Genomic DNA, 113,971 nt, shown 5'->3' with positions numbered 1-113,971 from the left:
GGCCGAACGAGACGCTGCTCGTCGACGACCTGGGCGGCTGGGTGACGGTGCTGCTCGACCCGGCCCACCAGCCGGCCGACGACACCGCGACGATCGCGGAGCTGGCCGCGGCGGTGCGCTCCAGCGCGGCCCGGGTGGTGCTGGTCAGTCCCGAGGTGGGCCTGTCGCTGGTGCCCACCACGCCGCTGGGCCGGGCGTTCACCGACGCGCTCGGCGCCACCAACCGCGCGGTCGCCGACGCCTGCGACGCGGTCGCGCTCGTGGTCGCCGGCCAGACCGCGTGGCTCAAGCCGGCCACCCCGGCCCCCGCGCACGCCGTGCCGCCGGCGGCCACCTCACCCGAGGCCGTGCCGAGCCGCGCCGCAGCGCCCCATACCGCAGCGCCCCGAGCCGCGGCATCCTGGGCCACGGCACCCCAGCCCACATCGGAGCAGGCCGCACGGAACCAGACCGCGACGACCGGAGCCGCGCCGGCCCGGGCCGTGCCGGCCGACCTCGGCGCCGGGGACGTGACGCTGCCCGAGGTGCTCACCCCGGCCGCCGCACCGGTGCCCGCCCCGGTCACGTCCGACGAGCCCGGTACGGGCGACTGGGCCGCACCGACGATGGCGCTGCCGATGATCGCCACCGGTCTGGTGATCCAGCCGGGCATGGAACTGCCGATGCCCGACGACTACACCGGGCCGCAGGCCGTCGACCGGCTCGCCACCCTCGACATCCCCGGCGCCGGTCTCGGCGTGCTGGAACAGGTGGTCGGCTTCGCCGCCGCCACGCAGGGCACCTCGACGCCGCGTCCGTGGGACTCGGTGCGCGTACTGCTGATCCAGGGCGACCACGAGGGCGGCGCGTCGGCCGGGGCGACGCCCGGCGAGTCGGCCCGCCGCGCCCGGCAGGCCCGCGCCGGCCGGGGCCCGCTGGCCCGGCTGGCCGCCGAGAACCGGGCCGGCCTCCAGATCGTCGAGGCGCCCGCCTCGGCGGCGATGGAGGACGGCCCGGCCCTGTCCGCCGACGAGGTCGAGGCGGCGCTGCGCTACGGCTGGCGGCTCGCCGAGCAGGCCGCCGACGCGGGGGTGCAGCTGTTGGTGCTCGCCGCGTGCGGCGCGGGCGCCGAGGCCGCCGCCGCGGCGGTGCTCGCGGCCACCGCGGGCGCGGAGGCGCCGACGGTGCTCGGCCGGGTGGTCACCGAGCAGGGCGAGATCGACGACACCGCCTGGATGGTCCGCTGCGCGGCGGTGCGGGACGCGCTGCACCGCACCCGGCGCTCCGCCCGGGAGGCCAAGGACGTGCTGGCCGAACTGGGCGGCGGCGACATCGCGCTGGCCACCGGCGTCCTGCTGGGCGCCACCGCCCGCAAGGTGCCGGTGCTGCTGGACGGGCCGGTCGGCACCGCCGCCGCCATGGTCAGCCGCGACCTGGCCGGCCAGGCCCGGCACTGGTGCCTGCTGCCCGACCACGGCGGCCGCCCGGGCGTACGGCTCGCCGCCGACGTGCTCGGCCTGACCCCGCTGGTGGACCTGCGGCTCGACCTCGGGGAAGGGGCGACGGCGCTGGCCGCGCTGCCGCTGCTGCGCTCCGCGCTGACGCTCGCCGCCACGCTGCCGGTGCACCCGTCACTCGGCGGCCCCGACGACGAGGGCGACACCGACGAGCGCACCGGTGACGACGGCCGGACCGAGGACGAACCGGACTTCGCCGAGCCGGAGCCGGCCGGTCCGGGACCGACCACGATCGGGGCCGACGAGCCGGTCTCCCCCGGCCGACGTGCCGACTGAGGCGCGGCTCGCCGACGGCATCCGGCTGGCGCTCACCACGTTCACCACCGCCCCGGTACGCGCCGGCCGGGTCGACCGGGCCGCCGCCGGCACCGCGATGGCCCTCGCCCCGCTGGTCGGCGCGCTGCTCGGCGCCGTGCTTGGCGGGGTGCTGCTGCTCACCGGCGCGCTCGCGCCGCCGTTCGTCGCCGCGGTGGTCACCGTGGGGCTGGGGGCGCTGCTCACCCGGGGCCTGCACCTGGACGGGCTGGCCGACACCGTGGACGCGCTCGGCTCCTACCGGCGCGGTCCGGCCGCGCTGGAGATCATGAAGCAGCCGGACGTCGGCCCGTTCGGGGTGGTCGCGCTGGTGCTCGTACTCCTGCTCCAGAGCGCGGTGCTCGCCGACCTGGCCGGCCGGGACGCCCTCGCGGCGTTCGCCGCCGTGGTCGCGGCCACCGCGGCCGGGCGGCTCGCCGTCGGCCTGGCGTGCCGGCGTGGCGTTCCGGCGGCCCGGCCGGAGGGCCTGGGCGCGCTCGTCGCCGGCACGGTCGGGCGGGGCTCGCTGGCGCTCGGCGCGGTCGCCGTCGCGCTGGCGGCGCTGCCCGCGGTGCCGGACCGTCCGTGGCAGGGGCCGCTCGCCGTGCTCGGCGCGCTCGCCGTCGCGGCCGGGCTGCTCCGGCACCTGGTACGCCGCTTCGGCGGCATCACCGGCGACGTGCTCGGAGCGCTCGTGGAGGTCGTCACCACGCTGTCCTACCTGGGACTGGTGCTGACCGGCTGAGCGCCACCGGTCCGGGCGGGTAGCGTTCGGGGCGAGTGCACCGGCGCGGTCGAAGGGGACGGCATGCTCATCACGGACGACTTCCTGCCGGTACCGGTGCCCGAGTCGCTCGACGCGACCTACCTGGTGCCGATCACCGGGCTGCCGAAGGTGAGCCCGAAGACCGCAGTGGAGGGGCTGGCCGGCCGGCTCGCCGAACCGGTCCACGGGCTGGCCCGGCAGATGCTCGACAGCCCGCTGATGACTGTCGACACCCGTACCGTCGACGAGTTCCCCGAGCTGCCACCGGACCTGCTCACCGCGTTCGGCGCCACCGAGGAGCAGCTGGCCCGGCTGGCCGCCGCCACCCACCTGGTGGTGGTGCAGGCCGAGTACCGGCCGGGCTGGCCGCCCGCGCACGAGTGGGCCGCCCGCGCGGTTGCCGCGGCGGTGGCCGAGACGGTCGGCGGGGACGTGGTGGACGTCTTCGGGCTCCAGTTCCTCGACCCGGCGGCGGCGCTGCGCTCGCTGCCGGACGAGCAGGGCCGGATCCGGCTCGTCGACTGGGTGCTGGTGCCCTACTCCTCGGACTCCGACGGGCTCTGGTTCACCACGAAGGGGCTGCGCCGGTTCGGGCTGCTGGAGTTGCAGGCCCAGGGCGTGCCGGACCACCTGACCCGGGCGTGGGGCGCGGTGATGACCGGCGCTGCCCGGCGGCTGCTGCGGGACTGGACCGACGGGCTGGCCGGCGAGGAGGTGCCGGCGTTCGTGCAGCTTCCGGTGCTGGCCACGGTGACCGGGCACGACATCGCCGTCGCGTACGGCAATCCGGAGCAGCACGGCGCGACCGCGCCGGTGCTGCTGCGGCTGGAGCTGGACCCGGCCACCGACCCGGACGCCGACTCGTTCCTGAGCCTGAACCCGCCGCCCGGGCACCCCGGTCCGCCCGGCCGCTACTACGCCGCCGCCTGCGCGACGCTGTTCAACGGCATCCAGCCGGACGTGCGCTACACCCGCACCGGTGACGCGATGAGCCGCGCGGTGGAGACCGCCCGCGCCGCGCTGGGCGACATCCGGGCCCGGTTCCTGGCCGGGCGGCTGCCCGAGGAGAGCCAGCTCGTGGTCAAGTACGGCCTGCCCGGCGACGACGGCCCCGAGTACGTCTGGGCCGGGGTGACCTCGTGGGACACCCCGGAACGGATCGTCGGCGCCAGCGCCAGCGACGCCAACACCGACCCGAGCGTGCGGATCGGCTCGCCGGTGGTGGTGGAGGCGTCGGACGTGGTCGACTGGGCCGTGCTGGACGGCACCGGCGTGCTGGAGGGCGGCTGGACGCAGGCAGTGCTCGACGCCGGGGAGCGCGGCGAGCACTGACCCGCGCGGCTCAGCGCACCGAGGGCTTGACGAACGGCGGCCTGGTCAGGCGCATCCGGGCGCGGCGGCCACGGATGTCCACCTCCAGCTCGTCCCCGTCGGGCAGCTTCGGGTCGGTGTCGACCAGCGCCAGCGCGACGCCCTGCTTGAGCGTCGGGCTGAACGTGCCGCTGGTGATCGTGCCGACCCGCCGGTCGCCCGCGTACACGGCCATGCCGGGGCGCGGGATGGCCCGGTCGACGGCGGTGAGGCCGCGCAGCGTACGGGCCGGGCCGGCGGCCTTCTCGGCACGCAGCGCATCGCGGCCCCAGAACGCCGCCTTGTCCCAGCCCACCGCCCAGCCGGAGCGGCCCTGCACCGGGGTGGTCTCCGGGGACAGGTCCTGCCCGTGCAGCGGGTAGCCCATCTCGGTGCGCAGCGTGTCCCGGGCGGCCAGGCCGCAGGCGCGCACGTCGTCGGCCGCGGCGAAGATCGCGTCCCAGACGGCGACCGCGTGCTCGGACGCCACTACCAGCTCGTAGCCCAGCTCGCCGGTGTAGCCGGTGCGGCACACGGTCAGCTCCACCCCGTCGAGCGTGGCGGTGGAGAAGCTCATGTAGTCGTGGCCGGTGGGCAGGCCGAGCGCGTTCAGCAGGTCCGCCGAGCGCGGACCCTGGACGGCGAGCACCGCGTACGCCTCGTGCTCGTCGGTGACGGTGACCCCAGCGGGCGCGGCGGCGCGCAGCCGGCGGGCGACCTCGGCGGTGTTGGCCGCGTTGGGCACCAGGAAGACGTGGTCGTCGGCGTGCAGGTAGGCGATGATGTCGTCCACCACGCCGCCGGTGGCGTCGTCGCAGCAGAGCGTGTACTGCGCCTGGCCGGGGGTGATCCGGCCGAGGTCGTTGGTGAGGCAGGCGTTGACGAAGTCCGCCGCGCCCGGCCCGGTGACCCGGATCTTGCCCAGGTGCGAGACGTCGAACACGCCGACGCCCTCGCGTACGGCCGTGTGCTCCTTGAGCACGCCGCCACCGGCGTATTCGAGGGGCATCTGCCAGCCCCCGAAGGGGGCGAACTTCGCGCCGAGCGCGGTGTGCCGCTCGTGCAGCGGGGATCGACGCAGCCGGGTCTCGGCAGCGTCGGAGGTCACCTCGGTCATGGGTGGCAACTTACCGGCCCGGACCGCTGTGGTTAGCATCGGCGGCATCCCGTCGGCACGCATCGGCGGGACAGCCACGCCTCCCGGCGGGTAGGTTGCCGCCGGAGACACCTTCATCGCCGGTACGCGACGACGCGGCCGGCCCGGCCCGCCCGGAGTAGCTTTCGTGACATCGCCCCGCACCACCCTCAGCCTGGTCGACACCGACCCCGCCGAACTCGCCGTCGACGCGATCGTGATCGGCGTGCACAGCCAGACCACCGAGCCGGGCAGCGGCGCACCCGCCAACGCCCTGCTGCTGGCGACCGGCGGGGAGAGCATCGCCGCCGCGTTCGACGGAAAGCTGACCGAGACGCTGGCCCTGCTCGGCGCGACAGGTGGCCCGGGCGAGGTGATCAAGCTGGCCACGCTGGGCACCGTGACCGCGCCGCTGGTCGTGGCCGTCGGCCTCGGCCCGGAGCCCTCGGGCGCCGCTCCGGCCCCGGAGTCGCTGCGCCGGGCCGCCGGCGCCGCGGTGCGGGCGCTGGCCGGCGCCCCGCGCGTCGCCCTGGCCCTGCCGCTGCCCGACGACGCCGACGCCCCGGCCGCGCTGCGCGCGGTCGCCGAGGGCGCGCTGCTGGGCGGCTACCGGTTCGCCGGCTACAAGACCAAGCCGCAGCCGGCCCGGCGCGAGCCGGTCGCCGAGGTGCTGGTGGCGGTGCCGGACGCGGCCGACGCGACCGCCCAGGCCGAGATCGCGCGGGCGCAGGCGGTGGCCGGCGCGGTGCGGACCAGCCGGGACTGGGTGAACACCGCGCCGAACGAGCTGCGTCCCCCGGCGTTCGCCGACGTCGTCTCCGCCGCCGCCCGTGAGGCCGGGCTGGAGGTCGAGGTGCTGGACGAGGCGGCGCTGAAGGCCGGTGGCTACGGCGGCATCCTCGCCGTCGGCCAGGGCTCCGAGGCCCCGCCGCGGCTGGTGAAGCTGACCTACACGCCCGAGGGCGGCGGCAACGGCAAGCGGGTCGCGCTGGTCGGCAAGGGCATCACGTTCGACACCGGCGGCATCTCGATCAAGCCGGCGCAGGGCATGTGGGAGATGAAGTCGGACATGGCGGGCGCGGCGGCGGTCGGCGCGGCCATGCTGGCGGTCGCGGCGCTCAAGCCGTCGATCACCGTCACCGGCTACCTGCCGATGGCGGAGAACATGCCGTCGGGCACCAGCTACCGGCCGGGCGACGTGATCAGCATGTTCAACGGCAAGAAGGTGGAGGTGCTCAACACCGACGCCGAGGGCCGGATGGTGCTGGCCGACGCGATGGCGCGGGCCTGCGCGGACGGCGCGGACTACCTGTTCGAGACCTCGACGCTGACCGGCGGCCAGGTGATCGCGCTGGGCAAGCGGATCGCCGGTGTGATGGGCACCCCGGAGCTGTGCGAGCGGGTGCGGGTGGCCGGTGACGCGACCGGTGAGCCGGCGTGGCCGATGCCGCTGCCGGACGACGTGCGCAAGGGCATGGAGTCGGACGTCGCGGACATCTCGCAGGTCAACGCCGGGATGGACCGGGCCGGGCACATGCTGCAGGGCGGCGTGTTCCTGCGCGAGTTCGTCACCGACGACGTGGCGTGGGCGCACATCGACATCGCCGGTCCGGGCTACCACTCGGGCGAGGCGACCGGCTACTGGACCAAGGGCGGCACCGGCGTGCCGGTGCGTACGCTCGTGCACCTCGTCGAGGACGTCGCCACAAACGGCTGACGTGTAAGGAAGGGCCCCTTCTTAACGCCTGGCGTTGTAGAAGGGGCCCTTTTTAACACTCGCGCTCGGACAGGTCAGTACAGCTCGGGACGACGCTTGCGGCGCTCGTTGTAGTCGCGCATCCGCTGCGGATAGCCCATCAGCCGCACGTCGTAGATCGGGATCGCGATCCGGTGCGCCCAGCGGCGGGCCTCGTCCGGCCCGCCGACACGCCGCCGGGTCCACTCGCCGTCGTCGGCGATCAGCATGATCGTGGTCTCGGTGACAGTCGTGCGGGGCTCGATGTACGCCTCGACGCCCTTCCGGGTCCGGACGAAGTTCTCCAGATGGTCCAGGTCGGCACGGTCGGCGGCGCGGTCGCGGCTCGCCGGGGCCGCCCGCTTGCGTCGTCGGAACAGCCCCACCGAATCCACTCCTCCCCCACAGCCGTCATCGAGAACGGTGCCAAGGGTACGTGTCACCGACGTGTCGTTGGGCACCTCGGTACGCGCTCGGTCCGTGGTGGTGACAAGATGACCGAGGTGGGGTGTGCCTGTTACTCCGCCGTAACCCCCGATGCAGTGACGCGACCTGGGAGTTGGATGTGAGCGAGCCGAACGACACGACCTTCGACATCGTCATCCTCGGAGGTGGTAGCGGCGGCTACGCGGCGGCGCTGCGTGCCGCCCAGCTGGACCTCTCCGTCGCGCTCATCGAGAAGGGCAAGCTGGGCGGGACCTGCCTGCACAACGGGTGCATCCCGACCAAGGCGCTGCTGCACGCCGCCGAGATCGCCGACCAGACCCGCGAGTCCGAGCAGTTCGGCGTGAAGGCCGAGCTGGTCGGCATCGACATGACGGCGGTCAACTCGTACAAGGACGGCGTGATCTCCCGCCTGTACAAGGGCCTGCAGGGCCTGGTGGGCAGCAGCAAGAAGATCACCTTCGTGGCGGGCGCCGGCAAGCTGGTCGGCAAGAACGTCGTCGAGGTGGACGGCAAGCGCTACACCGGCCGCAACGTCGTGCTGGCCTCCGGCTCGTACGCGAAGAGCCTGCCCGGCCTGGACGTCGACGGCGAGCGGATCATCACCAGCGACCACGCGCTGACGCTGGACCGGATCCCGTCGTCGGCGATCGTGCTCGGCGGCGGCGTGATCGGCGTCGAGTTCGCCAGCGTCTGGAAGTCCTTCGGCGTGGACGTGACCATCGTCGAGGCGCTGCCCCGCCTGGTCGCCGCCGAGGACGAGGAGTCGTCGAAGGCGCTGGAGCGGGCGTTCCGCAAGCGGAAGATCAACTTCAAGGTCGGCAAGCCGTTCGAGAAGGTCGAGAAGACCGACAAGGGCGTGAAGCTGACCATTCAGGGCGGCGACACGGTCGAGGCCGAGCTGCTGCTGGTCGCCGTGGGCCGCGGCCCGAACACCGCCGGCCTCGGCTACGAGGAGCAGGGCGTCAAGATGGACCGCGGCTACGTGCTGACCGACGAGCGGCTGCGCACCAGCGTGCCGAACGTCTACGCGGTCGGCGACATCGTGCCCGGCCTCCAGCTCGCGCACCGCGGCTTCCAGCAGGGCATCTTCGTCGCCGAGGAGATCGCCGGGAAGACCCCGGCCGTGATCGACGAGGCCGGCATCCCGCGCGTCACCTACTGCGACCCGGAGCTGGCGTCGGTCGGCCTGACCGAGGCGAAGGCCAAGGAGCAGTACGGCGCCGACAAGGTCAAGACCTACAACTACAACCTGGGCGGCAACGGCAAGAGCCAGATCCTCAAGACCGCCGGCCACGTGAAGCTGGTCCGGGTGGACGACGGCCCGGTGGTCGGCGTGCACATGGTCGGCGCCCGGGTCGGTGAGCTGATCGGCGAGGCGCAGCTCATCTACAACTGGGAGGCGTACCCGGCCGAGGTGGCGCAGCTCGTGCACGCCCACCCGACGCAGAACGAGGCTCTGGGCGAGGCGCACCTGGCCCTGGCCGGCAAGCCGCTGCACGCGCACGCCTGACACGACAACCGCGGCGTCCGGCGACGGGCGATGATCCCACCAGGGGAATGAAGGAGTCTGGAGAACATGCCGGTATCGGTCACCATGCCCCGGCTCGGCGAGAGCGTCACCGAGGGCACCGTCACGCGCTGGCTCAAGCAGGAGGGTGACACCGTCGAGGTCGACGAGCCCCTGCTCGAGGTGTCGACCGACAAGGTCGACACCGAGATCCCGTCCCCCGCGGCGGGCGTGCTGAGCCGGATCGTGGTCGGCGAGGACGAGACCGCCGAGGTCGGCAGCGAGCTGGCGGTCATCGCCGGCGAGGGCGAGGACGCCGGCGCGGCTCCCACCGAGGAGGCCGAGCCGGCCACCGAGCCGACGGCCGCCGCCGAGGGCACCGGACCCGAGCCGGAGCAGCAGGCCGAGCAGGCCGCCGCCGAGCCGGGCGTCGAGGCCGAGCAGTCGGCCGTCGAGGAGCCGGCCCAGCCCGCCGCCTCGTCGGGCGAGGGCACGCCAGTGACCATGCCGGCCCTGGGCGAGAGCGTCACCGAGGGTACGGTCACCCGCTGGCTCAAGCAGGTGGGCGAGACCGTCGAGGTGGACGAGCCGCTGCTGGAGGTCTCCACCGACAAGGTCGACACCGAGATCCCGTCGCCGGTCGCCGGCACGCTGCAGGAGATCAAGGTCGCCGAGGACGAGACCGCCGACGTCGGCGCCGTGCTGGCGATCGTCGGGGTGGCCGGCGCCGCGCCCGCGAAGGCGGAGCCGAAGCCCGAGCCCGAGCCGGAGCCCAAGGCCGAGGCGAAGCCCGAGCCCAAGCCCGAGCCGAAGCCGGAGCCGAAGGTCGAGGAGCCCACGCCGGGGATGTCCTACAACGAGCCGGCCGCCGAGGCGGAGCAGGCCGCGCAGCCGGCCAAGGCCGAGGCGGCGGCCCAGCCGGCCGCGCCGACCGCCCCGCCGCAGCGCCCGAGCGTCCCGGCCGAGTACGGCGAGGACGCCGCCGGGTACGTGACGCCGCTGGTGCGCAAGCTCGCCGCCGAGCACGGCGTGGACCTGGGCTCGATCAAGGGCACCGGCGTCGGTGGCCGCATCCGCAAGCAGGACGTGCTGGAGGCGGCCGAGAAGGCGAAGGCCGCCAAGGCAGCGCCCGCCGCCGCTGCTCCGGCTGCCAAGGCCGAGGCTCCGGCCAAGCCGGCCGCCAAGCCGGAACCGAGCGCCAAGCGGGGCACCACGGAGAAGCTGCCGCGAATCCGTTCGATCATCGCCAAGCGTCTCCAGCAGTCGCTGCACGAGACGGCGCAGCTGACCACCGTCGTCGAGGTCGACGTCACCAAGGTCGCCAAGCTGCGGGCGCGGGCCAAGGACTCGTTCCAGGCCAAGCACGGCGTGAAGCTGTCCTTCCTGCCGTTCTTCGCGGTGGCCGCGATCGAGGCGCTCCAGACGTACCCGATCATCCAGGCCAGCATGGACCTGGACGGCGGGACGATCACCTACCCGGGTGCCGAGCACCTGGGCATTGCGGTGGACACCGAGCGCGGCCTGCTCACGCCGGTCATCCACAACGCCGGTGACCTGAACATGGGCGGCATCGCCAAGCGGATCGCCGACCTGGCCGAGCGCACCCGGGCCAACAAGATCACCCCGGACGAGATGGCCGGGGCGACGTTCACGCTCACCAACACCGGCAGCCGGGGTGCGCTGTTCGACACCCCGATCGTGCCGTCGCCGCAGTCGGCGATGCTCGGCACGGGTGCCGTGGTGAAGCGCCCGGTCGTCGTGAACGACCCGGAGCTGGGCGAGGTCGTGGCGATCCGCTCGATGGTCTACCTGGCTCTGTCGTACGACCACCGGCTGATCGACGGCGCCGACGCGGCCCGCTTCCTCACCGCGGTGAAGGAGCGGCTGGAGGGCGGCAACTTCGAGGCCGAGCTGGGTCTGTAGATCCGAGACGGCGAGGGGGCGCGCGGCGACATGCCGCGCGCCCCCTTCGTCGTTTCCGCGGGTCAGCCGCGCAGGTGCTCCTCGGAGACGGTCCAGAGCTGCTCGGCGGCCTCCGGGTCCCGGGCGTACGCGGCCCAGCCGGTGCGGGTGCCCGGCTGGTTCGGGCCGGCCTCCTGGCAGTCCTCGAAGTACCTGCCGCCGACGCCGTCGAGCAGCGGCGACGTGGCGACCAGCACCGAGGTCGCCGCGCCCTGCTCCGGGGTCTTGAACGCGGCCGCGTTGCCGCTGCGCATCCGCGCCAGTTCCTCCTCGCTGATGTAGCGCTGGAGGTTGGTCCGGATCGCGCCCGGCATCAGCGCGTTGGTGTAGATGCCGTCGTCGGCCCAGCGGTGGGTCGCCTCCACCGCGAACAGCACGTTCGCGGTCTTGGACTGCCCGTACGCCAGCCACGGGTCGTACGGCCGCTGCCGGAAGTGGATGTCGGAGAACACCACCGGTGAGCGCAGGTGGGCCGCCGAGCTGACCGAGACGATCCGCGCGCCGTCGGCCGCGGCGAGCGCCGGGCGCAGCCCGGTGGCGAGCGCGAAGTGCCCGAGGTGGTTGGTCGCGAACTGCATCTCCCAGCCCTGCTCGGTGCGCATCTCGGGCGAGGCCATGATCCCGGCGTTGTTGACGAGCATGTGCAGCGGCCCGTCCCAGGTGCGGACGAACGCGGCCACGGAGGCGAGGTCGGCGAGGTCGAGCGGGGCGACCAGGATCCGGTCGTTGCCGGTGGTGCCGGTGATGTCGTCGGCGGCGCGCTGCCCGGCCTCGGTGTTGCGTACGGCGAGTGTGACGTCGGCTCCGGCGGCGGCGAGCGCGCGGGCGGTCTCCACACCGATCCCGGAGGCGCCGCCGGTGACGACGGCCCGCCGGCCGGTCAGGTCCAGGTCGCGGACGACCTCCAGGGCTGTGGTCTCGGCGGAGAACGGGGTGGTGACTGGTGTCGGGGTTGTCATGGTCCATCCTTGTCGACGGCGACGCGGACCGATGTCCGCCCGCTACGATGAGAAGCGGAGGATCCTCCGTTACTCCGTCAGCATAAACGGAGGGGGCTCCGGTTACCACCGTGCCGGGCCGGCGACCCGGCCGAGGGAGGAGGGTCCGTGCCCGACCGACCGCTGCGCGCGGACGCGCTGCGCAACCGGCAGCGGCTGCTGGACGCCGCGGTCCAGGCGTTTTCCCAGGACGGACCGGAGGTAACGCTGGACCGGGTCGCCAAGGAGGCCGGCGTCGGCATCGGCACGCTCTACCGCCACTTCCCGAGCCGGGAGGCGCTGATCGAGGCGGCGTACCGCAACGAGCTGGAGAAGCTCTGCGACGCCGCCCCGGCGCTGCTTGCGGCACAGCCCGCCGACGCGGCGCTGCGGGCCTGGATGGACCGGTTCGTCGACTACCTCGCCACCAAGCGGGGCATGGCCGACGCGCTGCGGCTGGTCATCGCCTCCGGCGCCAACCCGTACGCGCAGAGCCGCGACCGGCTGCTCGCCGCGCTCGGCGAGCTGCTCGCGGCCGGTGCCGCCGCGGGCGCCGTACGCTCCGACGTGGCCGCCGCCGACGTGCTCGCCAGCCTCAGCGGGGTCTCCCTGGTGGCGGGCGAGCCGGACCAGCGCACCCAGGCCGGACGCCTGCTCGACCTGCTGATGGACGGGTTGCGTCACCGGCCGGGCTGACCGGAATCGCCCACCCGGCCCGACCTGCGCTGACAGACTCGGCCGGTGGGCTCGTACGGGTGGCGGGGACGCCTGGGGCCGGCCGTGCCGGTGGCCCCGGGCGCCCGGGTCGACCGGTTCGAGATCTTCTTCGACCTGGTCTTCGTCTTCTCGTTCTTCATCATCACCCGGGCCACCGCCCTCCAGGTGACCGGCGGGGCGCTGCTGCACGCGCTGCTGGTCCTCGCCGTGCTCTGGTGGTCGTGGGTGGTGCACAGCGTGGTCGCCACCCGGGTGCGCCTCGGCGAGGGCTTCGTCCCGGTGCTCATGACAGTCGGCATGGCCGCGCTGTTCACGTTCGCGCTGTCCCTGCCGCACGCGTTCCGCGACCCGCGCGGCAACGCGGCCGGGCCGATGGTCGCGGCGCTCAGCTACACCGTCCTGCGGCTGGTGCACCTGCTGCTCTACCGGCACGCCATCCGGGACAGCCCGAACGAGCGCCGGCAACTGATCCGATTCGCCCCCGAGGTGATCGGCAGCACCGCGCTGCTGCTGGTCGCGGCGCTGCTGCCGCCGAGGATCGACGACCTGGTCTCGGCGGCGGTGCTGCGGGACGTGCTGTGGGCCGGCGTCATCCTGCTCCAGTACGGCACCGGCATCCTCGCCGGCACCTGGGGCTGGGGCGTCTCGTCCGCCGAACACTGGACCGAGCGGTACGACCTCATCCTGATCATCGCGCTGGGCGAGTCGGTCATCTCCGTCGGCGTGGGCAGCAACCTGCTCGGCCAGCCGCCCACCTGGCCGGCCGTGGCGGCGGCGGTGCTCGGCATCTTCTTCACCGCCGCGCTCTGGTGGGCGCACTACGACATGGTCGGGCCGGCCGCCCGCATCGCGTTGCACGCCGCGCAGGACGGCCCCCGGGTGGCGATGGCCCGGGACGCGTACGCGTACCTGTTCCTGCCGATGATCGCGGGCATCATCCTGTTCGCGCTCGGCGCCGAGACGATCGTGCACGGGATCGCCGACCCGGAGGTGCCGCCGAGCGAGCCGGCGCACGGTCCGGGCGTGCCGCTGCTGTTCGGCGGCGTGATCTGCTACCTCTGCGGCAACATGCTGTTCCAGCTCCGCACCCTGCACACGGTGAGCTGGACCCGGGTCGGCACGGTGCTGCTGCTCGGCGTGACCATCCCGGTCGCGGAGCGGGTGCCGGGGCTGGCCGCGCTCGGCATACTCACCGCCATCACGGTGGGTATGGTGGCCGTCGAGGTGATCGTCTTCGCCGATGGCCGGCAGGCGCTGCGCAAGCTGGTCTTCGAGGAGCGCACCAGCCACGAGGCGCACGAGGCGGCCTGGCGGGCCCGTTGGCACGAGCAGCCCGAGGGCCGCGACGAGCACGGGTGAACCACCTGCCCGCCGCCCCCGTGGTACCTGTCGGCCCCGCAGTGGGGCCGCAGACGAGGGATACGGGGATCGCATGACCATCGACACCGTCCACGCCGGCGCGGCCGGCACCTGGCAGCTCGGGGACCTGACCGTCAACCGGATGGGCCTGGGCGCGATGCGGCTGACCGCGAACGCCGACGGCAGCCCGAGCGACAGGGACCGGGCCGTCGCCGTACTGCGCCGCGCCGTCGAGCTGGGCGTCAACCACATCGACACAGCCGCGTTCTACTTCTCGCCACTGCGCTCGGCCAACGAGCTGATCAACCGGGCGCTGTGGCCGTACCCGGAGGATCTGGTCATCGTGACCAAGGTCGGGCCGGGCAAGGACCCGTCCGGGCAGTGGCTGCCGGCGGCCCGGCCGGACCAGTTGCGCGGGCAGGTGGAGGAGAACCTGCGCCAGCTCGGCCGCGACCATCTGGACGTGGTGAACCTGCGGGTGCACGGCCCGGAGCCGCTGTCCGAGCACTTCGGCGCGCTGGCCGAGCTGCGCGACGCCGGGCTGATCCGGCACCTCGGCGTCTCCGCGGTACGCCCGCACCAGGTCGCCGAGGCGCGCGCCATCGCCCCGGTGGTGTGCGTGCAGAACTCGTACGGCCTGGGCTACCGCCGCACCCACGACGAACTGATCCGGGACTGCGCGGCGCACGGCATCGCGTTCGTGCCCTTCTTCTCCATCGTCACCAGCGGCCGGGAGGCCGGCGCCACCGGCGAGGAGCACCCGGAGGTGCAGGCGGTGGCCCGGGAGCACGGCGTGACGCCGGCCCAGGTCCGGCTCGCCTGGACGCTGGCCCGGGGCCCGAACGTGCTGGCCATCCCCGGCACCGGCGACCCGGCGCACCTGGAGCAGAACGTCGCCGCCGCCGCGCTGCGCCTCTCCCCCGCCGACCTGGCCCGCCTCGACGCCGTGTGACGCCTGTTAAGAAGGGGCCCTTTCACCTCCTCAGGCGTTAAGAAGGGGCCCTTCCTTACGGTTCGGCCGTCGGCAGAATCGGCGCGTACGGGGTGGCCCACCGCTGCGTGCGCGCCGATGCTGAGGCGATGGCGACCTTCTCCGTACAGGCGCAACCCACCGGCGCGGCGAGCTGGACCGAGCTGGCCCGTACCGTCGAGGCGGCCGGCTTCGACGCGCTGTTCGCGGCCGACCACCCCGGCGACTGCGCGTCGCCGTTCGTCGCGCTGGCCGCCGCGGCGGCCGTGACCAGCACGCTGGGCCTCGGCTCGTACGTCTCGAACGGCGGCGTCCGGGAACCGGTCCTGCTCGCCGCCGACGTGGCCACGCTGGACGTGGTCTCCGGCGGGCGGGCCCGGTTCGGCGTCGGCGCGGGCCACACGCCGGCCGAGTGGCGAGCCGTCGGGCGCGAGCGCCCGGACGTCGCCGGCCGGGTCCGCCGCTGCGTCGCGGTGGCCGAGGCGGTCCGGGCGCTGCTGGCCGGTGAGGAGGTCACTGTGGACACCGAGGAGCTGACCGTGCGCGCCGCCCGACTCAAGGAGCCCCGGCCGGTCCAGGACCGGGTCCCGCTGACCGTGGGCACGTCCAACTCGACGCTGCTGCGCTGGGCCGGGGCGCACGCCGACGTGGTCGGCCTGGCCGGCCTGGGCCGTACCCTGCCCGACGGCCACCAGCACACCGTGCGGTGGCGGGCCGACCAGATCGAGGCGCAGCTCGCCTGCGTCGCGGCCGGCGCGGCCGGCCGGGACACCCCGCCGGCCCTGGAGGCGCTGGTCCAGCACGTCGCCGTCACCGACGACGCGGAGGCGGCCGCCGCCGGGACGGCAGCCGACACCGGACTCACCCCGGCGGAAGTGCTGGCCACCCCGTTCGTGCTGGCCGGGACGCCCGACGAGATCGTCGCGGCGGTGGCCGGGCACGAGCGCCGCTGGGGCGTCACCCGCTTCGTGGTACGCGCCGGAGCCGTCGACGCGCTCGCCCCGCTCCTGCCCCGGCTGGCGGGAAAAGAGCTGGACTTCGAGCACACTCGAAAGTGAACACTGTGCGCATGACGACGACACGACGGCTGGGCCGCAGCGGCATCGAGGTCAGCGCGATCGGCATGGGCTGCTGGGCGATCGGCGGCCCGCTCTGGGACGGCACTCAACCGCTCGGCTGGGGCGAGGTGGACGACGACGAGTCGGTGCGCACCGTCCACCGGGCCCTCGACCTGGGCGCGACGCTGTTCGACACGTCCAGCAACTACGGCGCCGGGCACAGCGAGCGGGTGCTCGGGCGCGCACTCGCCGGCTGCCGGGACCGCGCGGTCATTGCCACCAAGTTCGGCTACCCCACTGACGAGGCGACCCGGCAGGCCCTGGGTGAGGACGCCACAGCGGACTACGCCCGGCGCAGCCTGGAGGGTTCGCTGCGCCGGCTCGGCACCGACCACGTCGACCTCTACCAGCTCCACCTGGGCGGCCTGCCGGTGCCGCGGGCGCTGGACCTCGTCGGCACCCTGGAGGACCTGGTCGCGGAGGGGAAGATCCGGGCGTACGGCTGGAGCACCGACGACCCGGCCTCGGCGCGCGCCTTCGCGGAGGCGGGACCGCACTGCGCGGCGATCCAGCACGACCAGTCGGTGCTGCGGGACAACGCCGCCATGCTCGCGGTCTGCGCGGAGTTCGACCTGGCCGCCCTGAACCGGGGGCCGCTGGCGATGGGCCTGCTCACCGCGAAGTACCAGGACGCGCCCACCGCCCGGGGCGACGACGACGTACGCGGTGTGGCCCCGGAGTGGCTGGACTGGTTCGCCGGCGGCGTACCGCGCGCCGAGTGGGCGCAGCGGGTGGCCCGGGTCCGCGAGGCGCTGACCGCCGACGGCCGGACCCTCGCCCAGGGCGCGCTGGGCTGGCTGCTCGCCCGCAGCCCGCACACGCTGCCGATCCCCGGCTGCCGGACCGTCACCCAGGCCGAGGAGAACCTTGGCACACTGGCGTACGGGCCGCTGCCACAGGACGCGTTCGCCGAAGTGGAACGCCTGCTCGCCGACCTGCGCACCGTTCCGTCAGCCCGGTGAACGCCGTCTCGACATGACGCCACATGTCGCTGTGCAGGTGTGGAGGTCGTGGCCTCAGCCGCGACCGCCACACCTGTGTTCGGGTTCAGATGCATCGCTCGTTCCCGCGACTAAGCTCTGACCATGCTGACTCGGCTGGAGGTGCAGGGGTTCAAGAACCTCTTGGACGTCACCATCGACTTCGGCCCCTTCACGTGCATCGCCGGCGCGAACGGCATGGGAAAATCGAACATTTTCGACGCCATCGAGTTTCTCTCCTACCTGGCGACCGATTCCTTGACCAGGGCCGCGCAGAAGGTGCGGGGAACGTCCGACGCCGTCGGCAGCGATCCCCGCGACCTCTTCTGGGACGGCTATCGGCAAAACGAGCACCGCATCCGGATCGCCGCGGAAATGATCGTGCCGAACGAGGTGGAAGATGAACTCGGCGAACGGGCCCGTCCAGAGGCGACGTTCCTGCGCTACGAGGTCACACTCGGTTACGGACCGACGCGTGGCGAGCATGGTGGTGGACGACTCCATCTGCTCCGTGAGGACCTGCGACAGGTCGAGGACCCGAAGACCCGACTCCGTTTCGCAGCCGGCGACACGTTCCTCGACTCGATCATTCTGAGCAGCGGGCGGGACCCGGTCTATCTGTCCACCGATCGACGCGGTGCGCAGGCTGCCTTCATCAACAGCCACGAGGGCGGGCATACCGTGGAGAAGTCGCGGTCTCCCGGCCGCGCCGCCAGGACGGTGCTCAGCACCACGATCACCGCCGAGAATCCGACCATCCTCGCCGCCCGCCACGAGATGCAGCGATGGCGCCGGCTGGCACTGGAACCGTCCGCGTTGCGATCACCTGACGACGAGACCGGTCCGGAAAGGATGAGTCCGCGCGGGCGTCACCTCCCAAGCACGTTGTATCGGGTGGCGCACGCTCCCGACTGGTCGGGCGACCCGGACCGGGTATATGCCCGAGTTGCGGGGCGCCTGTCGGACCTCACAGGTCTCGCTGTCGAGGCGCTCGATGTCGAATTCGACGACGTGCGCCAGACGTTCACCCTGTTCCTGCAGGAGCGAGGCGGTCTGCGTCTTCCGGCTCGAGCCCTCTCCGAGGGCACCCTTCGCTTCCTGGCGCTCTGCGTACTGCTGGAGGATTCCGAGTTCAACGGACTCGTCTGTATGGAGGAGCCGGAAAACGGAATCCATCCGGCGAACTTGCCCGCCATGGTGCAACTCGTCCGCGACCTCGTCGTGGATCCGACTGAGCCGCCGGGCACGGCCAACCCCTTCCGGCAGGTGATCATCAATACGCACTCGCCGGGCGTCGTCCAACTCTGCGATCCGAGCGACCTCCTGCTGGCACAACTCCGGCCACGGTCGTCGGCCGGGCGGGGCATCGTGCGCTCGCTGGCAGTTCTGCCGTACCGAAGCTCTTGGCGTGCCCAGCCCGGGCAGCCGACCTTCTCGGAGGCCGACGTGGTGGCCTACCTGACCAACCCTCCGGCGACTCAGCTGCACATCCCGCCGGGTCTGTCGGCATGAGTAGCCGAACGTACTCGGGGCTGTTCATCGCCGAAGGCAGCTCCGACCAACCGTTGGCAGAGCACATCCAGTTGCTGTTCTACGAGCGTGGGGTAGAGCTGATGCTCAGCTCCCCAGAGTTCGAACGACTGTCCTCCAAGGTCACCAAGGATGTCGAATCCCGGATCGCCGCCGGCCTGAGGTTGAACCACGATCCGGTCGACCTGATCGTGGTCCACCGGGACGCCGACAACGCCGGCTACCAGACGCGTTTGCACGAGATCACCACGGCATACGCCACCACCTCAAGCCAGGCGGCACTGATCCCGGTGATCCCCGTGCGGATGACGGAGGCGTGGCTGTTGCTCGACGAGACCGCGATCCGACAGGTCGCCGGAAATCCTCGAGGGCGAATGAATCTAGGCCTGCCGAAGGTGCACGAGGTGGAGTCGATCAGCGACCCCAAGGCGCGACTCGCGGAGTGCATACTCCGCGCGGCGGACGAGACCGGACGACGCCGCGATGTCGTCAAGGCCCGGTTCAACGAGCACCGCCGGCAGCTTCTGGCTCGCCTGGAGCCGTCCGGCCCGCTCGGCCGATTGGAGAGCTGGAGACGGCTCACGCACGCCGTCGACCAGGTAGTGAAGGGCTGGAAGTAGTTGCGTGACGAGTGAGTCATTTCGCTCAACGCATCCGAATCGCGCTCCGTACTCGAAGATGTGAGCATGCGGATCCTCATGGCCGGCGCGTCCGGTTTCCTCGGCACCCGACTGGTCGACCGGCTCACCGCGGACGGCCACCAGGTCACCCGCCTGGTCCGCCGCCCGCCGCGCACCCCGGCCGAACGGCAGTGGAACCCGTCCGCCGCGCAACTGGACCCGCGGTGCGTCGCCGACGCCGACGCGGTAGTGAACCTGGCCGGCGCCGGGGTGGGCGACAAGCGTTGGAACGACGAGTACCGGAAGGTGATCCGGACCAGCCGGGTGGACAGCACCACCACGCTCGCCATCACGATCGCCGGCCTGCCCGCCGCCGACCGGCCCGCGGTGCTGCTGAACTCGTCCGCCGTCGGCTGGTACGGCAACACCGGCGACCGGGCGGTCACCGAGGAGGCGCCGGCGGGTGAGGGGTTCCTCGCCGACGTCTGCCGGGTCTGGGAGGCCGCGACCCGCCCGGCCGAGGACGCCGGCGTACGGGTGGTGCGCCTGCGTACCGGGCTGCCGCTGCACCGCGACGGCGGCCTGCTCAAGCCGCAGCTCCTGCCGTTCCGGCTCGGTGTCGCCGGCAAGCTGGGCAGCGGGCGGCAGTGGCTTCCGTGGATCTCGCTGCGGGACTGGCTCGACGCCGCGAAGTCCCTGCTGGCCCGCGACGACGTCGCCGGCCCGGTGAACGTGGTCGGCCCGGCGCCGGTCACCAACGCCGAGTTCACCCGGGAGCTGGCCCGGCAGCTGCACCGCCCGGCGATCATGCCGATCCCGGCGCTGGCGCTGAAGGTCGCGCTCGGCGGTTTCGCGCAGGAGGCGCTCACCAGCACGCGGGTGCTGCCCGGTGTGCTCGACAAGGCCGGCTTCACCTGGGCGCACCCGGACCTGCCGGGCGCGCTGCGCGCCGCCCTCACCGGGTGAGCGAGGGCGGCGCGACGCGGCGGGTCAGCAGCCGATCACCCAGTACGCGGGCCCGGTCTGCTTGAGCGTGCTCGTGTAGAACGTGTTGTAGAGGCCCATCCGCTGCCCGCTGCCGAGCGCGTAGGCGTACCCGCCGGACTGGTAGGCCCGCCCGGCCACCACGTGCGCGTAGTTGCTGGCGGTGACGCAGACCGGCGCGCTGGTCGGCGAGGGCGTGGCGGTCGGGGTGGGCGAGGCCGTCGGCGTGGGTGACGCGGTCGCCGTCGGGGTCGGGCTCGGCGAGGCGCCGCCACCGCCGAGCCCGAAGAAGACCGCGTCCCGGTACGTCGAACAGATGGTGTCCAGGAAGTACGCCCCGGCGGTGCCGCACTGGTCCGCGCCCGTACCCGGGTCGACGGGGGTGCCGTGGCCCATCCCGGAGACCCGGTAGAGGCGGATCTGGTCGCTGCCGTAGACCTCCAGGCTCGTGCCGGCCGGCAGCGTGGACGTGCTGGTCGGGGTGGTGGACACGCCGAGCACGTTCGTCCACTGGTCCCGCGACTCGGCGGCGTTCGCGGTCGCCACGGTGGTGTCGCTGGTGCCGTGCCAGATCGCCACCCGTGGGCGCTTGCCGGTGTAGCCGGCGTACGCGCCGCGGACCAGGTCGCCCCACTGCGCCGGGGTCTTGTCCACGCCCGGGTTCATGCAGCTGAACGCGATGACGGTGCTGGTGGCGCAGCGGTACGGGATGCCGGCGATGATCGAGCCGGCGGCGAAGACGTCCGGGTAGGCGGCGAGCATGGCCGCGCTCATCGCCCCACCGGCGGAGAGGCCGCTGACGTAGACGCGGGCGCCGTCGGTGCCGTAGGTGTTCTTGGCGTAGTCGACCATCTGCTTGATCGACAGCGCCTCGCCCTGGCCGCGTGCGGTGTCGCCGGTCTCGAACCAGTTGAAGCAGGAGTTGGCGTTGTTGCCGCTGGGCTGCTGCGGCGCGATGAGCGTGAACTTCCACTGGTCGGCGTACTTCTGCCAGCCGGAGTTGGCGACGTACGTCGAGGCGTTCTGCACGCAGCCGTGCAGCAGCACCACGGCGGGCGCCCCGGCGGGCAGGCCGTCCGGGCGGTACGCGTACATGGCCAGGTTGCCGGGGTTGGAGCCGAACCCGGTGACCTGGGTCAGCGAGGCGGCCTGGGCGGGGTGGGCGGCGACCAGCGCGGTGGCCGCGGCCAGCACGACCCCGGCCGCCGCCCCGGCGACGCGGGCGATGAGGGATGAGGAGCGGGGCACGGGACCTCCCGATCGTGGAATGTGAACTGGGTCACCTCCGAGTTGCCGCGACGTTACGGCCGCGTTTCGTCACACCGGAATGGCCGCCACTCACACATTCACGACCACCGAAGTGTGCGGCGAGTTCCGTGTCCGGGCGGTCTGCCCAGGTCCGGTTGGTAACGTCCGCTGCGTGCCCTCCTCCCCGTCCCCGGCCGCCGGCCGGTCGCCGACAGCTGTCCGCGACCGGCGCGCCGACCTGCTGGTCACGCTCGCCGCGCTGGCCCTGGCCCTCTGGGTGACGAGTGGCCTGTGGCGGGATCCCAACAGCCGCGCGATCACGGTCAACTCCAGCGACCAGGCGCTGTTCGAGTGGCTGCTGGCGTTCGGCGGGCACGCACTGACACACGGGCAGAACCCGCTGTTCACCACGTTGATCAACGTCCCGGACGGGGTGAACCTGGCGGTGAACACCTCGATCACCGTGTACGCGGCGGTCTTCGCGCCGCTGACGTACCTGATCGGGCCGCCCGCGACGTTCCTGGTGATCCTCACGCTCAACCTGGCCGCGACGGCGGTGGCCTGGTACTGGCTGCTCAGCCGGCACCTGGTGCGCAGCCGGCTGGCCGCCGGTGTGGGCGCGCTGTTCATCGCCTTCTGCCCGGCGATGGTGTCGCACGCGAACGCGCACCTGAACTGGACCGCGGGCTGGCTGGTGCCGCTGCTGATCTGGGGCGTGTTCCGGTTGCGCCGCCCCGGCCGGGCCGTCACCGGCGGGATCGTGCTCGGGCTGCTGGTGGCTGTCGCGTTCTCGATCGCCGCCGAAGGGCTGTTCTTCACCGCGCTGGCGCTGGGCGTGTTCCTCGCGGTGTGGGCGCTGCACCCGGCCCGCCGGTCCGAGGTGCGTGCCGCGCTGCCCCGGATGGCGGCCGGGCTGGGCGTGACCGCGCTCGTCGCCGGGGCGCTGCTGGCGTACCCGCTCTGGCTGCACTTCCTCGGACCGCAACGGTTCCACGGCACCGGGTTCGACCCGCTGATCCACTCCGAGGACATCGCCGCGTACGGGTCGTACCCGCGCCGGTCGCTGGCCGGCTGGGCCGGACGGGGCACCTCGCTGGCCCCCAACCCGACGGAGGAGAACTCGTTCTTCGGCGTACCGCTGCTCCTGCTCGCGGTCGCCTGCTTCGCGCTGCTGTGGCGGCGCGCGGACCGCGCGTTCCGGGCCACGCTCGCGGCGCTCGGCGTGACGGCTGTGGTCTTCGCGGTGCTGTCGTGGGGGCCGACCGTGAAGTGGAACGGCCGCCGCTTCGACCAGACGCTGCCGTTCGGGGTGCTGGACAACCTGCCGGTGATCAACGCGGCGCTGCCGTCCCGGCTGGCGCTCGTCGTCGCGCCGGTCATCGGCCTGCTGCTGGCGTACGCGATCGACACGCTGCGCGCCCGGCCGCCACGACGCCGGGTGAGCGGGCTCGTCTGGGCGCTCGGCTTCGTTGCCGCGTTGCTGCCGCTGGTGCCGACCCCGCTGCTGACCAGCGTCCGGGAACCGATCCCGGCGTTCATCACCAGTGGCGCCTGGCAACGCTACGTCCCGTCCGACGGGGTGCTGACCCCGCTGCCGCTGACCGTTGACGTCTACCCGGACGGGCAGCGCTGGCAGGCGTACGCGCTGGCGAACCGGCAGGGCGAGTTCCGGATCCCCTCCGGGTTCTTCCTCGGACCGGGCGGCCCGGAGGGCCGGGGCCGGATCGGCCCGGTGCCGCGCACCTTCGACTCGCTGATGGACCAGGCCGGCCGGACCGGCCTGGTGCCGATCATCACCGACGGCAGCATCCGCGAGTCCCGGGCGGACCTGCGCTACTGGGGGGTGCGGGCGGTGGTGCTGCCGGACCGGGTGCACGGCGCCAAGTTCGACGTCGACGAGGAGGCGCTGCGGCGCACCGCCACCGCGCTGCTCGGCCCGCCCGAGCGGGTGGAGGACGTCTGGTTGTGGCGGGTGCCGGCCTGACGCGACGAGGCTCACGGGTCCGGTCCCCCGAGGGCGGGACTAGGCTGGACGGGTGAGCGTGACGACTTCCGGGCTGACCGCCGTCCGCGCCGGCCTGCTCGACTACCAGGCCGCCTGGGACGAGCAGCGCCGGCTGCACGAGGCGGTGGTGGCCGGCGAGCAGGGCGACACCGTGCTGCTGCTGGAGCACCCCAGCGTCTACACCGCCGGCAAGCGCACCGAGCCGTGGGACCGCCCGATGGACGGCACCCCTGTGGTGGACGTGGACCGCGGCGGCAAGATCACCTGGCACGGCCCGGGGCAGCTCGTCGGCTACCCGATCGTCCGGCTGCCCGACCCGGTCGACGTGGTCGCGTACGTCCGGCGCACCGAGCAGCTGCTGATCGACGTCTGCGCCGAGTTCGGGCTGGCCGCCGGCCGGGTCGATGGACGCAGCGGCGTGTGGGTGCCCGAGGACGACCGGGGCCCGGCCCGCAAGGTGGCCGCCATCGGCATCCGGGTGGCCCGCGGCGTCACGCTGCACGGCTTCTCCGTCAACTGCGACTGCGACCTGGGCTTCTTCGACCGGATCGTGCCCTGCGGCATCCGCGACGCCGGGGTCACCTCGCTGACCGCCGAGCTGGGCCGGCCGATCACCGTCGCCGACGTGCTGCCGGTGGTCGAGCGGCACCTGCCGACGCTGACCACGGTCTGAGCCGGGTGCGGCTCGACCTGGTCACGCTCGTCGTGGCCGAGTACGACCCGGCGATCGCCTTCTTCACCGAGGTGCTCGGGTTCGAGCTGGCGGAGGACAAGCCCTCGCTCACGAACGACGGCCGGCCCAAGCGCTGGGTGGTGGTACGCCCACCGGGCGGCGGCACCGGCCTGCTGCTGGCCCGCGCCGACGGCGAGCACCAATCCGGTGCGGTGGGCGACCAGACCCACGGCCGGGTGGGCTTCTTCCTCCAGGTCGACGACTTCGAGGCGGTGTACCGCCGGATGGTCGACGCGGGCGTCGAGTTCGTCCGGCCGCCACGCACCGAGCCGTACGGCCGGGTCGCGGTCTTCCGCGACATCGCCGGCAACCCCTGGGACCTGCTCGGCCCGGCCTGACCGCTCCCCCTTTCCCGCCCCCGGCCATCGCGCATCCGCTCGGTGCGCGCTGACCGACCGGTCCGGCCCACCACCACCAGGGACCACCTCACCATCGGTCACGGTAAGTAACACCGCCGCCATCGGAGCACGTGCCCTCCCGCCGACTTTGCTCTGCAGCCGGATCCGCAACGGTCACTCCCGGTCGAACGTTGCGCCAGTGGCTGCAGAGCAAAGTGCGCGCACGCCCTTCCCTCCCTTCCGCGGGCGGCTCGCCATAACCCCTGCTCAGCGAGATTCGCCGCCGTCGAGGGCATCTCGGCGACCCCGGAGCGGCCATCACTGAGTGTGACCGCAAGGCTGCACGACCTTTCGTCACTCTCGGTGGTCGACCGCAAGTCGGTTCCGGAGGGCGGCGGCTGGCCGACGGCTCGGGCGAGCCCGCGCCCCGCCATCGGAAGCCGCCGAGAACACGCCCGCCACCGGGACCCGCTGAGAACACGCCCGCCACCGGACCGGCGCGGCGCAAGCCGCGCCGGTCCCGGCCGTCAGGGCGTGAGGCGGTGCAGGTCGCGCGGGAAGGCGGTCACCTCCCGGACGTTCGCCGCGCCGGTGAGCCGCGCGACGAACCGCTCCAGCCCGATCGCGAAACCGCCGTGCGGCGGCATGCCGTGCCGGAACGCGTCCACGTACCCGGCGCACGGCTCGACCGGCTCGCCCCGCGCCGCCAGCGCGGCCAGGTAGTCGGCGTGCCGGTGCAGCCGCTGCCCGCCGGTCACCAGCTCCACGCCCCGGAACAGCAGGTCGAAACCGTTCGAGTACGCGGGCCGGGCCGGGTCCGGGTGCGTGTAGAAGGGGCGCTTCGCCATCGGGTAGCCGGTGACGAAGAGGAAGTCACTGCCGTGCTCGCGGAGCGCCCACTCCCCCAGCGCCCGCTCGTGCGCAGGCGCCAGGTCGGGTTCGTCGGCCGGCGCTCCGGCGATCTTCAGCGCGTCGGTGAAGTGCACCGCCGGGATCTCGGCCGGCACCTCCGGCGCCGTCACGCCCAGCGTGGCCAGCGCGCCGCCGGCCAGCCCGGCGACTGTCGCCACCATCCCGGCCAGGGTGCCCCGCAGCACCGCCATCACGTCCCGGTGGTCGGCCACGAACCCCAGCTCGACGTCGAGCGACGTGTACTGGGCCAGATGGCGCACCGTGTCGTGCGGCTCGGCGCGGAACACCGGCCCCACCTCGTAGACCCGCTCGAAGACACCGACCATGAGCTGCTTGTAGAACTGCGGCGACTGGGCCAGGTAGGCGGGCCGCCCGAACCAGTCCAGCGCGAACACGTTCGCTCCGCTCTCCGTGGAGGAGGCGACCACCTTCGGCGTGTGCACCTCGACGAAGCCCTGCCCGTCGAGCGTGGCCCGGAAGCCGGACACGGCCGCCGCCGAGATCCGCAGCGCGGCTGACCTCGTCGGGTGCCGCAGCGCGGTCGGCGCGTTGTCGAGCTGGGTGGGCAGGCCGGCGGTGAGCACCGGCCGGTACAGGTCGAACGGGGGCGGGACGGCGGGCGGCCCGAGCGGACGTACCGTCGGCTCGACGACCTCGACCCCGGCGGGCGCGGTGGCGTTCGCGACCACAGTGCCGACGACCTCGACGACCGTCTCCTCGGTGAGCGCCTCGATCTGCTCGCGCACGGCGGGCGCGGCGACCACGACCTGGGCGAGCCCGGCGGCGTCCCGCAGGATCAGGAAGGCCACCGACTTGAGCAGCCGGCGGCGGTGGACCCACCCGGCGAGCCGCACTGTGGCGCCCACATGGGCGGGGAGTTCTGTGGACAGGATGCGTTGCACGACGACTACCTCCTTGACCAATCGCAACGCGATCCCCAGGGAGGTGTGGGCGAGCGGGAACCTCGCGGTGCCACCACACCTTCGCCCCCACCGGAGCGGGAGCCTCGTTCGACGCCTTTTCACCGGGGCCGGCCGGGCGGGCTCTACTGGGCGCGACACGCCGTTCTTCCCGCAGCTCGGGAGGGTCTTCACGGGCCGGCGCCAGACCGCCTCGCAGCAACCGGCGGCTCTCTCGACTGGCGGATCGGCCCGTTACTCGGCTCCGTCACAGCTCTGCCCGGCACGCTAGCACCACGTGCGCCGCGCTGTGACCGGGTTTTTTCGCCCCTGGTGTCCGGTGTCACAGCCATTCCGGCGTGACGGCCGTCGCCCTCGTTCATCGACCGGCGCCGACCGGCGTACGCTCGGTTTTGTGACGATCGAGCAATCCGCGCCGACGACTGAGCAGCCAGCGCGCACCGCGACCGTCGCCCCGGAGGGGCGGCGGATGCTGCGGATCGAGGCGCGCAACGCCGAGACGCCGATCGAGCGCAAGCCGCCGTGGATCAAAGTCAAGGCCAAGATGGGCCCGGAGTACACCCAGTTGCGCGGGCTCGTCTCGCGCGAAGGGCTGCACACGGTGTGCCAGGAGGCCGGCTGCCCCAACATCTACGAGTGCTGGGAGGACCGGGAGGCCACCTTCCTCATCGGTGGTGACCAGTGCACCCGGCGCTGCGACTTCTGTCAGATCGACACCGGCAAGCCGGCCGAGTTCGACGCCGACGAGCCGCGGCGTGTCGCCGAGTCCGTCGCCGCGATGGGCCTGCGTTACGCGACCATCACCGGTGTCGCCCGCGACGACCTGCCCGACGGCGGGGCCTGGCTCTACGCCGAGACGGTCCGGCAGATCCACGCGCTTCAGTCCGGCTGCGGTGTCGAGCTGCTGATCCCCGACTTCAACGCGGTACCCGAGCAGCTCGCCGAGGTCTTCGGCTCGCGGCCCGAGGTGCTGGCCCACAACGTGGAGACCGTGCCGCGCATCTTCAAGCGGATCCGCCCGGCGTTCCGCTACGAGCGTTCGCTGGACGTGATCCGCCAGGCGCGGGCCGACGGCCTGGTCACCAAGAGCAACCTGATCCTCGGCATGGGCGAGGAGCGCGCCGAGGTGTCCCAGGCGCTGCGCGACCTGCACGAGGCGGGCTGCGAGCTGATCACCATCACGCAGTACCTTCGCCCCTCCCCCCGGCACCACCCGGTGACCCGCTGGGTCAAGCCGGAGGAGTTCGTCGAGCTGCGCGAGGAGGCCGAGGAGATCGGCTTCGCGGGCGTGATGAGCGGCCCGCTGGTCCGCTCGTCGTACCGCGCGGGCCGCCTCTACCAGCAGGCGCTCGACGCCCGCCGGGAGGTCACCGTCGCCGGCTGAGGCCGGCCGACCACCGCGTCACCCGCCGCCGGCCGCCCGCCGGATGCCATGATCACAGGCATGACCGCCGGGGTACGCGAGGAGCCACGCGAAGCCGTGCGCCCTCGTACGCCCCGGCGGCTGCCGTTGCCGACGCTGCTGGCCCTGCTCGTCGGGTTCGCCGGCGTGGGCTACCGCCTGGCGCTGCTGTTCGCCGACGTGCCGCCCACCAACAGCGACGAGGCGACGATGGGGCTGGCCGCCCTGCACATCGCGCGTGGCGACGGCTTCCCGGTCTGGTTCTACGGCCAGGCGTACATGGGCACGCTGGAGGCGTACCTGGCCGCGCCGCTGGTCGCGCTGGCCGGACCGTCGGTGCTCGTGCTGCGGGTGCCGACGCTGGCGCTGTACGCGTTGTTCCTGCTGCTGTCCTGGCGGCTGACCCGGCGACTCGGCGGCGACCGCTGGTACGCCCTGCTCGTCGTCGCAGTGCTGGCGCTCGGCGCGGACCGGGTGGTGAAGAACCAGCTCATCGCCGGTGGCGGCTATCCGGAGCTGAACCCGGCCGGTGCGGCGCTGGCGCTGCTCACTGTGGGTCTCTGCGGGACCGGGCCGGGCGCGCGGCTGCCCCGCTGGGCGGCCTGGGGACTGATCTCCGGGGTGCTGCTCTGGGTGGACCCGCTGATCCTGCCGTACGTGCTGACGCTCGGCGCGCTGCTCGTGGCGTGGCGCCGGCGGGAGCTGGCCGGCCGGGCCGGGGCGGTGCTGGCCGGCGCGCTGCTGCTGGGCGCGGCCCCGATGCTCGTGGACAGCATCCGGCACGGCCGCAACCCGGTGGCCGCGGTGCTGGCGGCGGGTGGCACGGGCGCGTCGGCGGACTGGGCCGACCGGCTGTACGGCGCCCTCGTCCTCGGGCCGCCGCTGGCGATGGGCTTCTGCTCACCCGGCCGGTGCGCCACCTGGCAGCTCTGGTGGGCCGTCGCGTTCCCGGTGCTGCTGGTGCTCGCCGCGTTCACCGCGTGGCACACCCTGCGCCGCGCCTCCGGCGGTCCGCCCTCGGCGGAGCGGGTGTCGGCCGGGGTGCGGCTGGCGCTGCTCGGCGGCGCGGCGGGGGTGGTGGCCGCGTACGCGCTGAGCAACGCCGCCGGGCAGACGCCGATCGAGAGCAGCCGTTACCTGTCGTGCCTGGCGGTCGCCGTACCGGCCCTGCTCCGGCCACTGTGGCGGACCGCCCGCCGGCTCACCGGCCGCCCCGTGGCCCGCGCGACGGGTTTCGCGGCGGCGGCGGTGCTCGCGGGCGTGCTCGGCACCGGCGCGGCGGCCACCGTGGACGTGATCCGGACGGCACCCGACGTGCACGCCGAGGCCGACCGGCACCGGTCGCTCGTGGACACGCTCGGCGCGCTCGACGTCCGGAACGTACGCGGCGGCTACTGGACGTGTAACCGGCTCACCTACGCGACGGGCGAGAACGTGGTCTGTGCCGTGGTCGACGACGACCTGACCCCGGGTTTCGACAGGCTGCCGGCGTACCGGCGGGAGGTGGCGGCCGACCCGGGCGCGGCGTGGGTGGCGCCGGCCGGCTCGCCGCTGGCCGCGCGGCTGGACGAGCGCCTCGGCACCGAATCCGGCGCGCTCGACGTCGTCACGGTGGCCGGCTGGCGGATCTACCTGCCCCGTCCCTGACGCAGACGCGGTGCGCTACCGGGCGCGACGCTGTGCCGGGGCGGGCGGCGGAGGGTCGAGCAGGCCGAGACGGTGGGCCAGCGCGGCGGCCTCCACCCGGTTGGTCACGTCGAGCTTGGCGATGATCCGGGACACGTGCACACTCGCCGTCTTCGGCGAGATGAACAGCCGCTCGGCGATCCGGCTGTTGCTGTGCCCCTCGGCGACCAGCCGTAACACCTCCTGCTCCCGGCTGGTCAGCAGGTCCGGCCCGGGTCGCCCGGTGCCCCGCAGTCCGACCCGGCGGGCCAGCGTCGCCGCCTGCTCGCCCAGCGGGGTGGCGCCCAGCCGGGCGGCCAGCTCGGCCGTCTCCCGTACCGCGGCGGCGACGTCGTCCCGCTCGCCCGCCGCCGCGGCCGCCTCGGCCAGCCCGAGCAGCGCCCGGCCCAGCGGGTACGGCTGCCCGGCCGCCCGCCACGCCGCCACGGCCGCCCGCCACGCGGCGAGCGCCTCGCCGGGAGCGGCGGACCCGAGCCCGGCCAGGACGGCCGCGACGTGCGCCGCGTGGGCGTGCTCGGCCGGGTGCCGGGCGGGCAGCGCGGCGGCCACCGCCGACACCTCGGTGGCGAGCGTCGCGTCCCCGGTCAGCGCGGCGGTACGCGCCACCGCGCTGAGCGCCGGCCACCCCTCGCGCGGCAGGTCGGCCAGGTGCGGGTCGGCCAGGGCGGCACGCGCCGCGCGTACCGCCTCCAGCTTGTCGTCGGCGGCGAGCGCGGCCTCCACGCGGAGCTCGTGCAGCGGCAGCCGGTGGTTCGGCCAGAGGTAGGGCCGGCTGAGGAACGCCAGCGCCCGTCCGACGAGTTCGTCGGCGCCGGGATGGGCGCGGGCCAGGTGGAGCCCGGCGCGCAGTTGCAGCCAGTGCAGCCCGGACACGCCGGGCGGGTCGATGCGGGCCGCCTCGGCGCAGGTGGCGTCCGCCTCGTCCCAGCGGCCCAGCGCGATGAGCGCCTCGGCCCGGTTCGACAGCAGGTACACCCCGATCGAGCGGCTGATGCCCACCCGGCGTGCCTCGCTCACCCCGGCTGCGGCTGCCTGTTCGGACTCGTCGTAGCGGCCCAGCTCGTAGAGCACGTCGGAGAGGAACACCAGCGCGCTGACCAGGGCCCGCGAGTCACCGACGGCACGGGCGCGCGCCTCCACCCGGCGCAACTCGGCCAGCCCGAGATCCGGGGTGTCGTTGGTGCGGTGCAGCACCTTGATCCGGGTGGGCAGCAGCGCCAGGTCCGCGTCGATCTCGGTCGTGCCGGCCGCCGCCTCGGCGGCGACCGACGCGGCCTCGCGGGGGGCGACCTTCATCATGTGCGCCGCGATGTCGGCGAGCACGCCGAACCGTTCCGGTCCGCGCGGCGCGCCCGCCGCCAGCCGGTACGCCTCGCGCAGCTCGCTCACGCCGTCGCTCTTGCCGAGCAGCGCGAACAGCCGGCCCCGGTGGTCGAGCAGGCGGGCCGCGCGCAGCGGCTCGGCGTCGGAGTCGACCTCGGCCAGCGCGGCCCGGGTGAGCGTGAGCGCGCGGCTGAGGTCACCGGCGGTGACCGCGGCGGTGAGCGTGTCCTCCAGCACCCGCAGGTGGTCCATGCCGAGCCGGTCGGCGGCGTCGGGCACCTGCTCCCACAGTTCGAGGACGCGCTCCAGCAGCCGGCTCTGCTCGGCGTACGCGTACCGTTCGGCCGCCGCCTCGGCGGCGACCCGGGCCGCGGTGAGCGCGCGCGGGTGGTCGTGTGCCGCGTACCAGTGGTGGGCGATCTCGGCCGGCGCACGACCGGCGGCGACCAGGTGCGGCTGGGCCTCGATCGCGGCGGCGTACCGGGCGTGCAGCCGCGCGTGCTCGCCGGGCAGCAGGTCGTCGTGCACGGCCTCGCGGACCAGCGCGTGCCGGAACTCGTACTCGCCGTCCGGGTCGGCCACCACGAGCTGCCCGGCGACGGCGGCGCGTAGCGCGTCCTCCAGTTCGGCCTCGGGCAGGCCGGCCACCTCGGCGAGGAGCTGGTGGGCGAAGCGGGTGCCCCCGGCGGCAGCGATCCGCAGCACCCGCTGAGCCGGCTCGGGCAGCCGGTCGACGCGGGCCAGCAGCAGGTCGCGCAGGGTTTCCGGAATGGCCGCGCAGCCGACCGGGCCTCCGGCGGCGGCCAGCTCCTCGATGAAGAACGGGTTGCCCTGGGTGCGTTCGTGCACGTCGTCGACGGTCCGGGCGAACTGCTCGGTGCCGAGCAGGTCGGCCAGCACGGCGGCGGTGCCGTCGCGGTCGAGCCGGCCCAGCTCGATCCGGTCCACGCCGCGGACCCGGTCCAGCTCGGCGAGGAACGGCCGCAGGGGGTGCCCGCGGTGCAGTTCGTCGGTGCGGTACGTGCACACGACCAGCAGGCGGGTCGCGCGGGCGGCTCGCACCAGGAAACCGATCAGATCCCGGGTGGAGCGGTCGGCCCAGTGCAGGTCCTCGATCACCAGCACCAGCGGGCGTTCCTCGGCGAGCCGCCGGAACAGCTCGGCGACCAGGTCGAACAGGTAGCCGCGCGGAGTGTCGGCGAGGGCCGAGCCGGCGGGCGCGGCGGCGCCTGCGGGCATCCGCGCCAGCTCCGGCAGCAGCCGGGCGAACTCCGCCTCGTAGCCGGCGAAGGCGGCCGGCCCGTCGTGGCGCAGCACGTCGCGCAGCGCGGCGGCGAACGGGGCGAACGGCAGGCCGGCCTCGCCCAGCTCCAGGCACTGGCCGACGAGCAGGCGCGCGCCGGCGGCGTCCACCTGGGTGCCGAACTCCTCCAGCAGCCGGGTCTTGCCGACGCCCGCCTCGCCGCCGACGAGCACCGTCGCCGGGTCGCCGGACCGCGACCGGGCCAGCGCGTCGCCGAGCGCGGCCAGCTCGGGCCGGCGGCCGACGAGGACGGTGCTGGCAGCGCGTACGGTCACGCCGTCGAGCATGCCACGCGCCCCCGACGGCCCGACCGGGCCATAAAGAGCCGCCGGTCCGGCCGCCCCCGTGACGGCCGGACCGGCGAACTTCCCCACGGCACCGGCCGCACCGGTGAACCCGGCGACGGCCGCCGGTGCGGTCACCGGCGGGCGTCGATGGTGCGGGCCTGGTGCTGCCGGCGGCTGAGCCAGCCGCGCGGGTGCCGGCGTGGCAGCGACCGGGCGAGCCGGTCCTGGGCCGCGTCGGCCTGCAGCTCGGCGGCGTGGCTGCGGTGGATGCTGAGGATGAAGTCCGCGTCGTTGCCGAACATCTCGGTCTCCCTTGTCGTGCGGTGTCGTTCCCTGTCGAGATCGACTCTGCGCGCGAAGGTGCCCCCGGGGCATGGGTACGCCGCCTGATCTTCGGCCCGTCCGCCTCCTTACCGGCGGGCCGGTTCGGGCCGGCGCGGCGGTAAGGTACTCAGCCCTCGGCGGAACAGGCGGCCACGGATCAACGTGATGTGCACCGACCACTAGACTCTGCGGTATGGCAAAGCCCCAGGAGAAGGTCTCGTTCGGCCAGCGGCTGAAGCAGATCGGGATGGTGTTCCGGTTCACCGCCAAGCAGGACAAGTGGTTCGCGCCGCTGACCGCGGCGGCGGTGCTGATCCCGCTCGCGCTCACCGTGGTCGCGGTGATCGCCTGGGGCTGGATCTGGCTGCCGATCGGCATCCTGCTCGCCCTGCTGGCCGTGCTGATCGTGCTCAACCTGCGCTCCAACAAGGCGATGATGAACGCCGCCGAGGGGCAGCCGGGCGCGGCGGCGCAGATCATGGAGAGCATGCGCGGCGACTGGCGGGTCACCCCGGCGGTCAGCTCCACCACCCAGATGGACATGGTGCACCTGGTGGTGGGCCGGCAGGGCGTGATCCTGCTGGCCGAGGGCAACCCGCAGCGCGTACGCGGCCTGCTCGGCCAGGAGAAGCGCCGCCTCGCGAAGGTGATCGGCACCGCCCCGCTGCACGACTACGTGATCGGGCAGGGCGAGGGTGAGCTGCCGGTCCGCAAGCTGCGGATGACGCTGATGCGGCTGCCCCGCGCCCTGTCCCCGAAGGACGTCAACGCCCTCGACAAGCGGCTCAAGGCGCTCACCGCGCGCCCGCAGATGCCCAAGGGCGCGATCCCGAAGAACATGCGGCCGGCGCGCGGCGCGTTCCGGCAGACCCGGGGTCGCTGACTTCCGGCGTACGCGAGAAAGGAGCCGGTCCCGTGCGGGGCCGGCTCCTTTCTCGTGCGGGTCAGCGGCGCGGGGCGTCGGTGACGACCGACCCGGAGAGCCGGTCGTGCAGGCCGCGCCGGTGCTCGTCCATGAGCAGGGCCGGCACCACGAGGGCCAGCAGGAAGCCGCGCAGCAGCCCGCGGAGCAGCCCGATCCGGCCGCCGTCGGCCCAGGACACGCAGCGCAGCCGGGTCAGGTACATGCCGGGGGTCTGGGCGAACAGGCCGATGAAGAAGCCGTACTCCAGGATCAGCACCAGGACCGGCGGCCAGCCGTCGCGGACCGGGTCGGAGAAGGCCCGGGCGACCATCAGGCACAGCACCCAGTCGATGATCAGGGCGCCGAAGCGGCGGCCGAGGCTGGGCGGGGTGAACGCGGGATCGGTGGCGGGCGGCACCGGTGTGGCGGCGGTATCGGTCACAGCGGCCAGGGTAGCGCCGCCGCGACTCCTGACGAAAAATACGACATTCGGCATCAGAGGGTGCCGGGATGACGCTCCGCAAGCGACGTAACACGGCGGAAACAGACGAGACACGGCCGGGCAACCCCCCGGCCATAGCGTCGCCAGTAGCCAGCTAACGGAGTGGACCTGCCAGGAGGACGTGTGTTCGCCAATTCCGAGGAACTCCTGCGATACCTCGCCAACGAGGACGTGAAGTTCGTCGACGTACGTTTCTGTGACCTGCCCGGCGTGATGCAGCACTTCAACCTGCCGGTCGAGTCGTTCGACGACAGCGTCTTCACCGACGGCCTCGCCTTCGACGGATCCTCGATCCGCGGCTTCCAGGCCATCCACGAGTCCGACATGCTCCTGCTGCCGGACGTCGCCACCGCCTTCATCGACCCGTTCCGGGCCCAGAAGACGCTCGCGCTGAACTTCTTCATCCACGACCCGTTCACCCGTGAGGCGTACTCCCGCGACCCCCGCAACGTCGCGAAGAAGGCCGAGGCGTACCTCGCCGCCAGTGGCATCGCCGACACCGCCTACTTCGGTGCAGGCGGAGTTCCATCTTCGACTCGATCCGCCACGAGGACCTCGGCGCACCAGTCGTTCCACCATCGGGCTCGATCGGGGCGCCTGGAACAGCGGCCCGGATCGGAGGGGGCAAACTCGGGTTACAAGACCGCCCTGAGGCGGCTACTTCCCGGTCCCGCCGGTTGGCCCACCGCCAGACCTGCGCGGCGGATCGTGCGGCGCCTCGTCGACGGCGGCTTCACCGTCAGCGCTCGCACCACGAGGTCAACCCCGGCAGTCGGAGATCAACTACAGTTCTCTACGCTGCTGCCGCCGACCAGCTCCAGCTGTTCAAGTACATCGTCAGAACGAGACCTGGGCCGCCAGCTTAGAGCCGCGACGTTCATGCCCAAGCCGCTGTTCGGCGACAACGGCTCCGGCATGCACACCCAAAGCCTCTGGCGCGGCGGCGAGCCACTGTTCTCGACGAGACCGGCTACGCCGGGCTGTCCCGACACCGCCCGCTGGTACATCGGCGGCCTCCTGCCCCGCCCCGTCGCTGCTGGCCTTCACCAACCGACGGTGAACTCGTACCGTCCGTCTGGTGCCCGGGCTTCAGGCGCCGGTCCGGCCTGGTCACTCGCAGCGCAACCGCTCCGCCTGCACCCGTATGCCCCCGGTGACCGGCAGCAGCCCGAAGGCCAAGCGCGTCAGTTCCGGGTGCCCGGACCGTCCAAACCCCGTACCTGGCGTTCTCCGCCATGATGATGGCCGGTCTGGACGGCATCAAGAACAAGATCGGCCGCCACGGCACCGATCGACAAAGGACCTCTACGACCTCCCGCCGGAGGAGTGGGGGGCGACATCAAGCAGGTTCCGGAGTTCGCTTGCCCGAGGTGCCTCAACGCGCTCGAGGCCGACCACGACTACCTGCTCGACGGCGGCGTATTCACGCCGGACCTGATCTCCACCTGGGTCTGACTGGAAGACGCGGGCCAACGAGGTCGACCCTGTGCGTCTGCGCTTGACCCGCACGAGGTTCGCCATGTACTTCGACTGCTGAGCACGTTCGTCAGCACCGGCCGGGCCGGCTCCGCGATGGCGGGCCGGCCGGCGCCGTCCTGGTGCCGCGGCGGGTGGCGCGGCGGCGCAGCACGGCCCGCAGACCGGCCACCGCGACGACCACCACCAGCACCGTCATCAGCACCGTCATCAGCACCGCGCCCGGCGCCTTGCCGGGTGCCGGGCCGGGTTGATCCGTCCGGCAGGGTGAGCGCCGAGGCCACCGCGCAGGGCGCCACGAACCAACCTGCCGGGCCAGCGGCGCCGCGACCGCGAGCAGTGTCAGCGGCCAGAATCGCACCAGGGGGTGGAAGACCGGGGCGAGCAGCACCGTGGCGGCGAGCGCGGGCCCGCGCCGGTAGCGCCGCACCCGCCGGCGACCAGTGTCGGCGGGCCACCCGCTGCCGGGTGTCGTTGAGCCGGCGCGCGTCCACGCCCCACCACCAGGCGCGACGGGGTCCCAGACCAGCAGCACCAGCGCGACCGCCCGGACCACCGGAACCGCCTGCGGCCGTAGGCCGCCAACTCACCGGCGTGAGTCGGATGACGAACCCGACGGCTGTGGGCGGGAGGTCCACTGCTGCGAGTCGCCGCTGTGGCCGAGCCCTCCCACCCAGCCAGCCCGAGGCCGGTGGCGAGCGACTACCACGAGCAGGGTGCGCCGAGCACCGACGCGGCCAGTTGCCCGCCGTCGCGCAGCAGCGCCGCCAGGTGTAGCGGCCGACACGGCGGCGGCGCCGCGAACGGCGGCGCCACCACGGCGACCGCCTTCACCGCCACGGCCGCCCAGCAGCACCGCCACCAACAGCGCGCGAGGCTTGCCGCGGCAGGCGGACCAGCACCAGCAGGCCGAGCAGGAACAGCCCGAGCGCGAGCGCGTCGTTGTGCGCGCCGGCCACCAGGTGGATCCCGACCAGCGGGCACCGGCACCAGCCAGGCGGCCCGGCGGGTGGAGCACCCCGGCGGCGCGGGCCGAGGCCGGGCAGGCGGCGCGGTCAGCAGCACACCGGCCCACCGCTACCGGCCGCAGCGCCACGATCGTTCCGATCAGGCCGCCACCGGCGAGGACTGCGAGCCCGGCCAGCAGCACGAAGAACGGCCCGTACGGCGCCGGGGTGTCCCGCCAGATCGGCGACACCGGTCGGTCCACGGACGGCCGGCCGCCGCGACCCCCACCCGGTGGGCTGGGCCCCTGCGTCCACGTCCAGCCCTGGCAGGCGTACGAGTAGACGTCGCGGCTGCCGATCGGCGGCGCCCGGCGAGCAGCGGCAGCGACCAAAGCCCACCTGCGGTCACGGCCGCCCACCGGCCCGGACGGCGGCGCACCCACCACCCGCGTGACCACGGCACAGCAGCGGCGTTCCGACCAGCCAGCAGCCGAGCGTCACCGGCCCGTCCGGTGCGTGCCGAGATCGCGGCGAGCGTGGGGCGCAGGGGCGTGCCTGGTAGCGCGCCGCCGAACCACCCGGCCACGGTGAGCAGCACGGCCCGGCCCCGGCGAGACCGGCGTAGCGGGCGAGACCGGCGGCGATCGGCGGACGGGTCCGTCGGGCTGCGCTGCAGCACTCCTCAGTCCACGGGAACCGGCTGCCGGCCCGCGGGCGGCCGTATAACCACGACCACGCCGATCACGAACAGCGTCATCAGCGGCGCAGGCATCTTGGGTACCGGGCCCAGCCCGGTGCCGTCGTCAGCACCAGGAACGACGGCACCACAGTGACGATCGAACCACAGCGTGCGGTGCGCGGTGGCGGCGAGCACAGCCAGCGGCCCGGCCAGTACCAGGGTGGAACAGCGGAGAGAGCGCGACGGTGGCGGTGAGCGCCAGCCCGGCGTGCCAGAACGGCCCCACCACGACGGAACGACCGGAACAGAGCCAGATCAGCACCGCGATCAGCACGACCATGCCGATCGCCCGAGTGACCCGGCAGCGCGTCGACGTGCACCCCGAACGGCGCCAGCAGGCCGGCCGGTCTCCCACCGCCGTCGGCGGCGAGGTCCACGCCACCACCAGACCGCCCTGTTCCAGCCGCGGCGAACCCCAGCCCCCCAGGCCGGAGGCACGACCGTCACACGGCGAGCGCCGCGAGCGAGGCCGCCGACCACCCACCGCCGTCGCGCTTTTTGACGTCCTGATCCGTACGCCCCGACGATCGCGGCCAGCGCGGCGAACGGCTTTGACCAGCGCGGTGACCTTGACGGCGGCGGCCAGTCCGAGCAGCACCCCGGCGAGCGCGGCCAGGCCGCCCCGGGCGGGCCGCGACCACAGCCAGCCCGGCCAGCAGGCCGATCATCACGCGTCGTTGTGCGCGCCGGAGACCAGGTGCACTGGGCACCGGCCCGGGCTGGCCAGCGCCAGCCAGGCGCCGCCCGCCGCGGCGGCACCCGCAGCGGCGGGCCAGCACCGGCAGCGCCCACGCGGTGAGCGCCACCCCGGCGACGGCGAGCACGGAACAGCGCACGACGGCGGCGAGCGAAAAAGCGAGCCGGTGGCCTCCACCACCGCGCCGGCGAGCAGCGAACAGCACGGCCGTACGGCGCCGGGGTGTCCCCGCCAGATGTAGGGAGGATGGTGTCCAGCCAGGGGCGGGGCAGCGCTAGCACGCCCTGCTCGTAGGGGTTGATCCCGGCTCGAGAGCTGGCGCCCTGGCAGGCGTACGCGTGACACACGTCCCGGCTGCCCAGCGGCGGCGCCGGCATCGGCGGCAGCCAGAGCGCGACTGTGACCAGCACCCAGCGGGACGACGGCACCCGGTCCCGCGGCGACACCAGGCCCACGCCAACAGCGCTTTGGTGCCGACCAGCCCGCACCCGATGATCGGCGGCCCGTTCGGGCTGCAGATGCTGACCGGGGTGGGACGCAACTCGCCGTCGGAGCAGGGCGCCACCGAGGAACGCGGCCACGGCGAGCAGCACCGAACCCGCCAGGCCGATCCAGCGCGAGAGGTGAGTGAGGCGTCCGACATGCTGCCAGTACGGTGGTTCGCGATCAGGAGGTGGGCATGCGGGGCGGTCGGGTGGTGGCGGTCTCCGCCGTGTCGGCGCTCGTCCCTCGCCGTGCTCCACCTCACGCTGCCGGCCCGGCGACCTGTTTCCGCGCAGGTCGCGCCCGCGCGGCTTCTTCGCCGAGCACGGGGCCGCCCTGGGTGGACCTGCGCTGGTACGGCGGCGTGCACCCGTGGGGCTACAGCCTCGTCTCGCCGCCGCCTGATGGCGCTGCTCGGCGTACGCGTCACCCGGGGCGCTCGCCCTGCTCGCCTCCGCGCGTTCGCCGCCCTGCTGGTGCGGACCCGGGTGCCCCGGCCGCTGCTCGGCAGCCTGGGTCGGCGTGGTCACGATCGCCGGCAACCTGGTCTCCGGCCGGGTCACGTACGCGCCCTCGGCGTCGCGTTCGGCCTGGTCGCGCTGCTCGCGCTCTGATCCCCGCCCGCCGCACCGCCTCGCCCGCCGCCGCCCTGACGCCGCTGGCGAGCGGCCGTCCCGACGGTGCCGCGGCCCCGGTCCCGACGGTGCCGGCCGGCCGCGGTCCCGACGGTGCCGAGCGGGCCGGTCCCGACGGTGCCGAGCCCGGCCGGTCCCCGGCGGTGGCGAGCGGCCGGTCCGGCACCCGACGGCGGAACGTCTGGGCGGCCGTCGCCGCCGCGCACCGCCCGCGCTGCTCGCCTCGGCGGCCAGCCCGGTGCGGGCTGTTCGTCGGGCTCGCCGGTGTCACGCTGCTGCTGACCCGCCGGTACGCCCGGCCTGCTGCTCGCCGTACCGGCCCGCGCTGCCGCCGCCGTGACCGGGCTGCTGTTCGGTGAGGGCGGCTGGATGAACATCAGCACTGCCGACACCGTGCACGCCGTGGTGACGAGCCTGGTGGTGGCGGCGCTCGTGGCGTGCGGCCGGTGCGGGTGGGCGCGCTGCTGTCCGCGGCCGGGGGTGCTCGCCTCGGCGCTGCTGCACACGCCGGTCGGGCTGAACGCGACCCGACTGGTGGTGATGTTCGCGCTTGCACCGGTGCTGGCCGCCGCCGCGTGTCCCCGCCCCGATCTCCGATCGGCTCCGCGCCACCCGGCCGGCCTCCCGGGTCCTCGGCGCGGTCGGGCTCGCCGCGCTGCTGGCTGTGGTCTGCTGGTGGCAACCGCCGGTGTGGTCACCGCCGACCTGCGCAGCGCCGGCGACCCGACAGCCGACCGGCGTACTTCAGCGCCGCTGCGCGCGGGCTGGCCCGGCGCGGGCTCACCGGGCGGGTGGAGGTTGCCGCCGACCCGCAACTACTGGGAGGCGGCCCCACATGGGTGACGTGCCGCTGGCCCGGGCTGGCTGCGGCGAGGCCGACATCGACCGCAACCCGCTGTTCTTCACCACTGTGCCCGGCGCGGACGGCACGGCATCCCTGACCCGGTCACCTATCGGGACTGGCGGCCGACAACGCGGTGCAGTACGTGGCGGTGCCCGACGCCGAGTTCTCCTGGGTGGGGGGCGTCGGAGGCCGGCTCGTGAGTCAGGCCAGCCGTACCTGACCGAGGTCTGGTCGGATCGGCTGCACTGGAAGCTATGCGGTCTGCCGAGCCACGCCGCTCGTCGGTGCACCGGGCGAGCTGGTGCGCCAGGACGGCGCCTCGATCACGATCCGCGCCCCGCCGCCCGGCCCCGATCCCGATCCGGGTACGCCACGACCGCTGGCTGTCAGCCTCGGCGCCACAGTCAGCCGAGGACGGCGTGGACCACCGTGACAGTCCCCCGAGGGGCACCTACACCCTCCAAGCTGACCCCGCTCCCCCGGGCTCTCCCCCTGCCCCCGTCGATCTTGCAGTTGCAGCCCCTCGGAGCCAGGATATGCCCTTTCGTCGGGGCCATAAGTGCAAGATCGACGCCGAGGGGCGGGGCCGGGCGAGGGAGAGGGCGGGAGGGCGAGGCGAGGGAGGGTGGGCTACAGGGGGACTCCAGGATTCGCTGGACGACTGTGCGGGAGTGGCGGCCGGTGCGCAGGTACTCGTCGAGGAACTCGCCCTGGTCCTCGCGTCCCAGCAGCCGCACCACCCCGGCCAGCTCCACCCCGTGCCGGGGCAACTGGTCGCCGGCCCGGCCGCGTACCAGCATCAGCGCGTCCCGCACCTCGGCGGCGAGCGTCCAGCCGGCGGCCAGCTCGGCGGCGTCGGAGGGGTCGAGCAGTCCGGCGTCGCGGGCGGCGGCGAGGGCGTCGAGCGTACGGGTGCCGCGCAGCGCGGGCACCTGACCGGCGTACCGGAGCTGGAGCAACTGCACCGCCCACTCGACGTCGGCCAGACCGCCCCGGCCCAGCTTGGTGTGGGTGGCCGGGTCGGCGCCGCGGGGCAGCCGCTCGGTCTCCACCCGCGCCTTGATCCGGCGGATCTCGACCACCTGCTCGCGGCTCAGCCCCTCGGCCGGGTAGCGCACCGGCTCGATCATGGCCTCGAACTCGGCGCCCAGGTCGGCGTCGCCGCAGACGAACCGGGCCCGCAGCAGCGCCTGCGCCTCCCACACCCGGGACCAGCGCGCGTAGTACTGGGCGTACGCGGCGAGGCTGCGGACCAGCGGGCCCTGCCGGCCCTCGGGACGCAGGTCGGCGTCGACACCCAGCGGCGGGTCGGGGGCGGGCGCGGACAGCAGCCGGCGCAGCTCCTCGGCGACGGCGTGTGCCGCGGCGCTCGCCGCGCTCTCCTCCACCCCGGGCGGCGGGTCGTAGACGAACAGCACGTCGGCGTCGGAGAGGTAGTTGGACTCGTACCCGCCGAGGCGGCCCATGCCGATCACCGCGAAGCGGAGGCCGGGCGGTCCGGGGTGGACTGTACGGGCGGCGCGCAGCGCGGCGGCCAGCGTGGCGTCGGCGACGTGCGACAACGCGGTGCCGACCGCAGTCACGTCCACCACTGTGGGCCGGCGTTCCCCGCCGCCGACGGGGCGGGGCGTGAGCGGGGCGAGCGAACCGGCGCGGCTGAGCACGTCGGCGGCGGCGATCCGGACCAGTTCCCGGCGGCGCAGCGCGCGCACCGCCCGGATCGCCTCGACCGGGTCGTCGTGGCGGGCGGCGGCAGCGGCGAAGCCTTCGACGAGCGTCTCCCGTGGACGCGGCGTCAGTTCGCTGTCCTCGGCGAGCAGCCGCAACGCCTCCGGCTCGCGGGCCAGCAGGTCGGCCGCGTACTTGGACGACGACAGCACCCGGGCCAGCCGGCGCGCGACCGGACCGGAGTCACGCAGCAGGCGCAGATACCACGGTGTGCTGCCGAGCTTGTCCGACACCTGCCGGTAGTTGAGCAGACCGCGGTCCGGCTCGGGGGCGTCGGCGAACTCGTCGAGCAGCACCGGCAGCAGCGTGCGCTGGATGGCGGCGGTGCGGCTGACCCCGCCGGTGAGCGCCTGGAGGTGCCGCAGCGCGCCGGCCGGGTCGGCGAAGCCGAGCACTTCGAGGCGGTGCCGCGCCGCCTCGGGCGTCAGGCGCAGCCCTTCGGCCGGCACCCGGGCCACGGATTCCAGCAGCGGCCGGTAGAGCAGTTTGGCGTGCAGCCGGCGTACCTCGGTGGCGTGGGTGACCCACTCGGCGCGGAACTCCTCGACGGCGCTGCGCCCCGGCGTGGCCGCATAGCCGAGCGCGGCGGCGAGCCAGCGCAGCGCGGCCGGTTCGGTCGGCACGGTGTGGGTACGGCGCAGGGCCTGGAGCTGGAGCCGGTGCTCGACGGCGCGCAGGAACCGGTAGCCGCGCAGCAGCGCCTCCCCGTCGGCGCGGCCCACGTAGCCGCCGGCGACGAGCGCGCGCAGCGCCGGCACGGTGCCGGGCACCCGCAGCGACTCGTCGCCCCGGCCGTGCACGAGCTGGAGCAGTTGGACGGCGAACTCGATGTCGCGCAGCCCGCCCGGACCGCGCTTGATCTCGCGTTCCAGCTCCTTCGGCGGCACGTTGTCGAGGATCTTGCGGCGCATGGACCGGACGTCCTCGACCGCCTCCGGGCGTTCGGCGGCGGTCCACACGAGCGGGGCCAGCGCGTCGATCCACTCCTTGGCCAGTTCCAGGTCGCCGGCCGCCGGGCGGGCCTTGAGCAGCGCCTGGAACTCCCAGGTGCGGGCCCAGCGCTTGTAGTAGGCGAGGTGGCTGGCGAGCGTGCGGACCAGCGGCCCCCGGTTGCCCTCGGGTCGCAGCGCCGCGTCGACCGGCCAGGCCACCAGCCCGCAGATCTGGATCAGCCGGGTGGCGATCTGGGTCGCGGCGGGCAGGTCGTCGTCGGTCGCGGAGACGAAGATGACGTCGACGTCGGAGACGTAGTTCAGCTCGTCGCCACCGCACTTGCCCATCGCCACCACGGCGAGGCGGGGGCGCGGCGTGCCCTCGGGCAGCTCGTCGGCGGCGATGTCGTAGGCGGCGGCCAGCGTGGCGTCGGCCAGCCCGGACAGCGCCGCCATGGTCTGCTCCAGGCCGCGCCCGCCGGTCAGGTCGGCCGCCGCGATCCGCAGCAGCGCGAGCCGGTACGCCTGCCGCAGCAGCGGGACCGCGCCGGTCACGGTGGTCAGCCGCGCGGCGACGCTCAGGTCGAGCCGCCCGTCCGCGGTGGGGGCGAGGCCGTCCGGCTCGGTCGCCAGCACGGCCCACTGCCCGGGGTTGGCGACCAGGTGGTCGCCGAGCGCGGAGGAGGCGCCGAGCACCGCGATCAGCCGGCGGCGCAGGCCGGGGTCGGCGGCCAGGGCGTCGCGTACGGCCACCTCGTCGCCGGAGCGTCGCTCCTCCTCCACCAGCCGGTGCAGCTGACGCAGGGCCAGGTCCGGGTCGGCGGCGCGGGACAGCGCGGCGAGCAGCTCGGCGGCGCTTTCGTCAGCGGGTTCCTGGGTGTCGGGCCGCCACAGGGCGAGCCCGTCCGGGCCGAGCAGGTCGGCGGCGCGGGTGGCGCCGTCGCCCTCGGCGAATCCGTAGCGGGCCAGGCGCCCGCGGACCGGCCGGGTCACCGTCAGGCCCCGAGCAGCGGCAGGCTGCGACGTGGGTTGTCGTCGCCGAGTTCGCCGAGCGCGAGCGCGGCGAACCGGATCGCGAACGGCTGCCACGCCTCCTCGACGTCGGCCATCACCCGGTCGCAGGCGGCCACCACCAGCTCCGGGTCGTAGCCCAGCTCGGCCAGCACGGCCGAGTCGCGGGACCACTCGGCGATCATCGCGGTGTCGCACTCGATGTGGAACTGCAGCCCCCAGGCCCGGTCGCCGAGGCGGAACGCCTGGTGCGGGTAGCGGGTGGACGCGGCGAGCAGCGTCGCGCCGTGCGGCAGCTCGGTGATCTCGTCGGCGTGCCACTGGAGCACGTCGGGCATCAACGGCACGTACCGGAACAGCGGGTCGTCCTCGGCGGCGTCACGCCGGCCGACGAGCGCCGGGCCGACCTCCGGGCCGGACGTGCTGCGCTCGACCCGGCCGGCGTGCGCGGTGGCCAGCAGTTGCGCGCCGAGGCAGACGGCGAGCGTGGGCACCCGCCCGCGGACCGCCTTGCGCAGCAGCCCCTCAAGCGCCGGGAACCAGGGTGCGCCGGGCGCGCCGTCGGGCCCCGGGTAGGCCTGCTGGTCGCCGCCGAGCACCACGAGCGCGGCGTACCCCTCCAGGTCGGCGGGGAGCGGGTCACCGGCGTGCGGACGCAGCACGCGCAGCTCCAGGCCCCCTTCGGTGAGCCACTCCCCCAGGCGGCGGAGGTCGTCGGTCGGGTCGTTCTCGATCACCAGCGCGGTCGCCACGACGTCGAGGCTAACCGGTGCGGCCGACAGGGCACGGTCCGGCAGGCCCTAGGCTCCGATCGTGCCTGACGACTGCCTGCGCCCACCGGCCCTGCGTCCCGGCGACGCGGTGATGCTGGTGTCCCCGTCCGGGCCGACCCGTCCCGAACGGGTGGCCCGCGGCATCGAGCTGCTCACCGGCTGGGGGCTGCGGCCGGTGCCCGCGCCGAACGCGTACGCCAGGCGGGGTTACCTGGCCGGCGACGACGCGCTGCGGGCGGCGGACCTGAACGCCGCGTTCGCCGACCCGGAGATCCGCGGGGTGATCTGCACCCGGGGCGGTTACGGCGCGCAGCGGGTGGTCGACCTGATCGACATGGCAGCGGTTCGCCGGGACCCGAAGGTGGTGGCCGGGTTCTCCGACATCACCGCGTTGCAGTTCGCGCTCTGGCGGGGCGCCCGGCTGGCCGGGGTGCACGGGCCGGGCGCCGCGTGGCGGGACGAGCGCACGCCGATCCGCTCGGCGGAGTCGCTGCACGCCGCGCTGACCAGCGCCGAGCCGGTCACGGTGGAGGCGGTGGAGGCGGAGGAGACGTACCCGGTGCGGGTGCCCGGCCGGGCCGAGGGCCGGCTGATCGGCGGCAACCTGTGTCTGATCACCGCGTCCGTCGGCACGCCGGACATGCCCGACCTGACCGGGGCGATCCTGCTGGTCGAGGAGGTGCAGGAGCCTCCGTACAAGATCGACCGGATGCTCACCCACCTGCGCCGCTGCGGCGCGCTGGACGGGATCGCCGGGGTGGCGGTCGGCCAGTTCACCGAGTGCGCGGACGGCTGGGACACCACTGTCGTGGACGTGCTCACCGACCGCCTGGGCGACCTCGGCGTGCCGGTCCTCGGCGGCCTGCCCATCGGCCACGGCCCGGGTCAGCTCACCGTCCCGGTGAACACCCCCGCCACCCTGGACGCCACCACCGGCACCCTGACAGTGACCGCCGCCGTCCGCTGACCCCGAGCCCCGGCCCCGGCCCCGGCCCCGGCCCCGGCCCCGGCCCCGGCGATCATGAAGTTGGCGGCGGTTTGAAGATCCACAGCTGCCGCTAACTTCATGATCAACGCAGTGAGGGCGGGGTGGGCAGGGTGGGTGGGGTGAGGTGGGCTACGGCGCCGATCTCCAGGGCCGCCCAGACCGCACCGTCCGGGGTGACCGTGAGGCCGTGGGGTTCGGACGCCGGCGTGGGCAGGGCGTGGGCGGTGATGTGGCCGTCGGGGTCCACGTGGCCGATGCGGTTGGCGCCCCACTCGGTGAACCAGCACCCGCCGGCCGGGGCCGCGACGATCGCGTGCGGGCGGGCCGTCCGGTCCGGCAACGGAATCTCGTCGATCCGCCCGTCCGGCGTGATCCGGCCGAGCTGCCCGGCGGCGATCTCGACGAACCAGAGCGCGCCGTCGCCGCCGCGGGTGATGCCGACCGGCCCGGCCGCCTCGGTGGGCAGCGGATGCACTGTCACCTTCCCGTCCAGGTCGACCCGGGCGATCGCGTTCGCCTGGTTGAGCGTGAGCCAGAGCGCGTCGTCCGGCCCGGCCACCAGCATCGACGCGAAGCTCTTGGGCACCGGCAGCGGGAAGGTCGTGACCTCGCCGTCGACGCTCACCCGGCCGACCGTGTCGTCGCTCATGCCGGCGTACCAGAGGGCGCCGTCCGCACCTGCCGCCAGCCCGCAGGGGCCGCAGCCGGGCGGCAGCGCCACCGCGCCGGTCTCGCCGTCGACGGTGATCCGGCCGAGCCGGTCGTCGCCCGAGCGGGTGTACCAGAGCGCGCCGTCGGGGCCGCCGACGATGATCAGCGGACGGCTGCCGGGTGGGTCGTCGCGGTAGGTCCGTACCTCACCGTCGAGGCCGAGCCGGGCGACGCCGCCGGAGCCGGCCAGCGTCAGCCAGAGCGCGCCGTCGGGCCCGACAGTGATCGAGTACGGCCCGGAGCCCGGCCCGGTGAGCGGGATCTCGCGGATGGCGGGCTGTGTCATCGAGTGGCCTTTCGTCGGGTTTCGCCCAGCCTCGCGGGCGCCGGAGCGCTCCGGCAACACGAATAATTCGGGCCTTCCGGACGGGATTGCCAGCTCGCTGACAGGTTCGCCACGGGTTGCCCCCAGTTCCGGCGGCCACTGTCGGTGATGTCATCGCACCACCACCGAACAGGAGAAACGCATGATCCGCACGATGTCGAAGAAGCGCCTGCTGGTCGGCCTGGCCGCCGCCGGTGTGCTCGGCGTCGGGATCGCCGCCCCGACGGTGGCGCTCGCCGACGACAAGAGCCCGAACCCGTCTTCGAGCGCCAACAGCACGGACCAGGGTGACGACCGCCGCCAGAAGCACGCCGACCGGCAGGCCGAGTTCGCCGAGGCGCTCGCGAAGGAGCTGGGCGTCCCGACCGACAAGGTGACCGCGGCGCTGGAGAAGCTGCACGAGCAGCGGCAGGGCGACCGCCCGGAGCGGCCGGAGCGGCCGTCGGCCGAGGACCGGCAGGCCGCGCTGAAGGAGCGGCTGGACCAGGCCGTCACCGACGGCAAGCTCACCCAGGAGCAGGCCGACGCGGTGCTCAAGGCCGCCGAGGCGGGCGTGTTCCCGGGCCCGGGCAAGGGCGGCCCGGACGGCAAGCCCGGCCACCACAAGGGCGGCGACCGGCCCGAGCAGGGTGCCGACGCCGAGCAGCAGGGCCAGGGCGGCAAGTGACCCGGTGACCCGCCGCCCCTCACCGGCCGTTCCCTCCTCCTGGCCGGACCCGAGCGGGGTCACCCACGGTGGCGGTGCCCGGACGGGCACCGCCACCGCGCCGCCCCGGATGCCGCCGTCCCGGTCGGGGACAACCGCACCGGACCGCTCAGCCCTCGGCGGGCGGGGTGAAGACGCCGAGCAGGTTGCCCGACGGGTCGCGCAACAGGGCACGTACGAGTCCGATCGGCGTGGTCACCGGCGCCGTCAGTACGGTCCCGCCGGTCGCCTCCGCCCGGCGGCAGGTCTCCGCGACGTCCGCGACCTCGGCGTAGAAGATCGCGTAGTTGCCGGCGTCGGTGTCCCGGACCGCGCCGCCGATCCCCCGCTGCCCACCGGCCGCCGTCTGCCGGTACGGGCCGCTCTGCTCCTCGAAACTCCAGCCGAACAGCTCGGAGTAGAACCGCTGCACCTCGTCCGGGCGGTCGGAGCCGATCTCGAACCAGGTCACGGGCGTGCTGGACATGCTTCCTCCTGAGATTCGCGCCGGCGGTCGGCCGGCGTCGTCAGGATTCAGCGTGCTACCGGTGCACGACACCGTCCTGTCGGTGTTTCCACCCGGATCAGACCAAGGTGAGCGGGCGCACCCGGTCGACCGGCACGTCGAGGTCCCCGGGACGCAGCTCCCGGGTGACCGGCTCGGCCAGCGGGTGCACCGAGGCGATGCGGTCGGTGCGGAAGCAGCGCACCCCGTCGCGCAGCCGGCACCAGGCGACGAGGTACCAGTGCACCGAGTTGCCCAGGTAGGCCAGCGGCTCCACGTCGCGCAGCGAATCGGCGCCGCCGCGGTCGGCGTACCGCAGGCGCAGCACCCGCCCGGCGTCGACCGCGTCGGCGACGGCGGCCGGGACGGGCGTGCCCGGCCCGTCGCCGACCAGGTGCACCCGGCCGGCGAGCCGGTGCGCCTCGGCCACCGCGGCCGGTGGCATCACCGCGACCAGCTTGCGCAGCGCGGCGCCCGCCGCCGAGGCGAACGGGGAAGCGCCGAGCCGGTGCAGCGCGACGGCCATCGCCACCGCCTCGGCCGGTGTCAGGTTGACCGGCGGCAACGTGCGTGCGCGGTCGACCACGTAGCCGCCGGTGCGGCCCGGCTCGGCCCAGATCGGCACGCCGGCGCCCTGCAACGCGGAGATGTCGCGCTCGACGGTGCGGGTGCTGACCTCGAAGCGGCGGGCGAGCCAGCTCGCGCTGCGCGGGCGCGGCGAGACCGCCCGCAGTTCCTCGACCAGGGCGTAGAGACGGTCGGTGCGGTTCACACCCGGAAGCTAACCCGGGGGTACGACACCGCTCAGGCGATGCAGGCGCAGACGATGAGCGCGGCGCCGAAGTGGGTGGCGGCGCTGACCCGGGCCGCCGGGTGCGGCTCGTCGGCGGCGATGACGTCGCCCAGCTTGCCCGGGGTGAGCAGATCCAGCACCAGGAACGCGAGCGCCATCACCAGCAGGCCGACCAGGCCGAAGACCACTGTGGACGCTAGCCCCTTGGCGAACGAGCTGTAGCTGGTCAGTACGGCGGTGAAGACGATGCCGGCGATGCCGAGCTGATTGGCGGCGAGCAGCAGCGCGGCGTTGCCGTTGCGGCGTACCCAGATCAGCTCCCGCAGCTTGCCCGGGGTGAGCAGGTCCACCAGCAGGAATCCGGCGGCCATCAGCGCCACCCCGACGATCCCGAACACGATGCTCTGCCACGCCCCGTCGAGCAGATCTCCCAGCACCAACGCCTCCCCGGCTCACGCCGCCCGGCGGAGGTGCCGGGGCGGTGCCGCAGACGATAGCGGCACCGCGCCAGCGTGATCTAGAGCGAGAGGTAGCGCTGCCGCTCGTACGGGGTGACCTCGCGGCGGTACTGCTCCCACTCGGAGCGCTTGTTGCGCAGGAAGAAGTCGAAGACGTGCTCGCCGAGCACCTCGGCCACCAGCTCGGAACCGGCCATCACGTCGATCGCCTCGGCCAGGTTCTCCGGCAGCGCCTCGTAGCCCATGGCGCGGCGCTCGGCGCTGCTCAGCGACCAGACGTCGTCCTCGGCGCCCGGGGGCAGCTCGTAGCCCTCCTCGATGCCCTTGAGGCCGGCGCCGAGCATCACCGCGAACGCCAGGTAGGGGTTGGTCGCGGAGTCCAGCGAGCGGACCTCGACGCGGGCCGAGTTCGGCTTGCCGTACGCGGGCACCCGCACCAGCGCGGACCGGTTCAGGTGACCCCAGCAGACGTACGCGGGGCTCTCGGTGATCCGGTCCGGCAGTGCCTGCGGGAACAGCCGCTTGTACGAGTTGACCCACTGGTTGGTGACGGCGGTGTACTCCCGGGCGTGGGTGAGCAGCCCGGCGATGAACGACTTCGCGACCTTGGAGAGCTTCATCGGGTCGCCGGCGTCGTGGAACGCGTTGCGCTCCCCCTCGAACAGCGACAGGTGGGTGTGCATGCCGCTGCCCGGCTGGTCGGTGAACGGCTTCGGCATGAAGCTGGCCTGCACGCCGGTGGAGAGCGCGACCTCCTTCACCACGTGCCGGAACGTCATGATGTTGTCGGCGGTGGTGAGCGCGTCGGCGTAGCGCAGGTCGATCTCCTGCTGGCCGGGGGCGACCTCGTGGTGGCTGTACTCCACCGAGATGCCGATGCGCTCCAGCGCCAGCACGGCCTGGCGGCGGAAGTCCCGCGCCACGGCGTGCGTGGTGTGCTCGAAGTAGCCGCCGGTGTCCACCGGGGTGGGCAACGAGCCGTCCTGCGGGCCGTTCTCCAGCAGGAAGAACTCGATCTCCGGGTGGGTGTAGAAGGTGAAGCCCTTGTCGGCGGCCCGGGAGAGCATCCGGCGCAGCACGTGCCGCGGGTCGGCCCAGGACGGGCTGCCGTCGGGCAGCGAGATGTCGCAGAACATCCGGGCGCTCTCGCCGCTGACCCCGCCCTCGAACGGGAAGACCTGGAACGTGGTCGGGTCCGGCATCGCCACCATGTCCGACTCGAAGACCCGGGCGAAGCCCTCGATCGCGGAGCCGTCGAACCCGATGCCCTCGTCGAAGGCCGCCTCCAGCTCCGCCGGGGCCACCGAGACGCTCTTGAGCGTGCCGAGCACATCGGTGAACCACAGCCGGACGAAACGGATGTCCCGCTCTTCCAGCGTGCGGAGGACGAACTCCTGCTGACGGTCCACTTCCACCCCTCGTGACACGTACGTCCGCACCGGTCGGGCCGGCCCGGCCTGACCGCCCAGTCTCCACCGGGCTCGTTACGCCGACGTTACGCCCTCCCCGGCCGGCCGTCCCGCCGTGTCCACGGGGCTGGGACGCGCGGGCCGCGGTACCCGTCTGCCGCAACCGGTCGGATTCGGCCCGGAAGGCTGGGGGAAGATGGAGACATGCCCAACCTGCGTCTCGCCCTGTGCCAGGTCAACCCGACGGTAGGCGACCTCGCCGGCAACGCCGGCCTGGTCCGTACGTGGACCCGCCGGGCCGCCGACGCCGGCGCCCAGCTCGTCCTGTTCCCCGAGCTGATGCTCACCGGTTACCCGGTCGAGGACCTGGTGTTCCGCCGCTCGTTCGTGGCCGCGTCCCGCGCCGCGCTGCACCGGCTCGCCGCCGACCTGGCCGCCGACGGCCTCGGTGACCTGCCGGTCCTGGTCGGCTACCTGGACGCGGACGGCCCCCCGCAGGTCAGCTCCGACGCCCAGCCGGGCAAGGGCGCCCGCAACGCGGCGGCGGTGCTGCACCGGGGCGAGGTGGTGGCCACCTACTTCAAGCACCACCTGCCCAACTACGGCGTCTTCGACGAGGACCGCTACTTCGTCCCCGGCGACACGCTCACAGTGGTGCGCGTGGGCGGGGTCGACGTGGCGCTGACCATCTGCGAGGACCTGTGGCAGGCCGGCGGCCCGTTCGCGGTGGCCCGGGAGGCCGGCGTCGGGCTGGTGCTGAGCATCAACGGCTCGCCGTACGAGCTGAACAAGGACGACGTGCGGCTGCCGCTGGTACGCCGGCGCGCCGCCGAGGCCGGGGCCGCCATCGCGTACGTGAACATGGTCGGCGGCCAGGACGAGCTGGTCTACGACGGCGACTCGATGATCGTCGCCGCGGACGGCACGCTGCTGACCCGGGCGCCGCAGTTCGTCGAGCACCTGCTGGTGCACGACCTGGAGCTGCCGGCGGCGGCCGAGGCGCCGGGCGGGGCCGGCGCGCTGAGCGACGGGATGCGGGTGGTCCGCCACGAGATCCCGGCGATCCCGGCCGCGCCGACCGGCCCGGCGGCCGACGGCGGGATCATCGAGCCGGTCGCCGACGAGGCCGAGGTGTGGCACGCGCTGGTGCTGGGCCTGCGCGACTACGTCGACAAGAACCGCTTCCCCTCGGTGGTGCTCGGCCTGTCCGGCGGCATCGACTCGGCGGTGGCGGCGGCCATCGCTGTGGACGCGGTCGGCCCGGAGCGGGTCGTCGGCGTCTCGATGCCCAGCCAGCACTCCTCCGAGCACTCCCGCACCGACGCCGAGGACCTGGCGAAGCGCACCGGCCTGGACTACCGGGTCGAGCCGATCCAGCCGATGGTGGACACGTTCCTGGCGAACATGTCGCTGTCCGGGGTGGCGGTGGAGAACCTCCAGGCCCGGGTACGCGGCGTGATCCTCATGGCGCTGTCGAACCAGGAGGGCCACCTGGTGCTCACCACCGGCAACAAGAGCGAGCTGGCGGTGGGTTACTCGACGCTGTACGGCGACTCGGTGGGCGGCTACAACCCGGTCAAGGACGTCTGGAAGACGCTCGTGTGGCGGCTGGCGAAGTGGCGCAACTCCGACGCGGTACGGCGCGGGCAGACGCCGCCGATCCCGGAGAACTCGATCGGCAAGCCGCCGTCGGCGGAGCTGAGCCCGGGCCAGCTCGACAGCGACACGCTGCCCGACTACGACGTGCTCGATCCGATCCTGATCGGCTACGTCGACGGCGACCTGGGCCGCGACGGCCTGGTCGAGTCCGGCCACGACCCGGCAGTGGTGGACAAGGTGCTGCGGATGGTGGATACCGCCGAGTACAAGCGACGGCAGTCGGCGCCCGGCACCAAGATCTCCATGAAGGCGTTCGGGCGGGACCGGCGGCTGCCGATCACCAACCGGTGGCGCGAGGACGGCTGACCGCTCCCCGGCCGGGGAGTGACATCCTCCACTCCGACCTGCCCGCGGCCCGCCGCCCGGTGCGACGATCGCGGGGAACCCGGGGACCGCGTGCGCGGCCTCGAGGAAGGAGATTGTCATGGTGGAGTCCACCCCGGCCGAGGTGACCGCCCTCTACGGCGGGCCGGCCACCCGGCGGGTACGCACCCGCGACCTGATCGCCGCCAAGGAGCGCGGCGAGCGGTGGGCGATGCTCACCTCGTACGACCAGTACACGGCCTCGATCTTCGACCAGGCGGGGATCCCGGTGCTGCTGGTCGGCGACTCGGCGGCGAACAACGTCTTCGGCTACGAGACCACGCTGCCGGTGACCGCCGAGGAGCTGCTGCCGCTGGTGCGTGCCGTGGTACGGGCCACGAAGCACTCGCTGATCGTCGGTGACCTGCCGTTCGGCTCGTACGAGGAAGGGCCGGCGCAGGCGCTGCGCACCGCGGTGCGGTTCATGAAGGAGGGCGGCTGCCACGCGGTGAAGCTGGAGGGCGGACGGCGCTGCGCCGCCCAGATCGAGGCGATCACCGGCGCCGGCATCCCGGTGATGGCGCACATCGGTTTCACCCCGCAGAGCGAGCACACGCTCGGCGGCTACCGGGTGCAGGGCCGGGGCGAGGCGGCCGAGGAGGTGCTCGCCGACGCGCGGGCGGTGGCCGAGGCGGGCGCGTTCGCGGTGGTGCTGGAGATGGTGCCGGGCGAGGTGGCCAAGCGGGTCACCGCCGAGCTGTCCATCCCCACCGTCGGCATCGGGGCCGGCCCGGACACCGACGGGCAGGTGCTGGTCTGGCAGGACATGGCCGGGCTGCGTACCGGCCGGGCGCCGCGCTTCGTGAAGCGCTACGCCGACCTGGCGGGCGCGCTCACCGACGCCACCCGCCGGTTCGCCGACGAGGTACGCGGCGGCGAGTTCCCGGCGGCCGAACACACGTTCTGAGCTGTAAGGAAGGGCCCCTTCTTAACGCCTCGCGTAGAGGAGGGGCCCCTTCTTAACCACGCGCCACCACCGCGGCAGCGCGCCCCGCGCAAGCGGCGGCGCGGCGTTCAGAGGTCGGTGACCCGGATGCCGGCGTGCGCCTTGTAGCGCTTGTTGATCGCGATCAGGTTGGCGGTGAACGCCTCGATCTGGTGGGCGTTGCGCAGCCGCCCGGCGTAGATGCCCCGCATGCCGGGGATCCGCGCGGCCAGCGCGCCGACCACGCCCACGAGTTCCCGGTCCTCGGTGCAGATCAGCACGTCCAGGTCGATCCGGTCGATCTCCGGGTCGGCCAGCAGCGGCGCGCTGACGTGGTTGAACGCGGCGCACACCCGGGACTCGGGCAGCAGCGCGGCGGCCTGCTGCACGGCGCTGCCCTCGGCGACGGTGAGCGCGTACGGGCCCTGCTTGTCGAAGCCGAGCGGGTTGACGCAGTCCACCACGATCTTGCCGGCCAGCGGTTCGGCGAGAGCGGCGACGGTGGCCGCGTGACCGTCCCACGGCACCGCCACGATCACCACGTCGCTGCGCCGCGCGACGTCCTCGTTGTCGCCGCCGGAGACGACGGCGCCCTCCGGCAGGTGGGGCAGGGCGGCGATCTCGGCGGCGGCCTGGCCGGCCCGCTCCGCGGTGCGGGAACCGATCAGCACGGTCTGCCCGGCCCGGGCGAACCGGTAGGCGAGACCCCGTCCCTGGTCGCCGGTGCCACCGATGATGCCGACGGTCAGCCCGGAGACGTCGGGCAGCGTGGTCGCGTCGTAAGCCATGGGCTCATCCTCGCAAAGCGCGGCGGCGTGCGGTGCATCCCGATGCTGTGACAATCGCCGCGCTGGTCAGGCCCGTTCGAAGGCGACCCGGCGCTGGACCGGGTCGGCGACGGTGAGCCGGACCCGGACGCGTTCGCCGAGCGGCAGCTCGCCGGTGCAGCGGGCGCGCACCGGCGGCTCGTCGAGCGCGATGGTGCCGCCGGGTGGGCGGCCGGGACGGCCGTTGCCCGCCGGGCGCGGTTCGTCCACGTCGAGCACCGCCGCCTCGAACGTCTCCCCCACCCGGTGCGCGAGCAGCACCGCCTCCGCCAGTTCCACGGCGCCCCGGGTGGCGGCGCCCGCGGTGCGGTCGGTCGCGGCCATCACCTCGGGCAGCTTCGGCAGCGCGGCCCGGACCTGCTCGGGCACCTCCCGGCCCTCGTGCAGGGCCAGGCAGACCTCGGTGGCGTAGCGGTCGGCCAGCCGGCGCAGCGGCGCCGTGACATGCGCGTACGCGGCGCCCACCCCGCCGTGTTCGAGCTGCTCGGGCAGCTCGCCGTCGAAGGCGGTGTACGCGGCGCCGCGCATCAGCTCGGCGGCCTGGTCGACGAAGGCGGCCACCCGGGGATGGGAGGTGTCCAGCCCGTCGAGCACCTGGCCCACGGGTGTGCCGTCCGGCCAGGGCACGCCGAGCGGGCCGGCGGCGAGCCGCAGCCGCTCGACCGCCTCCGGGCGAGGGCGGGGCATCGTGCGCAGCAGCCCGATCCGGCCGGCCAGCATGATGTCGGCAGCGGCCATGCCGGTCAGCAGCGAGATCTGCGCGTTGTGCTCCTCCATCGGGCCGGGGCCGCGCAGCACCAGCCGCCAGCCGTCGCCGTCGGGCTCGACGTCCTGCTCGGGCAGCGGCAGGTTGATCGCGCCCCGGCTCAGACCACGCGCGGTGAGCAGCGCCCCGATCTCCGGCAGCAGGGCGATCGGCTCGGGCAGCCGGCCGGCGTCGGCGTCGCGCTGCACGCCGCCGTAGTCGAGCTTGGCCCGGCTGCGCACCAGCGCCCGCTCCAGCGTGACAGCGACGGTGCCGCCGTCGGCGTCCAGGTCGACGGTCCAGAGCACGGCGGCCCGGTCGGCGTCGGGCAGCAGGCTGGCCGCTCCCTCGCTGAGCGTGTGCGGGTGCAGCGGCACGTTGCCGTCGGGCAGGTAGACCGTCTGCCCCCGGCGCCACGTCTCGGCCTCCAGGTCACCGCCGAGGCGTACGTGGGTCAGGACGTCCGCGATCGCGTACCGGACGCGGTAGCCGCCGCCGGGACGGCGGGTGAGGTGCATGGCCTGGTCGAGGTCGCGGGAGGTCGCCGGGTCGACGGTGACGAACGGGATGTCGGTCCGGTCGGCGACCGCCGGTGGCGGCGCGGCGGCGGCCGCGTCGGCCTCGCGCTGCGCCGCGGCCGGGAAGCTTTCGGGCAGTCCCAGCTCGCGGCGCAGCGCGCCGAAGTCGATACGGGGCGCCAGTACGCGTCGGATCACCACGCGGTCAATCCTGACAGCGCCCCGCACGTTCCGCTCCCCGGGAGGGAGCGGTGTCCGTGGCGTCAGGCGCGGCGGGTCGACGCCTTGCGTGCGGTGGTGCTCTTCGCGGCGGTGGTCTTGCGGGCCGGCGCCTTCTTGGCGGCGGTGGTCTTCTTCGCCGTGGTGGTGGACTTGCGCGCGGTGGTGGTCTTGCGCGCGGGCGCCTTCTTCGCCGCCGCCTTGCGCGCGGTGGGACGCGTCGAGGCGGTGGTCTTCTTCGCCGGCGCCTTCTTCGCCGGCGCCTTCTTCGCCGCTGTGGTCTTCTTGGCGGCGGTGGTCTTCTTCGCCGCCGAGGTGACCTTCCGCGCGCCGGTGGTCTTCTTGGCCGCCGTCGTCTTCTTCGCCGCCGTCGTCTTGCGGGCCGGCGCCTTCTTGGCGGCCGCCGTGGTCCGGGCCGTCGTGGTCTTCCGGGCCGCTGTGGTCTTCTTCGCCGCCGCCGTCTTCTTCGCCGCCGCCGTCTTCTTGGCCGCCGTGGTCTTCTTCGCTGTGGTCTTCTTCGCCGTGGTCTTCTTGGCCGGTGCGCTCTTGGCGGTGGCCCGGCCGGCCGGCGCCGTACGGCCCGCGGTCTTCTTCGCCGCCGTCCTGCTGGTGGTGGCCTTGGTGGCGGGCGCCTTGCGGGCCGCCGACACGACCTTCCTGGCGGCTGCCTTCTTGGCCGCCGCCTTCTTCGCCGGTGTCCGCCCGGCGCCGGCGCCCGAGGCGTTCGGCGACGCCTTGGTGACCGTCGTCGTCCTGCCCGCGGCGGTCCTCTTCGCGGTCGTCCGTTTCGCGGCCGGGCGGGTGGCCTGCTGTGCTTCGGCCATCTCGGTTCCCTTTCCTGGGGACGTGCTCCCGCCCTCGCGGGAGCACGGATCACCTCGACGCGGGCCCTCCCGCGCCGTCTAGCGGCCCTCCCCGGCCCAACGGGCGTCCTCGGCGTCCCACGCGTCGTTCCGCTCCCGCACCGTCTGCAGGGCGTTGTCCGCGTCGGCGGCTGAGGCGTACGGTCCGAGAACGTGCTTGGCGGGGCACACGTCGGCATCGGTCTCGACCCGGTGGTGTCGCGTGCACCAGTAGTAGTGCCCACCACTTCCGTCGTCGCTCATGCGATCACTGTGCACCGGGAACCGCCCGGCCGCCACCGGAACGGCACAAATAGTCACGTCCTTCTCCACGTTAGACCTGGTCGGGGCGGTTGCGGCGGGGAACGGCGGAAGACCCGGGGATGCCCGCACTCGTCCGAACGGCCGGTACCGGCGCGGGTGGGAACCGGACAGGATCGGCGCTCGTGATCACCACGACGACGGGCACGGGGGCCTGTCCGCGATGCGGCGCGACGCCGGTGTCGCTGGACGGGGCGTTGCCCTGGTGTGCCGGCTGCGACTGGAACCTCGACACCTACGACGCGCGCCGCCAGCCGCCGGAGTTCGGCTGGTCCTGGGTCGACCGGCGGACCCACCGGCTCGCCGCGCGGCTCACCCGCCAGCAGTACGCCACCCTGGTCGGCCGCTCGCTGGAGTCGACCGGGCCGGGGTTCACCGGCGTGCTCGTCGCCGGCGTATCGGTGCTGCTCCTGGCCGGCGTGGCGGGACTCGCAGTGGCCGGGGTGTGGCTGCTGTTCGCGTACCCCTTCCCGAACCTCGCGGTGGTCGGCGGCGTGGCGCTCATCGCGCTCGCGGTGGCGCTGCGGCCGCGTTTCGGCCGGCTCGACCGGGACCTGGACGTGCTCACCGAACGGGAGGCGCCGCAGCTGCACGCCCTGGTCCGGGAGGTGGCCGCAGCGGTGGGCGCGCCGATGCCCCACGTGATCGGCGTCGACGGCGACATCAACGCGTACGCGACGTCGGTGGGACTGCGCCGGCGGCGCGTGCTCGGCCTCGGGCTGCCGCTGTGGGGCGCCCTGGACGGACCGGCACGGGTCGCGCTGCTGGGCCACGAGTTGGGCCACTTCGTCAACGGCGACGTACGCCGGGGGCCGGTGACCCAGCCGGCGCTGACCATGCTCGGCAACGCCGCCGACCTGTTCCGGCCCCGGGGCGGGTCCGACGGCGGCGGGCTGCTGGTGATGGTCGGCGAGTGGCTCGGGCACCTGGCGTCCTGGACGCTGTCGCGGCTGCTGTTCGCCGGGCACGTGGTGCTCGTCGCCACCGCGCTGCGGGAGAGCCAGCGCGCCGAGTACCTGGCCGACGAGATGGCCGCCCGCGCCGCCGGCACGGCGGGCGCGACCCGGCTGCTGGACACGCTGCTGCGGACCGACTCGGTGGCCACCGCGGTGCGCAACGCGGTGCGCGGCGGCCACGGGCCGGACACGTGGCGGGTGGAGACGGGGCGCGCGCTGGACGCGGCGGCCGGGCGGCTGTCGCTGGAACGCCAGCTCACCCTCCGGGAGGACACCTCGCTGTTCGCCACCCACCCGCCGACCGGCCTGCGGCACCGGATGCTCGGGGCGCGGCCCTGGCAGGACCCGGCGGTGACGCTCACCGAGGAACGGGCCGCGCGGATCGACGCCGAGCTGGCGCGGCACTACGAGCGGGCCGGCCGGGCCCTGAGCTGGAACGTCTGACCGTCACGCGGGTGCCGGGACGGGCTCCGGACCGGGTGCGGCGGCGGGCGCCGGGCGGGCCGCCGCGATCGCGTACGCCAGGGCGTAGGGCGTGCTGGCCAGGTGGAACATCGGCTCGACGAGCACCCGGTCGGTGATGAGGAACCGTTCCCACCCGGTCGGCCGGGGCAGCCCGAACGACGAGTCGGTCCAGCAGGTGAACAGCCAGAGCGGCGCGGAGATCCGGTCCACCGAGTCCGGCGGCAGACCGTCCGCCACGGGTGCGGTGGCCGGGATCGAGGTGACCACCGCGAGCACCACCGCCGCGTCGGCGGCCACCAGCGCGCCGAGCACCCCGGCCAGCCACGCGGCCCGGGCCCGGCCCGTCCGCGCCAGCACCCCGGCGGCCCACAGCGCCGTCGTGAGCAGCGCCAGCCAGAGCAGCAGCCCGGGCACGGCCTCCCACACCCGGCTCTCACCTCGCGCGGCGAGCAGCGCGAGCGTCGCGGTCACAGTCGCGGTGATCGGCAGCACCACGCCGAGCGCGGTGGGCAGCGCCCCCACGCGTACGGTCCGGCGTGCGGCGCGGGTGACGACGAGCGCGAGGGCCACGCCGAGCAGCGCGGTGAGCGCCGACCAGGTGGGCAGCTGCGCGGCGGCGGCCCACGGCACGCGCATCTCCAGCCACCCGTGGGCCAGGCCCATCACAGCGCCCGCGAGCACGAGGACCGCGGCGCAGGCCGGCGGCGCGAGCAGCAACACCCCTGCGGTACGCCCCAGCCGCCGCGACCCGGCCCGGCCGGTCAGTGGCGTGGCCGCCCGACCGGCGGCCAGGCTCGCGGCGAACCGGAGCATCCCCCACCGCCGGCCGGTCCGGGCCAGCTCGTGCAGTTCGGCGGCCCACTCCCGGGCCAGGTCGGCACGCAGCTGCGCCGGCCAGCGGCGCACCGCGACCCGCAGCAGCAGCGCCGCCACCCGCCGGGTCACCACGCCGGTGCCCCGGCCGGGTCCGTACCGGGACGTTCGGCGGGTACGACGGCGCGCAGCTCGGCCAGTGCCAGCCGGGCCGAGCGGATGCCCTCGCCGGTCAGCCGGTAGTAGCGGCGGGCCGGGCGGCCGGCGGTGACCGGGTCGACGTCCTCCCAGTCGGCGGCGAGCCAGCCGGCGCCCTGGAGGCGGTGCAGCACCGGGTAGAGCGTTCCGCTGGACAGGCCGGTGAGCCGCATCAGGTCGAGGCCGTAGCGCGGCGCCTCGGGCTCGGCGAGCAGCGCCGAGAGCACCTTCGCCACCGGAACGGTCAGTCGCACGGGCGTACTCTATCGGAACTCTACATAGGGTGGCGCACTGTCGTAGCAGGACAAACGGTGATCGGCAATGGGACGCCGTGGTCCCTTTGCCGGGACCGGCGGCCGGTCCGGCAGGGACCGCTCAGGTGGATCACCAGCGGTCCGGATGCAGGCCGGGACTCCATATGCGAGCCTCGACGGACCGAATCCGCTGCCGCCCGCTCCGGCGGACAGCGGCCCGAGCTGGGGAGAGAAAATCGTGGGCAACCTTGACATCGCGCTGAAGAACGCGATGAACATCGACGGCGCGATCGGGGCCGCGCTCGTCGACTACACAAGTGGCATGACCCTCGGCGTCGCCGGGGGCACCGGCGAGATCGACCTGACGGTCGCCGCCGCCGGCAACACCGACGTCGTACGCGCCAAGCTGCGCACCATCGAGATGCTCAAGCTCGACGACGAGATCGAGGACATCCTGATCACGCTCGGCAGCCAGTACCACCTGATCCGTCCGCTGAGCAACCGCACCGGCAAGGGCCTGTTCCTCTACCTGATGGTGAGCAAGAGCCGGGCCAACCTCGCGATGGCGCGGCACCAACTGCGCATGATCGAGGAGAGCCTGGAACTGTGAGCCGGGTGGACGACCTCCCCCGCCGTACGCGCGCGCAGGCCGGCACCCTGCCGCCGCCACGGGAGCTCCCGCAGTCGCTGGCCGGCAACCCGGCGCTGCCGTACCCGGCCATCAGCCAGGAACTCTCCGCGCTGCGGTTGCAGATCCCCGGCGTGCACGGCTGCGTCCTCGGCGGCGTCGACGGCCTGCTCGTCACGCACAACCTGCAGAATGGCGCCGACCCGGACGACCTGGCCGCGCTCGCCGCCACCATGTACGGGCTCGGCCGCCAGGTCGGGTCGCGGCTCGGGCAGGGCGACTTCCAGCAGTCCACCGTGCGCAACGCGGGCGGCTACCTCAGCGTGTACGCGATCAACGGGCAGGCGCTGCTCGCCGTGATCGGCACGGACAGCATCAACGTGGCGCGGCTGCACCTGCACGCCCCGACCGCAGCGGCCCGGCTCGCCGAACTGCTCGACGGCGCCGCTCCGGCCACGTCCTGACGTACGCCGGTCGTCCCGGTCCCACCCGTCCGGACCGGAGGCGGCCGGCGTACCCCGGGGTTTTCGCTGTTGTCGCGCGGCGGTGGCGCGCTCTGCGCGGTGGTCCGCCGGGCGCGGTCGCAGGCTCGGCGCGGCGTTGGGCGGCGGGTCAGACGCCGAAGCGGCCGGCCCACGCGGTCACGTCGGCCACCGTGGCGTTGCCGCCGCAGACCACCAGGCCGATCCGGGCGTCGCCGCCGACCCGCTCGACCACCCGGCGGGCGGCCGGCAGCAGGCACCCGGCGGCCGGCTCGGCCCACACCTTGGCGCGCTCGGCCAGTTCCAGCGTGCCCCGCACCGCCTCGGCGTCGGAGACCACGAGGACGTCGTTGACCAGCGCGGTCACATGATCGTAGGTGAGCTGCGAGACGCTCGGCGCGCTGAGCGTGGTGACGATCGACGACAACGGCACCTCGACCGGGCCGCCCTTCGCGAGCGCCTGCGACATCGCCTGCGCGCCCTCGGTCTCCACGCCCCAGACGCGTACCCCCGGCCGGCGCGCCCGCAGCGCCGCCGCCACACCCGAGATCAGCGCGCCCCCGCCGATGCTGACCAGCACGTCGGTCAGCTCACCGGCGTCGTCGGCGAACTCCAGCCCGACAGTGCCCTGCCCGGCGAGCACAATCGGGTCGTCGAACGGGTGCAGCAGCGTCACGCCCTCGTCCCGCAGCCGGTTCATCAGCGCGAACGCGCCGGCCATGTCCTCGGTCAGGCGGACGTCCGCCCCGGCCGCGCGCGCCACCTCGACCGCACGGGCGGGCGCGCTGCGCGGCATCACCACGGTCGCCGCCACCCCCAGGGCGCCCGCCATCACCGCGACCGCGATGCCGTGGTTGCCGCCGCTGACCGCCACCACCCCGGCCGCCCGCTCCGCGTCGTCCAGCGCGAGCAACTTGGCCGCCGCACCCCGGGCCTTGAACGAGCCGGTACGTTGCAGCAGCTCCAGCTTGGCGGTGACCGGTACGCCGAGCAGCTCGGTCAGTCCCGGGCTGGGCACGGTCGGGGTGTGCACGACGACGTCGGCGATCCGGTCGGCGGCCGCCTGGATGTCCGTAAGCTCGATCACCACCGCAGCGTGCCACACCGGTCCTCGCACCCCACCCCGCCCTCGCCGCCCGCGCTCGTCGGCCCCTGAGCGGTGGTGCCCAGAACGCCCCATCCGCGAAGTTCGAGAGGTGCCACAACTCCAAGATCGCTGAACCTGGGTCGGACCTGTCACGATCGGCCGGCGGCCACCTCGGCGTCGCTGCGGAGGATGCAGAACTCGTTGCCCTCCGGGTCGGCGAGCACCACCCAGCCGGTCCCGTCGGTCTCCCGCCGGTCGGCCACCACTGCCGCGCCAAGCCCGGTCAGCCGGGCCAACTCCTCGTCCCGCGTCCCCTCGACCGGGCGCAGGTCCAGGTGGATCCGGTTCTTGACCTGCTTGGCGTCCGGCACCTCGATGAACAGCAGACGGTGCCGCCCGTCCCGCGAGTAGATCATGCACTCCTCGTGGCCCGGCTCGTTCGGATCGTCCGGATCCTCCCGGTAGTCGAGGACGTCTGCCCACCAGCGGGACAGGGCGTAGGCGTCGGCGCAGTCCACGGTGGTGTGGGACACGTAAGAGGTCATCACCGGATCATCGCAAGGTCCGGACGGAGAGGTTCCACCCCGCCGGGGGCGGGTATTCCGGATCGTGCGTATCGACATCGACCAGCCGAGAGCCGCGGCGGTCTGCGAGGTGGTGGCGGGCCAGCGGTGCATCAACGTGCCCGGCCACCCGCTTCGCGGCGACCCCCTCCATCCGGAACGCGCCGAACTGGCCGAGACGGCACTGAGGGGCGTGGCGCCGCTTCCCCCGCCACTGCGGGAGGAGTGAGCCGGTTCCAGTCCTCGATGGGCCCGCCGGCCGCGCCGAGGGGGAGCCCCGGCGTGCACCGGCGGCTCCCCCAGGCGTACGCGATCAGTTGAGGGCGTAGATCTCCGCGGCGGTGGTCCACGGGTTGCCGTTGACCTCACTCAGGGCGCGTAGCCGCAGGTACTGCCCGGTCTTGGCGGTGAACCGGACCTCCTTCTGGCTGGCGTTGTTGGCGAACGTGCCGGTGGCCACGGCCGTCCCCCAGTTGACGCCGTCGGTGCTGACGTAGACCTCGTACTGGCCGATGCGTCCGTTGGCCGCACCGGAGCCGCTGTCCTGCCGGGGCAGGTAACGGATTCCGGAGACGGCGTAGCCGGCACCGAGATTGATCTGGATCTCGTGGGGCATCGGGGCGTTGCCGTCGGTGTACTTCGTGTGCCAGATGGTGCTGAGGTTGCCGTCGAAGGCGTTGGTGGCGGCGCCGTTCTCGGCAGTGGTCTCCTGGCTGTCCACGTACTTCAGCGACCAGCCGGTGCGGGGGATGACGCCGGCGCTGGGCACGCAGACGGTGCTCAGCTGGTGCGCGCCCCGGTCGGGACGGCAGCCCGCCGTGACGGCGCCGCCGAAGTAGTCGCGGCTGCCCGGGTTGGTCATGACCTGGCCGCTGGCCAGCGCCGGAGACCCGGCGCGGAGCCGGTAGCCACCGGCGTCACCGATCGACGTGGCGGTGCCCGGCGCGACGAACAGCGGGTCGGCGGTGCTCTTGTTCGGGTCGGTGGGCTCGCCGGCCGGGTGCTGACCGTAGAACACGTTGGAGTCGAACAGCAGCGCCCCGGCGTTGTAGCTGGCCTGGGTCGTGGTCACGTAGAAGATGTTGTTGTAGAACTCGGCGTTGGCACCCGTCGAGCCGTTGCTGTTGTTGACGATCTGGGCCGCCTGGCCGACGTAGAAGACGTTGTTGTAGATCTTCGTGTTGGTGATCTTGCCGCAGACGAGGTCGAAGATCTGGCCACGGTCGTTCTGGCTGATGTTGTAGCGCACGATGTTGTCCTTGGTGGTCGAACCCCCACCGTTGCAGAGCAGGATGAAGCCGCCCTCGTTGTCGTGGCTGTAGTTGTACTGGTAGATGGTGCGGATGTTGCCCTCGTCCAGGTCGAAGCCCTGACCGTCGCAGGTGCTCCGGCCGCCGCTTACCTCGTTGAACTGGAACAGCGCGTCGTTGATGTTCCAGCCCCAGATGCCGGCGGCGCACTGGGCGGGCTCGCGGACCCGGAAGCCGTCCACCCGGTTGTTCTCCACCAGGGCGCTCTGCGTGTGGTGCACGACGATGGCGTCGCCGCCGATGTCGGTGACGGTGTTGCCGCGTACCACGACCCGGGTCTGCGGGAGCCAGGTGCCGCAGGTGGAGCCGCAGTTCGGGTTCGCCAGTTCGGGCCGGACCATCCACCGGGTCCAGAAGTGGATGCCGTAGCGGTCGACCGTGGTGATCGTGTTGTTGCTGATCAGCACGTCGTCGAACTTCGTCTGCGTGGTGTAGCCGAGGACCTCGAAGAAGATGCCGGCGCTGGCGTCGTCGTCCTTCTTGGTCTGGTTGCCGTTGACGTCGTGGACGCTGAGCCCGGTCACCCGGTAGTAGGTTCCGGTGCCGGAGTTCTCCCGGACGATGTGCACGCCGCGGCGGGTGGCGGCGGCCGAGCCCTTGTTGGAGATGTCCAGGTTGCGGATCTCCCAGTACTGCTGGTTGTAGAGCCGCACCACGTCGACGACGGCGCCGTTGCCGGCCAGCACCGGCTTGGCGCCGCTGCCGTACGCGTCGATGACGATCGGTGCGCCGGCTGCGCCGGAACCCTTGGGGAAGAGCTGCTGGTTGGCGCAGGTCGTGCCGCGCCGGATCAGGATCTGGTCGCCGGCGGCGAACGTCTTGGCGTTGACGGGCGCGAAGCTGTTCCAGGGACTGGCCTGGGTGCCGCTGCCCGAGGCGGCAGCGGAGCAGTCGACGTAGTAGTTCGCCGCGGCGGCCGCGGCGGGGGGCGCGGCGACCAGCACCGAGGTGGCGAGCAGGGTCAGAGTCACCAACGAGGATCTGAACAGGCGCATCGAGCGTCCTAACCTGTGGCGTGGGGGTTGCCTGGACCTTCGACATGGGGGGAGATGATCGGCATCGGCGATGCCGTGGAACTGCGCTGTCCGTACCGCCGGGACGGGCGGCCGGGCGACGACGGGCCTTCGGTGGGCCACGTGTCCGCCGCGCCGGGGTGGTCACCGGAACTTGCGGTTGTAGTCGGCGAGCAGCCCGATCAGGACGGCGAGCGCCACGAGCATCACCGCGAGGCTGCCCCACCCGACAGTGGGCCGGGCCACCACCACGGTGACGACGCAGGCGAGCGCGATGAGCAGCCGTGCGGTGACGAGCGCGGCGGCACGCGTCGATTCCTTCATGACATCCCTCTCTCGGGCCTCAGCCCTTGACGCCACCGGCGGCCATGCCCTCGATCAGGCGGCGCTGGATCAGCGCGTACAGGAGCAGCACCGGCACGATGACGATGACCATGCCGGCGTAGAGCCGGCCGGGGTCGGCCGCCGCCTTCTGCGCGGCCATCAGGTTGAGCAGGCCGACCTGCAGCGTCTTGCCCTCGCCGGGCAGCAGCGTCAGCGCGATGATGAAGTCGTTCCAGTACGCCAGGAAGTTGAACAGGATCACGGTGGTGACCGCCGGGCGGGCCATCGGCAGCATCACCCGCGTCATGATCCGGAACCGGGACGCGCCGTCCAGCAGCGCCGCTTCCTCGAAGTCCCCCGGGATCGACCGGAAGTACGCGCTCAGCAGGTAGATCGTGAACGGGATCGAGGTGGCCGCGTACACCAGCGACAGGACCGCCGGGTTGTCGAGGAAGAACCCGTCGGGGAACACGTCGACGAGCGACCGGTCCCAGTCGACGAGCATCAGGAAGATCGGCACCACGATGTAGTTGACGTTGACGAACAGCCCGGCCAGCAGCGCCACCTCGACGACGCTCTTGCCACGGAACTCATACCGGGCCACGGCGTACGCCGCCGGCACCGAGACGGCCAGCACGAGCACCAGGCCGAGCAGGGTGACAAGCACGGACGTGGCGAAGTACCGGCCCATCTGCGCGGCGCCGAACGCGTCGACGTAGTTCTGCAGGTGCAGGCCCTCGGGCAGGGTCCACGGGCTGCCGAAGAACTCGCTCCTGCCCTTGAGCGAGGCCACCAGCACCCAGCCGACCGGGATCACGATGAGCAGAGTGATCGCACCGACGAGCAGGTGGGTGAGGCCGCGGCCGGTTCGCGGCCCGGACTTGTTGATCGTGGTCATGGGTTGTCCTCTAGAACTGGAGCGGCTCACGCCGGGTCGCGCGGCTCACCAGGAGCGACACGAGGAACGAGAAGGCGAAGATGACCACGCCGATGGCCATGCCGTAGCCGTACGACGAGTTCGTGTATGCCTGCTTGTACATGTAGCTGAGCAGCACCTCGGATGCGCCGTCCGGACCACCGCCGGTCATCGCGCGTACGAGCACGAAGCTGAGGTTGACCGCGCTGAGGATGAAGAAGGTGAGCGTCGTGCGCAGGTTCTGCCAGATCAGCGGCAGCGTGACGGAGAAGAACTGCCGGCCGGCGGAGGCACCGTCGAGCGCGGACGCCTCGTACAGCTCCTCCGGGATGCCGGCCATGCTGGACATGTAGATGACCATGTAGTAGCCCAGGGACTGCCACAGCATGGCGATCGCGATCGAGTAGATCACCAGCTTCTGGTCGCCCAGCCACACCTGCTGGAGTCCGTCCAGCGAGAGCAGCCGGAGCGTGCCGTTGAGGAGGCCGTTCTCCTGGTCGTAGACGGCCGAGAAGATGGCCGCGATGACCACCACCGAGAGCACGTTGGGGATGTAGAGCACGAATCGGTAGAAGGTGTGGCCGCGCAGCTTCTGGCGGGTCATGACGGCCGCGAGGAACAGCCCCATTCCCAGCGTCGCCACCGTCACGACCACGAGCAGCGTGACAGTGTTCTGGAACGCGCGCAGGAACTGCTCGTCGTCGAGGAGCTTGGCGAAGTTGTCCAGGCCGACGAAGCGCATCTGCGAGGAGAAGCCGCTCCACGTGTAGAGCGACATCCGGAACACGCTCACCGTGGGCCAGACCATGAACAGCGCGAACAACGCCAACGCCGGGAGCATGCACACGGCGACGAACCGGCCGTCGCCGCGCCGGCCCCGCCCGGCAGGACCGCGTACCGGCGCCGGGGGTCGGCCGGCCGTTTTCTTGCCGGCGCCCGTGGGTGGTGGAGTGAGGGTCGTCGTCACCGTGACCAGTCCTTGGCTCTCGCGGGAAAAGGGATCGGCGGCAGCCCGTTCCCGGGCTGCCGCCGGGACGTCACTTGCCCGCCTGCCGCAGCTTCTCGCTGGCGTCGTTCAGCGCGGCCTGCCACTGCTCCACCGTCTTGTCGCCGCTGATGATGCTGTTCGCGGTGTCGAAGAGCGTGCCCTTGATGTCCACGCCCTCGACCGGCGGGGTGCTGGCGAAGCCGCCGACCAGGGCGGAGATGTTCGGGTCCTCGTAGAGCTGGTAGAACGGGGCGATCTCGGCGGAGACCGTCTTGGCGATGCCCTTGACCGGCTGGATCGCGTTGGCCTTGGCGAAGACGGCGGCGGCCTCGTCGGAGTAGAGGTACGCGACGAAGTCCTTCGCGACCTCCTTGTTCTTGGCTCCGCTGGGAACCCAGACCGACTCGACGATCGTGGTCAGGTAACGCTTGCCACCGGCGGTGACCGCCGGCAGCGGGGCCATCGCCCACTCGAAGCCCTTTGCGCGGGGCGCGTCCTTCATCTCGCCGACGACCCAGGTGCCGTTCGGCATGAACAGCGTCTTGTTGTCCAGGAGGGACTGCTGGTTCTTGGTGAAGTCCTGCTCGTTCGCGTAACCGACGGTGGTCTTCGCCGCGTAGCTCAACAGCTTGGCGGTGATGTCCAGGACCTGGCGCGCCTGCGGGGTCTTCCAGACCCCTTCGGAGTAGGTCATGGCGTCCTTGTAGAACTGCTCACCGCCGACGTCGGCGAGCAACGCGAAGAAGAACGAGTCGAGATAGCCCGCGGTCGGGTAGGTGAACAGCGCGATGCCCTCGGCCTTGGCGGTCTCGCCGAGCGCGAACATCTCGTCCCAGGTGGTCGGGACCTTCCAGCCCTTCTGCGCGAAGAGGCCCTTGTTGTAGACCAGGCCGGTCGGCGCGTAGTACATCGGCATCAGGTAGGTCTTGTCGTCGTTGTACGGGTTGGTGCTGAGGTTGCCGACGATCCCGTCGGCGAGCTTGGCCCGTACGGTCGACTGCTCGCCCGGCACGGTCATGTCCAGGACGCCGGTGAGGTCCTCCAGCGCCTTGTCCTTGACCAGCGTCTCGGCGAGCGCGGCCTTGCGGCCCTGGGGCAGCACCACGACGTCGGGGAACTTGCCGGCCTTCATGGCGGGGCTGATCTCGTCCTCAAGGGTCTTCGAGAGCTGCAGCTGCACGTCCACGTCCGGATGCTTCGCCTTGTACGCATCGACGATCTGCAGGTACATGTCCCGGCCGTAGCCGCCCTCGAACGCCGCGACCTTGAGCGTCTTCTTGTCACCGGCGCCGTCGTCGCCTCCCGAGCAGCCGGTCAGCAGGCTGAGCGCTGTCGCCGCGGCGACGGCTAGGACGAGTGGTCTTCTCAACATGGGTGGCCCTCCAGAGGCGGCGCGCGCGGCGGCAAGGAAGTGAGCGGCGTGGACGAGTCATGGCATGGAGCCGCGTATCGGCGACCATGCGTTGTTACTGTGGCACCCGTAACATGAGCCGTCAAGAACGATCCGTCGACGGCCGCACCGATCAGCCGGTCAGCGCGACGGCGGCGCGGCGGTCGAGGCCCGGACGATCAGACTCGGCTGCGCGGCGGATTCGCCGGCATCCTCGGTGCCCAGCAGCAGCGCCACGGCGGCGGCCCCGGAGTGGTAGAAGTCCTGCCGGACCGTGGTCAGCGGCGGATGGCAGTACGCCGCCAGCTCGATGTCGTCCACGCTCACTATGGACACGTCCCCGGGGACCGCGCGGCCGCGCTCACGCAACGCCCGGACCACACCGAACGCCATCTCGTCGCTGGCCACGAAGATGGCCGTGACCTCGGGAATCATCGCGAGGATCTGCCCCTGGCGGTGCCCGGACTCGGGCGACCAGTCGCCCTCCAGCGGCGGCGGCGCGTCGATCCCGGCGGCGGCCAGGCAGCTCTGCCAGCCCTGTCGGCGCTGACGCGCCTCGATCCACTCGTCCGGCCCGGCCACGTGCCACACCTGGCGGTGCCCGAGGTCGAGCAGATGCTGCGTGGCCAGGCGCCCGGCCTCGTGCTGGTCGATGCCCAGGACGCGGGCGCCGGTGGTGCGGGAGCCGTCAACGGTCACCGTCGGGATGTCCCGGGTGATGTCCTCCATCCGCTTGGTCACGGAGATCAGCGGCACCGCGATGATGATCCCGTCGACGCCCTGGTCGGAGAGCTTCAGCAGGGATTTCTCCATCATGGCGGGGTCCAGCTCGGCGATCGTCGCGATGCTCACCGAGTAGCCCGCCTGCCCGGCTGCCGCCTCCACCCCGGCGGTGACCGCGGAGCGCGAGTAGTAGCCGCCGGACTGCAGCAGGACCAGGCCGAGGGTGAAGCTGCGCCCGGAGGACAGCAGCCGGGGAGCGCCGTTGTACCGGTACCGCAACTGCTCCACCGCGGCGAGCACGCGCCGGCGGGTCTCGGCGTTGACGTTGGGCGAGTCGCGGAGAGCACGCGAGACCGTCTGCGCCGACACGCCGGCGGCGCGTGCCACGTCCGCCATGCTCGGCTGCTTGCCCCGCATTGTCGCCTCGGTCATCCGTGCCACCCTCCTGGAAACCACTACCGCCGCATCCTATCGGCATTGTTAGGGATGGCATCGGTAACATAGGCTGCGGCCATGATCGAGACGACCGGGCGGAGCAGCGTGGTGGCGCCGTCGACGAGGCCCTCCCCCGCGCTCGGCTGGCGCGACCGTCAGCTCTACCGCAACGGCGTCCCGCACCGGGTCCTGTCCGGCGCCCTGCACTACTTCCGGGTCCACCCGGCGTTGTGGCGCGACCGGATCCGACGGCTGGCCGACCTGGGCCTGAACACCCTCGACACGTACGTGCCCTGGAACTTCCACCAGCCGCACGAAGACCGGGCGCCCCGCTTCGACGGATGGCGCGACGTCGAAGCGTTCGTCGCACTCGCCGGCGAGGAGGGCCTCGACGTCGTCCTGCGTCCGGGCCCGTACATCTGCGCCGAGTGGTCGAACGGCGGCCTGCCCGCCTGGCTCACCGCCCGCGACGTCGCCCTGCGCAGCTCCGATCCGGCGTTCACCGAGCCGGTCGAACGGTGGTTCGACGAACTCATCCCCCGCATCGCACGCCAGCAGGGGCATGCCGGCGGCCCCGTCGTGGCCGTGCAGGTCGAGAACGAGTACGGCAGCTACGGCGACGACGAGGCGTACCTGCGCTGGAACCGCTCCGCCCTCATCGACCGTGGCATCTCCGAGCTGCTGTTCACCGCGGACGGCCCGACCGAGCTGATGCTCGACGCGGGAACGCTGCCCGGCACGCTCGCCGCGGCCACGCTCGGCTCCAAGCCCGAAGCCGCCCGCGCCCTGTTGGCGCAGCGCCGGCCCGACGAACCGTTCATGGTCGCCGAGTACTGGAACGGCTGGTTCGACCACTGGGGTGAACGGCACCACGTGCGCGGCGTGGACAGCGCGGTGCACACGCTCGCCGCCGTCATCGACGACGGCGGAAGCGTCAGCATCTACATGGCCCACGGCGGCACCAACTTCGGGCTGTGGGCCGGTGCCAACGCCGACGGTGGCCGCCTGCAACCCACCGTCACCAGCTACGACTCCGACGCGCCGATCGCCGAGGACGGCACCCTGACCGCCAAGTTCCACGCCATGCGCGCGACGCTCGGCGCGACCGGGCCGATCCGGGTGCCCGAACGGATGCCGCTGCTCCCACCGGCACGGGTGCTGTTGACCCACCGCGCAGACCTGATCGCCGGCGTGCGCGCCGTGCCCGCGCGGGATTCAACCGGGCCACGGCCGGCCACGTTCGAGCAACTCGGCCTGGACGCCGGGATGGTCCTGCACACCGCCCACCCGCGAATCCCACCCGGCGAGCACACGATCGTCCTGAACGACGTACGCGACCGGGCAGTCGTCCTCGTCGACGGCGTACCCCTCGGGGTGGCCGACGCCGCGCACCCGACGCTGCGGGTCCACGGCACCGGCGCTGTCGTACGCCTGGAAATCCTGGTGGAGAACCTCGGCCGGATCAACTACGGCCCGCTGATCGGTCAGCACAAGGGCCTGCTCGGACCGGTCCTCGTGGACCGCCGCATCGTGCACGGCTGGGCCAGCGCCGCGATCGCGCTGCCCGACTGGACCTCGGCCGACCTGTTCCGCGCGACCGGCGCCGGGCCGGCCCGCACGGCCGCCGGCTTCGCGGTCGCGACCGTGCACGTCGACACGCCGGCCGACACCTTCCTGGCCCTCCCCGGCTCGGTGCACGGGATGGTCTGGGTCAACGGGTTCCTGCTCGGCCGCTACTGGGACATCGGCCCGCAGGTGACGCTCTACTGCCCCGCGCCACTGCTGCACGCCGGTGAGAACACGGTCGTCGTCTTGGAGACCGACCGGCTGGGCACCGTCCTGGAGCTGCGGGACGCCCCCGAGCTGGGCCCGACCGAGGAGTACGTCGAGGAGTTCGACTGAGCCCTCCCGAATCTGCGCCTGCCGCAGCCGGCGGTTCTTCTTCGCGCACGGCGCGCACTTGTCTTCCCGGGTCGCCCCGCAGGGCAGGTCGATGACCTCGGTCAGGCCGGTGTCGAGATGCGTCCGGCGTATGGCAGAGGGCGCACGCAGACGCCGTACTCGGCGGCGATCTCCTTGAGCACGTCCACCGAACAAGGTAGCGCCATGCGAGGCCGAGCAGGGTCGGCGCGGTCATCCGCACACCTCAAGCTGAACAGGCGGTACTGTCCGATATCACGACCGACCACGGCAGCGGGGGCGACGTGAGTAGCGACGTAACGACAGCGCTGTGGCGCCCCTTGGGACAGCAGGAACTCGGCCTCGCCGGCCTGGGCGGTGAGCCGCCGACAGCCGCTGAGACACCGCCCCACAGCCAGAGCTCAGTTCAGCGCGAGTTCGTCCGGGAAGCGCTCGTGAAGCGCGGCGACCGCATGCTTCAGGCAGTAGTCGAGGCTGTGGCCGTCAACCCTGATCGACGCACCATCGAGCCGCTGACCCGAGATCACCACGGTCCAGGGCTTGCGCTCCCGCTCCCCGTCAATCTTGACCAGCCCGACCAGGCCCATATCTCCCAGGTGCGCCAGCAGCTCAGGCACGCACTCGTCCCACTTCATCCACGAATGGGACCACCAAGACCGCTACGGAAGCCAGCGGCTCGACCAGGTCGTCCGTCAGGGCTTCCGGCTGCCGCGCCAGTCCAACCCCGGGACTGCTCGGTGGAACGTCGTGGGTGTCTCCCGAGGGTTGTGGCACCTGTGGCGTTCCAGGCGGCGTGGATGACGTCGGTGGGTGGAGCGCGATGGCTGTCTTCTGAGCGTTATGGCATCTGTGCCCGAACATAGAACCAGAGAGCCATGATCACGGCTCTGAGCTGGTGGGCGACGGACGAGTCGACCTGTACGCCGGATTCTGTGCCCGGTACGCCCGAAGGCGCACCGGCGGCGGCCATCCATCTCGGCCTGCCGTTGCCGGCAGGCTCCAGCGGCCTACCCGCAGACATCGGGCGGGCAGCCCTCAAGCGTCTGCGCGGGTCGTCATCTTGCGGTGACGGCCCTTTCTTGGCCTTGCTCCGGGTGGGGTTTACCGAGCCACCCCGGTCACCCGGGGTGCTGGTGGGCTCTTACCCCACCGTTTCACCCTTACCGTCCCGTTACGGGCCGGCGGTCTGTTTTCTGTGGCACTGTCCCGCGGGTCACCCCGGGTTGCCGTTAGCAACCACCCTGCCCTGTGGAGTCCGGACGTTCCTCGGCGACGGGCCGGAGCCCGTCGACGCGACCGCCCGGTCGACTCGTCCGTCGCGCCCTCATCCTAACGACGCACCCGCCGCGCCCATTTCCGCCCCGGCCCACCAGGGTGCGCGCGCCACTTCGGGGAGATGGTGGCATCAACCGGCCCTCGATTCAGCCACTTCCCCGAGCTGGCGCCGCGCCGGCCATCCGCCGCGCCCACCAGCCCGCCCGGCCACCACCCGGCCCGGGAACCGGACCGACTAGCCTCGGGGGACCATGGATCTCTCCGACGCCGCGCTTCTGCTCGCCGCCGGTCTCGCCGCGGGCACAGTCAACGCGGTGGCCGGTGGCGGCTCCCTGATCACGTTCCCGGCGATGATCGCCACGGGCCTGCCACCGGTGGCGGCGAACGTCTCCAACTCCGTGTCGGTCTTCCCCGGGTACGTGGCGAGCGTGGCGGGCAGCCGCATGGACCTGCCGCGCGGGCGGGAGCTCTGGTCGCTGCTGCCCACCGCGGTACTCGGCACGATCGCCGGGTGCGCGCTGCTGCTGGCCACGCCGGCTCGGGCGTTCGAGCTGGTGGTGCCGTTCCTGGTGCTTGGCGCGACGGCCGTACTGGCGTTCCAGAATCCGCTGCGCCGGCTGGTCGGCCATCCGGAGCGGCTGAGCGCGCGCCGCCGTACCGTCACGGTGCAGACCATGGTCGCGGTCGGCACTGTGTACGGCGGCTACTTCGGCGCGGCGCTCGGGGTGATGCTGGTGGCCGGGCTGGCGCTGGTGCTGGACGCGACGCTGGCCCGGGTGTCGGCGGTGAAGAACCTGCTCTCGGCCGTGGTGGGGCTGACCACGCTCGTGGTGTTCGCCCTGTTCGGCCCGGTGAACTGGGCGGCCGTCGCGGTGGTCGCGCCGGCCACCCTGTTCGGGGGGTACGCGGGCGCGCGGCTTGCCCGCCGGCTTCCGCAGGTGGTGTTGAAGACGGTCATCGTGGTGTTCGGCACCGTCATCGGTCTCTACCTGCTGTCGCGCGCGCTGAACTGACCGAGCGGTCAGTACGCCTCCCCCACCGGCTCCTCCGGGGCGTGCTCGGCCCGGCGGGCGGCCCGGTTCCAGATGACCCGTTCGCCGTAGCCGGCCGCCATCAGGTGACCGAACGCGAGGTAGGCGAGCACGCCGGCGGCGAGCACACCGAAGCCGACCCAGAACGGCAGCGCGAGGCTGTGCTCGGCCAGCTTGCCGGAGATGATCGGCGCGGGCGCGGCGGCGCCCCAGCGGACCAGGTTGAACGCGCCGGTGGCGACGCGTCGGTCGCCGGAGCCGAGCCCGAGCGCCAGGTCGGTCAGGTTGGCGTTTGCGAGGCCCATGAACAGGCCGGACACGACCAGGACGACGAGCGACATGGCGGTGCCGGTCGAGGTGGCGAACAGGACCATGCAGACCAGCAGGCCGAGCAGGGCGACGCCGACTGTCTGCACCGCGCCGATGCGGTGGGCCAGCCGGTGCCCGATGAGCAGGATGCCGGCGGCCAGGCCGAGGCCCCAGCCGGTGAAGGCGAGGCCCAGCGGGATGACGTCGAGGCGCAGGAACAGCGGCGTGTAGCCGAGCACGACGAAGAAGACGAAGTTGTACGCGGCGGTCACCACGCACAGCGTCACGAACGCGGGCCTGCGGTAGGTGGCGAAGATCTGGCCGAGGCGTACCGGCTGTTGCTTGTGAGCGGGTTCGCGCAGCTTGCGGGCGGCCACGCCGAGCGCCAGCACCATGAACACGCCGCAGACGAAGAACGGCAGCCGCCAGCTCACCTCGCCGAGCAGGCCGCCGATCAGCGGGCCGACGGCGAAGCCGAGACCGAGCGCGGTCTCGAACAGGCCGACCACCCATTCCCTGTCGTTCGCCAGGTTGACCAGCACCACCATGGCGGTGGCGAAGAACATCGCGTTGCCGAGGCCCCAGACGCCGCGCAGCACGGAGAGCTGCACGATGTCGTTGCTGAACGAGGCCAGGATCGCGGCCAGGCCGACGACGGAGACGCCGGTGACGAGCACCGGCTTGAAGCCGAACCGCCCGCTGGCGAGCGTCGCCGGGATCATCCCGACGGCCATGACCGCGATGTACGCGGTGAAGAGCAGCTCGACCTGCCAGGCGGTGACGCCGATCGCCTCGCCGATGGCGGGCAGGATCGGGTCGACCACGGCGATGCCGGCGATGGCGAGGAACGCGACGAGCGTGGTGGCGTAGATGGCACTGCGGTTGGGCTCGGATCGGCGATCCACTCCGCAACCTCCCAGATAGCTGTATCGTACAGGTATTTTCCTTGTATCATACAGCTATGAGTGAGGACGTCCACGCCACCGAGGTCACCCTCGGCCGGATCGAAACCGAGGTCGCGTTGCTGATGCGGCTGGGTGAGGCCACCCGCCGGGGCACCGGCACGATGGAGCACCGGCTGCTGGACCGCGCCGCGTACGTGATCCTGCGGCACCTGGACGCGGCCGGCCCGCAGAACGTGTCGGCGCTCGCCGCGCGGCTGAACCTGGACGGCTCGACTGTCACCCGGCAGGTCTCCGCGCTCCAGCGCGACGGGCTGATCTCGCGTACCCCCGACCCGGCCGACGGGCGCGGCACGGTGATCTCCGCGACGGCGGCCGGGCTCCAGCGGATGGCCGCCGTCCGGGCGGCCCGCACCCGGCTGTACGGCGACATCCTCGCCGCCTGGCCCGAGGCGGACCGGGAGACGCTCGCGGACATGTTGCACCGTCTCAACGAGGCACTCGACGCACGCAACCGTCGCCGCTGAGGTGTTAGGAAGGGCCCCTTATTATGCAGAATGCGTTAATAAGGGGCCCTTCCTTTCACGCCACCGGTTCCCGCGCGGAGTCGGCGCGATCGGCGGTGGCCGTCACGCGCGGGTCACCCTCGTCGGCGAAGTAGTCGTCCGGCGTGGTGTGGTCGGGTCCGTCGGCCACCTTCGCGACGCGCAGCACCAGCGTGAGCAGCGCGGCCACCACCAGGTTCACCAGCACCGCCACGATGCCCACGTAGATGGTCTTCGGCGTGTCGAAGCCGAACTTCTCCAGCGGGAACGCCGACCCGGCGAAGTGCTTCTTCCCGGTCGCCGGGTTGCCGATCTGGTAGAGCATCCACATGCCCAGCCCCATGCCGGCCACCCAGCCGGCGATCAGCGCGCCCCTGTGGAACCAGCGGGTGTAGAGGCCCAGCGCCACAGCCGGCAGCGTCTGGAGGATGATCACGCCGCCGATGAGCTGGAGGTCGATGGAGAACTGCGGGTCGAGGAAGACGATGCAGGCCACCGCGCCGACCTTCACCACCAGCGAGGTGATCTTCGAGACGTTCGCCTCCTGCGCGGGGGTGGCGTCCCGCTTCAGGTACTCCTTGTAGATGTTGCGGGTGAACAGGTTCGCCGCCGCGATCGACATGATCGCCGCGGGCACCAGGGCGCCGATGCCGATGGCCGCGTACGCGACCCCGGCGAACCAGTCCGGGAACTGCTGGTCGAACAGCAGCGGCACCACCGTGTTGCCGTCGGTGGTGCCCTCCTTCGCGCCCGGCAGCGGCTTCACGTTCGCCGCGATGGCCATGTAGCCGAGCAGCGCGATCAAACCCAGCAGCAGGCTGTACGCGGGCAGCGCGGACATGTTCCGCTTGATCACGTCGCGGTTCCGGCTGGCCAGCACGCCGGTGATGCTGTGCGGGTAGAGGAACAGCGCCAGCGCCGAGCCGAACGCCAACGTCACGTACTGGAGCTGGTTGTTCTGGTTGAGCAGGATGCCGTCGCCGGGCGCGGGTGACGCCTGGAACTTCGCGTCGGCCGCGTCGAAGATGGCACCCCAGCCGCCGAGCTTGTACGGCAGCCAGATCACCGCGACCAGGATCACGATGTAGATCAGCGAGTCCTTGACGAACGCGATCAGCGCGGGCGCGCGCAGCCCGGACTGGTAGGTGTACGCGGCCAGGATCGCGAACGCGATGATGATCGGCAGGTGCCGGGCCAGCGCGCTGTCCCCGGTCACGCCCATGGTCTTGAGCACCGCCTCGATGCCGACCAGTTGCAGCGCGATGTACGGCATGGTGGCGACGATGCCGGTGATGGCGACCAGCAGCGCCAGGATCGGCGAGCCGAACCGGTTGCGGACGAAGTCGGCGGGGGTGACGAACCCGTGCCGGTGCGAGACCGACCAGAGCCGGCACAGCACCAGGAACACCAGCGGGTAGATGACGATCGTGTACGGCACCGCGAAGAAACCCGCCGCGCCGGCCCCGAAGATCAGCGCCGGGACCGCCACGAACGTGTACGCGGTGTAGAGGTCACCGCCGACCAGGAACCAGGTGATCCAGCCGCCGAAGCTGCGGCCACCCAGCCCCCACTCGTCCAGGTGGGCCATGTCGGTGGGTCTGCGCCACCGGGCCGCCACGAAGCCCATGGCGCTGACCAGCAGGAACAGCAGTGTGAAGACGATGATCTCGGTGAGGTGGTCCGGCCACATCACTATGCCCCCTTCGTTCGCGACTGCGGGGCTCCCAGGCCCGGCTCACTCCTCGCGCTCACCGGTCACCTCGCTTCTTGGTCATCTGGTAGACCAGCGTGGTGGTGCCGACGCCCAGCAGGATCCAGGCCAGTTGCAGCCAGTAGAAACGCGGAAAGCCGAACAGCCGGGGCGAGTCGGCGTTGAACAGTGCCGGGATCAGCGGCACCACGATCGGGATGAAGAGCAACCAGTTCCAGGGACTCTTGTCCTTCGCCCTGGATCGCGCCGTGTCGAGCGCCTCCGGTTCCGGTGCGGCCATGTGACACCCTCCGGGCATTCGTAGCGGACCGTGTGACGGCCGGAGGCTACGACCCTGTGACGGGGGTCACGTACGATCGGGTGATGTCGATGCGCCGAACGGCCGCCGGCATGCGCCGAGCGGCCGTCAGACGTCCGTGAGGTGCGAGGTGTCGTTGACCGAGCGGACCGCGACGCCGCCGTCCGGGTACAGGTCCAGCACCGAGATGCCCGCCGTGTCCAGGTAGAGCCGGTGCAGGAACGCGTCGCCGGCGGCGAGCGCGTCGCGCAGCACCAGCTTGATCGGCGAGACGTGGGAGACCACCACTACCGTCTCCCCCGGGTACGCCGACCGCAGCCGGTCGACCGCTCGCCCGGTCCGCTCGGCGACAGTCACGAACGACTCGCCCTTCGGCGGCGCGACCCGGGTGGAGGCGAGCCAGGCGTCCAGCTCGGCCGCCCAGCCCTCGCGTACCTCGGCGAACGTGTGCCCCTCCCAGGCCCCGAAGTCGCACTCGATCAGGTCGTCATCGGTGCGTACCGGCGGGTTTCCGACCTGCGCGGCGACCGCCTCGGCGGTGGCCGTACACCTCGACAGCGGGGAACTGACCACTGCCGCGACGGACGGCGCCAGCGCGGCCACCCGGGCGGCGGTGGCCCGGGCCTGGGCCCGGCCGCGCTCGGTGAGCGGCACGTCGCCCCGGCCGGAGTAGCGCTTCTGCACGGTGCGTTCGGTCTCGCCGTGCCGCACCAGGATGAGCCGGGTGGCCTCCTCGGTCGGCCGCGGCTCCCAGGAGGCGGGCGTGGTGGCCGGGTCGGTGCCGGTGGCCCGGACGACAGCCGCCTCCCGCGCCTCGACCTCAGCGGGGGCGGCCGCAGGCGCGGCGCCGGACGCGGCCGCGTCCATGGCCGCGTTGGCCAGGGCGTCGGCGTGGCGGTTGTGCTCCCGGGGGATCCAGGTGAACCGTACGGCGGCGAAGCGGCTGACCAGCCCGGCCGCCTGGGCGGCGAGTGGACGCAGCCCGGGGTGCTTGATCTGCCAGCGGCCGCACATCTGCTCGACGACCAGCTTGGAGTCCATCCGCGCCTCGACCTCGGACGCGCCCAGCTCGGCGGCGGCCTCCAGCCCGGCGATCAGGCCCCGGTACTCGGCCACGTTGTTCGTCGCCGTACCGATCGACTCGGACCGCTCGGCCAGCACCTCACCGGTCTCCGGGTCCCGGACCACGGCGCCGTAGCCGGCCGGACCGGGGTTGCCCCGGGAGCCGCCGTCGGCCTCGATCACCACCGCGCGCACCGCCACGACGGCTACAGTCCCGACTCGTTGGTCCGGACCATGATCCGCCGGCACTCCTCGCAGCGGACCACGTCCTCCGGGTCGGCCTTGCGGATGCGGGCCAGGTCGGCGCCGGACATCTCCAGCCGGCAGCCGCCGCAGCGGCCACCGGTGAACAGCGCGGCACCCATGCCGGTGTCCTCGCGGATCTTGTCGTAGAGGCCGATCAGGTCCGCCGGGAGGTCACCGGCGAGCGGCTGGCGGGCGGTGCGCTTGAACTCCTCCTCCTTGGCGATCTCCGCCAGGGTCTCGTCGCGGCGCTGCTCGGTCGCGGCACGGCGCTCGCGGGCCTCCGCGAGCCGGCTCTCGATGCCGTCGAGCACACCCTGCGCGGTCTCCCGCTGCTCCATCAGCTCCAGCTCGGCGTCCTCCAGGTCGCTCTGCCGGCGGTTCAGCGAGACCAGCTCGTGCTGGATCGCCTCCAGCTCCCGGGCCGGGCCGCTGCCCGAGGCCAGGCGGGCCTCGTCCTTGCTCTTGCGCGCCCGCACCTGGTCGACGTCCTTCTCGATCCGGGCGATGTCCCGGTCCAGGTCGTCGACCGCCACCTGGGCGCGGACCCGCTCGTCCTCCAGCGCGGACAGCTCACGCGCCAGGGCCTCCAGCTCGGCGTGCTCCGGCAGGGTGCGGCGGCGGTGCGCGAGCTGGGCCAGCGCGGTGTCGATCGCCTGGAGGTCGAGCAGGCGGCGCTGCACCTTCGGGTCAGCCTTCACGTCGGGGCTCCTTGTCGTCCGGCCGGGGCGAGTCGGCGTGCACGGTCCACGGGTCGGTGTCCAGGTCGGACACCACGGTCTCGACGTCCAGCTCGGCGGCCAGCCAGGCGGCCAGGTCGTCCAGCCAGGGTCGCTCCGTCGCCCAGTGGGCGGCGTCCAGCAGCGCCGGGCCGCCGGCGGCGAGGTGTTCCCCGGCCGGATGGTGGCGCAGGTCCGCGGTGAGGAACGCGTCCACCCCGGCCGCGGTCGCCTCGGCGAGGAAGCCGTCCCCCGAGCCGCCGCTGACGGCGAGGGTACGAACCATACGCCCGGGATCCCCGGCGGCGCGAACTCCCCAGGCGGTGACCGGGAGCACGGCGGCGGCCAGCCGGGTCAGCTCGGCGAGCGTCATCGGGGTGGGCAGCTCACCGATACGGCCGATGCCCCGGCCGGGCCCGGCGGCGGGCGAGCCGGGGCGGGGCGGGTGCAGCGGGCGCAGCCCGGTCAGCCCGAACCGGGCGGCCAGCGCGTCGGACACCCCCGGGTCGGCCACGTCGGCGTTCGTGTGCGCCACGTGCAGCGCGACGTCCGCCTTGATCAACCGGTGCACGATCCGGCCCTTGTACGTGGTGGCGGCCACCGAGGAGACGCCGCGCAGCAACAGCGGGTGGTGCGCGACGATCATGTCCGCGCCGGCGTCGAGCGCCTCGTCCACGGTCTCCGGGACCACGTCCACCACGCAGGCGACCCGGCGTACCGGGTGGTCGGGCTCGCCCACCACCAGGCCGACGCGGTCCCACTCCTCGGCCCAGGCGGGCGGATAACGGCGGTCCAGGGCAGCCACGACGTCGGCGACGGTTGTGCTCACGGGCGGCCAGCTTACCGGCGTCCGGGCCGGTACACGCCGACCGTCGCCGGGCGAGGCCCCCGGCGTCGCCGAGGGCCGTGCCCATCCTGCCCTCAGCCGACCGGGGCGACCGGCCGGTCCGCGCCGCGCAGGGCGGCCAGGCCGGCGTCCCAGGGGAAGGCGTCCGCGCGCCGCTCCCCCGTGCCGGGCGGGTGCAGGCGTACGACGTGGTCGCCGAAGACCACCCGGACGCCCCACTGCCCCAGCCGGTCGAGGCTGGCCCGGAACGCCGGGTGCGCGGCCATCGCCACGTTCGTGTACGGGACGGCAGCGATCGGGACCCCCATCCCCTGCGCCTCGATCAGCAGGCCGAGCGCCAGGGTGTCGGTGATGCCGACCGCCCACTTGTTGATCGTGTTGACGGTGGCCGGGCACACCAGCATGGCGTCGGCCGGGGGCAGCACGTCCGGGTCGCCCGGGTTCTTGTAGTGCGTACGGACCGGATGGCCGGTCTGCCGGGCCAGCTCCGTCCGGTCGACGAACTTCGCGCCGTCCGGCGTGGTGACCACGCAGACCGTCCAGCCCTCCCGCTGGGCGAGGTCGACCAGCCGGCCGACGTGACGGGCCAGCGGCGAACCGCAGGCGATGACGTAGAGCACCCGCTGGTGCCCGTTCGCGGTCTCCGGACCGCTCATACTCCGACTCCCATGTGCTCAGCCAACTCCGCGATCGGCGGAGGCGGCGCACCACGTGTGCGACGGAGAATCTCGGACATCAATTCGTGCGCTATCGGCCGGCACCGGATCTCGGAGGGCGCGAGCCGGTCACCGCGCAGCAGCATGTCCCCGGCGTTGGCGACGTCACCGATCTGGGAGTAGCCCCGGGCCAGGTCGAGCAGGTGGTGCGCGCGCCGCTCCGGCAGCAGCGCGTTGAACGCGGGCTCGGACAGGCGCATGTGGGTCTCCACCGCCCGGCCGCCGTCGCCCAGCTCGACCGCCGCCGCCGCGCGGTGCAGCTCCAGGTTGGTCGGCCCGAAGGAGGTCCAGTAGTGGTTGTGGTCGCCGCCGAGCAGCTTCGCCGCCTCGTCGGCGCCGGTGAGCAGGTCGTCCACTGTCGCCGAGTCGCCGATCCGGGCCGCGGCCATCGCACCCTGGAGCAGCAGCATGCCGTACACGGAGAGCCGTTCCGGCCGGACGTCGTTGTCGCCGCCGGGCGCGAGCCGGCCCGCGATGCGGACGTTCAGCTCCAGCGCCGGGCGGGGGCGGCCCATCGCGACGAGCGCGTTGCAGACCCGTGTGGTGGCGATGCCCGCCAGCAGCGGGTCGTCGGCCCGCTGGGCCACCGCCATCGACCGGTCGGCGGCGAGCCAGGCGAGGTCGCACTCGCCGAGCTTGCGCAGCACCGAGGAGGCGATCTGGTAGACCTGCCCGAGCAGGTGGGCGGCCTCGCGCACCTGGTCGCCGGCGGCGTAGCCGGCGTCCGCGGCCTGGGCGTCGCGCAGCAGCTTGGGCAGCGCGCGGGTGAGCATGCCGTACCGGCCGTACTGGTAGGTGAGCCAGGCGTGGTTCACGGCCTTGCGCATGTCTGCCAGCGGCGGGGGGTAGGGCGCCGCGTCGAAGTAGGCGCTCATCGAGTCGTACCGCTCCAGGGCGGTGCGGATCTCCTCCACCTCGACCTGGTCGATGCAGTTGAGCGCGTCGGTACGCCGCTCCGGGTCCTTGCCGTGCAGCAACTGCACGTCGATCTGGAGGATGTCGGCGATCTCGTAGAGCACGGAGAACTTGTCCAGCCGGCGGACGCCGCGCTCCACCTTGTCCACCCAGCTCTTGGACTTGCCGAGCCGGTCGGCGAAGACCTGCTGGGACATCTTGCGGCGGCTCCGCCAGTACGCCACCCGCCGGCCTATGGGCAGTTCGTCCATTCCCGCTCCCTCCCCCTCACGGCGCCGACCGGTCCCCCCACGTCCCTCAGGCTCGCGCCGATCGCACAGGTTGTGCGTCCACCGTCCAGCCAGTTCTCGTAGTTTTCGTGCAAGTTGCACCGACCGTTAGTCACCTCAACGAGCGTGGGTTACGGCAGTGACGGCTTTCGACGTGTGGCTTGTGGACGGTCTCGGTTCGTGGACGGTCCGGCTCGTGGACGGTTCGGCGGGACCAGAGGGGACGACAGACATGTGGAGGAACGTCCGACCGCGCGTCGCTCACCTGTCGCCGCTGGAACGGGTCCGGCTGCGCCGGATCGCGGTGCGGTACGCGCTGCACGACTGGCCGGTCACCCCGGGCGCCTGCCTGGCCAACAGCCGGTTCGTCTGCGGCCGGGCCGGCTGTCCCACTGTGGGCTGCCACCCGGCGCTGGAGGACTGGGAGCACGCCGCCAGCGCCGACCCGGTCCGGGTGGCCACCTGGTGGCGCAGCCGCCCGCACGGCATCCTGCTGCCCACCGGCCGCGCCTTCGACGTCCTGGAGGTCGCCGCCCACCTGGGCCGGCAGGTCCTGGACGCGGTCGCCACCCATCCCGCCGGCTTCGGCGTACGCGGGCCGGCGCTGGTCACCCCGACCGGCCGCTGGATGTTCCTGGTCCGTCCCGGCGACCCGCTGCGGCCCGAGCTGGAGCACTGCTTCCACGTGGTACGCCACGGACCCGGCTCGTGGATCCCCGCCCCGCCGACCCGGCTGCCCGAGGGGACGGTGCGCTGGGTGGTCGCTCCGGAGCAGGCCCGCTGGCAGCTCCCCGACTCCTACCTGGTGCAGAACGCGCTGATCGCCGCGTTACGGGCGGCCGGCGTGACGCTCGGCGCCGACCTGTTCCCCGGTCACCTCCCGCTGCCCCGCCGGGGCCGCTGACTTCCCAGCACCCACCCGGTGCCGCCGCAGCGCGTGCCCGGTGCCGGGCGTTCTCGCTGGTCACGGCGGGTCCGGTGACCCGGACGGGTGGCCGACAGCGACCTCCCCGGCACCGGACTCGTTGTCCCTGGCGAGGGCGCGTGTGCGCCAGAGCGGGGGTTTGACCATGTCCAGGGACGACGCTGCCCGCCACACCGGCGGTACCGAGCCGGCGCGGCCCCGCCGTCGCGTGCACCCGTGGGCCTTCACCCGGCCGCTGGGCGTCCGCCCCGGCCGACCCCGCCCGACGGGGTCCCGCCCCGCCATCCTCCACCGCCCCCTCCGCTGACCCCCGTCTCTCCCCTCCCTCCCCGCTTCAACCGCCCCACTCCCGCCCACCGCCGGTGATCAAGGAGCTTGTGTCCGCTCCAGGACGCTCCAGAGGACACAAACTCCCCTTGATCACCGCACCGAGGGGGGCCGGAGGCGGGCCGGGCCGGGGCCGGCCCGGAGGCACGGGCAGGAGGGCCGGCACCGGAGCGCGGGCCGGGACACCGTCCGCGCCCAGCCCGACGCACCCGGCGGGCGTAGTCGTGGGCCTGCGCGATGACCTGAACCGTTGATCATGAAGTTGGCGGTGCGACACGCCGGGCGGCGGTGCCGCCAACTTCATGATCAACCGGGTGAGGGGCGGGGTGAGGGCGAGAGGGCGGGGTGGGTCAGCGAGACGGGAGGGTGCGGGAGTGGTGCTGGTGGGCGTCGTCCGTCACCACGGCGTGCTGCCAAGGCGCCGGTAGGCGGTCCAGCCAGGTGAGGCCGGGTTCGCCCATTGCCACCGCCGCCGTCGCGTACGCGTCCGCTACGCCCAGGTCCGGGCCCACCACTGTCACCGAGCGCAGACCGGTCGCCGGTACGCCCCGGCGCGGGTCCAGTACGTGGTGGCCGCGCTCGTACACGCCCGAGGTGGCGACCGCCAGGTCGGTGCCGGTCAGCACCAGGCAGGTCGCCGCCGCGTCCCAGGGATGCCGCACCCCGATCCGCCACGGCTCCCCGGCCGCGTCGTGGCCGCGTACCCGCACGTCGCCGCCCGCGTTCACGCAGTGGTTCGGCGCGCCGGCGGCCACCAGCCGGTCCGAGGCGACCTGCGCCGCCCAGCCCTTGACGTAGCCGGACGGGTCGAGCCGGCCCGTCGCGTACACGTCGAAGAAGCCGTCGGTGGCGGTCCACAGGTCGGCGCAGGCAGCCAGCACGGCCCGCAGGTCGGCGGAGGCGTCCGCGGTCCGCAGCTCGCCCCGGTCGACCCGGCACACCTCGCTGTCGTCCCGGTAGGTGCTGAACCGCGCGTCCACCTCGCGCAGCCAGCCGAACGTGTCCTCGGCCAGCTCGTGCAGGGTCTCCGGGGGCAGGTCGTCGGCCAGGTCGAGGCTGATCGCCGTACCCATGACGTGCTCGACCCGGCGCAGGCCGCGCCGGGCGGACGGACCGGGACCGACGACGGCGGCGGCGCCGGCACCGGCACCGGCACCGGCACCGGCCGGGACGGTCACGCCTTGTCCAGCGCGGCCTGCAACGACTGCTTGTACGCGGTGCTGGTGTAGGTCGCACCGGACACGGTGCTCAGGTTGGCGCTCTGCCGGGCCACCACCTCGCCGGAGGTGCCGCTGTAGCGGGCCTGCACGTCGTCGCTGCGCTGCCCGGACTGCCCGCCCAGTGGCAGTCCGATCGCCGTGGCGTCGACGATGCGGCTGCCGCTGAGCGTGATCCGGACCTGGAGCGAGCCGTACTCGTAGGTGACCGACGGCCCGGTCACCGTGCGGGTGGTGACCTTCGGCGCGCTGGTGGTGGTCCGGGGCGCGGCCGGCGTGGTGCGGGTGCGGGTGCCGCCCCGGCTGGCCGCGCTGCGGTCGGCGCTGGGCTTGGCCGTCGGCTTCGCCGAGGCCCGGGGCGTTCCCGCCGGGGTGGAAGCGGGTGCGGAGCCGGTGGGCGACGGCGGCTCCGGCGCGGCCGAACCACCGGGCACGACCGGGGCCAGCGCGGCCGGTACGTCCGGCGTGGCCTGCCCGGCGCCGGGCGCGCCCTTGAGCACCACCAGTGCGGTGGTGCCGGCGGCCAGGCCGGTGATCGCGAGCAGCGCGCGACGCATGGGCGGTGCCTCTCCTACAGCTCGAACGCGGTCAGGTGGATCTGGCGGCGGGGCACGCCCGCCGCCCGCAGCGCGGCGACCGCCTCGTCGACCAGGCCGCCGGGGCCGCACAGGTAGACGTCACGGCGGGTCAGGTCGGGCACGAGGCGGCGCAGGCCCTCGGGGTTCATCACCTGGCGGGGGCCGGGGTCGTCGCGGCGGCCGACGACGTACCAGACGGAGGTCTGCCGGGCCTGCGCGAGCCAGTCCAGCTCCTGGTGCAGGAGGACGTCGGCGGGGGTACGCGCCCGGTAGATCAGCGCCGCGCCGGGCGGCAGTTCCTCAAGCATCGCCCGCAGCGGCGCGATGCCGCTGCCCCCGGCGATGAGCAGCGCCCGTTCCCGGGTGCGGTGCGCGGCGGTGAACGTGCCCGACGGGCCCTGCGCCCAGACCCGGGTGCCGGGCGTGAGGTCGCGCAGCTCGGCGGTGTACCCGCCGACGACCTTGACGGTGATCCGCAGCCAGCGGTCGTTCGCGGCGGCGGAGACGGAGAACGGGTGCGACTGCCACCAGCAGCCGGGGTTGAGGAAGCGCCAGCGGAAGAACTGCCCGCCGAGCAGGTCGATCTGGTTGAGCCGCTGCCCGGTCAGGTAGACCGAGACGGTGTCCGGGCTCTCCGCCACCACGTCGGCCACGCGGAGCCGGTGCCGCAGGTTGAACATCAGCGGCGCGAGCACCCGGCCCCACACCAGCGCGGCCACGACCAGCAGGTAGGCGGCGATCCAGCCGGTACGCACCGGGCCGGGCTCGTAGAGCTGTGCGCCGTTGCTGAACTGGTGCGCGTAGCCGAGCAGCAGCGTGAGGTAGCTGGCCGCGTGCAGCAGGTGCCACAACTCGTACGGCAGGCGGCGGCGCACGGCGCGTACCGCGGTGAACGCGACGGCGACCAGGATGCCCGCGGCGACGAACGCGGAGACCATGTCCTCGTAGTCGGTCAGCAGCGCGCCGACCTCGCCGAGCACCGTCTTGCGTTCCTGCCGCGAGTAGCCGACCACCAGCAGCGACATGTGCGCGAGCACCGCCACCAGCAGCGTCGCACCGAGGTCCCGGTGCAGCCGGGAGATCCGCTCGCCGCCGAGCGCGCGTTCCAGCACGCCGAGCCGGCTCATCATCAGCACCTGCACCAGCAGCAGGTAGCCGGCGATCAGGCCGGTGATCCGCCCGCCCGCGGTGAGCAGGTCGGCGGTGTCGGCGAGCGAACCGGCCGGGGTGTCCAGCCACCACGGCAGGACCGCGGCGACCAGGCCCAGCCAGAAGACCGCGGCGAGCGCACGCCGGCCGCCGGGTCCGCGGCGCGGACGACCCGGGGGTACGGGGGCAGCCGGACGGCCGCCGTACGGGGCGGGATGCCCGGTACGGCGGCCGGCGGCGCGGGTGTCCTGGTACGTCACGCGTAGATCTTGACCGGGGTGAACTTCTGCCGGGGGAAGACCTTGTCCACCTGGGCGGTGGTCAGGCCGAAGCGGCCCTGCGCGACGGATCCGTAGACGTTGAACATGTTGTTGTATTCCGGCACGTCGCCGCTGTCCAGCTTGTCCAGCCCGTTCCAGGTGCCGAGCAGCGAACCGGCGAGCTTGCGGCCGGACAGCACGGTGACCACGCCGCCGTGCCCGTGGTCGGTGCCGCCGCCGTTCGAGCCGACACGCCGGCCGAACTCGCTGGACACCATGATGGTCACGTCCGCCGACCGGTCGCCCAGGTCGGTGAAGAACGCGGCCATCGCGTTCGCCAGCTCGTTGAGCCGCCGCCAGAGCTGGCCGCCCTCGCGGGTGCCCTGGTTCTCGTGGGTGTCGTAGCCGCCCATGCCGACAGTTGCCACCCGCACGTTCGCGCCGCCCTTGATGAGCTGGGCGAGCTGCTTGAACGCGTTCCCGACGCCCTGGTACTGGACGCCCTCGGCGGCGGCGTACGGCTTGGCGGCGAGCTTCTGGGCGGTGGCCAGCGCGCCCATGCCCTCCTGCACCGCCTCCTCGACCGGGTGGTTGATGCCGGTGAACAGGCCGCGGATCGCCTTCTCGGTGGCCGCCCGGAACTTGTCGTCGCCGTTGAGCCGCAGGTCGCCGACGCTGTTGAGGGAGATCGCGCCGTTCACGCCGACCAGCGAGCGGGGCAGCGTGCTGCCGATGCCGACGCTGCGGAACGCGGTGCCCTTGCCGAGCGAGTCGACCAGGCTGTCCAGCCAGCCCCGGCCGCCGGTCTCACCCGGCAGGCCGCCCAGGTTGCAGGCGTCGGCGGCCTGGAAGTGGCTGCGGGACAGCCGCGGGTCGGACACGGCCGGCACGAAGCCGAGCTGCCCGGCCTTGAGCCACTTCTCCAGCGGCGCGAACGCGCTGGTCAGCTTGAAGCCGCGGGCCAGCGCCAGCGAGTCGTTGCCGAGCAGCAGGTCGGGGCGCGCCTTGGCGAGCACCGGGTCGTCGGCCGGCGCGACCAGGCTCAGCCCGTCCAGCCCGCCGTAGAGGAAGACGTGGATCAGCGTGCCGGTCTTGGTCGCGGCGAACGACGCCGAGGTGGTGACGAACTGCGCGGTCGCCAGCGCGGTCGCGGTCGCGGCGGCGCCGGCCACGAAGGTACGCCGGGTGACGCCCCGGCCGTCCTGCTGCGCCTCCTCGACCTCCTCCAGCCGGCGGTACCGGTCGGCCTCGGCCGCGTTCTCGGCCGCGACGATGTCCGCCTCCGCGCGCAGCAGCGCCTCGGCCGGGTTGTCGGCCAGCCGCCGCAGGTCGGGGCATTCGGGGTGCAGGGGGTACGGGTTCACGGTCATCTCCATCGAATGCCTCACCGGAGGTGGTGCTGGGGGGACGCGAGGATCGTCCGCGCGACAGCGGCGATGGCCCCGTTGAAGGTGGCGTCGACCTTGGCGCTCTCGGACACACCGGCCACGGCGAGCACCAGCTTCTTCTCCTTGGCGCTGAGCTTCTGCTGCACCAGCCGCTGGGCCAGCGCGTCCACGTACGCCCCGGCGGTGGCCGGCGGCTTCGCCACCAGCTTCTCCGGCTTGGCGAAGGTGAACTGCTTGCGGTAGCCGGCGATCAGGTCGCCCGCCTCGTTCCAGCCGTCGATCATCGTGCCGGCCGAGGTCCAGGCCAGGTAGACGTCGGCGTAGCCGTCCGGGGTGGGCTTGCCCATCGGGTACTGGCCGAGTTCGCGCATCTTGTCCTGGATCTGCCGCAGGCCCTGCGCGAACGGGGTACGCCGGTTGTCGCCGGAGTAGTCGGGGGCCGCCTCCGGCGAGACGCCGAGCGCCCGGTACGTGGCGACCAGGTACTCCATCGGGCGGCGTACCTTCTGGCCGACCGCGGCCCAGAACTCCGAGGAGCTGAACAGCGTCGCCAGCACCGGGCGGATCTGACCCTTGTTGGTGGTGTACGCCTTGGCCAGCCGGTCCACCACCGACTTCGGCGGGGTGTCCGAGACGAACCGGGTGGCGAGGTTCTGTGCCACGTACCGCGCGGTCGACGGGTGCATCGCGATGTAGCGGATGTACGAGTCGATGACCTTGTCGGCGGCCACCGGATCGTCGGAGTTGTTGGCGTGGCTGAACCCGAGGATCTTCACCTTGCCGAGGTAGTGCCGCTCGGCGAAGAACTTGTACTTGCCGTCGGCGACACCGCGTCCGGTCTGGAGCAGCGCGGCCTGGCGGACGTCCTTCTCGGTGTAGCCGCCGTCGACGCCGACGGAGTACAGCTCCAGGTTCTCCCGGGCCAGGTTCTCGTTCACCGCGTCCTTACGCGAGTCGACCTGGTTCAGGTAGAGCAGCAGCGCCGGGTGCTTGTTCGCGGCGACGAGCATCTCCGGGTAGCTGCCCAGCGCGTGCTTGCGGATGACGTCCCGGTCGAACGCGTTGCGGTAGTTCTCCCCGCCGTCGAAGTCGGCGGCGACGTGCAGGAAGTCGTTCCAGAAGTCGACCATCACCTCGAACAGCTGCCGGTCGGACCAGATCTGCCGGGCGATGGTGGCGTCCACCGTCTCCCGGGCCGGGTCCACGCCCTTCTCGTTGAGCTGTTCGCGCTGGTCGCGGAGCTGCGTCGGGCTGAGCTTGAGCGACTGCAGCTCGGCCAGCTTCAGCTCGGCCTTCGTCGGGGCGATCTTCTCCGGCTGGAGCTGCTCACGCAGCCAGTCGTCGATGCCGACGCGCTTGACCTCGGCCATCATCTTCGTCGTCGGACCGAAGGTGGTCCGGCTCAACAGGTGCCGGATCGGGTCCTTGGCGAGGACCGTCTTCACAGTCACCTTGGTCGCCGCGGCGGCCTCTGCCGGGCTGCCGTAGAGCCGGCCGCCGGACGGCGCGTTGCGCTTGAGCGCCTCGCCGGCCCGGGAGCCCATGTAGCTCTCGTTCTGCTCGGTGTAGGTCCGTACCGTGCTCGGCTGCTGGCCGCTGGGCCGGGCCGCGTTGCCGTCGGTGGTGACCGTGCCGGTGGCGTCACCGGCCGGGGCGTCACTGAACAGGCCGCGCACCTGCGGGGACAGGGCCAGGGCGGCGCCACCGGCGACCACCACGGCGCCGCCGAGGGTGGCGAGCGCGCGGCGGCGGCCCCGCGTCGGGGCCTCGTCGCCGTCGTCGTCCAGGTCGGGCAGTCCGCCGCCGGGCGGCGGGCCGTACCCGCCGGCGGGCTGGGCGTAGCCACCGGGTTGGGGGTAGCCGGCGGGGGCCGGCGCGGCGGGGGCGAAGCCGTTGGGCCCGACCCACTGCGGGCCCGGGGCGGGGCTGCCGCCGGCGTACGGCACGGCGTGCGGATCGCGGTACCCGTCCGGATGGGGGTGCTGGTATCCGTCCCACCCGCGGTCGTCCCGGGGGCGACGCGGTGGCACGTTCAGGTCGGCCATGTACCTATCCCGTTTTCTTCGAGCGCCGGCATGCCTGCCACCCGGGGGGTCGGGTGGCGCAGGGGCGGCGACGGTTGCCGGAGAGTTGCAACGGGAAAGTAGCCATGCCGCCCCGGCCGCTCAAGGCACGCCGAACGCGCTCCTGAGCGCACTTAAGACGGTGCTCAAGCCCGCCGGGCAGGGCCCGTCGCGGCGGCGCAGTGGCGGCGGCCTCGGGAGCAGGGCCGACCCGGGCGCGGACCGCCCGGATGCGAGGTTTCGCACACCGACGACGCCGCCGGGTGCGTTCACCACCTCAGCGAAACTTAAGGCACGGATAAGTGTGTGCTGAGGTCTGGGTGCGGGTGCGTCCACGCCTGTCCGGTCCGGCGAAACAGCAGCAGCAGCGGCGCGTGACCGGCCTCCGATCCGGGTATGCCGCCGAACCGCTGAAGCCGTGAGGGGAAGGCACCGCCATGCTCAGCCAAGAGGATCAGCGCAGGTTCGAACAGATCACCCGCCGTCTGCGGGAAAGTGATCCACGTTTCTTCGCCCGGTTGGACAACCGGATCAAGGGCCGCCGGGGCCGGTACATGATGCTGTTGACGATCGTGCTGTGGGCTTCGCTGCCGGCGATGACAGTGCTCGTGGGACGGCTGGCCGGGGCGATCTGCGCGGTGGTGCTCGTCGCCAACGCCGCGGTGATGTGGCGCTTCCGCCGCCGGTTGCTGTAAGGAAGGGCCCCTTCTTAACGCATTCGGTAGAGGAAGGGCCCCCTCTTAACGCTCGCCACGCTCGCCTGCGGCTTCGCCGCCGCTGAACTCCCTGGGCGATGCGGCTTCGCCGCCGCTGAACTCCCTGGGCGATTCGGCTTCGCCGCCGCTGAACTCCCGGTACGCCCGGCGCAGCCGCTCGGCCAGGCCCGGCCCGCCGATCGCGGCCCCGGGCGGACCGAGCTGGCGCAGCAGCAGCTCCGGGCCGGTGGCGAGCGTGGGCGGCCGGTCCGGCAGCGCCACCGGGGCCAGCCAGAACCGGTCCAGTTCGGCGTCCGGCTCGACCGCCGGGAGCCCGGCCAGGGCCCGCGCCGCGCCGACCACCGGCACGCCGTTCGTCGCGGCCGGATCCGGCCCGGCGCTCGCGTGGCCGGGTCCACCCGGGTCCGTCACCGAGCCTCCGGTCCCGCCCGCTCCACCGGCCCCGTCGGCGCCGCCGGTTCCACTCGCGCCGCCGATCCCGTCCGCGCCACCGATCCCGTCCGCGCCACCGATCCCGTCCGCGCCACCGGTTCCGTTCGCGCCGCCGGTCCCGTGCGCGCTGCCGGTCCCGTCGGCGTCACCGGCCCCGGAGGCGCCGCTGGGTCCGTTCACGCCGCCCGGGTGGGCGCCGCGCAGCCTACACAGCCGGTCGAGCAGCTCGGCGCGGGACCGGCCGCGCCAGTGCAGCAGGTGGAACGGGTCGGCGTCGAACGCCTCGGCGAGCAGGTAGAACGTGGCCGCCAGATGTTTGCACGGCACCGCGAAGTCGGGGCAGCCGCAGCTCTGGTCCAGCTCGTCGATCTCGGCCGGGAACAGCGGTGCGCCGGCCTCGGTGAACAGCTCCTCCAGTTCGGCCGGCAGGTCACCGGCGAGCAGCCGGGCGCTGAAGAACGCCTGCCCGGCCAGCTCAGCCTCGATCCGCCGCCAGGTCTCCTCCGGGTACGCGGCCAGCCCGATCCGTACCGGGTAGGGACGCGGCCGGGACCCCTGCACCTCGGCGGTGACCGTCCCCGGCGACACGTCCAGCCGGAGCACCTGCCCTCGGCGCGCGTACGCCCGGCCGCGGGTGAGCCGGGAGCCGAGCGCGAACGACTCCAGCACCTCCACGAACCGCCGGGACCACCAGGACTGTCCGATCGCGCCGCGGGTGCTGCGCGCCCGCAGGCCGCCCTCGACCCGCAGCGGCGGTCCGTACTCGTCGAAACCGGGGCTCACTCGACCACCGCCCCGGACTCCAGCCGGAACAGGTCGCGCAGCGTCTCGGTGGACAGCTCGGTGACCCACTGCTCGCCGCTGCCCACCACCGACCGGGCCAGGCTGCGCTTGTCGGCGATCATCGCGGCCACCTTCTCCTCGACGGTGCCGGCGCAGACGAACTTGCGTACCTGGACGCGGCGGCGCTGTCCGATGCGGAACGCCCGGTCGGTGGCCTGGTCCTCGACGGCCGGGTTCCACCACCGGTCCACGTGCACCACGTGGTTGGCGGCGGTCAGTGTGAGTCCGGTCCCGCCGGCCTTCAGCGACAGGACGAACAGCGGCGGCCCCTGCGGCGTCTGGAACCGGGTCACCATGGCGTCCCGTTCGGCCTTGCCGACGCCGCCGTGCAAGAGCAGCACCTCCCGCCCGGTACGCGCCGACAGGTGCCCGCGCAGCATGCCGCCGAACTCGGCGTACTGGGTGAACAGCAGCGCCTTCTCCCCCGCCGCGAGCACCTCGTCGACGATCTCGTCGAGGCGTTCCAGCTTGCCGGACCGGCCGTCCAGCGCGGAACCGTCGTGCAGGAGCTGGGCGGGATGGTTGCAGACCTGCTTGAGCCGGGTCATGGTGGCCAGCACCAGCCCGCGCCGCTCGATCCCGTCGCTGGACTCGATCTTCGCCATCATGTCGTCGACCACTGCCCGGTAGAGCGCGGCCTGCTCGGCGGTGAGGTTGCAGACAACCTCCATCTCCAGCTTCTCCGGCAGGTCGGTGATGATCGTCGGATCGGTCTTGAGGCGGCGCAGCACGAACGGGCCGGTGATCCGGCGCAGCCGCTCGGCCACCTCGGCGTCACCGTGCCGCTCGATCGGTTCGGCGAAGCGCTTGCGGAACGTCGCGGCCGGTCCGAGCAGCCCGGGATTCGCGAACTGCATGATCGACCAGAGGTCGGCGAGCCGGTTCTCCACCGGCGTACCGGTGACCGCGACGCGGTGCCGCGCGGGCAGCGACCGGACCGCCTCGGCCTGCCGGGTCGCGGCGTTCTTGATCGCCTGTGCCTCGTCCACCACCACCCGGTGCCAGTCGATGCCGGCCAGCTCGAACGCGTCCCGGGCGGCCACCGAGTACGTGGTGAGCACCAGGTCCGCCTCGCCCACGGCGGCGGCGAAACCCTCGCCCCGGGCGCGTTCGGCGCCGTGGTGCACGTGCACGCGCAGCCCGGGCGCGAACTTCGCCGCCTCCCGCTGCCAGTTGCCGACGAGCGACATCGGGCAGACCAGCAGTGTCGGCCCGGCGTCCGGCGGGTCACCGGCGAGCAAGGCGAGCAGTTGCACGGTCTTGCCCAGGCCCATGTCGTCGGCGAGGATCCCGCCGAGTCCGAGCGACTGGAGGAACGCCAGCCAGGCCAGCCCACGCCGCTGGTACGGCCGCAGCGTCCCGGTGAAGCCGGGCGGCGGGTCGGCCGGGGTGAGCCGCCGCTCCGCCTCACCGGCGAGCAGCTCACCCAGCGCGCCGTCGGCGACCACATCCAGCACCGGCAGCTCACCGGCTCTGTCGTCACCGGACAGTCCCATCCGGAGCAGGTCGGCCACCGTCAGCTCACCGGAGGACCGCAGCAGCTTCAGCCCGGCCTCCAGCCGCTGCGGGTCCAGCTCGACCCACCGGCCACGCAGCCGGACCAGCGGCGACTTCAGGTCGGCCAGCGACGCCAGTTCCTCGGCGGTCAGCGGCTGGTCGCCGAGCGCCAGCTCCCAGCGGTAGTCGACGAGTGCGTCCAGACCCAGCTTCCCGGCGGTGGTGGCCACCGCGCCCGGCGCGGTACGGCTGCGCGCCCGCAGCCGCGCGCCCAGCCGCGACGAGGAACGCCGCCACCACGACGGCAGCAGCACCCCGAACCCGGCCGCGTGCAGCACCGGGGCGCCCTCGCGCAGGAACCGGTGCGCCCCCTCGGCGTCCAGCTCCATGCCCTCGGGTGCGGCGGTGCGCAGCGCGGCGTCCACCTCGGGCCACAGCCGGCTGGCCCGGCCCAGCTCGGCCAGGAGCGTCTCCTGTGGTTCCACGCCACGGGCGGCCAGCGCCGGCGCGGGCCGCTGCCAGATGTGCGCGGCGTCCACCACGAGCCCCGGCTCGTCAGCCGGGTGCAGGCCGAACTCGACCCGCCAGACGGCGTCCTCCACCAGTTCGGCGACGGGGTCGACGGCCGGCTCGACGAGGCGGAACGTGGCCCGTACCGCGCCGCCCGCCGCGTCGCGCTGCCAGGCGTCCAGTTCCTCGCGCAGAGTCGCCAGCGCGGCCGGCTCGGCCGGGAAGGCGCGCTCCGGGCCGGTGAGCGCGGCCAGCCAGCGCGGCACCGCGCCGACCGGGCGCATCCCCCGGTGCAGCCGGGTGTCGGCCAGCGCCACCCGAGCGGCGGCGTCGACGAGCCCGTCCAGGGCCTCCGCGACCAGCTCACCGGCCCCGATGTCGCCGACCCGCCCGGCCCACACGTCGTCCGCCGCGCCGGGATCGCCGCTGTCCCGGACGGCCACTCCCGGCGAGCGCCCGCCGCCCGGGGCACGCCAAGCCTCCGGCCGCCATTCACGTGCGGCGCGGGCCGCCGGTGGCAACGCCGTCGCCAGGTCACGCGCCCAGGTCGCGTCGGTGCCGGTGAGCAGCGGCCGCCAGAGCGCCCACCCGGTCGCCACGTCGTCCGCCCCCACGGCACGCAACGACCGCCCGGCCCCTGCGACGCCCGTGCCCGAACCGGCCGGCCCCGCCGCGCCCGAGGCCGCCGGCAAGCGCCGCGCCGAGGTCCGCCGGCCGGTCGCGGCCGACCCGCTGCCGGGCACACCACCGGGGTACGCCTCCAGCGCGACCGGCAGCAGGCGGCCGCGTACGACCAGGTCGGCGGCGAAGTCGGCCAGCTCGCACAGATGACGCAGGCTCGCCCCGACCGGGCCCGGCACCGGCGCGCGCAGCAGCGCGTACGCGTCGTCCGGGGCGTACCCCAGGGCGGGAGCCCGCCATCCGGCGCGGGTGACCGGGCCGCGGACCGGTTCCCCGACGGTGGGCCGGGCCAGTTCCGGCGAGTCCAGCGGCGAGCCGGCCCGGGTCGGCAGGTCCAGCAGTACGGAGATCGGCTCGCCCGGCACGCCGAGCGCGGCGGCGAGCGTGGCGTGACCGGCGGCGAACGGGTGGGGGCGCTCGCGCGGGACGCGGCCGGGACGGCGGGGCGCGCGGGCCGGAAGCGTGCTGTCCTCGGCCCACAGGGCGAGCCCGGCGCCGGGCAGCCACAACCCGTGGATGACCAGCACTGCTCCCCCTCGCCGACGCCGGGGCCGGAAGACGGCGCCCGGGGAGTCAGGATAGGCCGCCGGGCGTCGCTATCGTCGGCGCCATGGTCGACCTTCTCGTGATCGGCGGGCTCGGCGTGGACGTCCGTGTCCAGGTGCCCGCCCTGCCACCGCCCGTCGCCGACTCGCTGCTGGTGCCGCCGATCGACCTGCGGATCGGCAACACCGGCGCCGGGGTGGCGCTGGCCGCGCACGCGCTCGGCCTGCGGGTGGCGCTCGTCGACGTGCTGGGCGCCGACCCGGCCGGTGACGTGGTGCGGGCGGCGCTGGCGCGCACCACGATCCGGACCACGATCGCCGACGCGCCGGCCGGCACCCGCCGCTCGGTGAACCTGGTCGACCCGGCGGGCCGGCGGATGTCGCTGCACGACCCGCGTCCGTGGTCGGGGCCGGCGCCGTTCGGCGAGGCGGAGCTCGCCGCGCTCGTCGCCGAGGCGACCCACGTCCACCTGTCGATCATGGATTGGGCCCGGGACGCGCTGCCGGTGCTGCGCGCCGCCACGTCGATCTCCACCGACCTGCACGACTGGGACGGCGAGAACGACTACCACCGCCCGTTCGCCCGGATCGCCGACCTGGTCTTCGTCAGCGACACGCAACTCGGCGACCGGGCCGCGGCGGAGGCGGCCGGGCTGGCGCCGCGCACGGTGCTGGTCACCGGCGGGGCGGCCGGCGCGACGCTGCACACCCCCGGCGCCCCTCCGACGCAGGTGCCCGCCGCCACCCCGCCGGGGCCGGTGGTGGACACCAACGGCGCCGGGGACGCCTTCGCCGCCGGGGTGATCGCCGCCCGGCTGCGCGGCGCGGGCATCCTCGACGCGGCCCGGTACGCCGCCCGGGTGGCCGCCGCCGCGTGCACGTACGACGGGATGGAGTACCCGGACGGGCTGCTGCCCCGCGAGTGACCCTCAGATCGAGCCGGTCTCGCCGTCGGTCAGCTCGCGCAGGATGTCGGCGTGCCCGGCGTGCCGGGCGGTCTCCTCGATCAGGTGCACCAGCACCCAGCGCAGCGACACCTCACCGAGCTGCGGGTGCGGCACCACGTGTCGAGGTCGAACCGCGCGGCGATCCGGCGGGACCGGTCGCAGGCCGCCTCGTACGCGGCGGCGAGCCCTTCGACCGTGTCGCCGGGGCGCAGCGTGAAGCTGGCGTCGGCATCGGCCTGGGAGGTGACGTAGACGTCGCCCGGTTCGGGGGCGAACAGGCAGCGGAACCAGTTCCGCTCGACCAGGGTCAGGTGCTTGAGCAGCCCGGCCAGGGTGGTCAGCGAGGGCACCAGCCGCCGGGCGGCGGCGTCGGTCAGGCCGCGCGCCTTGCGCAGCACGTTGGCACGGTGGAAGTCGAGGAACGCGTCGAGGATCACCCGTTCGTCGCCCGTGCGGGCGAGGACCGGACCGAGAGTCGGATCGATCGTCGGGTGCGCCATCCCCGGACCCTAGTACGCGGTGTGTCCGGCTCGCTGCCCGGCGTGATCCCCTGCGCGGGCGGGCCGGCCGGGGCAGGATGGGCGCATGGCTTCCTCGGTGCAGATCCCTCTGGTGGGCGGCGCGGCCGACGGCGAGACCGTCACCGTCGAACTGGACGTCAACGGCCGGCCGCCGCTGACCCACCACCACCTCGGGTCGAAGGGACTCGCGGAGGCGCAGATCTACGAGCTGGAGTCGGACGACCAGCCGGGCCAGGACTGGGTCTACGCCTGGCGCGGCCCGGCGGTCTGACGGCCCGGCTCACACCGCCGGCGTCAGCGTGCGGGCCCGGATGCTGTCCAGCACGCTGCGGGTCACCTGGGAGGTGCCGCGCGCCTGCTCGCAGACCTCCGCGACCCGGCGCGCGGTAGCTTCGGCCCGGGCCGCCCGCTCGTCCCACAACCGGTCCACCTCGGCCAGCAACGGGCCCTCCACCTCCCGTTCCACGCCGCGCAGCGCCGGCACACCGAGCCGCTGGGCCAGGTCGAAGACCTTTCCGGCGTACGGCAGCGGCAGGAACGGCGTGCCCATCATGGCCGCGAAGATCAGGAAGTGCAGCCGCATGCCGACCGCGAGGTCGAAGTGGCGCATCAGGCCGAGGATCTGCGCCGGGCGGTAGTCGCCGTGCAGGATCCGGCCCCGGTCGGCGGCGGTCATGTGCGACAGCACGCCGTGGGAGTGCCGGATGTCGTCGCGCTCCATCGGCACGAACAGCACGTACGCGTCGATCCGGTGCACCAGGAAGTCACCGATCTGGGCGAGCAGGCGGTGGTAGCCGTCCACGTCGAGCCGTTCGGCGGCCCGGCCCGGCTCACGCACGCTGAGCCCGACCAGCCGGGAGCCGGCCGGTACGCCCTCCTCGCGCAGCCACTGCTGGGGGAACTCCTCCGGTTCGAGCAGGAACGCCGGGTCGGCGGTCACGGTGATCGGGTTCACCAGGCCGGCCTCCTCCAGCACCATCCGCGACTCCTGGTCGCGGACTGTCACCTCGATGGCCTGCGCGAGCGTCTCGCGCACCATGCCGCTGTCCAGCGTGTCGGTGAGCGGGCCGACCCCGACCGCGTACGTGATCAGCGGCAGCCCCCGCTCCTGGGCCACCCGGACCACCCGCAGGTAGCGCCGGGCCTCCTTGTCGTAGAGGATCCCGCCGCCGCCGAGGATGAGCAGGTCGAGCTGGTTGAGCACCGGGGACGAGTCGACCCGGCTGACGCCCTCCCACGGCACCGCCTCGACCTCGGGGTGGGCCAGCGCGGTGTGCGCCGGGTTGCGGGAGAAGACGATGATCCGGGCGTTGGGCTCGTGGCGGCGCAGATCGTCCAGCAGGCCCGTGAGGATCGCCTCGTCGCCGAGGTTACGACCGCCGTAGGAGCCGAGCACGCCGATGGTCAGTCCGGTGCGTTCCCTCATCCGTTGCTCCTTCCCAGGGGCGTCCGCGCCAGCGTTCCCGCTGGCCGCCCCGGGTTAACGCACGGCGAGGAGGCTCAATCGGCGGCGTCGTCGACCAGACGGGAGACGAGGTCCGAGACCACCTGATCGGTGTCGAACCCGGCGTCGATCGAGGTGGTGAGCAGGTCGAGCAGGAGCCCGTCGACCGCGTAGTGCAGCAACGCCACCTCGTACGCCCCGCCGGGTAGTCCGGCGGCGACGTGGTGGGCGACGTCGTCGGCGTACCCCCGGCGCAGCACGCCGCCGAGCGCGGCCCGCAGCTCCGGGCGGCGGGCGGCCTCCAGCCGCAGCTCGAACAGCGCCCGGGTGAGGCCCGGCTCGCGGGTGGTGCGCGCGACGATGTCGCGCAGGTAGTCGGTCATCAGCGCGAGTGACGGCTCGCGGCGGCCGAGGTCGGCCAGCACGGCCGGGTCCGGCGCGATCCGGTCGAAGATCCGTTCGGCCAGGCCGGCGAGCAGCGCGGCGCGGGACGGGAAGTAGTTCGAGGTGGTGCCGGTGGGTACGGCCGCCTCGGCGTCGACCGCCCGGTGGGTCAGCCCGCGCGCGCCCGCGTCGGCGAGCACCCGCAGCCCGGCGTCGGCGAGCAGGGTACGGCGTTCCGGATTCCTGGCCACGCGGACACACTAGCAACAACCACGACAGGTGTTGTAGATTCATCACCGAACCACGACAGCCGTCGTGGATCACCTCGGACATCGGAGCCGGTTTGCGCAAGCTCGTGTACTTCGTCGCCAGCACCCTCGACGGCTTCATCGCCGCGCCCGACGGGACGTTCGACTTCCTCCCGTTGACGCCCGACCTGGCGCCGCACCTGGTGGCCGAGTGGCCCCAGACGCTGCCCACGTTCGCCCACGCCCAGCTCGGCATCGACTCCCCGCCGAGCGGCCGCTTCGACACGGTGCTGATGGGCCGCGGCAGCTACGAGCCGGGCCTGAAGCTCGGTGCCACCAGCCCGTACTCCCACCTGGAGCAGTACGTGTTCAGCCGCTCCCTGCCCCCGGCCGACTACCCGGACGTGCACGTCGTCGACGGTGACCCGGCGGCCCTCGTCCGCGACCTCAAGACCCGCCCGGGGCGCGACATCTGGCTGTGCGGCGGCGGCCGGCTCGCCGGTCAGCTCCTCGACGAGATCGACGAGCTGGTGGTCAAGCTCAACCCGGTGGTCGTCGGCAGCGGCATCAAGCTCGTCGACAGCGGCTTCGACCCGCGACGGCTCACGCTCACCTCGGCGCGCCCGTTCGACGCCGGCGTGGTCGTCCTGCACTACACGCGCAACGGTTAACCCGGTTGCCCCGGCGGCGGACGGCACGCACCGTGGGACCGTGACGAAGACTCGGCTGCACTGGCACGAACTGCCCGGGCACGTACGCGACGGCGTCGAGGGCGTACTCGGCGACCGGGTGGTGGCGGCGCTGTCGCAGCCGGGCGGCTTCTCCCCCGGCACCGCCGACCGCGTCCGTACCGCAGGCGGCGGCCGGGCCTTCGTCAAGGCGGTCAGCCCGGCGCAGAACGACCGCAGCCCGGGCCTGCACCGTGCCGAGGCGCGGATCGCCGCGGCCCTGCCACCGGACGCGCCCGCGCCCCGGCTGCTCGGCAGCTACGACGACGGGCACTGGATCGCGCTCGTCTTCGCCGACGTCGAGGGCCGGCACCCGGTCACCCCGTGGCAGGCCGGCGAGCTGGCCGCCGTGCTGTCCACGCTGGAGACGATGGCCGCCGCGCTCACCCCGGCGCCCGCCGCCGCGCCCACACCCACCGCCGCCGATCGGCTCGCAGGCGACTTCGGCGGCTGGCGGCGCCTCGCGGCCGATCCGCCGGCCGACCTCGACCCGTGGGCCCGGTCCCACCTGCCCGAGTTGTGCGCCGCCGCCGACCGCGGGCTGGCCGCGCTCGGCGGCGACACGCTCTGCCACGTCGACGTGCGCGCCGACAACCTGCTGCTCGGCCCGGACGGGTCGGTCACAGTCGTCGACTGGCCCTGGGCCTGCCGCGGGCCGGCCTGGCTGGACACGCTGCTCACCGTCGTCAACGTGCAGGTGTACGGCGGACACGACCCCGACGCGCTGCTGGCCGCCCAGCCGCTGACCGCCGACGTGGACCCCTCCGACCTGACCGGCGTGCTCGCGGGGTTCACCGGGTTCTTCCTCGACGGCGCCCGCCAGCCCCCACCCCCGGGCATCCCGACCGTGCGGGCGTTCCAGCGCCAACAGGCCGACTCCCTGCTCCCCTGGCTCACCCACCGCCTGACTCCTGACCGCCCGCCTCGCCTCGCTCCCCTGCCCGCCCTCCCGCCCCCGCCCGCCCGGCCCCGACGATCTTGCAGTTTCGGCCCCCGGGATGCCGTTTTGGCGCACTTTGTCAGGGCCGGAAGTGCAAGATCAACGCGATTGAGAGGGCTGGACGCGCGGCGGTGCACGGTGCGGGCTCACCCGGGAGTGGGGACGCCCAGGGGGTCGGCGAACAGGGGTGAGAAGCCCAGTTCGGCGGCACCGATCAAGGTCGCGTCGTAGCCGAGCGCGCTGACCCGCAGGCGGGCCTTGTCGCGGGAGATGGGCAGCACGTTGGCGGCGATCCGGCTGCGTACGTGACTGGCGCAGACCGGGAAGACCTCGCTGAGCGTGCCCCCGAAGATCACCACGCCGGGGTTGAACAGGTTGATCACGTTCGCCACGCCGATGCCCAGCCAGTCACCGATGTGCCGCAGCGCGTCCCGCGCGGCCGGCTCCCCCTGACCGGCGGCGGCGACCACGGCGCGTACCGCCTCGCGCCCCTTCTCCCCCGCCGGGCGGCCCGCGACGTCGAGCAGCGCCCGCTCACCGACCTCGGCCTCCAGGCACCCGCGCGAGCCGCAGCCGCAGGGCCTCCCCTGGTACGGGTTCACGAGCATGTGCCCGACCTCGGAGGCGTACCCGCCGTCGCCGTCGAGCAGTTCCCCGCCCACGATGATCCCGCCGCCCACACCCACGTCACCGTGCAGGTAGACCAGGTTCTGCACGCCGACTCCGGCGCCGCGCTGATGCTCGGCCAGCGCCCCGAGGTGCGCCTCGTTGCCGACCAGGACGGGCAGGCCCAGGTCCAGCCGCCGGGCCAGCTCGGCACCGAACGCCTGGTCCACCCATCCCATGTCCGGTCCGAACCGGACCATCCCGTCGCCGGGGCGGATCATCCCGCAGTAGGAGGCGCCCACGCCCACGCACACCGATCCCGGTGGCGCCGCGTGGTGCAGGGACCGCCCGAAGTCGGCGAGCACCGAGACCACGGAGTCGAGGTCGGCGCCGGCCCGCGGCCGTTCCGCCTCCAGCCGCGCCGACACCACACCACCGAGCCCGACGCGGGCGGCCACGAGCCGGTCCACAGCGATGTCGAAGGCGAGGACGTAGACGGCGTCCGAGGCCGGCCGGACCACATGCGAGGGACGTCCCGCCCGGCCGCTTCCGCCGGCCCGCACCTCCCGGACCAGGCCGGCCGCCGCGAGTTCCGCAGTGAGTCCCATGACGGTGCTGCGGTTGACGCCCATCCACTCGGCCAGCTCGACGCGCGTGACCGGGCCGGTCAGGTGGACGCGCCGCAGCAGCGCGCCGAGGTTGAGCCGGCGGCTGTCCCCCTGCGCGTGCCGGTCCACTGCCAGACCTTTCAGCATCGACCACTCCGTCGGATGGCGACTGGCTTGTGGCCCGAGGATAGTTCCCGCACATCGACGGGTGCCAGCGCCCACTGAGAGGGCGGCCGGCCGCCTCAACCATCGAGGGTCCGACCGGCGTTCATTGCGGTGAGGGGGTGGGCATGTCGGAGTCGTTCCGGGAGTTCGTGGTGCAGCGGTCACCCGCGTTGTCGCGGACCGCGTACCTGCTGACCGGCGATCACCAGCTCGCCGAGGACCTGTTGCAGAGCGCGCTGGCCCGCACCTACCGCCACTGGCGGCGGATCCGTGAAGGGGATCCGGAGGCGTACGTGCGCCGGGTCATGTACCACCAGCAGGTCTCCTGGTGGCGCCGCCGGCGGGTGGCCGAACGGCTGGACGCGACGCCGGCCGAGCGCGGCGGCGGCGACCACACCGACGACACGGCGCTGCGGCTGAGCGTGGTGGCGGCACTGCGGCGGCTCACCGCGCGGCAGCGGGCCGTCGTGGTGCTGCGGTACTACGAGGACCTGACCGAGGCGCAGGTGGCCGAGGTGCTCGGCTGCTCGGTGGGCACCGTCAAGCGGCACGGGCACGACGCCGTACGCCGCCTGCGGGATCTGGTCCCCGACCTGCTCGAGCGGACGCCGGAGAGGAGCGAGCGGTGAGCGTACGGCTGCGGGAGGCGTTGCGGGAGGCGGCGGCCGAGGTGCCCGCGTACCCGGTGCACGACCGGGTGGTGCGGACCGCGCGGCGCACGCGGTGGCGGGCCGCCGCGGCGGTCGCGGCGGTGCTGGCTCTGGTGGCGGCCGTGCCGCTGACGGTACGCGGGGACGGCGGGACCGCGCCGGCGGCCGGTGGTGCGGCGCTGCCGGACCGGCTCGGGCTGCCGCCGTTCGGCGCGTTGCGGGCCACCGACCGGCCCGCGCTCGGCCCGGCGTCGGTGGTGTTCAGCGGGCAGGCGCGAAGGCTGACCGGCCTGTTCGACGAGAACGGCACTGTCGGCATCGTCGGGGCGGACGCGGACCGGTACCGGACGTGGACGGTGGGCTTCGAGGCGCCGGCCGGGGAGGGGGTGCTGCTCTCCCCGGACGGGCGGTTCCTCGCGGTGCCGAACGGGTCGCCCACCAGCCCCGGCGTGGACGTGATCGACCTGACGGGCGGCACGGTCCGGCGACTGCCCAGCCCTCGGCCGGGCAGTGCGGGGACGACGCCGGCCGGGTGGGCGCCGGACGGGTCCGCGCTGGTGGTCGTGGACACCACGCACGCGAATCCGGAGGGCAGCTCGTACGTCAACACGCTCAGCCTGGTGCGGCTGGACACCGGCGGGGCGGTCCGGCTGCTGGAGACCACGCAGGTGCCGGGATTCGGCTCACCGGTGGCGTTCGCCGCCGACGGGTCGCGGCTGGCCTTCCAGGTCGGCACGAAGGTGCTCGTGAGCAGCCCGGACGGGCGGCAGCTCTCCTCGTTCCCGCTGCCGCCCGACACCGCGCTCGCGGGCAAGGGGGCCTGGCTGCCGGACGGCTCGCTGGCGCTGGTCGGGCACGAGGTGGCCGCCGACCGGTGGCGGCTGCGCCGGGTCGACACCGACGGCCGGGATCTGCCCGCGCCCCCGCTGGCCGCCGTCTCGGGCGTGACGGCGATCCGGCTGCTCGGCTGGCTGCCGGACGGGACCGCGTGGGTGGTCGCGTACCGGCCCGAGCCGGGCGCGCCGACCTGGTACGCCGGCGACGGGTTGGCGATGGACCAGCGGACCGCGTACGGCAACGTGCGGTCGATCCGGGTCCTGGGTCTGACGCCTGGTGCCGCCGCTCCGGTCACGCTGCTCACCGCGCCGGACCAGGTGCTCGCCGTCGATGTGGCGGACTCGGTGGTGCACGCCGGCCGGGTCCGTGAGGCCGATCCGCCGTCGGGCCCCGGCGGCCGGGTGTGGTGGGGGGCGGGCCTGGTGGCGCTGGCGCTCGTCGGCCTGGCGGCGTACCGGCGGCTGCGCCGCGGGCATCGGTGACGCGGGTGGAACGCCACGGGTGCCTCCCGGCCCGGGAGGCACCCGTGATGTTCCACTGACCGCTACTCGGTTTCGCGGACCGGGCTCTGCGGGACCACCATGACCGGCCGGTGGGCGCGGTGCAGTGTGGCCATGGCGACGCTGCCGAGCAGGATCTTGCGGACCGCCGTGCGGCCGCGCGAGCCGACCACGACCAGGCTCGCCTTGCGCTCGGTGGCCACGGCGGAGAGCGCGTCGGCCACCGCGCGGCCGGGGGCGTCGCCGGCGGCGCGTACGCGCACCGTGGTCACCCCGTCGGCCTCCTCCGGGGCGGGCGTCTCCTCGTCGCCGTCGACGGCGACCAGGACGATCTCCCGCTCGGGGAAGAGGCGACGGGCGGCGGCGAGCGCGGCCTCGGACCCGGCCGACGCGTCCCAGCCGACCACCACCGGCCCGGCGGCCAGCGCGTCGTACTCGTCGGTCAGCAGCGGGTGCGGCACCACGAGCACGGGACGCGGGCTGTAGTGCACGGCCATGTCGGAGACGCTGCCGAGCACCGCGCGGGCGCCGCCGAGGCCCCGCGACCCGAGCAGCAGCACGTCGGCCTGCTTCTCGTCGGCCAGTTCGGCGAGGCGGAGTCCTTCGCCGCCGTAGCTGCGGCACACGAGCGGCTCGGCGTCCCAGCCGGCGGCCCGGCCCAGCATCACGCCGACGGACGTCATCCGGTCGGCCTCCCGGCCGCCCTCGCGCTCGATCGCCTCCACGAACACGTTGATGTTGCGGGTGCCGGTCCAGAGGCGCTTGCGCAGTTCCTCGCTGGCGAACGGAGGCGTCCACAGATGCCCGATCCACGCGTGCGCGCCGGGGAACAGCAGCGCGCCCGCCTCGATGGCGGCGCTAGCGGCCGGAGACCCGTCGTAACCCACCACCACTTGCCTGCCCTGCACGTCGCTCACCGCACCAAACCCTCTCTCACCGACGACATCTCACAAGATCGTATCCGGGCCCGGACCGGGTCCGAGCCGGATCGTCCGCCACGGAATCGTCGGTACGCTGGGCGGATGAGCACCCCGGACCTGTCGTACCTACTCGACCACACCAGCCACGTGTTGCGTACCCGGGTGGCGGCGGCGCTCGCCGAGATCGGGCTGACCGCCCGGATGCACTGCGTGCTCGCGCACGCGCTGCCCGAGGAGCGTACGCAGATCCAGCTCGCCGAGATGGGCGACATGGACAAGACGACGATGGTCGTCACGGTGGACGCGCTGGAGCGGGCCGGGCTGGCCGAACGGCGTCCGGCGCGTACGGACCGCCGGGCGCGGATCATCGCGGTGACCGAGGAGGGTGCCCGGGTCGCCGCGCGCAGCCAGGAGATCGTCGACCGGGTGCACGCCGAGGCGCTGGCGAGCCTGCCGGAGGACGAGCGGGAGGTCTTCCTGCGCGCGCTGCGGCGCCTGGCCGGCGGTCACCTGGCCACGCCGGTGCAGAGTCCGAAGCCGGCGCGCCGCGCCCGCCAATGATCCCTGAATAGATTGTCTGTAACGGAACTGTCCGTTACGGTCTCTCCTGTCGCACCTCTCGACAGGAGGACTCCATGTCCGCTCCCCGCTCACGCCGGCTCGCCCTCGGCGTGCTGGCCACCGGCGCCCTGATGACCATCCTCGACGGCAGCATCGTCACCGTGGCGATGCCCGCCATCCAGCGCGACCTGCGCTTCTCCCCGGCCGGCCTGAGCTGGGTGGTGAACGCGTACCTGATCGCGTTCGGCAGCCTGCTCCTGCTCGCCGGCCGGCTCGGCGACCTGATCGGGCGCCGGGCGATGTTCCTCGGCGGCACCGCGCTGTTCACCGGCGCGTCGGTGCTGGCCGGGCTCGCCGGGAACAGCGCCACGCTCGTCGCGGCCCGCTTCCTCCAGGGCGCCGGCAGCGCCGCGGCCACAGCGGTGAGCCTCGGCATCCTGGTCACGCTCTTCCCCGACGCCGCCGAGCGGGCGCGGGCGTTCGCCGTCTTCGCCTTCACCGGCGCCGCCGGGGCGGCCATCGGCCAGGTCGCCGGCGGACTGCTCACCGACGCGCTGGGCTGGCACTGGATCTTCCTCATCAACCTGCCGATCGGTCTGGCCACGATCGTGCTCGCGGTCCGCACGCTGCCCGCCGACCGGGGCCTCGGCCTGGCCGCCGGGGCCGACGTGGCGGGCGCCCTGCTGGTCACCGGCGGACTGGTGCTGGGCATCTACACCGTGGTCACGATCGAGCGGTACGGCGCGACGTCGGCGCGCACGCTCGGCCTCGGCACGCTCGCCGCCGCACTGGTCGCCGGGTTCGTGGTCCGGCAGGCCACCGCACGCCGCCCGCTCATGCCGCTGCGGCTGCTGCGCTCGCGCGGCGTCGCAGTGGCGAACGTGGTCCAGATCCTCACCGTGGCCGCGACGTTCGCGTTCCAGGTGCTCGTGACGCTCTACCTCCAGCAGGTGCTCGGCTACGACGCCACGCGCACCGGGCTGGCCCTGCTCCCGGCGGCTGTCGTCATCGGCGCGGTGTCCCTCGGCGTCTCGGCCCGGCTCAACGCCCGCTTCGGCGAACGGGCCGTGCTGATCGCCGGGCTCGCCCTGCTCACCGGCATGTTCGCGTTGCTGACCCGGGTACCGGTGAACGGCCGCTACCTGGCCGACGTGCTCCCGGTGATGCTGCTCGCCGGCGGGTTCGGGCTGGTGCTGCCGGCGCTCACCGCGCTCGGCATGTCCGCTGCCCGCGCCGAGGACGCCGGTCTCGCCTCCGGGCTGTTCAACACCACCCAGCAACTCGGCATGGCGTTCGGGGTCGCGGTGCTGTCCACGCTCGCCGCCGCCCGTACCGCGGACCGGGTCGCGCTCGGCGACGACCGGGCCGCCGCGCTGACCAGCGGATTCCACCTGGCGTTCGCGGTCGGCGCCGGGCTGCTCGTGGTCGCCGTCGTGCTCGCGTACGCGCTGCTGCGCCCGCGCACGGCGGAGCGTGCCGGCGCACCGGCGCTCGTGGGGTGAGTCAGCCGGGGACGCGGGCCGGACGGGTGAGGAACGGCCGCCCCTCAGCGGGACGCGCGGGGGCGGGCGCGCAGGTGGGCGCGTTCGCCCTGGCTGCCGAAGAGGCTGAGGAACTCCACCCCCTCGCTGTCGGCGCGGCCGAACCAGTGCGGTACGCGAGTGTCGAACTCGGCCGCCTCCCCGGGTTCGAGCACCAGGTCGTGCTCGCCGAGGACGAGCCGCAGCCGCCCGTTGAGCACGTAGACCCACTCGTACCCCTCGTGGGTCTTCGGCTCGGGCTCGGACCGCCCGCCGGCCGGGATGATCAGCTTGTACGCCTGGATGCCGCCGGCCCGGCGGGTGAGCGGCAGCATGGTCATCCCGTACGCGGCGACCGGCCGCAGGTGGACGCGCGGGTCGCCGGTGGGTGGAGCGCCGACCAGTTCGTCGAGCGTGACGCCGTGCGCGCGGGCCAGCGGGAGCAGCAGTTCCAGCGTGGGCTTGCGACCGCCGGACTCCAGCCGGGACAGCGTGCTCACCGAGATGCCGGTGGCGGCGGAGAGGTCGGTGAGGGTGGTCTCCCGCTCGCGGCGCAGCGCGCGCAGGCGGGGCCCGACCGCGTCGAGCGCCTGGTCGAGGTCGTCGTCCATGTCTGCCAGTTTGCCACATCAGCAACAGAGTTTGCAGTTCTACCGGATCCGGTCGCAGGCTGGTCGCGGAGGTGGTCACGATGACCGAACGACGCGAGGACGGCTACGAGGTACTGGTGATCGGCGGCGGCGCGGCCGGGCTCAGCAGCGCGCTGATGCTGGCCCGGGCACGCCGGTCGGTGCTTGTGGTGGACGGCGGCGAGCCGCGCAACGCGCCCGCCGACGGCGTGCACGGCCTGCTTGGGCACGACGGCGTGCCGCCGGCCGAACTGCTGACGCGCGGCCGCGACGAGGTGCGCCGCTACGGCGGGCACCTGGCCGAGGGCCGGGTCGAGACGGTGGACCGCGACGGCGCCGGGTTCGCGGTGGCGCTCGCCGACGGCCGACGGGTACGCGCCGGGCACGTGCTGGTCGCCACCGGCCTTGTCGACGAACTGCCCGACGTGCCCGGCCTGCGCGAGCACTGGGGCCGCGACGTGGTGCACTGCCCGTACTGCCACGGCTGGGAGGTGCGCGAACGTCCGATCGGGGTGATCGGCACCGGCCCGATGTCGGTGCACCAGACGCTGCTGTTCCGGCAGTGGAGCGACGACGTGGTCTACCTGCGGCACACCGCGCCGCCGCTCACCGACGAGCAGGCCGAGCAGCTCGCGGCACGCGGCGTGCCGGTGGTCGAGGGCGAGATCGCGGCCGTCGAGACCGCCGGAGACCGGCTGACCGGGGTACGCCTGCGCGACGGCCGCACCGTCGACCGCGAGGTGCTCACGGTCGCGCCCCGGATGGTGGCGCGCACCGGCTTCCTGGCCAGGCTGGGCCTGCGCCCGAAACCGCACCCCAGCGGGATGGGCGAGCATCTGGCGGCCGACGAGTCGGGGCGTACCGAAGTGCCGGCGGTGTGGGTCGCGGGCAACGTGACCGACCTGTCGGCGCAGGTCGGGGCCGCCGCGGCGGCCGGAGCCCGGACGGCGGCGATGATCAACGCGGACCTGGTGAACGAGGAGACCCGGCGAGCGGTCGAGGCGTGGCGCGCGTGAGGGTGGGTGACCACGAATCCCCTCTAACCTGACAATTCTTCCCTTAGGTTGGAGCGCAGAGGCGGCTGACACCGGGGGGCGACGTGAAGGGCTATCCGGCGATCGAGGATCACGGGCTCATCGGCGACCTGCAGACCGCCGCGCTGGTGACCTGTGACGGGACGATCGACTGGTTCTGCGCGCCGCGCTTCGACTCGCCGAGCATCTTCGCCGCGCTGCTGGACAAGGAGAAGGGGGGCTTCTTCCAGATCGCCCCGCACGACGTCCGGTACGTCACCAAGCAGCTCTACCTGCCCGGCACACCGATCCTGATCACCCGGTTCATCAGCGCGGACGGCGTCGCCGAAGTGATCGACTTCATGCCGGTCACCGGTGAACGGGTCACCGACTCGCACCGCATCGTCCGCATGGTCAACATGGTGCGCGGCACCATGCGCTTCCGGGTCGAGTGCCGGCCCCGGTTCGACTACGCCCGGGAGAGCCACGAGCTGGAGCGGCACCGCAACGGCTACCTGTTCCGCGGCCGGACCGCGACGCTCACCTTCAACCCGATCGACCCCGTGCGGCAGCTCTGGGCCCAGACCGGCGAGATCCGCATGGAGGACGGCGACCTCATCGCGTACGGCACGCTCAAGGAGGGCGACACCGGCGGGGTGATCCTGGAGACCGGCAGCGAGGAACCCAGGATCATCCCGCCGGAAGAGGTCCAGGGCATGTTCGAGTGGACCCGGGACTACTGGCGGCGCTGGGTCGAACGCTCCCGCTACACCGGCCGCTGGCGGGAGATGGTCGAACGCTCCGCCATCACGCTCAAACTCATGACGTACGCGCCGACCGGCGCGATGATCGCCGCGCCGACCGCCGCGCTGCCCGAGCTGGTCGGCGGCTCCCGCAACTGGGACTACCGCTACACCTGGGTACGCGACACGTCGTTCTCCGTGCACGCGCTGCTCGGCCTCGGGTTCACCGAGGAGGTCAGCCGGTACATGGACTGGCTCGACGAGCGCATCCGCGAGGCCGGCGACCACCAGGACCCGTTGAAGATCATGTATCGGGTGGACGGTTCCTCGGACCTGCACGAGGAGGTGCTCGACCACCTGGAGGGGTACCGCGGCTCCCGGCCGGTACGGATCGGCAACGGCGCGGCCGACCAGATCCAGCTCGACATCCACGGCGAGGCGCTGTACGCCATGCACCTCGCCGACGAGCAGGGCATCCGCGTGTCGCACCAGGTGTGGAAGAGCACCGTGCGCCTGATCGACTGGCTCTGCCACAACTGGGACCAGCGCGACGCCGGCATCTGGGAGAGCCGCCACCACCCCCGCAACTACACGTTCGGCCGCGTGATGTCCTGGGTCGCGCTGGACCGGGCCATCCGCCTGGCCAACCGCACCGGCCGGCCCGGGGACATGAGCTGCTGGACCGAACAACGCAACCGGATCTACAACCAGGTCATGGCCCGCGGTTTCCACCGGGAACGCGGCAGCTTCGTGCAGGCGTACGACGAGAACGTGCTGGACGCCGCGCTGCTCTACATGCCGGCGGTCGGTTTCGTCACGCCCAGCGATCCGCTGTGGCTGTCCACGCTGGAGTCGATCGAGCGGGATCTGGTCTCGGACAGCCTGGTCCACCGCTACGACCCGCTGCACTCCCCCGACGGGCTGCCCGGCCACGAGGGCACGTTCAACATGTGCACGTTCTGGTACGTCGAGGCACTGGCCCGCTCCGGCCGGCTGGACGACGCCCGGCTCACGCTGGAGAAGATGTTCACCTTCAGCAACCACCTCGGCCTCTACGCCGAGGAGATCGCCTCCACCGGTGAGCAGATCGGCAACTACCCGCAGGCGTTCAGCCACCTCGCCCTGATCAACTCGGCGCTGGCGGTCAACGACCTGCTCGACGCCGAGGCCCACGCCCGCCTGCGCCGGTAACTCCGGTGATCTCCGGCCCGGCTCCGGGTAGCCTTCACCGCATGAGGTTCCACGCCACCGTCATGAAGCCCTGGTCCCTCCGCTGACGGCGGCAGGGTGACCGGCTTCTACTGACGTACCAGCTCTGCTCCGCCGTCCTGGCGTTCCCGCCGGGCGGTGTCCTCGCGCTGCCCGGCTCCACGACGAGCCGAAGAGCGGACTGTGAACAACCTCGACAACATCCCTTCATCCCCGTTCGCCTCGAACAACCTGCTGCCCGCCGGGCACCGGGCGCACGTGCGGGCCGACGGCGTCCGCGTCGTCCGCGGCAGCCGGGTCGTGCTGTCCGACGTCAGCGTGACCGTCTCCGCCGGATCGCGCCTGGCTGTCGTCGGCGAGAACGGCCGTGGCAAGACCACGCTGCTCCACGTGCTGGCCGGCATCCTCGCGCCCGACCAGGGCACCGTGGAACGGCTGGGCACGATCGGCGTCGCCCGGCAGAACCTGGAGGCGCGCCACGGCGAGACGGTGGGCACGCTGATCCACGAAGCGGTCCGGGAGTCCGAACGCGCGCTGCGGGCGCTGGACGACGCCGCCGACGCGCTGGCCGAGGGCCGGGCGGGCGCGGACGACGCGTACGCCACAGCGCTCGACGCGGCGACCCGGCTGGACGCCTGGGACGCGCAGCGTCGCGTCGACGTGGCACTGGCCGGTCTCGACGCCTGCCCGGACCGGGACCGCCCGCTGGCGACGCTGTCGGTCGGCCAGCGCTACCGGGTGCGGCTGGCGTGCCTGCTCGGGGCCCGGGTCGACCTGCTGATGCTGGACGAGCCCACGAACCACCTCGACGCGGACAGCCTGGCCTTCCTCACCGCGCGGCTGCGCGAGCACCCGGGCGGCGTGGTGCTGGTGACCCACGACCGCGCGCTGCTGCGGGACGTGGCCACGGAGTTCCTCGACCTCGACCCCAGCGCCGACGGCCGCCCGCGCCGCTACGCCGGGGACTACGCCGCCTGGCAGGACGGGCGCAGCCGGGACTTCGCCCACTGGGTACGCGACCACGAGGCGCAGCAGGCCGAGCAGCAGCGCCTTGCCGACGCGGTACGGGAGGCGCAGGGCCGGCTCAGCACCGGCTGGCGTCCGGAGAAGGGCCACGGCAAGCACCAGCGCCAGTCCCGCGCGCCCGGGCTGGTCCAGGCGCTGCGACGCCGGCAGGAGGCGCTCGACGCGCACCGGATCACCGTCCCGGAGCCACCGCAGCCGCTGCGCTGGCCGCCGCTGGACACCCGGGCCGGACTGCCGATCCTGCGGTGCCACGACGTGACGGTGACCGGGCGCCTGCGTACCCCTGTCACGCTCACGCTCGACGGCGGGGACCGCCTGCTGGTGACCGGGCCCAACGGCGCGGGCAAGTCGACGTTGCTCTCCGTGCTGGCCGGCGACCTCGCGCCGTCGACCGGCGAGGTCCGTCACCCGTCCGGCGCGCGCGTGGCGTACCTCGGTCAGGAGGTGCCCGACTGGCCGTCCGGGATGCTCGCCCACGACCTGTACGAGCAGCACGTGGGCCGGCTGCGCTCCACCGGGCGCCTCGGCTCCGGCACGCCTCTGCCGCTGGGCGCGACGAACCTGCTCGACGCCGAGGCCCGGCGTACCCCGGTCGGCCGGATGTCGCACGGACAGCAACGGCGGCTGAACCTGGCGCTGCGCCTGGCCGAACGTCCCGACCTGCTGATCCTCGACGAACCCACGAACCACCTGTCCGCGCCGCTGGTCGACGATCTCACCGCGGCCCTGCTGACGACCCGGGCCGCGGTGGTCGTCGCGACCCACGACCGGCAGATGCTCCACGACCTGGCGGCCTGGCCCACGCTGCCGCTCACCGCCGGCGACGCCGGGCCGTCCGGTGACACAGGGTCACGCCTGCCGGAAGGTTGATGGCTTCGAGCGTTATGACTGAGAGGCATATTCATGCCTCTCAGTCATAACGCTCATGCGGTCCTGCTTCCCGGGTCCATCCGACGAAGCGGCGGTGCAGTGCGCCGGCCGGCGCCCAGGGCATGTCCTCGGTGGCCTGCACGAGGTAGGCACCGAGGTACAGGGCCAGCGACACCGGCGCGTCCGCGTACTCCGCGCGCAGCTCCCGCTTGCGCGTGGGGCACGGCCAGGGCAGGTCACAGCCGCCGCAGCTCCAGACCGGCATGGCCGGGCCGTGGGTGGTCACCGCACACCCTCCAGGAACCGCGCGGTGACCGCCCGCGCCTGCCGGCTGGTCGCCCATTCCACCTGCCAGCAGGGGTACGGAGTGAGCCGCGCCCGCCGATCACTCGTCACTCCCCTGCGGCCAGTGACCACGGTTGATCGGAATCCGATGCCGCGAACGGCAGGGCAGGTCGGCGCCGCACCGGCAGACCCGTGTCCACCGCCGCCAGCACCAGACCGGCCGATGCCGCCGGGCCAACGTCAACGCGGCGGCGGACAGGTACGCGTCGTACGAGACGCGGCGCTCCCGCGTGGCGTCTCCGTCCGGGGGCCGTTGTCCGCCTCGTGCCTGGTCCAGCAAGCGTCGCCGGGCGATCTCCTGCTCCATGGCCTGGAGGCGCTCACCGAAGCCGGACACCGCCGACGACGAAAGGTACCGACCGACGAGCCGCCGCAGGAGCAATGGAATCCCGTCCCGGGACAGTGCGGTCCTGAGCCCAATGACGCCCTCGCCGCGAGCCGCCTCAGCAGCGGCGACATGTCGCCTCTCTGTCACCTCTCGGTCCACCGCGTGGATCTGATCGCTCCGGCTCATCGACGGATCGTCGCCAGTACTCGACATCTCCACCTCCGCCAGGGAAAACATGTGCCCTCTCAGCGCTGCCGGTCCACAGTGACGTCTGGACGTCACTGATCGCGACGGCACAAGAGCCGACAATCCGACTCCAGAGGTGACGACATTTAGGCGACATAGCATTATCGTGGCGGGCATGACCGCCCCCAACACGGTTCTGCGCGGCGTCCGCACCGGAATGCGCATGAGCCAGGACGACTTCGCCCGCGCGCTCCAAGCCGCCGGCCACCGCGTCGGCGAACCCAACGACGCCAACAAGCGACTCGTCCAGCGATGGGAGTCCGGTGCGATCGCCGCACCGCGCCCCGTCTACGCTCGCGCGCTGGAGGTCGTGACCGGCCTGCCCATCTCACTGCTCGGCTTCGCCGCGGTGCCCGGTGGGCACGTGGCCGACGACCAACACGGTGGCCACGACCTGACCTCACCCGTATCGAGCCTGGCTACGCCCACGCCGACGTCGAAGTCCGCCACGGCCCACAGGTCGTACGAGGGCGTGTGGCTCAGCCGCTACCAGTACTACTCCAGCGGCCGGGAGGAGTCCTTCGCCGGACAGCACTTCGTCGTCCTGTTGCAGCACGGCGACAGGCTGACCGCGCGCAGCCTGCCCGGATCGGCGTCCTCGTCCCTGTCGCTGGACCTGACCGTGGACGGCGCCGTCATCACCGGCACCTGGGTGGAACAGACCGACCCGGCCGGTTACTACCGGGGCGCCCGCTATCACGGGGCGATCCAGCTCCTGGCTGAGCCGACGGGCCGACGGATGGCCGGGAAGTGGGTCGGATTCGGCAAGGACATGGACGTGAACACCGGCCCGTGGGAGCTCATCTTCCGCGACGCGTCGACCTCCAAGGCGACGCTGGACCGGTACAACACGCCAGCGACGTAGCAGGCGCCGCGCCATCGCCTCGACGTCGGACAGGAGCGGTGCCGGTGTCGACTACTCTGCATCGGAACACGGCACGGCACGGTGCCCAGTTCCAGCGAAGCCGCACGTCGTGCCCGCGATACAACAGGAGAACGCTGTGACAGTCCGCGCCACGGGCCGGCCGTTGACCCGACTGGAAGCCGCCCAGGCGCAGGCGGAGCACGTGCTCGGTGCCCGGAAGGCCAAGCGGATCGCGATGTTCGGCAACGGCACGCTGTACGTCAAGGCGGGCACGCTGGCGCAGGTCAT

General features: G+C 73.3%; 99 protein-coding genes, 1 other RNA gene and 6 pseudogenes (1 of these 106 cut by a window edge). 48 read left to right on the top strand and 58 right to left on the bottom strand.

The window, feature by feature from the left end:
• The 3 genes from Q3W68_RS24005 to Q3W68_RS23995 all read left to right on the top strand — a co-directional run.
• Positions 1-1,772 carry the 3' portion of a bifunctional adenosylcobinamide kinase/adenosylcobinamide-phosphate guanylyltransferase gene (locus Q3W68_RS24005; RefSeq protein ID WP_302907614.1) on the top strand. 250 nt of this gene lie to the left of the window's left edge, so only the last 1,772 of its 2,022 coding nucleotides appear in the window; its start codon lies beyond the left edge, outside the window; it ends in the stop codon at positions 1,770-1,772.
• On the top strand, positions 1,762-2,535 hold the full coding sequence (cobS, locus tag Q3W68_RS24000; RefSeq protein ID WP_302907613.1) for an adenosylcobinamide-GDP ribazoletransferase: 774 nt from the start codon (positions 1,762-1,764) through the stop codon (positions 2,533-2,535). Before Q3W68_RS24005 ends, cobS begins: the two co-directional genes overlap by 11 nt.
• A 63-nt stretch (positions 2,536-2,598) precedes the next feature.
• A complete protein-coding gene (locus tag Q3W68_RS23995) occupies positions 2,599-3,888 on the top strand; it encodes a DUF2314 domain-containing protein (RefSeq protein WP_302907612.1) in 1,290 nt (429 codons plus the stop codon).
• A 10-nt stretch (positions 3,889-3,898) separates the two neighbouring features.
• On the opposite strand, the gene gcvT is transcribed toward Q3W68_RS23995, so the two are convergent.
• Positions 3,899-5,023: a glycine cleavage system aminomethyltransferase GcvT gene (gcvT, locus tag Q3W68_RS23990; protein ID WP_302907611.1), complete on the bottom strand. Its 1,125-nt coding sequence runs from the start codon at positions 5,021-5,023 to the stop codon at positions 3,899-3,901.
• Between the two features lie 166 nt (positions 5,024-5,189).
• Between gcvT and Q3W68_RS23985 the strand changes: the two genes are divergently transcribed.
• Positions 5,190-6,758 (top strand): leucyl aminopeptidase, encoded by a 1,569-nt coding sequence (locus Q3W68_RS23985; protein WP_302907610.1) that lies wholly within the window; start codon positions 5,190-5,192, stop codon positions 6,756-6,758.
• A 74-nt stretch (positions 6,759-6,832) separates the two neighbouring features.
• Here the strand turns inward: Q3W68_RS23985 and Q3W68_RS23980 are convergent, their stop codons facing one another.
• Complete coding sequence (locus Q3W68_RS23980; protein WP_064448299.1) at positions 6,833-7,162, bottom strand: hypothetical protein; 330 nt, start codon at positions 7,160-7,162, stop codon at positions 6,833-6,835.
• A gap of 179 nt (positions 7,163-7,341) precedes the next feature.
• Between Q3W68_RS23980 and lpdA the strand changes: the two genes are divergently transcribed.
• Both lpdA and sucB read left to right on the top strand, forming a co-directional pair.
• A complete protein-coding gene (gene lpdA / locus Q3W68_RS23975) occupies positions 7,342-8,733 on the top strand; it encodes a dihydrolipoyl dehydrogenase (protein ID WP_302907609.1) in 1,392 nt (463 codons plus the stop codon).
• Positions 8,734-8,799: 66 nt separating this feature from the next.
• Entirely contained in the window at positions 8,800-10,653 is a 1,854-nt protein-coding gene (gene sucB / locus Q3W68_RS23970) for a 2-oxoglutarate dehydrogenase, E2 component, dihydrolipoamide succinyltransferase (protein WP_302907608.1), read from the top strand.
• Between the two features lie 62 nt (positions 10,654-10,715).
• On the opposite strand, the gene Q3W68_RS23965 is transcribed toward sucB, so the two are convergent.
• Positions 10,716-11,651 (bottom strand): SDR family NAD(P)-dependent oxidoreductase, encoded by a 936-nt coding sequence (locus Q3W68_RS23965; RefSeq protein ID WP_302907607.1) that lies wholly within the window; start codon positions 11,649-11,651, stop codon positions 10,716-10,718.
• Between the two features lie 147 nt (positions 11,652-11,798).
• On the opposite strand from Q3W68_RS23965, the gene Q3W68_RS23960 reads away from it, so the two are divergent.
• The 8 genes from Q3W68_RS23960 (at position 11,799) to Q3W68_RS23925 (ending at position 19,929) form a co-directional block, all read left to right on the top strand.
• Positions 11,799-12,365 (top strand): TetR/AcrR family transcriptional regulator, encoded by a 567-nt coding sequence (locus Q3W68_RS23960; protein WP_302907606.1) that lies wholly within the window; start codon positions 11,799-11,801, stop codon positions 12,363-12,365.
• 45 nt (positions 12,366-12,410) lie between these two features.
• Positions 12,411-13,745, top strand: coding sequence for a low temperature requirement protein A (locus tag Q3W68_RS23955; RefSeq protein ID WP_302907605.1), 1,335 nt, complete (start codon positions 12,411-12,413; stop codon positions 13,743-13,745).
• 73 nt (positions 13,746-13,818) lie between these two features.
• Positions 13,819-14,697, top strand: coding sequence for an oxidoreductase (locus tag Q3W68_RS23950; RefSeq protein WP_302907604.1), 879 nt, complete (start codon positions 13,819-13,821; stop codon positions 14,695-14,697).
• A gap of 128 nt (positions 14,698-14,825) precedes the next feature.
• On the top strand, positions 14,826-15,773 hold the full coding sequence (locus Q3W68_RS23945; RefSeq protein WP_302907603.1) for an LLM class flavin-dependent oxidoreductase: 948 nt from the start codon (positions 14,826-14,828) through the stop codon (positions 15,771-15,773).
• Between the two features lie 11 nt (positions 15,774-15,784).
• Positions 15,785-16,795, top strand: a complete 1,011-nt coding sequence (locus tag Q3W68_RS23940) for an aldo/keto reductase (RefSeq protein WP_302907602.1) — start codon at positions 15,785-15,787, stop codon at positions 16,793-16,795.
• A 123-nt stretch (positions 16,796-16,918) separates the two neighbouring features.
• The gene (locus Q3W68_RS23935; RefSeq protein ID WP_302907601.1) at positions 16,919-18,325 is read left to right on the top strand and encodes an AAA family ATPase; all 1,407 of its coding nucleotides are present in this window, start codon (positions 16,919-16,921) and stop codon (positions 18,323-18,325) included.
• Positions 18,322-18,963, top strand: a complete 642-nt coding sequence (locus Q3W68_RS23930; RefSeq protein WP_302907600.1) for a DUF4276 family protein — start codon at positions 18,322-18,324, stop codon at positions 18,961-18,963. The genes Q3W68_RS23935 and Q3W68_RS23930 overlap by 4 nt, the downstream gene beginning before the upstream one ends.
• A gap of 66 nt (positions 18,964-19,029) precedes the next feature.
• Positions 19,030-19,929, top strand: a complete 900-nt coding sequence (locus Q3W68_RS23925; protein ID WP_302907599.1) for a TIGR01777 family oxidoreductase — start codon at positions 19,030-19,032, stop codon at positions 19,927-19,929.
• Positions 19,930-19,953: 24 nt separating this feature from the next.
• On the opposite strand, the gene Q3W68_RS23920 is transcribed toward Q3W68_RS23925, so the two are convergent.
• Positions 19,954-21,195: a PHB depolymerase family esterase gene (locus tag Q3W68_RS23920; RefSeq protein ID WP_302907598.1), complete on the bottom strand. Its 1,242-nt coding sequence runs from the start codon at positions 21,193-21,195 to the stop codon at positions 19,954-19,956.
• A gap of 172 nt (positions 21,196-21,367) precedes the next feature.
• Here Q3W68_RS23920 and Q3W68_RS23915 point away from each other — a divergent pair, with 172 nt between their 5' ends.
• The 3 genes from Q3W68_RS23915 to Q3W68_RS23905 are packed head-to-tail and all read left to right on the top strand — an operon-like array spanning position 21,368 to position 24,271.
• Positions 21,368-23,179 (top strand): DUF2079 domain-containing protein, encoded by a 1,812-nt coding sequence (locus Q3W68_RS23915; protein WP_302907597.1) that lies wholly within the window; start codon positions 21,368-21,370, stop codon positions 23,177-23,179.
• A gap of 52 nt (positions 23,180-23,231) precedes the next feature.
• The gene (lipB, locus tag Q3W68_RS23910) at positions 23,232-23,873 is read left to right on the top strand and encodes a lipoyl(octanoyl) transferase LipB (protein WP_302907596.1); all 642 of its coding nucleotides are present in this window, start codon (positions 23,232-23,234) and stop codon (positions 23,871-23,873) included.
• 5 nt (positions 23,874-23,878) lie between these two features.
• Complete coding sequence (locus tag Q3W68_RS23905) at positions 23,879-24,271, top strand: VOC family protein (RefSeq protein ID WP_302907595.1); 393 nt, start codon at positions 23,879-23,881, stop codon at positions 24,269-24,271.
• Positions 24,272-24,798: 527 nt separating this feature from the next.
• On the opposite strand, the gene aspS is transcribed toward Q3W68_RS23905, so the two are convergent.
• Positions 24,799-26,085 carry an aspartate--tRNA(Asn) ligase gene (gene aspS, locus Q3W68_RS23900; RefSeq protein WP_302907594.1) on the bottom strand — a complete coding sequence of 429 codons (1,287 nt, stop codon included), beginning with the start codon at positions 26,083-26,085 and terminating at the stop codon, positions 24,799-24,801.
• A gap of 412 nt (positions 26,086-26,497) precedes the next feature.
• Here aspS and lipA point away from each other — a divergent pair, with 412 nt between their 5' ends.
• Both lipA and Q3W68_RS23890 read left to right on the top strand, forming a co-directional pair.
• Complete coding sequence (gene lipA, locus Q3W68_RS23895) at positions 26,498-27,487, top strand: lipoyl synthase (protein ID WP_013287743.1); 990 nt, start codon at positions 26,498-26,500, stop codon at positions 27,485-27,487.
• 60 nt (positions 27,488-27,547) lie between these two features.
• Complete coding sequence (locus Q3W68_RS23890; protein ID WP_302907593.1) at positions 27,548-29,152, top strand: DUF423 domain-containing protein; 1,605 nt, start codon at positions 27,548-27,550, stop codon at positions 29,150-29,152.
• 15 nt (positions 29,153-29,167) lie between these two features.
• On the opposite strand, the gene Q3W68_RS23885 is transcribed toward Q3W68_RS23890, so the two are convergent.
• Together Q3W68_RS23885 and Q3W68_RS23880 are read right to left on the bottom strand one after the other, a co-directional pair.
• Positions 29,168-32,092: an AAA family ATPase gene (locus Q3W68_RS23885; protein ID WP_302907592.1), complete on the bottom strand. Its 2,925-nt coding sequence runs from the start codon at positions 32,090-32,092 to the stop codon at positions 29,168-29,170.
• Between the two features lie 143 nt (positions 32,093-32,235).
• Positions 32,236-32,406, bottom strand: coding sequence for a hypothetical protein (locus tag Q3W68_RS23880; protein ID WP_302907591.1), 171 nt, complete (start codon positions 32,404-32,406; stop codon positions 32,236-32,238).
• 215 nt (positions 32,407-32,621) lie between these two features.
• Here Q3W68_RS23880 and Q3W68_RS23875 point away from each other — a divergent pair, with 215 nt between their 5' ends.
• A complete protein-coding gene (locus Q3W68_RS23875; RefSeq protein WP_013287747.1) occupies positions 32,622-33,311 on the top strand; it encodes a DUF4191 domain-containing protein in 690 nt (229 codons plus the stop codon).
• Between the two features lie 61 nt (positions 33,312-33,372).
• Here Q3W68_RS23875 and Q3W68_RS23870 read toward each other — a convergent pair whose 3' ends face one another.
• A complete protein-coding gene (locus Q3W68_RS23870) occupies positions 33,373-33,828 on the bottom strand; it encodes an RDD family protein (RefSeq protein WP_302907590.1) in 456 nt (151 codons plus the stop codon).
• A gap of 129 nt (positions 33,829-33,957) precedes the next feature.
• Here Q3W68_RS23870 and Q3W68_RS23865 point away from each other — a divergent pair.
• Positions 33,958-35,371: pseudogene (locus Q3W68_RS23865) on the top strand (glutamine synthetase beta-grasp domain-containing protein).
• Between the two features lie 9 nt (positions 35,372-35,380).
• Here the strand turns inward: Q3W68_RS23865 and Q3W68_RS23860 are convergent.
• The 4 genes from Q3W68_RS23860 to Q3W68_RS23845 form a co-directional block, all read right to left on the bottom strand.
• Positions 35,381-35,866 (bottom strand): hypothetical protein, encoded by a 486-nt coding sequence (locus Q3W68_RS23860; protein WP_302907589.1) that lies wholly within the window; start codon positions 35,864-35,866, stop codon positions 35,381-35,383.
• A 146-nt stretch (positions 35,867-36,012) separates the two neighbouring features.
• Positions 36,013-36,150 carry a hypothetical protein gene (locus Q3W68_RS23855; protein WP_302907588.1) on the bottom strand — a complete coding sequence of 46 codons (138 nt, stop codon included), beginning with the start codon at positions 36,148-36,150 and terminating at the stop codon, positions 36,013-36,015.
• Positions 36,141-36,269, bottom strand: coding sequence for a hypothetical protein (locus Q3W68_RS23850; protein WP_302907587.1), 129 nt, complete (start codon positions 36,267-36,269; stop codon positions 36,141-36,143). Before Q3W68_RS23850 ends, Q3W68_RS23855 begins: the two co-directional genes overlap by 10 nt.
• 670 nt (positions 36,270-36,939) lie before the next feature.
• The gene (locus Q3W68_RS23845) at positions 36,940-37,131 is read right to left on the bottom strand and encodes a hypothetical protein (protein ID WP_302907586.1); all 192 of its coding nucleotides are present in this window, start codon (positions 37,129-37,131) and stop codon (positions 36,940-36,942) included.
• A 1,449-nt stretch (positions 37,132-38,580) separates the two neighbouring features.
• On the opposite strand from Q3W68_RS23845, the gene Q3W68_RS28365 reads away from it, so the two are divergent.
• The gene (locus Q3W68_RS28365) at positions 38,581-38,790 is read left to right on the top strand and encodes a hypothetical protein (protein ID WP_368045764.1); all 210 of its coding nucleotides are present in this window, start codon (positions 38,581-38,583) and stop codon (positions 38,788-38,790) included.
• Positions 38,791-39,180: 390 nt separating this feature from the next.
• Entirely contained in the window at positions 39,181-39,654 is a 474-nt protein-coding gene (locus Q3W68_RS23835; RefSeq protein WP_302907585.1) for a hypothetical protein, read from the top strand.
• Between the two features lie 642 nt (positions 39,655-40,296).
• On the opposite strand, the pseudogene Q3W68_RS23830 reads toward Q3W68_RS23835, so the two are convergent.
• Together Q3W68_RS23830 and Q3W68_RS23825 are read right to left on the bottom strand one after the other, a co-directional pair.
• Positions 40,297-43,308: pseudogene (locus Q3W68_RS23830) on the bottom strand (bifunctional [glutamine synthetase] adenylyltransferase/[glutamine synthetase]-adenylyl-L-tyrosine phosphorylase); the annotation flags it as partial.
• A gap of 2 nt (positions 43,309-43,310) precedes the next feature.
• Positions 43,311-44,078 (bottom strand): type 1 glutamine amidotransferase, encoded by a 768-nt coding sequence (locus tag Q3W68_RS23825; protein WP_302907584.1) that lies wholly within the window; start codon positions 44,076-44,078, stop codon positions 43,311-43,313.
• Between the two features lie 58 nt (positions 44,079-44,136).
• Between Q3W68_RS23825 and Q3W68_RS23820 the strand changes: the two genes are divergently transcribed.
• On the top strand, positions 44,137-45,066 hold the full coding sequence (locus tag Q3W68_RS23820) for an LD-carboxypeptidase (protein ID WP_302907930.1): 930 nt from the start codon (positions 44,137-44,139) through the stop codon (positions 45,064-45,066).
• Positions 45,067-45,169: 103 nt separating this feature from the next.
• Here Q3W68_RS23820 and Q3W68_RS23815 read toward each other — a convergent pair whose 3' ends face one another.
• Positions 45,170-46,084, bottom strand: a complete 915-nt coding sequence (locus Q3W68_RS23815) for a virginiamycin B lyase (protein WP_302907583.1) — start codon at positions 46,082-46,084, stop codon at positions 45,170-45,172.
• Positions 46,085-46,265: 181 nt separating this feature from the next.
• Between Q3W68_RS23815 and Q3W68_RS23810 the strand changes: the two genes are divergently transcribed.
• Positions 46,266-46,790: a hypothetical protein gene (locus tag Q3W68_RS23810; protein ID WP_302907582.1), complete on the top strand. Its 525-nt coding sequence runs from the start codon at positions 46,266-46,268 to the stop codon at positions 46,788-46,790.
• 148 nt (positions 46,791-46,938) lie between these two features.
• Here Q3W68_RS23810 and Q3W68_RS23805 read toward each other — a convergent pair whose 3' ends face one another.
• The 4 genes from Q3W68_RS23805 to glnA form a co-directional block, all read right to left on the bottom strand.
• On the bottom strand, positions 46,939-47,295 hold the full coding sequence (locus Q3W68_RS23805) for a VOC family protein (RefSeq protein WP_135241395.1): 357 nt from the start codon (positions 47,293-47,295) through the stop codon (positions 46,939-46,941).
• 97 nt (positions 47,296-47,392) lie between these two features.
• Positions 47,393-48,085, bottom strand: a complete 693-nt coding sequence (locus Q3W68_RS23800; protein ID WP_302907581.1) for a YafY family protein — start codon at positions 48,083-48,085, stop codon at positions 47,393-47,395.
• A gap of 32 nt (positions 48,086-48,117) precedes the next feature.
• The gene (locus tag Q3W68_RS23795; protein ID WP_302907580.1) at positions 48,118-48,543 is read right to left on the bottom strand and encodes a DUF350 domain-containing protein; all 426 of its coding nucleotides are present in this window, start codon (positions 48,541-48,543) and stop codon (positions 48,118-48,120) included.
• Positions 48,544-48,623: 80 nt separating this feature from the next.
• A complete protein-coding gene (glnA, locus tag Q3W68_RS23790; RefSeq protein ID WP_302907579.1) occupies positions 48,624-49,973 on the bottom strand; it encodes a type I glutamate--ammonia ligase in 1,350 nt (449 codons plus the stop codon).
• Between the two features lie 204 nt (positions 49,974-50,177).
• On the opposite strand from glnA, the gene Q3W68_RS23785 reads away from it, so the two are divergent.
• Positions 50,178-51,938: an NAD+ synthase gene (locus tag Q3W68_RS23785; protein WP_302907578.1), complete on the top strand. Its 1,761-nt coding sequence runs from the start codon at positions 50,178-50,180 to the stop codon at positions 51,936-51,938.
• 118 nt (positions 51,939-52,056) lie between these two features.
• Positions 52,057-52,902, top strand: a complete 846-nt coding sequence (panB, locus tag Q3W68_RS23780; RefSeq protein WP_302907577.1) for a 3-methyl-2-oxobutanoate hydroxymethyltransferase — start codon at positions 52,057-52,059, stop codon at positions 52,900-52,902.
• Positions 52,903-53,009: 107 nt separating this feature from the next.
• On the opposite strand, the gene npdG is transcribed toward panB, so the two are convergent.
• From npdG to Q3W68_RS23760, 4 genes are all read right to left on the bottom strand, one after another.
• Positions 53,010-53,708, bottom strand: coding sequence for an NADPH-dependent F420 reductase (npdG, locus tag Q3W68_RS23775; RefSeq protein WP_302907576.1), 699 nt, complete (start codon positions 53,706-53,708; stop codon positions 53,010-53,012).
• Between the two features lie 66 nt (positions 53,709-53,774).
• A complete protein-coding gene (locus Q3W68_RS23770; RefSeq protein WP_302907575.1) occupies positions 53,775-55,211 on the bottom strand; it encodes an RNB domain-containing ribonuclease in 1,437 nt (478 codons plus the stop codon).
• A 62-nt stretch (positions 55,212-55,273) separates the two neighbouring features.
• The gene (locus Q3W68_RS23765; RefSeq protein WP_302907574.1) at positions 55,274-56,053 is read right to left on the bottom strand and encodes a histone; all 780 of its coding nucleotides are present in this window, start codon (positions 56,051-56,053) and stop codon (positions 55,274-55,276) included.
• Between the two features lie 78 nt (positions 56,054-56,131).
• Positions 56,132-56,335 (bottom strand): hypothetical protein, encoded by a 204-nt coding sequence (locus tag Q3W68_RS23760; protein ID WP_030273123.1) that lies wholly within the window; start codon positions 56,333-56,335, stop codon positions 56,132-56,134.
• A gap of 182 nt (positions 56,336-56,517) precedes the next feature.
• Between Q3W68_RS23760 and Q3W68_RS23755 the strand changes: the two genes are divergently transcribed.
• Positions 56,518-57,792, top strand: coding sequence for a M48 family metallopeptidase (locus Q3W68_RS23755; protein ID WP_302907573.1), 1,275 nt, complete (start codon positions 56,518-56,520; stop codon positions 57,790-57,792).
• A 3-nt stretch (positions 57,793-57,795) separates the two neighbouring features.
• Here Q3W68_RS23755 and Q3W68_RS23750 read toward each other — a convergent pair whose 3' ends face one another.
• The gene (locus Q3W68_RS23750; protein WP_302907572.1) at positions 57,796-58,761 is read right to left on the bottom strand and encodes a hypothetical protein; all 966 of its coding nucleotides are present in this window, start codon (positions 58,759-58,761) and stop codon (positions 57,796-57,798) included.
• A complete protein-coding gene (locus tag Q3W68_RS23745; RefSeq protein ID WP_302907571.1) occupies positions 58,755-59,078 on the bottom strand; it encodes a PadR family transcriptional regulator in 324 nt (107 codons plus the stop codon). Before Q3W68_RS23745 ends, Q3W68_RS23750 begins: the two co-directional genes overlap by 7 nt.
• Positions 59,079-59,316: 238 nt before the next feature.
• Between Q3W68_RS23745 and Q3W68_RS23740 the strand changes: the two genes are divergently transcribed.
• Positions 59,317-59,688, top strand: coding sequence for a hypothetical protein (locus Q3W68_RS23740; RefSeq protein ID WP_030504201.1), 372 nt, complete (start codon positions 59,317-59,319; stop codon positions 59,686-59,688).
• Complete coding sequence (locus Q3W68_RS23735; RefSeq protein WP_302907570.1) at positions 59,685-60,170, top strand: roadblock/LC7 domain-containing protein; 486 nt, start codon at positions 59,685-59,687, stop codon at positions 60,168-60,170. The genes Q3W68_RS23740 and Q3W68_RS23735 overlap by 4 nt, the downstream gene beginning before the upstream one ends.
• Positions 60,171-60,318: 148 nt before the next feature.
• Here Q3W68_RS23735 and Q3W68_RS23730 read toward each other — a convergent pair whose 3' ends face one another.
• Both Q3W68_RS23730 and Q3W68_RS23725 read right to left on the bottom strand, forming a co-directional pair.
• Positions 60,319-61,275 carry a threonine/serine dehydratase gene (locus Q3W68_RS23730; protein WP_302907569.1) on the bottom strand — a complete coding sequence of 319 codons (957 nt, stop codon included), beginning with the start codon at positions 61,273-61,275 and terminating at the stop codon, positions 60,319-60,321.
• A gap of 149 nt (positions 61,276-61,424) precedes the next feature.
• A complete protein-coding gene (locus Q3W68_RS23725; protein ID WP_302907568.1) occupies positions 61,425-61,820 on the bottom strand; it encodes a VOC family protein in 396 nt (131 codons plus the stop codon).
• A 64-nt stretch (positions 61,821-61,884) separates the two neighbouring features.
• Here Q3W68_RS23725 and Q3W68_RS23720 point away from each other — a divergent pair, with 64 nt between their 5' ends.
• Entirely contained in the window at positions 61,885-62,067 is a 183-nt protein-coding gene (locus Q3W68_RS23720; RefSeq protein ID WP_302907567.1) for a hypothetical protein, read from the top strand.
• Positions 62,068-62,151: 84 nt separating this feature from the next.
• On the opposite strand, the gene Q3W68_RS23715 is transcribed toward Q3W68_RS23720, so the two are convergent.
• From Q3W68_RS23715 to Q3W68_RS23690, 6 genes are all read right to left on the bottom strand, one after another.
• Positions 62,152-64,143, bottom strand: coding sequence for a discoidin domain-containing protein (locus tag Q3W68_RS23715; protein ID WP_302907566.1), 1,992 nt, complete (start codon positions 64,141-64,143; stop codon positions 62,152-62,154).
• Positions 64,144-64,305: 162 nt separating this feature from the next.
• Positions 64,306-64,485 (bottom strand): hypothetical protein, encoded by a 180-nt coding sequence (locus Q3W68_RS23710; RefSeq protein ID WP_302907565.1) that lies wholly within the window; start codon positions 64,483-64,485, stop codon positions 64,306-64,308.
• A gap of 19 nt (positions 64,486-64,504) precedes the next feature.
• Complete coding sequence (locus tag Q3W68_RS23705) at positions 64,505-65,383, bottom strand: carbohydrate ABC transporter permease (RefSeq protein ID WP_302907564.1); 879 nt, start codon at positions 65,381-65,383, stop codon at positions 64,505-64,507.
• A gap of 10 nt (positions 65,384-65,393) precedes the next feature.
• Positions 65,394-66,368 (bottom strand): carbohydrate ABC transporter permease, encoded by a 975-nt coding sequence (locus Q3W68_RS23700; protein ID WP_302907563.1) that lies wholly within the window; start codon positions 66,366-66,368, stop codon positions 65,394-65,396.
• A gap of 70 nt (positions 66,369-66,438) precedes the next feature.
• Positions 66,439-67,761 carry a carbohydrate ABC transporter substrate-binding protein gene (locus tag Q3W68_RS23695; protein WP_302907562.1) on the bottom strand — a complete coding sequence of 441 codons (1,323 nt, stop codon included), beginning with the start codon at positions 67,759-67,761 and terminating at the stop codon, positions 66,439-66,441.
• Positions 67,762-67,920: 159 nt separating this feature from the next.
• Complete coding sequence (locus Q3W68_RS23690; RefSeq protein WP_302907561.1) at positions 67,921-68,934, bottom strand: LacI family DNA-binding transcriptional regulator; 1,014 nt, start codon at positions 68,932-68,934, stop codon at positions 67,921-67,923.
• An 81-nt stretch (positions 68,935-69,015) separates the two neighbouring features.
• On the opposite strand from Q3W68_RS23690, the gene Q3W68_RS23685 reads away from it, so the two are divergent.
• Positions 69,016-70,839 carry a glycoside hydrolase family 35 protein gene (locus tag Q3W68_RS23685; protein WP_302907560.1) on the top strand — a complete coding sequence of 608 codons (1,824 nt, stop codon included), beginning with the start codon at positions 69,016-69,018 and terminating at the stop codon, positions 70,837-70,839.
• Here Q3W68_RS23685 and Q3W68_RS23680 read toward each other — a convergent pair.
• From Q3W68_RS23680 to rnpB, 3 genes and pseudogenes are all read right to left on the bottom strand, one after another.
• Positions 70,840-71,045, bottom strand: a pseudogene (locus Q3W68_RS23680) (replication initiator); the annotation flags it as partial.
• Positions 71,046-71,258: 213 nt separating this feature from the next.
• Positions 71,259-71,474 carry a hypothetical protein gene (locus Q3W68_RS23675; RefSeq protein ID WP_302907559.1) on the bottom strand — a complete coding sequence of 72 codons (216 nt, stop codon included), beginning with the start codon at positions 71,472-71,474 and terminating at the stop codon, positions 71,259-71,261.
• A 286-nt stretch (positions 71,475-71,760) separates the two neighbouring features.
• Positions 71,761-72,169: RNase P RNA component class A (gene rnpB / locus Q3W68_RS23670), an RNA gene on the bottom strand.
• 214 nt (positions 72,170-72,383) lie between these two features.
• On the opposite strand from rnpB, the gene Q3W68_RS23665 reads away from it, so the two are divergent.
• Positions 72,384-73,145 (top strand): sulfite exporter TauE/SafE family protein, encoded by a 762-nt coding sequence (locus Q3W68_RS23665; protein ID WP_302907558.1) that lies wholly within the window; start codon positions 72,384-72,386, stop codon positions 73,143-73,145.
• 8 nt (positions 73,146-73,153) lie between these two features.
• Here the strand turns inward: Q3W68_RS23665 and Q3W68_RS23660 are convergent, their stop codons facing one another.
• A complete protein-coding gene (locus tag Q3W68_RS23660; protein WP_302907557.1) occupies positions 73,154-74,377 on the bottom strand; it encodes an MFS transporter in 1,224 nt (407 codons plus the stop codon).
• 56 nt (positions 74,378-74,433) lie between these two features.
• On the opposite strand from Q3W68_RS23660, the gene Q3W68_RS23655 reads away from it, so the two are divergent.
• Entirely contained in the window at positions 74,434-74,901 is a 468-nt protein-coding gene (locus Q3W68_RS23655; protein ID WP_302907556.1) for a MarR family winged helix-turn-helix transcriptional regulator, read from the top strand.
• A gap of 55 nt (positions 74,902-74,956) precedes the next feature.
• Here Q3W68_RS23655 and mctP read toward each other — a convergent pair whose 3' ends face one another.
• The 7 genes from mctP to Q3W68_RS23620 form a co-directional block, all read right to left on the bottom strand.
• A complete protein-coding gene (gene mctP / locus Q3W68_RS23650) occupies positions 74,957-76,609 on the bottom strand; it encodes a monocarboxylate uptake permease MctP (protein WP_302907555.1) in 1,653 nt (550 codons plus the stop codon).
• 58 nt (positions 76,610-76,667) lie between these two features.
• Entirely contained in the window at positions 76,668-76,910 is a 243-nt protein-coding gene (locus tag Q3W68_RS23645; protein ID WP_128137439.1) for a DUF3311 domain-containing protein, read from the bottom strand.
• A gap of 126 nt (positions 76,911-77,036) precedes the next feature.
• The gene (locus tag Q3W68_RS23640) at positions 77,037-78,191 is read right to left on the bottom strand and encodes a bifunctional RNase H/acid phosphatase (protein ID WP_302907554.1); all 1,155 of its coding nucleotides are present in this window, start codon (positions 78,189-78,191) and stop codon (positions 77,037-77,039) included.
• A 5-nt stretch (positions 78,192-78,196) separates the two neighbouring features.
• Positions 78,197-78,934 carry a zinc ribbon domain-containing protein gene (locus tag Q3W68_RS23635; protein WP_302907553.1) on the bottom strand — a complete coding sequence of 246 codons (738 nt, stop codon included), beginning with the start codon at positions 78,932-78,934 and terminating at the stop codon, positions 78,197-78,199.
• Complete coding sequence (locus tag Q3W68_RS23630; RefSeq protein WP_302907552.1) at positions 78,924-79,781, bottom strand: Nif3-like dinuclear metal center hexameric protein; 858 nt, start codon at positions 79,779-79,781, stop codon at positions 78,924-78,926. Before Q3W68_RS23630 ends, Q3W68_RS23635 begins: the two co-directional genes overlap by 11 nt.
• 92 nt (positions 79,782-79,873) lie before the next feature.
• On the bottom strand, positions 79,874-80,455 hold the full coding sequence (locus tag Q3W68_RS23625; protein WP_302907551.1) for a flavoprotein: 582 nt from the start codon (positions 80,453-80,455) through the stop codon (positions 79,874-79,876).
• Entirely contained in the window at positions 80,452-81,681 is a 1,230-nt protein-coding gene (locus Q3W68_RS23620) for a helix-turn-helix domain-containing protein (protein WP_302907550.1), read from the bottom strand. Before Q3W68_RS23620 ends, Q3W68_RS23625 begins: the two co-directional genes overlap by 4 nt.
• Before the next feature lie 250 nt (positions 81,682-81,931).
• Between Q3W68_RS23620 and Q3W68_RS23615 the strand changes: the two genes are divergently transcribed.
• Positions 81,932-82,603, top strand: a complete 672-nt coding sequence (locus tag Q3W68_RS23615) for a bifunctional DNA primase/polymerase (RefSeq protein ID WP_302907549.1) — start codon at positions 81,932-81,934, stop codon at positions 82,601-82,603.
• A 698-nt stretch (positions 82,604-83,301) separates the two neighbouring features.
• Here Q3W68_RS23615 and Q3W68_RS23610 read toward each other — a convergent pair.
• The 5 genes from Q3W68_RS23610 to Q3W68_RS23590 form a co-directional block, all read right to left on the bottom strand.
• On the bottom strand, positions 83,302-84,024 hold the full coding sequence (locus tag Q3W68_RS23610; RefSeq protein WP_302907929.1) for an FAD:protein FMN transferase: 723 nt from the start codon (positions 84,022-84,024) through the stop codon (positions 83,302-83,304).
• Between the two features lie 101 nt (positions 84,025-84,125).
• Entirely contained in the window at positions 84,126-84,725 is a 600-nt protein-coding gene (locus tag Q3W68_RS23605) for an FMN-binding protein (RefSeq protein WP_302907548.1), read from the bottom strand.
• 14 nt (positions 84,726-84,739) lie between these two features.
• Entirely contained in the window at positions 84,740-86,155 is a 1,416-nt protein-coding gene (locus Q3W68_RS23600; protein ID WP_302907547.1) for a ferric reductase-like transmembrane domain-containing protein, read from the bottom strand.
• Positions 86,152-87,531, bottom strand: coding sequence for a DUF1501 domain-containing protein (locus Q3W68_RS23595; protein ID WP_302907546.1), 1,380 nt, complete (start codon positions 87,529-87,531; stop codon positions 86,152-86,154). The genes Q3W68_RS23600 and Q3W68_RS23595 overlap by 4 nt, the downstream gene beginning before the upstream one ends.
• An 8-nt stretch (positions 87,532-87,539) precedes the next feature.
• Positions 87,540-89,588 (bottom strand): DUF1800 domain-containing protein, encoded by a 2,049-nt coding sequence (locus Q3W68_RS23590; RefSeq protein WP_302907545.1) that lies wholly within the window; start codon positions 89,586-89,588, stop codon positions 87,540-87,542.
• Positions 89,589-90,043: 455 nt separating this feature from the next.
• On the opposite strand from Q3W68_RS23590, the gene Q3W68_RS23585 reads away from it, so the two are divergent.
• Positions 90,044-90,301, top strand: a complete 258-nt coding sequence (locus tag Q3W68_RS23585; RefSeq protein WP_302907544.1) for a DUF3040 domain-containing protein — start codon at positions 90,044-90,046, stop codon at positions 90,299-90,301.
• Positions 90,302-90,346: 45 nt separating this feature from the next.
• Here Q3W68_RS23585 and Q3W68_RS23580 read toward each other — a convergent pair whose 3' ends face one another.
• Positions 90,347-91,537: an SWIM zinc finger family protein gene (locus Q3W68_RS23580; protein ID WP_302907543.1), complete on the bottom strand. Its 1,191-nt coding sequence runs from the start codon at positions 91,535-91,537 to the stop codon at positions 90,347-90,349.
• Positions 91,534-94,812: a DEAD/DEAH box helicase gene (locus tag Q3W68_RS23575; protein WP_302907542.1), complete on the bottom strand. Its 3,279-nt coding sequence runs from the start codon at positions 94,810-94,812 to the stop codon at positions 91,534-91,536. The genes Q3W68_RS23580 and Q3W68_RS23575 overlap by 4 nt, the downstream gene beginning before the upstream one ends.
• Positions 94,813-94,895: 83 nt before the next feature.
• Between Q3W68_RS23575 and Q3W68_RS23570 the strand changes: the two genes are divergently transcribed.
• Positions 94,896-95,756: a carbohydrate kinase family protein gene (locus tag Q3W68_RS23570; protein ID WP_302907541.1), complete on the top strand. Its 861-nt coding sequence runs from the start codon at positions 94,896-94,898 to the stop codon at positions 95,754-95,756.
• Positions 95,757-95,759: 3 nt separating this feature from the next.
• On the opposite strand, the pseudogene Q3W68_RS23565 reads toward Q3W68_RS23570, so the two are convergent.
• A pseudogene (locus Q3W68_RS23565) lies at positions 95,760-96,277 on the bottom strand (DinB family protein).
• 85 nt (positions 96,278-96,362) lie between these two features.
• Between Q3W68_RS23565 and Q3W68_RS23560 the strand changes: the two are divergent.
• The gene (locus Q3W68_RS23560) at positions 96,363-96,569 is read left to right on the top strand and encodes a hypothetical protein (protein ID WP_302907540.1); all 207 of its coding nucleotides are present in this window, start codon (positions 96,363-96,365) and stop codon (positions 96,567-96,569) included.
• Between the two features lie 9 nt (positions 96,570-96,578).
• Here Q3W68_RS23560 and Q3W68_RS23555 read toward each other — a convergent pair whose 3' ends face one another.
• The gene (locus tag Q3W68_RS23555) at positions 96,579-97,724 is read right to left on the bottom strand and encodes a polysaccharide pyruvyl transferase family protein (protein WP_302907539.1); all 1,146 of its coding nucleotides are present in this window, start codon (positions 97,722-97,724) and stop codon (positions 96,579-96,581) included.
• A 74-nt stretch (positions 97,725-97,798) separates the two neighbouring features.
• Complete coding sequence (locus tag Q3W68_RS23550; protein ID WP_302907538.1) at positions 97,799-98,377, bottom strand: TetR/AcrR family transcriptional regulator; 579 nt, start codon at positions 98,375-98,377, stop codon at positions 97,799-97,801.
• A gap of 92 nt (positions 98,378-98,469) precedes the next feature.
• Here Q3W68_RS23550 and Q3W68_RS23545 point away from each other — a divergent pair, with 92 nt between their 5' ends.
• Together Q3W68_RS23545 and Q3W68_RS23540 are read left to right on the top strand one after the other, a co-directional pair.
• Positions 98,470-99,045: a dihydrofolate reductase family protein gene (locus tag Q3W68_RS23545; RefSeq protein WP_302907537.1), complete on the top strand. Its 576-nt coding sequence runs from the start codon at positions 98,470-98,472 to the stop codon at positions 99,043-99,045.
• Between the two features lie 40 nt (positions 99,046-99,085).
• Positions 99,086-100,012, top strand: a pseudogene (locus Q3W68_RS23540) (phosphotransferase family protein); the annotation flags it as partial.
• Positions 100,013-100,188: 176 nt separating this feature from the next.
• Here the strand turns inward: Q3W68_RS23540 and Q3W68_RS23535 are convergent.
• Positions 100,189-101,403: an ROK family transcriptional regulator gene (locus tag Q3W68_RS23535; protein ID WP_302907536.1), complete on the bottom strand. Its 1,215-nt coding sequence runs from the start codon at positions 101,401-101,403 to the stop codon at positions 100,189-100,191.
• Positions 101,404-101,546: 143 nt separating this feature from the next.
• On the opposite strand from Q3W68_RS23535, the gene Q3W68_RS23530 reads away from it, so the two are divergent.
• Positions 101,547-102,050, top strand: a complete 504-nt coding sequence (locus Q3W68_RS23530) for a SigE family RNA polymerase sigma factor (RefSeq protein ID WP_030274872.1) — start codon at positions 101,547-101,549, stop codon at positions 102,048-102,050.
• A complete protein-coding gene (locus Q3W68_RS23525) occupies positions 102,047-103,390 on the top strand; it encodes a hypothetical protein (protein WP_302907535.1) in 1,344 nt (447 codons plus the stop codon). The genes Q3W68_RS23530 and Q3W68_RS23525 overlap by 4 nt, the downstream gene beginning before the upstream one ends.
• Before the next feature lie 62 nt (positions 103,391-103,452).
• Here Q3W68_RS23525 and Q3W68_RS23520 read toward each other — a convergent pair whose 3' ends face one another.
• Entirely contained in the window at positions 103,453-104,325 is an 873-nt protein-coding gene (locus Q3W68_RS23520) for a universal stress protein (protein WP_302907534.1), read from the bottom strand.
• A gap of 105 nt (positions 104,326-104,430) precedes the next feature.
• On the opposite strand from Q3W68_RS23520, the gene Q3W68_RS23515 reads away from it, so the two are divergent.
• Positions 104,431-104,889, top strand: a complete 459-nt coding sequence (locus tag Q3W68_RS23515) for a MarR family winged helix-turn-helix transcriptional regulator (protein ID WP_302907533.1) — start codon at positions 104,431-104,433, stop codon at positions 104,887-104,889.
• Between the two features lie 74 nt (positions 104,890-104,963).
• Complete coding sequence (locus tag Q3W68_RS23510; protein WP_302907532.1) at positions 104,964-106,391, top strand: MFS transporter; 1,428 nt, start codon at positions 104,964-104,966, stop codon at positions 106,389-106,391.
• Positions 106,392-106,435: 44 nt separating this feature from the next.
• Here the strand turns inward: Q3W68_RS23510 and Q3W68_RS23505 are convergent, their stop codons facing one another.
• A complete protein-coding gene (locus Q3W68_RS23505) occupies positions 106,436-107,020 on the bottom strand; it encodes a helix-turn-helix domain-containing protein (protein WP_013287812.1) in 585 nt (194 codons plus the stop codon).
• Positions 107,021-107,100: 80 nt separating this feature from the next.
• On the opposite strand from Q3W68_RS23505, the gene Q3W68_RS23500 reads away from it, so the two are divergent.
• The 3 genes from Q3W68_RS23500 to Q3W68_RS23490 all read left to right on the top strand — a co-directional run bounded on the left by Q3W68_RS23500 (position 107,101) and on the right by Q3W68_RS23490 (position 111,899).
• Positions 107,101-108,054 (top strand): NAD(P)/FAD-dependent oxidoreductase, encoded by a 954-nt coding sequence (locus Q3W68_RS23500; protein WP_302907531.1) that lies wholly within the window; start codon positions 107,101-107,103, stop codon positions 108,052-108,054.
• 83 nt (positions 108,055-108,137) lie between these two features.
• Positions 108,138-109,985 (top strand): glycoside hydrolase family 15 protein, encoded by a 1,848-nt coding sequence (locus Q3W68_RS23495; protein ID WP_302907530.1) that lies wholly within the window; start codon positions 108,138-108,140, stop codon positions 109,983-109,985.
• Between the two features lie 201 nt (positions 109,986-110,186).
• Positions 110,187-111,899, top strand: coding sequence for an ABC-F family ATP-binding cassette domain-containing protein (locus Q3W68_RS23490; RefSeq protein ID WP_302907529.1), 1,713 nt, complete (start codon positions 110,187-110,189; stop codon positions 111,897-111,899).
• Between the two features lie 67 nt (positions 111,900-111,966).
• Here Q3W68_RS23490 and Q3W68_RS23485 read toward each other — a convergent pair.
• Positions 111,967-112,185: pseudogene (locus tag Q3W68_RS23485) on the bottom strand (hypothetical protein); the annotation flags it as partial.
• Between the two features lie 739 nt (positions 112,186-112,924).
• Between Q3W68_RS23485 and Q3W68_RS23480 the strand changes: the two are divergent.
• Entirely contained in the window at positions 112,925-113,683 is a 759-nt protein-coding gene (locus Q3W68_RS23480; protein ID WP_302907527.1) for a DNA-binding transcriptional regulator, read from the top strand.
• Positions 113,684-113,971 lie beyond the last annotated feature (288 nt).

The organism is Micromonospora sp. C28ISP2-4 (genome assembly GCF_030519385.1).
Taxonomy (GTDB): Bacteria; Actinomycetota; Actinomycetes; order Mycobacteriales; family Micromonosporaceae; genus Micromonospora; species Micromonospora tulbaghiae.
This window is presented reverse-complemented; position numbering and strand designations above follow the sequence as displayed.

Excerpts from the sequence above, each read along its gene's own strand:
- Q3W68_RS23995 (WP_302907612.1), top strand. The coding sequence starts at position 2,599 with ATGCTCATCACGGACGACTTCCTGCCGGTACCGGTGCCCGAGTCGCTC.
- gcvT (WP_302907611.1), bottom strand. The coding sequence starts at position 5,023 with ATGACCGAGGTGACCTCCGACGCTGCCGAGACCCGGCTGCGTCGATCC.
- sucB (WP_302907608.1), top strand. The coding sequence starts at position 8,800 with ATGCCGGTATCGGTCACCATGCCCCGGCTCGGCGAGAGCGTCACCGAG.
- Q3W68_RS23965 (WP_302907607.1), bottom strand. The coding sequence starts at position 11,651 with ATGACAACCCCGACACCAGTCACCACCCCGTTCTCCGCCGAGACCACA.
- Q3W68_RS23950 (WP_302907604.1), top strand. The coding sequence starts at position 13,819 with ATGACCATCGACACCGTCCACGCCGGCGCGGCCGGCACCTGGCAGCTC.
- Q3W68_RS23945 (WP_302907603.1), top strand. The coding sequence starts at position 14,826 with ATGGCGACCTTCTCCGTACAGGCGCAACCCACCGGCGCGGCGAGCTGG.
- Q3W68_RS23940 (WP_302907602.1), top strand. The coding sequence starts at position 15,785 with ATGACGACGACACGACGGCTGGGCCGCAGCGGCATCGAGGTCAGCGCG.
- Q3W68_RS23935 (WP_302907601.1), top strand. The coding sequence starts at position 16,919 with ATGCTGACTCGGCTGGAGGTGCAGGGGTTCAAGAACCTCTTGGACGTC.
- Q3W68_RS23930 (WP_302907600.1), top strand. The coding sequence starts at position 18,322 with ATGAGTAGCCGAACGTACTCGGGGCTGTTCATCGCCGAAGGCAGCTCC.
- Q3W68_RS23925 (WP_302907599.1), top strand. The coding sequence starts at position 19,030 with ATGCGGATCCTCATGGCCGGCGCGTCCGGTTTCCTCGGCACCCGACTG.
- Q3W68_RS23890 (WP_302907593.1), top strand. The coding sequence starts at position 27,548 with ATGACCGCCGGGGTACGCGAGGAGCCACGCGAAGCCGTGCGCCCTCGT.
- Q3W68_RS23880 (WP_302907591.1), bottom strand. The coding sequence starts at position 32,406 with ATGTTCGGCAACGACGCGGACTTCATCCTCAGCATCCACCGCAGCCAC.
- Q3W68_RS23875 (WP_013287747.1), top strand. The coding sequence starts at position 32,622 with ATGGCAAAGCCCCAGGAGAAGGTCTCGTTCGGCCAGCGGCTGAAGCAG.
- Q3W68_RS23870 (WP_302907590.1), bottom strand. The coding sequence starts at position 33,828 with ATGCCGAATGTCGTATTTTTCGTCAGGAGTCGCGGCGGCGCTACCCTG.
- Q3W68_RS28365 (WP_368045764.1), top strand. The coding sequence starts at position 38,581 with ATGGCGCTGCTCGGCGTACGCGTCACCCGGGGCGCTCGCCCTGCTCGC.
- Q3W68_RS23835 (WP_302907585.1), top strand. The coding sequence starts at position 39,181 with ATGAACATCAGCACTGCCGACACCGTGCACGCCGTGGTGACGAGCCTG.
- Q3W68_RS23815 (WP_302907583.1), bottom strand. The coding sequence starts at position 46,084 with ATGACACAGCCCGCCATCCGCGAGATCCCGCTCACCGGGCCGGGCTCC.
- Q3W68_RS23810 (WP_302907582.1), top strand. The coding sequence starts at position 46,266 with ATGATCCGCACGATGTCGAAGAAGCGCCTGCTGGTCGGCCTGGCCGCC.
- Q3W68_RS23805 (WP_135241395.1), bottom strand. The coding sequence starts at position 47,295 with ATGTCCAGCACGCCCGTGACCTGGTTCGAGATCGGCTCCGACCGCCCG.
- Q3W68_RS23785 (WP_302907578.1), top strand. The coding sequence starts at position 50,178 with ATGCCCAACCTGCGTCTCGCCCTGTGCCAGGTCAACCCGACGGTAGGC.
- panB (WP_302907577.1), top strand. The coding sequence starts at position 52,057 with ATGGTGGAGTCCACCCCGGCCGAGGTGACCGCCCTCTACGGCGGGCCG.
- npdG (WP_302907576.1), bottom strand. The coding sequence starts at position 53,708 with ATGGCTTACGACGCGACCACGCTGCCCGACGTCTCCGGGCTGACCGTC.
- Q3W68_RS23765 (WP_302907574.1), bottom strand. The coding sequence starts at position 56,053 with ATGGCCGAAGCACAGCAGGCCACCCGCCCGGCCGCGAAACGGACGACC.
- Q3W68_RS23760 (WP_030273123.1), bottom strand. The coding sequence starts at position 56,335 with ATGAGCGACGACGGAAGTGGTGGGCACTACTACTGGTGCACGCGACAC.
- Q3W68_RS23725 (WP_302907568.1), bottom strand. The coding sequence starts at position 61,820 with ATGACCTCTTACGTGTCCCACACCACCGTGGACTGCGCCGACGCCTAC.
- Q3W68_RS23715 (WP_302907566.1), bottom strand. The coding sequence starts at position 64,143 with ATGCGCCTGTTCAGATCCTCGTTGGTGACTCTGACCCTGCTCGCCACC.
- Q3W68_RS23710 (WP_302907565.1), bottom strand. The coding sequence starts at position 64,485 with ATGAAGGAATCGACGCGTGCCGCCGCGCTCGTCACCGCACGGCTGCTC.
- Q3W68_RS23705 (WP_302907564.1), bottom strand. The coding sequence starts at position 65,383 with ATGACCACGATCAACAAGTCCGGGCCGCGAACCGGCCGCGGCCTCACC.
- Q3W68_RS23695 (WP_302907562.1), bottom strand. The coding sequence starts at position 67,761 with ATGTTGAGAAGACCACTCGTCCTAGCCGTCGCCGCGGCGACAGCGCTC.
- Q3W68_RS23690 (WP_302907561.1), bottom strand. The coding sequence starts at position 68,934 with ATGACCGAGGCGACAATGCGGGGCAAGCAGCCGAGCATGGCGGACGTG.
- Q3W68_RS23685 (WP_302907560.1), top strand. The coding sequence starts at position 69,016 with ATGATCGAGACGACCGGGCGGAGCAGCGTGGTGGCGCCGTCGACGAGG.
- Q3W68_RS23665 (WP_302907558.1), top strand. The coding sequence starts at position 72,384 with ATGGATCTCTCCGACGCCGCGCTTCTGCTCGCCGCCGGTCTCGCCGCG.
- Q3W68_RS23655 (WP_302907556.1), top strand. The coding sequence starts at position 74,434 with ATGAGTGAGGACGTCCACGCCACCGAGGTCACCCTCGGCCGGATCGAA.
- mctP (WP_302907555.1), bottom strand. The coding sequence starts at position 76,609 with ATGTGGCCGGACCACCTCACCGAGATCATCGTCTTCACACTGCTGTTC.
- Q3W68_RS23645 (WP_128137439.1), bottom strand. The coding sequence starts at position 76,910 with ATGGCCGCACCGGAACCGGAGGCGCTCGACACGGCGCGATCCAGGGCG.
- Q3W68_RS23625 (WP_302907551.1), bottom strand. The coding sequence starts at position 80,455 with ATGAGCGGTCCGGAGACCGCGAACGGGCACCAGCGGGTGCTCTACGTC.
- Q3W68_RS23620 (WP_302907550.1), bottom strand. The coding sequence starts at position 81,681 with ATGGACGAACTGCCCATAGGCCGGCGGGTGGCGTACTGGCGGAGCCGC.
- Q3W68_RS23615 (WP_302907549.1), top strand. The coding sequence starts at position 81,932 with ATGTGGAGGAACGTCCGACCGCGCGTCGCTCACCTGTCGCCGCTGGAA.
- Q3W68_RS23610 (WP_302907929.1), bottom strand. The coding sequence starts at position 84,024 with ATGGGTACGGCGATCAGCCTCGACCTGGCCGACGACCTGCCCCCGGAG.
- Q3W68_RS23605 (WP_302907548.1), bottom strand. The coding sequence starts at position 84,725 with ATGCGTCGCGCGCTGCTCGCGATCACCGGCCTGGCCGCCGGCACCACC.
- Q3W68_RS23595 (WP_302907546.1), bottom strand. The coding sequence starts at position 87,531 with ATGGAGATGACCGTGAACCCGTACCCCCTGCACCCCGAATGCCCCGAC.
- Q3W68_RS23590 (WP_302907545.1), bottom strand. The coding sequence starts at position 89,588 with ATGGCCGACCTGAACGTGCCACCGCGTCGCCCCCGGGACGACCGCGGG.
- Q3W68_RS23585 (WP_302907544.1), top strand. The coding sequence starts at position 90,044 with ATGCTCAGCCAAGAGGATCAGCGCAGGTTCGAACAGATCACCCGCCGT.
- Q3W68_RS23570 (WP_302907541.1), top strand. The coding sequence starts at position 94,896 with ATGGTCGACCTTCTCGTGATCGGCGGGCTCGGCGTGGACGTCCGTGTC.
- Q3W68_RS23560 (WP_302907540.1), top strand. The coding sequence starts at position 96,363 with ATGGCTTCCTCGGTGCAGATCCCTCTGGTGGGCGGCGCGGCCGACGGC.
- Q3W68_RS23555 (WP_302907539.1), bottom strand. The coding sequence starts at position 97,724 with ATGAGGGAACGCACCGGACTGACCATCGGCGTGCTCGGCTCCTACGGC.
- Q3W68_RS23535 (WP_302907536.1), bottom strand. The coding sequence starts at position 101,403 with ATGCTGAAAGGTCTGGCAGTGGACCGGCACGCGCAGGGGGACAGCCGC.
- Q3W68_RS23530 (WP_030274872.1), top strand. The coding sequence starts at position 101,547 with ATGTCGGAGTCGTTCCGGGAGTTCGTGGTGCAGCGGTCACCCGCGTTG.
- Q3W68_RS23515 (WP_302907533.1), top strand. The coding sequence starts at position 104,431 with ATGAGCACCCCGGACCTGTCGTACCTACTCGACCACACCAGCCACGTG.
- Q3W68_RS23510 (WP_302907532.1), top strand. The coding sequence starts at position 104,964 with ATGTCCGCTCCCCGCTCACGCCGGCTCGCCCTCGGCGTGCTGGCCACC.
- Q3W68_RS23505 (WP_013287812.1), bottom strand. The coding sequence starts at position 107,020 with ATGGACGACGACCTCGACCAGGCGCTCGACGCGGTCGGGCCCCGCCTG.
- Q3W68_RS23500 (WP_302907531.1), top strand. The coding sequence starts at position 107,101 with ATGACCGAACGACGCGAGGACGGCTACGAGGTACTGGTGATCGGCGGC.